At 62.3% G+C, this 112991-nt stretch carries 113 protein-coding genes, 2 tRNA genes and 2 pseudogenes (1 of these 117 running past the window's edge); 55 read left to right on the forward strand and 62 right to left on the reverse strand.

Going from position 1 to position 112991, the window contains the following annotated elements; all coding sequences use genetic code 11:
- Nucleotides 1-176 precede the first annotated feature (176 nt).
- The 4 genes from NKI17_RS23850 (at nt 177) to NKI17_RS23865 (ending at nt 2556) form a co-directional block, all read left to right on the forward strand.
- Nucleotides 177-641, forward strand: coding sequence for a PaaI family thioesterase (locus NKI17_RS23850; protein ID WP_352636873.1), 465 nt, complete (start codon nt 177-179; stop codon nt 639-641).
- A gap of 214 nt (nt 642-855) precedes the next feature.
- Nucleotides 856-1320 (forward strand): 50S ribosomal protein L13, encoded by a 465-nt coding sequence (rplM, locus tag NKI17_RS23855; protein WP_023674645.1) that lies wholly within the window; start codon nt 856-858, stop codon nt 1318-1320.
- A gap of 1 nt (nt 1321) precedes the next feature.
- Nucleotides 1322-1804, forward strand: a complete 483-nt coding sequence (gene rpsI, locus NKI17_RS23860) for a 30S ribosomal protein S9 (RefSeq protein ID WP_023674644.1) — start codon at nt 1322-1324, stop codon at nt 1802-1804.
- Nucleotides 1805-2025: 221 nt separating this feature from the next.
- Nucleotides 2026-2556: a hypothetical protein gene (locus NKI17_RS23865; RefSeq protein ID WP_352906882.1), complete on the forward strand. Its 531-nt coding sequence runs from the start codon at nt 2026-2028 to the stop codon at nt 2554-2556.
- A gap of 86 nt (nt 2557-2642) precedes the next feature.
- Here the strand turns inward: NKI17_RS23865 and NKI17_RS23870 are convergent, their stop codons facing one another.
- Complete coding sequence (locus NKI17_RS23870; RefSeq protein ID WP_352614137.1) at nt 2643-3551, reverse strand: LysR family transcriptional regulator; 909 nt, start codon at nt 3549-3551, stop codon at nt 2643-2645.
- A gap of 94 nt (nt 3552-3645) precedes the next feature.
- Between NKI17_RS23870 and NKI17_RS23875 the strand changes: the two genes are divergently transcribed.
- The gene (locus tag NKI17_RS23875) at nt 3646-4524 is read left to right on the forward strand and encodes an aldo/keto reductase family oxidoreductase (protein WP_352906883.1); all 879 of its coding nucleotides are present in this window, start codon (nt 3646-3648) and stop codon (nt 4522-4524) included.
- Nucleotides 4525-4888: 364 nt separating this feature from the next.
- On the opposite strand, the gene NKI17_RS23880 is transcribed toward NKI17_RS23875, so the two are convergent.
- A complete protein-coding gene (locus NKI17_RS23880; protein WP_352796274.1) occupies nt 4889-5947 on the reverse strand; it encodes a glycerophosphodiester phosphodiesterase family protein in 1059 nt (352 codons plus the stop codon).
- A 305-nt stretch (nt 5948-6252) separates the two neighbouring features.
- On the opposite strand from NKI17_RS23880, the gene speB reads away from it, so the two are divergent.
- The 3 genes from speB (at nt 6253) to NKI17_RS23895 (ending at nt 8590) form a co-directional block, all read left to right on the forward strand.
- A complete protein-coding gene (speB, locus tag NKI17_RS23885) occupies nt 6253-7260 on the forward strand; it encodes an agmatinase (protein WP_352449331.1) in 1008 nt (335 codons plus the stop codon).
- A 29-nt stretch (nt 7261-7289) separates the two neighbouring features.
- Nucleotides 7290-8216, forward strand: coding sequence for an N-acetyl-gamma-glutamyl-phosphate reductase (gene argC, locus NKI17_RS23890; protein ID WP_352796276.1), 927 nt, complete (start codon nt 7290-7292; stop codon nt 8214-8216).
- A 155-nt stretch (nt 8217-8371) separates the two neighbouring features.
- Nucleotides 8372-8590, forward strand: coding sequence for a transposase (locus NKI17_RS23895; RefSeq protein ID WP_023674639.1), 219 nt, complete (start codon nt 8372-8374; stop codon nt 8588-8590).
- Between the two features lie 104 nt (nt 8591-8694).
- On the opposite strand, the gene NKI17_RS23900 is transcribed toward NKI17_RS23895, so the two are convergent.
- Nucleotides 8695-9720: a LacI family DNA-binding transcriptional regulator gene (locus NKI17_RS23900; RefSeq protein ID WP_352906884.1), complete on the reverse strand. Its 1026-nt coding sequence runs from the start codon at nt 9718-9720 to the stop codon at nt 8695-8697.
- Nucleotides 9721-9923: 203 nt separating this feature from the next.
- On the opposite strand from NKI17_RS23900, the gene NKI17_RS23905 reads away from it, so the two are divergent.
- The 7 genes and pseudogenes from NKI17_RS23905 to NKI17_RS23935 form a co-directional block, all read left to right on the forward strand.
- Nucleotides 9924-10955 carry a sugar ABC transporter substrate-binding protein gene (locus NKI17_RS23905; RefSeq protein ID WP_352906885.1) on the forward strand — a complete coding sequence of 344 codons (1032 nt, stop codon included), beginning with the start codon at nt 9924-9926 and terminating at the stop codon, nt 10953-10955.
- A gap of 96 nt (nt 10956-11051) precedes the next feature.
- On the forward strand, nt 11052-12008 hold the full coding sequence (locus tag NKI17_RS23910; RefSeq protein ID WP_352906886.1) for an ABC transporter permease: 957 nt from the start codon (nt 11052-11054) through the stop codon (nt 12006-12008).
- Between the two features lie 17 nt (nt 12009-12025).
- On the forward strand, nt 12026-12802 hold the full coding sequence (locus NKI17_RS23915) for an ATP-binding cassette domain-containing protein (RefSeq protein WP_023674635.1): 777 nt from the start codon (nt 12026-12028) through the stop codon (nt 12800-12802).
- Nucleotides 12802-13776, forward strand: a complete 975-nt coding sequence (locus NKI17_RS23920; protein WP_352646544.1) for an ABC transporter permease — start codon at nt 12802-12804, stop codon at nt 13774-13776. The genes NKI17_RS23915 and NKI17_RS23920 overlap by 1 nt, the downstream gene beginning before the upstream one ends.
- Before the next feature lie 10 nt (nt 13777-13786).
- Complete coding sequence (locus NKI17_RS23925; RefSeq protein WP_023674634.1) at nt 13787-14809, forward strand: Gfo/Idh/MocA family oxidoreductase; 1023 nt, start codon at nt 13787-13789, stop codon at nt 14807-14809.
- Nucleotides 14810-15136: 327 nt separating this feature from the next.
- Entirely contained in the window at nt 15137-16096 is a 960-nt protein-coding gene (locus NKI17_RS23930) for a sugar phosphate isomerase/epimerase family protein (RefSeq protein ID WP_023674632.1), read from the forward strand.
- A 4-nt stretch (nt 16097-16100) separates the two neighbouring features.
- Nucleotides 16101-16820, forward strand: a pseudogene (locus NKI17_RS23935) (aminoglycoside phosphotransferase family protein); the annotation flags it as partial.
- Here the strand turns inward: NKI17_RS23935 and NKI17_RS23940 are convergent.
- Nucleotides 16810-17904: a COX15/CtaA family protein gene (locus NKI17_RS23940; RefSeq protein WP_023674630.1), complete on the reverse strand. Its 1095-nt coding sequence runs from the start codon at nt 17902-17904 to the stop codon at nt 16810-16812. The pseudogene NKI17_RS23935 and the gene NKI17_RS23940 overlap by 11 nt on opposite strands.
- A 151-nt stretch (nt 17905-18055) precedes the next feature.
- Between NKI17_RS23940 and NKI17_RS23945 the strand changes: the two genes are divergently transcribed.
- Nucleotides 18056-18283: a DUF2842 domain-containing protein gene (locus NKI17_RS23945; protein ID WP_023674629.1), complete on the forward strand. Its 228-nt coding sequence runs from the start codon at nt 18056-18058 to the stop codon at nt 18281-18283.
- Here NKI17_RS23945 and NKI17_RS23950 read toward each other — a convergent pair.
- Nucleotides 18280-19338 (reverse strand): polysaccharide deacetylase family protein, encoded by a 1059-nt coding sequence (locus NKI17_RS23950; protein WP_352571455.1) that lies wholly within the window; start codon nt 19336-19338, stop codon nt 18280-18282. The genes NKI17_RS23945 and NKI17_RS23950 overlap by 4 nt on opposite strands.
- An 89-nt stretch (nt 19339-19427) precedes the next feature.
- Here NKI17_RS23950 and NKI17_RS23955 point away from each other — a divergent pair, with 89 nt between their 5' ends.
- Nucleotides 19428-20657: a GNAT family N-acetyltransferase gene (locus NKI17_RS23955; protein WP_352456599.1), complete on the forward strand. Its 1230-nt coding sequence runs from the start codon at nt 19428-19430 to the stop codon at nt 20655-20657.
- Nucleotides 20658-20680: 23 nt separating this feature from the next.
- Here the strand turns inward: NKI17_RS23955 and NKI17_RS23960 are convergent, their stop codons facing one another.
- Entirely contained in the window at nt 20681-22930 is a 2250-nt protein-coding gene (locus NKI17_RS23960) for a GumC family protein (protein WP_023674626.1), read from the reverse strand.
- A gap of 255 nt (nt 22931-23185) precedes the next feature.
- Between NKI17_RS23960 and NKI17_RS23965 the strand changes: the two genes are divergently transcribed.
- The 7 genes from NKI17_RS23965 to NKI17_RS23995 all read left to right on the forward strand — a co-directional run bounded on the left by NKI17_RS23965 (nt 23186) and on the right by NKI17_RS23995 (nt 29325).
- Nucleotides 23186-23749, forward strand: a complete 564-nt coding sequence (locus NKI17_RS23965) for a polysaccharide biosynthesis/export family protein (RefSeq protein ID WP_023674625.1) — start codon at nt 23186-23188, stop codon at nt 23747-23749.
- Between the two features lie 12 nt (nt 23750-23761).
- Nucleotides 23762-24886 (forward strand): glycosyltransferase family 4 protein, encoded by a 1125-nt coding sequence (locus tag NKI17_RS23970; protein ID WP_352571456.1) that lies wholly within the window; start codon nt 23762-23764, stop codon nt 24884-24886.
- Nucleotides 24887-25003: 117 nt separating this feature from the next.
- Nucleotides 25004-26539 (forward strand): undecaprenyl-phosphate glucose phosphotransferase, encoded by a 1536-nt coding sequence (locus tag NKI17_RS23975; protein ID WP_352906887.1) that lies wholly within the window; start codon nt 25004-25006, stop codon nt 26537-26539.
- The gene (locus tag NKI17_RS23980; protein ID WP_352571458.1) at nt 26536-27825 is read left to right on the forward strand and encodes an O-antigen ligase family protein; all 1290 of its coding nucleotides are present in this window, start codon (nt 26536-26538) and stop codon (nt 27823-27825) included. The genes NKI17_RS23975 and NKI17_RS23980 overlap by 4 nt, the downstream gene beginning before the upstream one ends.
- 36 nt (nt 27826-27861) lie before the next feature.
- Nucleotides 27862-27938, forward strand: a tRNA-Pro gene (locus NKI17_RS23985).
- Between the two features lie 791 nt (nt 27939-28729).
- Nucleotides 28730-28963 (forward strand): hypothetical protein, encoded by a 234-nt coding sequence (locus NKI17_RS23990; RefSeq protein WP_352471996.1) that lies wholly within the window; start codon nt 28730-28732, stop codon nt 28961-28963.
- A 167-nt stretch (nt 28964-29130) separates the two neighbouring features.
- A complete protein-coding gene (locus NKI17_RS23995; RefSeq protein ID WP_023674517.1) occupies nt 29131-29325 on the forward strand; it encodes a hypothetical protein in 195 nt (64 codons plus the stop codon).
- 38 nt (nt 29326-29363) lie between these two features.
- On the opposite strand, the gene NKI17_RS24000 is transcribed toward NKI17_RS23995, so the two are convergent.
- A complete protein-coding gene (locus NKI17_RS24000) occupies nt 29364-29822 on the reverse strand; it encodes a YbaK/EbsC family protein (protein ID WP_352456594.1) in 459 nt (152 codons plus the stop codon).
- 119 nt (nt 29823-29941) lie between these two features.
- Nucleotides 29942-30220, reverse strand: coding sequence for a helix-turn-helix domain-containing protein (locus NKI17_RS24005; protein ID WP_023674515.1), 279 nt, complete (start codon nt 30218-30220; stop codon nt 29942-29944).
- A gap of 317 nt (nt 30221-30537) precedes the next feature.
- Between NKI17_RS24005 and NKI17_RS24010 the strand changes: the two genes are divergently transcribed.
- The gene (locus tag NKI17_RS24010; RefSeq protein WP_023674514.1) at nt 30538-30729 is read left to right on the forward strand and encodes a hypothetical protein; all 192 of its coding nucleotides are present in this window, start codon (nt 30538-30540) and stop codon (nt 30727-30729) included.
- A gap of 126 nt (nt 30730-30855) precedes the next feature.
- On the opposite strand, the gene NKI17_RS24015 is transcribed toward NKI17_RS24010, so the two are convergent.
- From NKI17_RS24015 to NKI17_RS24045, 7 genes are all read right to left on the reverse strand, one after another.
- Nucleotides 30856-31197, reverse strand: coding sequence for a hypothetical protein (locus NKI17_RS24015; RefSeq protein ID WP_023674512.1), 342 nt, complete (start codon nt 31195-31197; stop codon nt 30856-30858).
- Between the two features lie 74 nt (nt 31198-31271).
- A complete protein-coding gene (locus tag NKI17_RS24020) occupies nt 31272-31814 on the reverse strand; it encodes a MerR family transcriptional regulator (protein WP_023674511.1) in 543 nt (180 codons plus the stop codon).
- 245 nt (nt 31815-32059) lie between these two features.
- Complete coding sequence (locus NKI17_RS24025) at nt 32060-32383, reverse strand: integration host factor subunit alpha (RefSeq protein ID WP_023674510.1); 324 nt, start codon at nt 32381-32383, stop codon at nt 32060-32062.
- 103 nt (nt 32384-32486) lie between these two features.
- A complete protein-coding gene (locus NKI17_RS24030; RefSeq protein ID WP_023674509.1) occupies nt 32487-33458 on the reverse strand; it encodes a beta-ketoacyl-ACP synthase III in 972 nt (323 codons plus the stop codon).
- Between the two features lie 9 nt (nt 33459-33467).
- On the reverse strand, nt 33468-34538 hold the full coding sequence (gene plsX, locus NKI17_RS24035) for a phosphate acyltransferase PlsX (protein ID WP_352906888.1): 1071 nt from the start codon (nt 34536-34538) through the stop codon (nt 33468-33470).
- A 123-nt stretch (nt 34539-34661) separates the two neighbouring features.
- Complete coding sequence (locus NKI17_RS24040) at nt 34662-35210, reverse strand: YceD family protein (RefSeq protein ID WP_352906889.1); 549 nt, start codon at nt 35208-35210, stop codon at nt 34662-34664.
- A gap of 40 nt (nt 35211-35250) precedes the next feature.
- Entirely contained in the window at nt 35251-35790 is a 540-nt protein-coding gene (locus NKI17_RS24045; protein ID WP_352906890.1) for a ubiquinol-cytochrome C chaperone family protein, read from the reverse strand.
- Nucleotides 35791-35904: 114 nt separating this feature from the next.
- Between NKI17_RS24045 and NKI17_RS24050 the strand changes: the two genes are divergently transcribed.
- Nucleotides 35905-36438, forward strand: coding sequence for an outer membrane protein assembly factor BamE (locus NKI17_RS24050; protein WP_023674505.1), 534 nt, complete (start codon nt 35905-35907; stop codon nt 36436-36438).
- A gap of 126 nt (nt 36439-36564) precedes the next feature.
- Here the strand turns inward: NKI17_RS24050 and NKI17_RS24055 are convergent, their stop codons facing one another.
- A complete protein-coding gene (locus NKI17_RS24055; protein ID WP_023674504.1) occupies nt 36565-38706 on the reverse strand; it encodes a sodium-translocating pyrophosphatase in 2142 nt (713 codons plus the stop codon).
- Nucleotides 38707-38960: 254 nt separating this feature from the next.
- On the reverse strand, nt 38961-39461 hold the full coding sequence (locus tag NKI17_RS24060; RefSeq protein ID WP_352636860.1) for a DUF2165 family protein: 501 nt from the start codon (nt 39459-39461) through the stop codon (nt 38961-38963).
- 79 nt (nt 39462-39540) lie between these two features.
- Between NKI17_RS24060 and NKI17_RS24065 the strand changes: the two genes are divergently transcribed.
- Entirely contained in the window at nt 39541-39774 is a 234-nt protein-coding gene (locus NKI17_RS24065; protein ID WP_023674502.1) for a hypothetical protein, read from the forward strand.
- A 27-nt stretch (nt 39775-39801) separates the two neighbouring features.
- Here NKI17_RS24065 and NKI17_RS24070 read toward each other — a convergent pair whose 3' ends face one another.
- The 17 genes from NKI17_RS24070 to NKI17_RS24150 all read right to left on the reverse strand — a co-directional run bounded on the left by NKI17_RS24070 (nt 39802) and on the right by NKI17_RS24150 (nt 56172).
- Nucleotides 39802-40551, reverse strand: a complete 750-nt coding sequence (locus NKI17_RS24070) for an ABC transporter permease (protein ID WP_352636859.1) — start codon at nt 40549-40551, stop codon at nt 39802-39804.
- The gene (locus tag NKI17_RS24075) at nt 40548-41486 is read right to left on the reverse strand and encodes an ABC transporter ATP-binding protein (protein WP_352906891.1); all 939 of its coding nucleotides are present in this window, start codon (nt 41484-41486) and stop codon (nt 40548-40550) included. Before NKI17_RS24075 ends, NKI17_RS24070 begins: the two co-directional genes overlap by 4 nt.
- Nucleotides 41483-42658: an ABC transporter permease gene (locus NKI17_RS24080; protein WP_352906892.1), complete on the reverse strand. Its 1176-nt coding sequence runs from the start codon at nt 42656-42658 to the stop codon at nt 41483-41485. Before NKI17_RS24080 ends, NKI17_RS24075 begins: the two co-directional genes overlap by 4 nt.
- Before the next feature lie 43 nt (nt 42659-42701).
- Nucleotides 42702-43613, reverse strand: coding sequence for a glycine betaine ABC transporter substrate-binding protein OsmF (gene osmF / locus NKI17_RS24085; RefSeq protein WP_352636858.1), 912 nt, complete (start codon nt 43611-43613; stop codon nt 42702-42704).
- A gap of 159 nt (nt 43614-43772) precedes the next feature.
- On the reverse strand, nt 43773-44990 hold the full coding sequence (locus NKI17_RS24090; protein ID WP_352525292.1) for an MFS transporter: 1218 nt from the start codon (nt 44988-44990) through the stop codon (nt 43773-43775).
- On the reverse strand, nt 44987-45487 hold the full coding sequence (gene nusB, locus NKI17_RS24095) for a transcription antitermination factor NusB (protein ID WP_352906893.1): 501 nt from the start codon (nt 45485-45487) through the stop codon (nt 44987-44989). The genes NKI17_RS24090 and nusB overlap by 4 nt, the downstream gene beginning before the upstream one ends.
- Nucleotides 45484-45978: a 6,7-dimethyl-8-ribityllumazine synthase gene (gene ribH / locus NKI17_RS24100; RefSeq protein WP_352449305.1), complete on the reverse strand. Its 495-nt coding sequence runs from the start codon at nt 45976-45978 to the stop codon at nt 45484-45486. Before ribH ends, nusB begins: the two co-directional genes overlap by 4 nt.
- Nucleotides 45979-46108: 130 nt before the next feature.
- Complete coding sequence (locus tag NKI17_RS24105) at nt 46109-46726, reverse strand: riboflavin synthase (protein ID WP_352906894.1); 618 nt, start codon at nt 46724-46726, stop codon at nt 46109-46111.
- Between the two features lie 30 nt (nt 46727-46756).
- Nucleotides 46757-47887 (reverse strand): bifunctional diaminohydroxyphosphoribosylaminopyrimidine deaminase/5-amino-6-(5-phosphoribosylamino)uracil reductase RibD, encoded by a 1131-nt coding sequence (gene ribD, locus NKI17_RS24110; protein ID WP_352590535.1) that lies wholly within the window; start codon nt 47885-47887, stop codon nt 46757-46759.
- Between the two features lie 2 nt (nt 47888-47889).
- Nucleotides 47890-48399, reverse strand: a complete 510-nt coding sequence (gene nrdR, locus NKI17_RS24115) for a transcriptional regulator NrdR (RefSeq protein WP_023674492.1) — start codon at nt 48397-48399, stop codon at nt 47890-47892.
- A gap of 152 nt (nt 48400-48551) precedes the next feature.
- Nucleotides 48552-49130 carry an invasion associated locus B family protein gene (locus tag NKI17_RS24120; protein ID WP_036238056.1) on the reverse strand — a complete coding sequence of 193 codons (579 nt, stop codon included), beginning with the start codon at nt 49128-49130 and terminating at the stop codon, nt 48552-48554.
- Between the two features lie 63 nt (nt 49131-49193).
- The gene (gene glyA, locus NKI17_RS24125; protein ID WP_352449301.1) at nt 49194-50507 is read right to left on the reverse strand and encodes a serine hydroxymethyltransferase; all 1314 of its coding nucleotides are present in this window, start codon (nt 50505-50507) and stop codon (nt 49194-49196) included.
- 116 nt (nt 50508-50623) lie between these two features.
- Complete coding sequence (locus tag NKI17_RS24130) at nt 50624-52270, reverse strand: Na+/H+ antiporter (protein WP_352906895.1); 1647 nt, start codon at nt 52268-52270, stop codon at nt 50624-50626.
- 129 nt (nt 52271-52399) lie between these two features.
- Complete coding sequence (locus tag NKI17_RS24135; protein ID WP_352636856.1) at nt 52400-53653, reverse strand: L,D-transpeptidase family protein; 1254 nt, start codon at nt 53651-53653, stop codon at nt 52400-52402.
- A 338-nt stretch (nt 53654-53991) separates the two neighbouring features.
- Nucleotides 53992-54507, reverse strand: coding sequence for a transcriptional regulator LdtR (ldtR, locus tag NKI17_RS24140; protein WP_023674486.1), 516 nt, complete (start codon nt 54505-54507; stop codon nt 53992-53994).
- Between the two features lie 202 nt (nt 54508-54709).
- Complete coding sequence (locus NKI17_RS24145; protein ID WP_023674485.1) at nt 54710-55132, reverse strand: DUF6163 family protein; 423 nt, start codon at nt 55130-55132, stop codon at nt 54710-54712.
- Complete coding sequence (locus NKI17_RS24150; RefSeq protein WP_023674484.1) at nt 55129-56172, reverse strand: enoyl-CoA hydratase/isomerase family protein; 1044 nt, start codon at nt 56170-56172, stop codon at nt 55129-55131. The genes NKI17_RS24145 and NKI17_RS24150 overlap by 4 nt, the downstream gene beginning before the upstream one ends.
- 145 nt (nt 56173-56317) lie before the next feature.
- Between NKI17_RS24150 and NKI17_RS24155 the strand changes: the two genes are divergently transcribed.
- From NKI17_RS24155 to NKI17_RS24165, 3 genes are all read left to right on the forward strand, one after another.
- Nucleotides 56318-57142, forward strand: coding sequence for a DUF8605 domain-containing protein (locus NKI17_RS24155; protein ID WP_023674483.1), 825 nt, complete (start codon nt 56318-56320; stop codon nt 57140-57142).
- 87 nt (nt 57143-57229) lie between these two features.
- The gene (gene hemB, locus NKI17_RS24160; protein WP_352906896.1) at nt 57230-58261 is read left to right on the forward strand and encodes a porphobilinogen synthase; all 1032 of its coding nucleotides are present in this window, start codon (nt 57230-57232) and stop codon (nt 58259-58261) included.
- Between the two features lie 400 nt (nt 58262-58661).
- Nucleotides 58662-59309 carry a dihydrofolate reductase family protein gene (locus NKI17_RS24165; RefSeq protein WP_352571472.1) on the forward strand — a complete coding sequence of 216 codons (648 nt, stop codon included), beginning with the start codon at nt 58662-58664 and terminating at the stop codon, nt 59307-59309.
- Between the two features lie 49 nt (nt 59310-59358).
- On the opposite strand, the gene ppk2 is transcribed toward NKI17_RS24165, so the two are convergent.
- Entirely contained in the window at nt 59359-60279 is a 921-nt protein-coding gene (ppk2, locus tag NKI17_RS24170) for a polyphosphate kinase 2 (protein WP_352906897.1), read from the reverse strand.
- 280 nt (nt 60280-60559) lie between these two features.
- Here ppk2 and NKI17_RS24175 point away from each other — a divergent pair, with 280 nt between their 5' ends.
- The gene (locus NKI17_RS24175) at nt 60560-61603 is read left to right on the forward strand and encodes an aldo/keto reductase (protein ID WP_023674479.1); all 1044 of its coding nucleotides are present in this window, start codon (nt 60560-60562) and stop codon (nt 61601-61603) included.
- A 113-nt stretch (nt 61604-61716) separates the two neighbouring features.
- On the forward strand, nt 61717-61875 hold the full coding sequence (locus NKI17_RS24180) for a hypothetical protein (RefSeq protein ID WP_023674478.1): 159 nt from the start codon (nt 61717-61719) through the stop codon (nt 61873-61875).
- Between the two features lie 51 nt (nt 61876-61926).
- On the opposite strand, the gene NKI17_RS24185 is transcribed toward NKI17_RS24180, so the two are convergent.
- Entirely contained in the window at nt 61927-62184 is a 258-nt protein-coding gene (locus tag NKI17_RS24185) for a DUF982 domain-containing protein (protein ID WP_023674477.1), read from the reverse strand.
- A gap of 96 nt (nt 62185-62280) precedes the next feature.
- The gene (locus tag NKI17_RS24190; protein WP_023674476.1) at nt 62281-62943 is read right to left on the reverse strand and encodes a GntR family transcriptional regulator; all 663 of its coding nucleotides are present in this window, start codon (nt 62941-62943) and stop codon (nt 62281-62283) included.
- Between the two features lie 197 nt (nt 62944-63140).
- On the opposite strand from NKI17_RS24190, the gene NKI17_RS24195 reads away from it, so the two are divergent.
- Both NKI17_RS24195 and NKI17_RS24200 read left to right on the forward strand, forming a co-directional pair.
- A complete protein-coding gene (locus NKI17_RS24195) occupies nt 63141-64400 on the forward strand; it encodes a multidrug efflux MFS transporter (protein WP_023674475.1) in 1260 nt (419 codons plus the stop codon).
- Between the two features lie 53 nt (nt 64401-64453).
- On the forward strand, nt 64454-64825 hold the full coding sequence (locus NKI17_RS24200) for a DUF423 domain-containing protein (RefSeq protein WP_023674474.1): 372 nt from the start codon (nt 64454-64456) through the stop codon (nt 64823-64825).
- Nucleotides 64826-64894: 69 nt separating this feature from the next.
- On the opposite strand, the gene NKI17_RS24205 is transcribed toward NKI17_RS24200, so the two are convergent.
- Complete coding sequence (locus NKI17_RS24205; protein ID WP_023674473.1) at nt 64895-65038, reverse strand: hypothetical protein; 144 nt, start codon at nt 65036-65038, stop codon at nt 64895-64897.
- A 342-nt stretch (nt 65039-65380) separates the two neighbouring features.
- Between NKI17_RS24205 and NKI17_RS24210 the strand changes: the two genes are divergently transcribed.
- Nucleotides 65381-66460, forward strand: coding sequence for a LacI family DNA-binding transcriptional regulator (locus tag NKI17_RS24210; RefSeq protein ID WP_352906898.1), 1080 nt, complete (start codon nt 65381-65383; stop codon nt 66458-66460).
- Nucleotides 66461-66482: 22 nt separating this feature from the next.
- Here NKI17_RS24210 and NKI17_RS24215 read toward each other — a convergent pair whose 3' ends face one another.
- Nucleotides 66483-67658 (reverse strand): OpgC family protein, encoded by a 1176-nt coding sequence (locus NKI17_RS24215; protein ID WP_023674470.1) that lies wholly within the window; start codon nt 67656-67658, stop codon nt 66483-66485.
- Nucleotides 67659-67873: 215 nt separating this feature from the next.
- Between NKI17_RS24215 and NKI17_RS24220 the strand changes: the two genes are divergently transcribed.
- On the forward strand, nt 67874-68530 hold the full coding sequence (locus NKI17_RS24220) for an alpha/beta hydrolase (protein ID WP_023674469.1): 657 nt from the start codon (nt 67874-67876) through the stop codon (nt 68528-68530).
- A 46-nt stretch (nt 68531-68576) separates the two neighbouring features.
- Here the strand turns inward: NKI17_RS24220 and NKI17_RS24225 are convergent, their stop codons facing one another.
- The 3 genes from NKI17_RS24225 to sthA form a co-directional block, all read right to left on the reverse strand.
- Nucleotides 68577-68954, reverse strand: coding sequence for a VOC family protein (locus NKI17_RS24225; protein ID WP_352636849.1), 378 nt, complete (start codon nt 68952-68954; stop codon nt 68577-68579).
- Nucleotides 68955-69026: 72 nt separating this feature from the next.
- Nucleotides 69027-70235 (reverse strand): MFS transporter, encoded by a 1209-nt coding sequence (locus tag NKI17_RS24230; protein WP_352575868.1) that lies wholly within the window; start codon nt 70233-70235, stop codon nt 69027-69029.
- 149 nt (nt 70236-70384) lie between these two features.
- A complete protein-coding gene (sthA, locus tag NKI17_RS24235) occupies nt 70385-71773 on the reverse strand; it encodes a Si-specific NAD(P)(+) transhydrogenase (RefSeq protein WP_352622833.1) in 1389 nt (462 codons plus the stop codon).
- A gap of 209 nt (nt 71774-71982) precedes the next feature.
- On the opposite strand from sthA, the gene NKI17_RS24240 reads away from it, so the two are divergent.
- From NKI17_RS24240 to NKI17_RS24250, 3 genes and pseudogenes are all read left to right on the forward strand, one after another.
- The gene (locus NKI17_RS24240; RefSeq protein ID WP_352755185.1) at nt 71983-72453 is read left to right on the forward strand and encodes an RDD family protein; all 471 of its coding nucleotides are present in this window, start codon (nt 71983-71985) and stop codon (nt 72451-72453) included.
- A 138-nt stretch (nt 72454-72591) separates the two neighbouring features.
- On the forward strand, nt 72592-73356 hold the full coding sequence (locus NKI17_RS24245; protein WP_352906899.1) for an arginyltransferase: 765 nt from the start codon (nt 72592-72594) through the stop codon (nt 73354-73356).
- 121 nt (nt 73357-73477) lie between these two features.
- Nucleotides 73478-74375 (forward strand): annotated as a pseudogene (locus NKI17_RS24250) (DMT family transporter).
- Here NKI17_RS24250 and NKI17_RS24255 read toward each other — a convergent pair.
- Nucleotides 74363-75583 carry an AI-2E family transporter gene (locus NKI17_RS24255; RefSeq protein WP_352621043.1) on the reverse strand — a complete coding sequence of 407 codons (1221 nt, stop codon included), beginning with the start codon at nt 75581-75583 and terminating at the stop codon, nt 74363-74365. The pseudogene NKI17_RS24250 and the gene NKI17_RS24255 sit on opposite strands and share 13 nt — an antisense overlap.
- 248 nt (nt 75584-75831) lie before the next feature.
- The gene (gene parC, locus NKI17_RS24260) at nt 75832-78084 is read right to left on the reverse strand and encodes a DNA topoisomerase IV subunit A (protein WP_352755183.1); all 2253 of its coding nucleotides are present in this window, start codon (nt 78082-78084) and stop codon (nt 75832-75834) included.
- A gap of 371 nt (nt 78085-78455) precedes the next feature.
- Here parC and NKI17_RS24265 point away from each other — a divergent pair, with 371 nt between their 5' ends.
- Entirely contained in the window at nt 78456-79649 is a 1194-nt protein-coding gene (locus NKI17_RS24265) for an aq_1923 C-terminal domain (RefSeq protein ID WP_352906900.1), read from the forward strand.
- Between the two features lie 75 nt (nt 79650-79724).
- Here NKI17_RS24265 and aspS read toward each other — a convergent pair whose 3' ends face one another.
- From aspS to NKI17_RS24285, 4 genes are all read right to left on the reverse strand, one after another.
- Nucleotides 79725-81515, reverse strand: a complete 1791-nt coding sequence (aspS, locus tag NKI17_RS24270; RefSeq protein WP_023674459.1) for an aspartate--tRNA ligase — start codon at nt 81513-81515, stop codon at nt 79725-79727.
- A gap of 213 nt (nt 81516-81728) precedes the next feature.
- Nucleotides 81729-82553: a carbohydrate ABC transporter permease gene (locus NKI17_RS24275; RefSeq protein ID WP_352692527.1), complete on the reverse strand. Its 825-nt coding sequence runs from the start codon at nt 82551-82553 to the stop codon at nt 81729-81731.
- A gap of 19 nt (nt 82554-82572) precedes the next feature.
- Nucleotides 82573-83445 carry a carbohydrate ABC transporter permease gene (locus NKI17_RS24280; protein WP_156937283.1) on the reverse strand — a complete coding sequence of 291 codons (873 nt, stop codon included), beginning with the start codon at nt 83443-83445 and terminating at the stop codon, nt 82573-82575.
- A gap of 68 nt (nt 83446-83513) precedes the next feature.
- On the reverse strand, nt 83514-84782 hold the full coding sequence (locus NKI17_RS24285; protein WP_352906901.1) for an ABC transporter substrate-binding protein: 1269 nt from the start codon (nt 84780-84782) through the stop codon (nt 83514-83516).
- 391 nt (nt 84783-85173) lie between these two features.
- Between NKI17_RS24285 and NKI17_RS24290 the strand changes: the two genes are divergently transcribed.
- Entirely contained in the window at nt 85174-86421 is a 1248-nt protein-coding gene (locus NKI17_RS24290) for an MFS transporter (protein WP_352621034.1), read from the forward strand.
- Between the two features lie 73 nt (nt 86422-86494).
- Complete coding sequence (gene rnd, locus NKI17_RS24295; protein ID WP_023674454.1) at nt 86495-87646, forward strand: ribonuclease D; 1152 nt, start codon at nt 86495-86497, stop codon at nt 87644-87646.
- A gap of 12 nt (nt 87647-87658) precedes the next feature.
- Here the strand turns inward: rnd and NKI17_RS24300 are convergent, their stop codons facing one another.
- Genes NKI17_RS24300 through guaB form a run of 3 tightly spaced genes read right to left on the reverse strand, consistent with a single transcriptional unit; the run spans nt 87659 to nt 90180 of the window.
- On the reverse strand, nt 87659-88078 hold the full coding sequence (locus NKI17_RS24300) for an MAPEG family protein (protein WP_352571486.1): 420 nt from the start codon (nt 88076-88078) through the stop codon (nt 87659-87661).
- 28 nt (nt 88079-88106) lie between these two features.
- Nucleotides 88107-88646, reverse strand: a complete 540-nt coding sequence (locus NKI17_RS24305; protein ID WP_352571507.1) for a hypothetical protein — start codon at nt 88644-88646, stop codon at nt 88107-88109.
- Between the two features lie 31 nt (nt 88647-88677).
- On the reverse strand, nt 88678-90180 hold the full coding sequence (guaB, locus tag NKI17_RS24310; protein ID WP_352458563.1) for an IMP dehydrogenase: 1503 nt from the start codon (nt 90178-90180) through the stop codon (nt 88678-88680).
- Nucleotides 90181-90472: 292 nt separating this feature from the next.
- Here guaB and NKI17_RS24315 point away from each other — a divergent pair, with 292 nt between their 5' ends.
- Entirely contained in the window at nt 90473-91894 is a 1422-nt protein-coding gene (locus tag NKI17_RS24315; protein WP_352571508.1) for an MFS transporter, read from the forward strand.
- A gap of 181 nt (nt 91895-92075) precedes the next feature.
- Here the strand turns inward: NKI17_RS24315 and NKI17_RS24320 are convergent, their stop codons facing one another.
- Nucleotides 92076-92771 (reverse strand): RlmE family RNA methyltransferase, encoded by a 696-nt coding sequence (locus tag NKI17_RS24320; RefSeq protein WP_023674449.1) that lies wholly within the window; start codon nt 92769-92771, stop codon nt 92076-92078.
- On the reverse strand, nt 92768-94180 hold the full coding sequence (locus NKI17_RS24325; protein WP_352906902.1) for a Ppx/GppA phosphatase family protein: 1413 nt from the start codon (nt 94178-94180) through the stop codon (nt 92768-92770). Before NKI17_RS24325 ends, NKI17_RS24320 begins: the two co-directional genes overlap by 4 nt.
- A 485-nt stretch (nt 94181-94665) precedes the next feature.
- Here NKI17_RS24325 and NKI17_RS24330 point away from each other — a divergent pair, with 485 nt between their 5' ends.
- Both NKI17_RS24330 and NKI17_RS24335 read left to right on the forward strand, forming a co-directional pair.
- A complete protein-coding gene (locus NKI17_RS24330) occupies nt 94666-95598 on the forward strand; it encodes a putative bifunctional lysylphosphatidylglycerol flippase/synthetase (protein WP_352571488.1) in 933 nt (310 codons plus the stop codon).
- Nucleotides 95599-95693: 95 nt separating this feature from the next.
- Nucleotides 95694-95767: transfer RNA gene (locus tag NKI17_RS24335), tRNA-Gln, on the forward strand.
- 388 nt (nt 95768-96155) lie between these two features.
- Here the strand turns inward: NKI17_RS24335 and NKI17_RS24340 are convergent.
- Nucleotides 96156-97130, reverse strand: a complete 975-nt coding sequence (locus NKI17_RS24340) for a hypothetical protein (RefSeq protein ID WP_352906903.1) — start codon at nt 97128-97130, stop codon at nt 96156-96158.
- 217 nt (nt 97131-97347) lie between these two features.
- On the reverse strand, nt 97348-97647 hold the full coding sequence (locus tag NKI17_RS24345) for a hypothetical protein (RefSeq protein ID WP_352458760.1): 300 nt from the start codon (nt 97645-97647) through the stop codon (nt 97348-97350).
- A 252-nt stretch (nt 97648-97899) separates the two neighbouring features.
- Between NKI17_RS24345 and NKI17_RS24350 the strand changes: the two genes are divergently transcribed.
- Nucleotides 97900-98322 carry a CBS domain-containing protein gene (locus NKI17_RS24350; RefSeq protein ID WP_023674444.1) on the forward strand — a complete coding sequence of 141 codons (423 nt, stop codon included), beginning with the start codon at nt 97900-97902 and terminating at the stop codon, nt 98320-98322.
- 155 nt (nt 98323-98477) lie between these two features.
- Here the strand turns inward: NKI17_RS24350 and NKI17_RS24355 are convergent, their stop codons facing one another.
- The 5 genes from NKI17_RS24355 to NKI17_RS24375 form a co-directional block, all read right to left on the reverse strand.
- The gene (locus NKI17_RS24355) at nt 98478-98903 is read right to left on the reverse strand and encodes a hypothetical protein (protein ID WP_352571492.1); all 426 of its coding nucleotides are present in this window, start codon (nt 98901-98903) and stop codon (nt 98478-98480) included.
- Between the two features lie 733 nt (nt 98904-99636).
- On the reverse strand, nt 99637-100068 hold the full coding sequence (locus NKI17_RS24360) for a YybH family protein (RefSeq protein WP_023674442.1): 432 nt from the start codon (nt 100066-100068) through the stop codon (nt 99637-99639).
- A gap of 423 nt (nt 100069-100491) precedes the next feature.
- Nucleotides 100492-100779, reverse strand: coding sequence for a hypothetical protein (locus NKI17_RS24365; protein WP_210164202.1), 288 nt, complete (start codon nt 100777-100779; stop codon nt 100492-100494).
- 27 nt (nt 100780-100806) lie between these two features.
- The gene (locus NKI17_RS24370) at nt 100807-101469 is read right to left on the reverse strand and encodes an acyl-homoserine-lactone synthase (protein ID WP_352906904.1); all 663 of its coding nucleotides are present in this window, start codon (nt 101467-101469) and stop codon (nt 100807-100809) included.
- 83 nt (nt 101470-101552) lie between these two features.
- Nucleotides 101553-102275, reverse strand: coding sequence for a LuxR family transcriptional regulator (locus tag NKI17_RS24375; RefSeq protein ID WP_352590463.1), 723 nt, complete (start codon nt 102273-102275; stop codon nt 101553-101555).
- A 150-nt stretch (nt 102276-102425) separates the two neighbouring features.
- On the opposite strand from NKI17_RS24375, the gene NKI17_RS24380 reads away from it, so the two are divergent.
- The 3 genes from NKI17_RS24380 to NKI17_RS24390 are packed head-to-tail and all read left to right on the forward strand — an operon-like array spanning nt 102426 to nt 105168.
- The gene (locus NKI17_RS24380) at nt 102426-103073 is read left to right on the forward strand and encodes a cysteine hydrolase family protein (protein WP_352906905.1); all 648 of its coding nucleotides are present in this window, start codon (nt 102426-102428) and stop codon (nt 103071-103073) included.
- Nucleotides 103070-104389, forward strand: coding sequence for a type I glutamate--ammonia ligase (locus NKI17_RS24385; protein ID WP_352906906.1), 1320 nt, complete (start codon nt 103070-103072; stop codon nt 104387-104389). The genes NKI17_RS24380 and NKI17_RS24385 overlap by 4 nt, the downstream gene beginning before the upstream one ends.
- Nucleotides 104389-105168: an N-formylglutamate amidohydrolase gene (locus NKI17_RS24390; protein WP_352906907.1), complete on the forward strand. Its 780-nt coding sequence runs from the start codon at nt 104389-104391 to the stop codon at nt 105166-105168. Before NKI17_RS24385 ends, NKI17_RS24390 begins: the two co-directional genes overlap by 1 nt.
- A gap of 57 nt (nt 105169-105225) precedes the next feature.
- Here the strand turns inward: NKI17_RS24390 and NKI17_RS24395 are convergent, their stop codons facing one another.
- Together NKI17_RS24395 and NKI17_RS24400 are read right to left on the reverse strand one after the other, a co-directional pair.
- Nucleotides 105226-106011: a hypothetical protein gene (locus NKI17_RS24395; protein WP_352906908.1), complete on the reverse strand. Its 786-nt coding sequence runs from the start codon at nt 106009-106011 to the stop codon at nt 105226-105228.
- Nucleotides 106012-106165: 154 nt separating this feature from the next.
- Nucleotides 106166-106948: a hypothetical protein gene (locus tag NKI17_RS24400; RefSeq protein ID WP_352906909.1), complete on the reverse strand. Its 783-nt coding sequence runs from the start codon at nt 106946-106948 to the stop codon at nt 106166-106168.
- Between the two features lie 144 nt (nt 106949-107092).
- Here NKI17_RS24400 and NKI17_RS24405 point away from each other — a divergent pair, with 144 nt between their 5' ends.
- The 6 genes in view from NKI17_RS24405 to NKI17_RS24430 are tightly spaced (each overlapping or abutting the next) and all read left to right on the forward strand, a layout consistent with a single transcriptional unit that may run on beyond the window.
- On the forward strand, nt 107093-107725 hold the full coding sequence (locus tag NKI17_RS24405; protein WP_352571501.1) for a DUF4129 domain-containing protein: 633 nt from the start codon (nt 107093-107095) through the stop codon (nt 107723-107725).
- On the forward strand, nt 107722-108921 hold the full coding sequence (locus NKI17_RS24410; RefSeq protein ID WP_352906910.1) for a DUF4350 domain-containing protein: 1200 nt from the start codon (nt 107722-107724) through the stop codon (nt 108919-108921). The genes NKI17_RS24405 and NKI17_RS24410 overlap by 4 nt, the downstream gene beginning before the upstream one ends.
- On the forward strand, nt 108908-109864 hold the full coding sequence (locus tag NKI17_RS24415; protein WP_292661489.1) for an AAA family ATPase: 957 nt from the start codon (nt 108908-108910) through the stop codon (nt 109862-109864). Before NKI17_RS24410 ends, NKI17_RS24415 begins: the two co-directional genes overlap by 14 nt.
- On the forward strand, nt 109861-111168 hold the full coding sequence (locus NKI17_RS24420) for a DUF58 domain-containing protein (RefSeq protein WP_352621001.1): 1308 nt from the start codon (nt 109861-109863) through the stop codon (nt 111166-111168). The genes NKI17_RS24415 and NKI17_RS24420 overlap by 4 nt, the downstream gene beginning before the upstream one ends.
- A complete protein-coding gene (locus tag NKI17_RS24425) occupies nt 111165-112196 on the forward strand; it encodes a stage II sporulation protein M (protein WP_245274615.1) in 1032 nt (343 codons plus the stop codon). Before NKI17_RS24420 ends, NKI17_RS24425 begins: the two co-directional genes overlap by 4 nt.
- Nucleotides 112183-112991, forward strand: the 5' portion of a protein-coding gene (locus NKI17_RS24430) for an RDD family protein (RefSeq protein ID WP_352906911.1). The gene runs 58 nt beyond the window's last position; the window shows 809 of its 867 coding nt (coding positions 1-809); the start codon lies at nt 112183-112185; its stop codon lies beyond the right edge, outside the window. The genes NKI17_RS24425 and NKI17_RS24430 overlap by 14 nt, the downstream gene beginning before the upstream one ends.

The following is a 112991-nucleotide window of genomic DNA, read 5'->3' on the forward strand; positions in this document are numbered from 1 at the left end:
TGGCAAGGATTTCGGCCATAGGTCGTTCCTCCTCTATTCCGGATCGGAGATCGACTAATCTAGTATGCCGTCTCACTTCGTCCAACTCCCTCGTCCGCTTCTGCCATAATGAATGGGCTGTTGCCAGAAACGCCACGTCGCGTTCATACATGCAGGGCGCAAACCGGGAGACTGAAATGCCCGCCCACAGCAATCTCAAGCCGGTGCTGACGGCTGCTGATGTCAACGCGCTGATGGCGACCGTTTTCCCGCAACTCAACGACCAGTTCACCTTCTACGAGGCGTTGGAGGTGTTTCCAGGCGGCTGTGTCGTGCGACTCAATGCCGACGAGCGCCATTTGCGTCCCGGCGGCACCGTGTCGGGTTCGGCGCTGTTCACGCTGGCCGACATAGGCGGCTATGTCTGCGTGCTCTCGCATGCCGGACCGGATGCGCTTTCGGTCACCACCAGTCTCAACATCAATTTCGTCCGCAAGGCCGAGGCCGGGCCGATCGACGGCCATTGCCGCATCCTCAAGCTCGGCAAGAGCCTGATGGTGTTCGATATCGACATCGTCGCCGGCCCGGAGGGACACACGGTAGCGCACGCAACGGGCACCTATTCGATCCCGCCAAAGCGGATTGGAGATGCGGTAAAATAATACCTTATGCTCAAATCGTTGTTTTTGTTTGATTTTACCCTAGAGATGGTTTTTCCCGCGCCTTGACGCAGTCGCCGTCCTCTCCTATAAGCCCTCACGGAGCAGCGGCCCGCAAAGGCCGCCGTTTTGTTATTGGCGGCGGGCAAGCGCCTTTCGCCAATCCAAGCAACAAGAAACGCCTTCTTTTGAAGGTCCGAACCGAAAGCAACAATCCATGGCAACCTTTTCGCAGAAGCCTGCGGATGTGGTGAAGAAGTGGGTGCTGATCGACGCCGAGGGTCTCGTCGTCGGCCGTCTCGCCACTGTCATCGCCAATCATCTTCGCGGCAAACACAAGCCCACCTTCACCCCGCACGTCGACGACGGCGACAACGTCATCGTCATCAATGCCGACAAGGTGGTGTTCACCGGCAAGAAGTTCACCGACAAGGTCTATTACTGGCACACCGGCCACCCCGGCGGCGTCAAGGAGCGCACCGCGCGCCAGCTGCTCGAGGGTCGTTTCCCCGAACGTGTCGTCGAGAAGGCCGTCGAACGCATGATCCCGCGTGGCCCACTCGGCCGTCGCCAGATGAAGAACCTCCGCGTCTATGCAGGCACGGAACATCCGCATGTCGCCCAGCAGCCCGTCGTCCTCGACGTGGCCAAGCTGAACGCCAAGAACAAGAAGGTTTCGTAAGATGGCTGAGCTTTCCTCGCTCGCAGAACTCGGAGCTGCCACCGGCAATACCAACACCCAGCCGGCCGCACCCGTCCACGTCCAGAAACTCGATAAGTCGGGCCGCGCCTACGCCACCGGCAAGCGCAAGAACGCCATCGCCCGCGTCTGGGTGAAGCCCGGCTCCGGCAAGATCGTCGTCAACGACAAGGTGTTCGCCGAATATTTCGCGCGTCCGGTGCTGCAGATGATCCTCAACCAGCCGATCATCGCCGCCAATCGCGCCGGCCAGTACGACATCGTTGCCACCGTCATCGGCGGCGGCCTTTCCGGCCAGGCCGGTGCCGTGCGCCACGGCATCTCCAAGGCGCTGACCTATTACGAGCCGGCGCTGCGCGCCGTGCTCAAGAAGGGTGGCTTCCTGACCCGCGACAGCCGCGTCGTCGAGCGCAAGAAGTACGGCAAGGCGAAGGCCCGCCGCTCCTTCCAGTTCTCGAAGCGTTAAACAGAGATCTGTTTTCTAGATTTTTTCAGGGGGCTGCGTATTCGCAGCCCCCTTTTCTTTGTCGACATAGCAATCCCGCATCTTCAGGTGACCCGACGTAATATTAGTAGTATCTTAATTACTGGCGCGTTCCAGATCCCAGGGCAGCAGCCAACTCCACAGAGCGGGAGCTGTGCACGTTGCGACGCGCCGGTAACCCGACGCTCGCGAAGGAGGAGGCAATGCGCATCCATTCCAGCAGTGTGTTTCTGGCAGCTGTCGCCGCCACTTGGGCATTCGCCGCGCCTGCGGCCGACAAAAGCGACGAGCAGCTGATCGAGAATGCGATTACAGCGGCACCGGCGGCTGTCGGCAAAAACGCCGCTGTCGTGAATTGGGAGATGAAAACGTTGAGGAAGGGCACCAACGGTTTCACTTGCATCCCGGACGACCCGGGCACTCCCGCCGACGACCCAATGTGCACGGATGAGAACGGGATGGCGTGGATGCACGCGATCATGTCCAAGAAGGAGCCGCCTGCAGGAAAAGTTGCTTTCGCCTACATGCTAAAAGGAGGCGATGCGGCCAGCAATACCGACCCCTTTGCAACCAAGCCGCCGGAGGGGGCCGAATGGCTGCATGATGGTCCGCACGTGATGGTCATGAACGCACCAGACATGATGGCCTTGTATCCCCACGAGCCGAACCCCACACAGCCATACGTCATGTTCCCCGACACGCCCTACGCGCACCTGATGATTCCAGTCAAATAGATCAAGCAAGACCTGCCGCGAAGCATAGTGGCGGGTCACCTGAGAGAAGGGAGCGCGCTTATTTTCGGGCGCGGCTCTCCCGGGTGTCAGGGCTGGCCGGCGGACGCCTTGATGAAGTCAATGAACGCCCGCAACGGTGCCGGCACGAGGCGCCGGCCGGGATAGTAAAGGAACGGCCCGGAGAAGCTCTGCCACCAGGGTTCAAGCAGCGGTTCGAGCGCTCCGCTCTCGAAGTGAGGACGTAGCCAATCCTCGAACAGGCTGATGATGCCCGTGCCGGCGATGGCTGCATCGACTTTGAGGTCAGTCGCCCCGCCCAGGGTCACGAGAAGCGGCCCCGTCGGGTCGACCCGCACCACCTCGCCGTCGCGCTCGAATTCCCACGGCGGCATCGCACGGCTGGCAAAGCGGCCGCGCAGGCAGGCGTGGCCGAGCAGGTCGCGCGGGTGTTGCGGCCGGCCATGACGATCCAGGTAGGCCGGGCTGGCGGCGGTGGCGAAGCGCTGCACGCGCGGTCCGATCGGCACAGCGATCATGTCTTGCTCCAGCCGCTCCTCATAGCGAATGCCGGCGTCGCACCCCGCCGCCAGCACATCGACGAAGCTCTCCTCCGAGATCACCTCCAACCGGATGCCTGGATAGGCGGCGAGAAAAGGCGGAACGATGCTGGGCAGTACCAGCCGCGCCGCGCTGACCGGCACATTGAGGCGCAACGTACCTGCCGGCCTGTCGCGAAAGCCGTTCACTACATCGAGGGCCGACTCCACCTCGGTCAAGGCAGGACCGAGCCGCGCCAGCAGGCCTTCGCCGGCTTCCGTCAGGACAACGCTGCGGGTCGTCCGGTTGAGCAGCCTGACACCGAGCTGCGTCTCCAGGCGCCGCACCGCCTCGCTCAAGCCGGACGCACTGCCGCCGCTGGCGCGTGCCGCATCCCGAAAACCTTTGGCGCGCGCTACGGCCACGAAGGCGTTCAGGTCCCCGAGATCAATCTGCATTGTTCGTCATTCCGCACAGCCCGTGCGAATTGTACCCAATTATCATGAGATCGGACAGCGTCTATCTGTGCACCGTTCCTGAAGGAGAAAGACCATGTCCAGCGTCGACCAGTCCGGCACATTCATCCTCGGCGACCGCAAGGTGAGACGGCTCGGCTACGGCGCCATGCAGCTCGCAGGGCCAGGCGTCTTCGGCCCACCAAAGGACCACGACGCGGCATTGGGCGTACTGCGCGAAGCCGTTGCACAAGGCGTCAACCACATCGACACCAGCGACTTCTATGGCCCGCACGTGACCAACCTGTTGATCCGCGAAGCGCTCGCACCCTATCCCGACGACCTCGTTATCGTCACCAAGATCGGCGCCCGACGCGGCACGGATGGCTCATGGCTGCCGGCCTTCTCGGCAGAAGAGCTGACACAGGCGGTGCACGACAATCTGCACAATCTCGGACTCGACGTGCTGGAGGTGGTCAACCTTCGGGTCATGTTCGACGCGCATGGCCCCGCCGAAGGGTCGATCGAGGCGCCGCTTGCGACGCTCGCCGGGCTCCAGCGACGGGGCCTCGTGCGGCACATCGGGCTGAGCAACGTCACCGCTGCACAGATCGCCGAAGGCCGCAGGATTTGCAGGATCGTCTGCGTGCAGAACCAGTACAATCTGGCGCATCGGGGCGACGATGCCTTGATCGACGATCTGGCCCGCGACGGCATCGCCTATGTGCCGTTCTTCCCGCTTGGCGGCTTCAACCCGTTGCAGTCGTCGACCTTGTCCAAGGTCGCCGCACGCCTCGGCGCCACGCCCATGCAGGTCGCGCTCGCCTGGCTGCTTCGCCGCGCGCCCAACATTCTTCTGATCCCCGGCACGTCTTCCGTCGCGCATCTGCGAGAGAACCTCGCCGCTGCCGACCTCGAACTGTCGGACGATGTCATCAAGGAGCTGCATGGTATGGCAATGGCGGCCTGCGGGTAGATTACCGAAGGCAGTGACGAGCCAATCTCCCCCAAGTGGGTTCCCTTGCGGGGGAGATGGCCGGCAGGACAGAAAGGGCGCGAAGGCGCGCGACCTTACAGGCGGGACAGCCGAAGCGCTGAAGGATAGTCGCATTTTTCTGCCACCACGCCACATTTTGTTCTTGCTTTGTGCCGGCAGCTATGCTACTAATCTGGGTATGGTGCTGATTGGCGCCGACGACCCGCCTACCTGGCGGGTTTTCTGTTTCTGGATTCCTTCGAAAGTTTTGGCGCTGCCGGCCTGGGGCCGGCGGGACAGCGCCCTCCTCTGCCCCCGGGCATCTTCCCCACATGAGGGAGATCGCAATTCTCGCCGCGCCGGTCTAGTTGATGCTGGCCGTGTTGGCCGGCTCGGCCGGGCGCTTCCCACCGGCATAGGGCACGCGAAAACCGTTCGCCGCCAGCCAACCGATGGCGGCCTTCGGTTCGTCGGTCTGGATGATGGTGGCGCCTCGCTCGACCCAGAAGCCATAAGTCTCGCGCGGCAGGCTGGCCGCAACCGCCAACTCGTCGCCGCGACCGCCAGCGAGGAAGCCGCCCGGCTTGTTGACGATGGCATAGGTGTCGGCCCAGATGTGCCAGTCGCCCCTCACCGCCAGCGCGCGCATGCGCGGGCTGAACAGCGGGCCGCCGGTCTCGGTCAGTGTCTCTGATCCCATGCGCCAGTTGATCATCTCGACCGCGCGCATCGGGAAGGCCCGGCTCACTTTCTCGGCAAACATGGCGTCGCGAACCGCGTCATCGGCGATAATCGGCATGAACTGGAAGCCGCTGCCGATCGCGTCCATGGCGGCCTTGACACTAGCAATCCGCTCCGCATTCCACAGGTTCTCCTTGACGATCACCTGTTCGGCCATGCCGAGGTCGCGCGCAACCGCGACCATGCCGACGAGGCTTTCGGTATCGAGCTTGTTGTCGAGATTGATGAGGATCCTGTCCCTGGTCGTCATCAACATCTCGCGCAACGTCGAGACCGTCTCGCCCGTAACGGCGCCGGTGCCTTCGATCACCAACCAGCAAGTCTTGAGTTCGGCCATCGTGCGGTTGACCACCTCACCCTTGCAATTCGTCGTGCGGTCGAGCCAACTGTCATGCATGACGACGAATTGTCCGTCCTTCGAGCGCCTGATATCGACCTCGACGATTTCGGCGCCCATTGCGATCGACGCCTCGACGGCGGCGATCGAATTTTCGGGATAGAGCGTCTTGCCGGATTGCATGCCGCCGGCGCGGTGCGCGGCCACTATCACATGGTCGCGCCATTGGTTGGCGTGCTCGAAGCGGTCGAGGATCTGCCTGGCGCGCGTTTCGCCTGCCGAGGCCTGGCCAAGGGAGAGCGCCAGCGCCGCGGAAAGCAGAAGGCTCAGCCAAATCGTTCGCATGAGACAGGTCATTCGCACGAGAATCGCTCCGTACCGGGATCGCACCCCGGTTAAGCGATGCCCGTGACAGGCAGGTGAACGAAGCCGGCTTGCAAAATGCCGGAAAATCAGGTCAGCGCCGGCCGAAGCAGTCTTCGGCGGCTACTTTCGGCTGCTTGCCAGGCAATCTCCTGGCGAGCCATGCCGGGTTCGCCTGGCGAGCAAGGATTTGTGACCGGATCGAATGGCCATGATCCTCCGCAGGGGTCGCAATTCTGAGAATTATGTCCAATAAGGTTGCGCGTCGACGCACAGGAGATCGCTTCATGCCGCCAAGGACCATCGATCATGCCTTCACCACCCGCTCCAGGACGGGTGCGTCGTTCGAGCCGACCTATGCCGGCGCCCTGTCGTTCATGCGGCGCAAATATTCGAAGGACGTGAAGGACGCCGATGCGGTGGTGTGGGGCATTCCCTTCGACGCTGCGGTCACCAATCGGCCGGGCGCCCGTTTCGGACCGCAGGCAATCCGCCGCGCCTCGGCCATCCTCGACAACGATCCGCAATATCCGTTTTCGCGCGATCTGTTCGAACAGCTTGCCGTGGTCGATTATGGCGACTGCCTGCTCGACAGCGGCAATCACCAGAAGACGCCTGCCACGATCGAACGCGAAGCGGCGAAGATCCTGAAATCCGGCGCCTTTCTGCTGTCACTCGGTGGCGATCACTTCGTCACCTGGCCGCTGCTCAAGGCGCATGCCGCCATCCATGGCCCGCTGGCTCTGGTGCAGTTCGACGCACACCAGGACACCTGGCCCGACGACGGCAAGCGCATCGATCACGGCTCCTTCGTCGGCCGTGCAGTCAAGGAGGGCATCATCGACCCCGACCGGTCGATCCAGATCGGCATCCGCACCCATGCGCCCGACACGTTCGGCATCAAGATCCTGTATGGCCATGAAGTGGAGGAAATGCGTGCGTCCGACATCGCCTATGCCATCGTCGACCGTACGGGCGGCAAGAAGACCTACGTCACTTTCGACATCGATTGCCTGGACCCGGCTTTTGCGCCCGGCACCGGAACGCCGGTCGCGGGAGGCCCGTCTTCGGCAAAGATCCTGTCGGTGCTGCGCCAGATCAACCAGCTCGATATCGTCGGCGCCGACGTCGTCGAGGTTGCGCCAGCCTATGATCACGCCGATATAACGGCGATTGCCGGCTCGATGGTGGCCATGCACTATCTTGGGCTGTTGGCGGAACGAAAGGCCCGACTCGAAGAAATGAACCAGGGCAATCACGGCGTTGCCGGATTGAATCAGGCAAGCGGCATATAGCTTTGAGATAACAGGAATTTTGGCAAGCAATGAAACCGAAAATCTTCATCGACGGCGAGCACGGCACCACCGGTCTGCAGATAAGGGCGCTGCTTGCCGAGCGTGGCGACCTGGAAATCATCTCCATCCCGACCGAGCGCCGCAAGGAAACGGCAGCGCGCGCCGAGTTCCTCAACGCTGCCGATGTCGCGATCCTCTGTCTGCCGGACGCAGCCGCCAAGGAAAGCGTTTCGCTGATCGCCAATGACACCACCAAAGTGATCGACGCCTCGACGGCCCATCGTGTCGCCGATGGGTGGGAATATGGTTTCGCCGAAATGGACAAGGACCAGGCGAAAAAGATCGCTTCGGCGAAGCGCGTCGCCAATCCGGGCTGCTGGCCGCAAGGACCAATCGCGACGCTGCGGCCGCTGATTGCGGCGGGGCTGCTGCCGGCCGATTTTCCGGTCACCGTCAACGGCATTTCCGGCTATTCCGGCGGCGGCCGGCCGATGATCGAGGATTATGTCGCCAAGGGCGAGGATGCGCCGGAATTCCTGCCCTACGGACTGACGCTGCAGCACAAGCACGTGCCGGAGCTCAGGACCTATGCCAGGCTTTCGCACGATCCGATCATGCAGCCGGCAGTCGGCAATTTCGCGCAAGGCATGATCACGGTGGTGCCGCTGCAACTTGGCGGCCTCGACCATGTGCCGACCGGCGCCGAGCTTCACGCGGCGATCGCCGATCATTTCGCTTCCATCGATGGCGGCGTGGTCGAGGTGGCGCCGTATCTGCATCAGGAACGCATGCCCGACATCGATCCGGAGATCTACAACGGCACCAACCGGATGAAGCTCTACGTCTTCGCCAATGACGATCGAGCTCAGGCGCTGCTGCTTGCCGTCTACGACAATCTCGGCAAGGGCGCCTCGGGCGCCGCTGTGCAGAACATGGATCTGATGCTCGGCCTTTGAATGGATGCGCCGAGATTTCCAAAGCGCTGGAAGGTCGGCGCGCCGGAGCTCATTGCCGAAACGTTCGGTAGCCGCATCTGGAAAGGTGCTCGCGAGGACGGCTCACCGGCAATCGTCAAGGATCTAGGCTGTAGTGACAATTTAACGGCTTGGGTTTGGAAGGTGAGGTTCTACGCGACGATCAGTGGGAGCGGATCGAGCCATTTGTGTACCAACATAACTACGACAGGATCGCTTACAAAAACCGCTGGGGCATCGAGGCTTTCTTCGCCAAGCCCAAGCAGTGGCGGCGCATCGCAGCGCGCTACGACAAAATCGCCGCCAACTTCCTCGGCTTCGTCAAGCTCGCTGCCATCATGCTCCGGCTCAAATGATTAAATTTTCACTACAGCCTAGAGTTGCTCTTGGCCAGCCAGCCTTCGCAGCGACAGGCTTCGACCTTCGTGCTGTATTGACGGTGATTCAGAGGATTAGACCCTCAAAGCCCGCAATTATATCGCGTATGGACCAGTATCTGAGAGTGCGCGGGTTCGGCTGTGAGGCCGTTGAGATTGTCCTTGATCCAGCGAGCGGCTGCGCCCAGTTCGCTAACGAAATCGTGCGAAATCACATAATCCATGATGCCTGCCTCGAGCAGGTTACGGGAATGGTTCGTCAGTTCGTGGCCAACGAATACCGTCTCGTGCGCTTTGCCGGCCATCTCCAGAGCCTTTGCCACACCCCGGTTCGCTCCGGCCACATTGTAGATCGCGGCAGGGTGACCATTTGCCTCGAAATAGCGCGTCAGCTGCTCGCACGTGGTTTCGGGTCGGTCATCCGAGATCACGCGCTCTTCAATCTTCAGATAGGGAAAATCCGACCGTAGCACCCTGCGAAAGCCCATCTCACGCTCCTGCTGGCAGCGAAACGGTACGCTCATGACGATCAGGATATTGTTGCGCTCCCTCGGCAGGGCATTGCCGATCAGCAGCGCGGCGACGCTGCCAGCGGCGTACTGATCATTGCCGACATAAACCGAGCGGCGCGAACTCGGCAGATCCGTCGTCAGGCATATTACGGGAATCCCGATGGTTCGCAGCTTGCGGATCGCGCGGTTGATGGCCGGATGCTCGCGGGCGATGATCACCACGCCGTCCATTCCCTCGCCGCGCTGCTCGATCTGCCGCGCGAATGAGGCGGGCTCAACCTCACTGGTGCTCACATAAACGCCGTCGATCTCGATGCCCGCGAGCGTGCGATTGGCCTCAGCTGCGGCCGAAGCCATCGCGGCGTTGAACGTCTCACCGGAATCGCAGATCAGCAGGATGCGGAGCGGAACGTCGCGCTCCTTGCTTTCGCTGCTAAGCTTTTCCACCGCCGCCAGCACGCGCGCTCTTGTCTTGTCCCGGACGCCGCCTCGGCTGTTCAGGACCCTGTCCACAGTCGCTGGGCCCACTCCGGCAAGTGCGGCGATATTTTGGATCGTAGGACCTTTCCAAAGCCTGCCCTGGGTGCCGTCGGTCACTGGAATCTCCTATACTTGATGCAAAACGCATCATTCAGGAAAATTGAGATGCTCGCAACCACAATGTTTTGAATGGCTTACGTAGACTTTGTGCCGCGCAGCAAATTTTGATGCTATTCGCATCACTAATGACCAATCACGCAGCTTGAATGATGTTGTTTCAATCGGGAATACTTGCATCGTTAAACGGAGGGAGGAGCCCCATGAATATCAAGAAATTGGCGATGCTAACGGCCGTGTTGGCCGCCAGTGTGGTTGCAGGCACAGCGGGTGCGCAAGACAACGACAAGCAGTACCGCTTCGTCATGGTCTCGCACATTGGATCGAACGATCCCAACATGAACTGGCTGACATTGTCGCTGAAGGAGTTCGAGAAGAAATATCCAAACGTGAAGACGGAATACATCTCAACCAACAACTATTCAGTCCAGGAGCATGTCCGCCTTCTCGAGCAAGCGATTGCAACGCATCCTGATGGCATCGCGGTACCAATCGTCAGCTCGGACGCGTTCGAAGGCCCCCTGCGCAAGGCGATCGACGAAGGCATTCCAGTCGTTGCCTTCAACATCCCGGATAGTCGGCCAGCTGGTGAGCGCATCCCCTACCTGACCTACGTCGGCGGTGATGAGTATTTGACGGGCAAGAAGCTCGGCGAATACGCGATCGAACAGGCCAAGGAAGCCAAAATTCCGCAACCCAAGCATGTCGTCTGCGCCAGCCACGATTCAGCCCACCAGGGTCTCAAAGCCCGCTGCAAGGGCATGAAAGATGCAATGGCGGCCGTTGGCGCCAAGTTCGACGAGTTGTTCATCGGTGCCGAGCCGGCCGGCGCACGCAACGCGCTGCAGTCGTTCCTGCAGGCCAATCCCGACACGAACTATATCTTCACTGTAGCCGGCTGGTCCGCACCCTGGGCTTGGAGCGTCGCCAACGAGATGAAGCTCGATCCCGATGTCGACGATAAGGGTATGACCATCCTGACGGTCGACGAGGGCCCAGTCTCGATTGAAGGCGTCCGAGCCGGCCACCTTCTGGCGACCAACAGCCAGGGCTTCTGGCTCCAGGGTTACGAGCCGATGGAATGGCTCTACTGGAACAAGAAATTCGGCTACGCGCCGCAGAGCGGCATCCTGACCGGGCCGGTCATCATCAACAAGGACAACGCCGATCAATGGGCCAAGCAGGTCCGGGCCGTGTTCGGTGACAAGGCCTACGACGAACAGAACACCTGGTAAGGGTTCCTCCCGAGAGGGGCGGCTTATTTCCTCGGGGAGTGGCCGCCCCTTCTTTATCCGCTTACAGCAGGTCCCGGAACAGCGGAACAAAACTGAATGAAACACCTTGTTCGCAGCCAGGGTTTTGGCGCGGTCATCGGCGTCGCGGTCATGCTTGCCGTCTTTACGCTTGTCGACTTTTCCGGCTGGTGGACGGTTCAGACCGTGTCGAACGTGACCCAGTTCGCATCAATCCTCGCCTTCGTCACGATGGGCGAGGCACTGGTCATCATGACCAAGGAAATCGACCTGTCGGTGGGTTCGGTCTACGGGCTGGCGGGCGTTTCCTTCATCACCCTGGAGCCACCACTTGGCGTCCCCGGTTCGCTGCTCGTGGCGCTTATCATTGCGGCGCTTGCCGGCTTGGGCCAGGGCATTGCCGTGGTCAAGGGGCAGTTGCCGTCAATGATCGTAACCCTGGGCGGCCTCTTCATCGCGCGCGGCATCATCTATGTCTGGACGGGCGGATCGGTGCACAATTTCTCTCCCGACGCGCGCGCCCATCCGCTGACACGAGTTCTGGGCGGTGAGTTGTTCGGCGTCGAAGCCGCGATCTTCTGGATTGTGGCGATTGCGGCGCTTCTCGGCCTAATGTTGTGGGCAACGCCGTTCGGAAACCGACTGCTTGCGACCGGGGGCGGGCGGGAAAGCGCCGAATCGCGAGGTGTTAGGACCGAAAGGGTCAAGATCGTCACTTTCGTACTCTGCTCGCTGCTGGCTGGCTTTGCCGGCATCCTGACCTTGTGCAACCAACCGCAGACCCACGTGACGCTTGGCGAGAACATGGAGCTTGAGGCAATCTCCGCTGCGGTCATCGGCGGCTGTCTGCTCACCGGTGGGCGCGGTTCGATCCTGGGCGCCATCCTGGGCGCACTCATCGTGGTGAGCTTCCGCTACGAGCTGATTGCGCTCGGAGCGCCATCGTCCTGGTACATCACCTTCGTCGGCGTCGTGCTCATCGCGGCGGTCATCTTCAATCAGAGTCTGGCCCGGCGCCTCGGGCACAGCGTTTGACACGGGAGCGCGCCCGAATGACGAACGATCATCCCCTCATCCAGGTCAAGAACCTCGACCTTTATTTCGGCGCCTTCCATGCGCTCAGGAACGTCTCCGTCGACTTCCACGCAGGTGAGCTGGTGGGCCTCGTCGGGGACAACGGCGCCGGCAAGACGACGCTGATCCGTGTCCTATGCGGCATTCATGCGCCAACTTCCGGGGAGGTCTTCTTCGATGGCAGGAGGGCTGAGAAGTTCCATCCCAAGCTCGCCATAGATCAAGGCATCGAGACCATCCAACAGTCGGTGGGACTTTGCGACAATCTGTCGATCGCCCGCAATTTCTATCTCGGGCGGGAGCCGGTGAAGCGCATCCTCGGCATTCCCTTTCTGGATTTCGCGCTGATGCGCGAGAAGTCGGCCCGCGTCATCCGGCAGTTCGGACTTCGCGACAACGTATCTACTGACGATGAGGTGGAACGCCTGTCGGGCGGTGAGCGCCAGTCGGTCAAGATCGGCCGGGCGGTCGAATTCAAGAACCGCGTCGTCATCATGGACGAACCGACCAATCACCTGTCGGTACGCGAACGCGAACACGTCAACGAGCTTGCCGTGCAGCTCAAGGAACAGGGCCTGCTAGTGATCTACATCACCCACGACATCTTCCAGGTCCACAAGCTCGCGGACCGCATCGTCATCATGGAGAACGGCTCGAAGGTCGCCGACGCGTCCACTGATGCGATGACGGCCGAGGAGCTGGAGGAAGTTATCCGTCAGGGCGGCCGTGTGGTCGAGAAGCGGGAGACGGCCTGATGGCTTTGTCGGCCGCCAAACCCCTGATACGGCGTCACGCCGAGGTCGGCATCTTTCTTATCGGCGCGGTCTTGGTCATCCTGTTCGCGTCGACATCGGATGGTCGATGGGCCAACCTCTACAACATCGGGACGATCGTCCAGGTGACGGCCACACTTGGCCTGATGAGCCTGGGGGTGGCACTGGTCATCGGAACGGGCGAGATCGACATTTCCGTCGGCTCGACGTTTGGCATGGGCGCGCTGGCCTATCTGTGGCTCGCAGCACATGTCGATCCGCTGGCCGCAGCCGCCGCCGCGATCATCGTGGGTGCGGCCATAGGCCTACTGAATGGGCTGCTCGTGACCCGGACCGGCACGCCGTCCCTCATCGTCACGCTTGGGACGCTGATGATCTTTCGAGGCATTGCAATCGCGCTGACCGAGGGGTTCTCATTCTCCATTCCCTATGCCGCGCGCAAGGGATGCAGCTATTTCCTGCTCGGCGGTGACGATTTCCTCGACTTCAACACCGCGCTCTACTGGCTGATCGCCGTAGTCGCCGTCCTACTGGTGATGTTGAAGGCGACGCCTTTCGGCAACCGGCTGCTCGCCGTCGGCGGATCGACAGAAAGCGCTCACTCCCGTGGCGTCCGCGTCGGTCGCATCAAGCTGTCCGCGTTCGTCCTGTGCGGAATGCTGGCGGCGTTCGCCGGCACGCTGGAGGCCGGCAAGCTCGGTTTCGCGGACGGGTCGATGGGTCGTCTCATGGAATTGCAGGCGATCGCCTCCTGCGTGCTTGGCGGGTGCGTGCTGGCCGGCGGCCGCATATCGCTTCTTGGAGCGCTGATGGGAGCATTCGTGCTGTCGTCCATCCAATCGTATCTCGTCGTGATGGGCGTGCAGCCGCAATGGTTCGTGCTGATCCTCGGGGTGATCGTGGTACTCGCGGCCTATGGCGACAAGTCTCTTCGCCAATGGGCCCTCAGAAGATGAAAGCAGCAGCATGACCGTTAGAATTGCGATCGTTGGGGCCGGCATCATGGGGGCCGACCATGCCCGGATCGTGGCGGAGGAGTTGCCCGGCGCAACCCTGCAGGTCGTATGCGACGCCTCACCCGAGCGGGCGAGGACAGTGGCGCAGGAACACGGCGCGGGAGACGTCACCACGGATCCGGTCGCGACCATCAGGCGCGGCGACGTCGATGCCGTGGTCATCGCCAGCCCCGACGACACCCACGCGCCCTTGTCGCTGGCCGCCATCGAGGCCGGCAAGCCTGTGCTTTGCGAAAAGCCACTGTCGCAGGACGCGAACGAATGCCTTCATGTGATCGAGGCCGAGGTCGCGCGCGGCCGACGCTTCGTCCAACTCGGCTTCATGCGCCGCTTCGATCCCTCCTACCGCGATCTGAAGGCGATACTGGACGATGGCTCACTTGGTCGCGCGATCATGATGCACAACTTCCACCGCAACGTGGAGGCGCCGGCGAACTTCACCGGTCAGATGGCCGTCACCAATTCGGCCCCGCACGAGTTCGACGTTGCCCGCTTTGTGCTCAGCACCGACTACAAGGCGATCTCCGTCTTCCAGCCTTCGGTCGTCCACACGACCAAGACCGGCGCGCCGGTCTTCATGGTGCTCGAGACGGACAAGGGCCAGCTCGTCAACATCGAGATCAACAACAATGCCGCCTATGGTTACGACGTTCGTGGCGAGCTCGTCGGCGAGAAGGGATCGGTCCTTCTGAATGCGCCCGTCTACACGCGCCGCAACGACCAATTGATGGCCTACGAGCGCTATGCTCCCGACTGGCGGCCACGCTTCGCGGAAGCCTACAGGCTTCAGGACAAGGCGTTCCTGGAATTCGTCCGTTCGGGCGTGTTTCCGACAGTCGCGGCCGACGCATGGGATGGCTACTGCGCCGCGCGGGTGGCGGAAGCGGGGGTCGAGGCGCTCGCGACCGGCGCGCGCGTGGGCATCGCGATGGACGCCAAACCGGATCTGTATCGACGATCGAAGCTGCCATGAAGGCAGCTGTTGCTCCGGCAGTGTCGCGGTCATGCTCGGCAAGGGTTGCAGACGCTTCAGCTAACCGACAGCCGCCAGAGGACATGGCGGCGATGAAGCAATGGATAGCCCGCAATTCTTCCAGCTTTTCCAGGGTGACGATCCGCATAGCCCGGTTCGCGCTGGAAAATCCGACCGAGGTGGCAATCGATAACGGCGCCGAGCTGGCCACTGTCGTCGGCGTCTCCCGATTAGCCGCTTTGCGTTGGCCTTGGGCTTCGAAAGCCATGCGCAGCTTCGCCGCTTCTTTCAAAGAGAAGCCATATCGCGTCAAAAAAAGGATCTATCATGAAGCTGGGTTTTGTTTCCGACAGTCTTGGAGGCATGTCGTTCGAAGCGGTTCTCGACAACGCGGCGCGCCTCGGCGTCTCGGGTGTCGAGGTGAACACCGGCGGCTGGTCGACCGCGCCGCACTTCGACCTGGCGTCGATGAAGGCGAAGCCGGAAGCGCGACGGGCTTTCCTGAAGGCGTTCGGCGACAGGGGACTTGAGATCATCGCCCTCAACGCCAATGGCAATCCCCTGCATCCCACCCAGCCGGAACAGGCCGGGTGCCTGAAGGACACGATCCGCATTGCCGGAGAAATGGGCATCAAGACCGTCTGCACCATGTCGGGCTTGCCGCCCGGACGCGAAGGCGACCTCATGCCGAACTGGGTGGTCTCCTCCTGGCCGCCCGAAACGCAGGTGATCTTGCGCTATCAGTGGGGCGAGAAGCTGCTGCCGTTCTGGGCTGAGGTCGCGGATCTGGCGAAGAAGAGCGGCGTCGAACGCATCGCACTGGAACTACATGGCAGCCAGTGTGTCTACAACGTTCCTTCGCTCCTCAAGCTTCGTGCGGCCATCGGTCCGGTGATCGGCGCCAACCTCGATCCCTCGCATCTGTTCTGGATGGGGGCGGATCCACTGATTGCAGCCGAAGCGCTGGGCGAGGCGATCTTCCACGTCCACGCCAAGGACACCATGCTTAATGCGTCGGTTCAAGCGACCACTTCGCTGCTTGAAAACGGCTCGCTGATGGACATTCCCGGCCGCAGTTGGTCGTACATCACGCTCGGCTTCGGCCATGGCGAGGAGTGGTGGCACCAGTTCTGCTACCGACTGAAGATGGCCGGCTACGACGGTTGGCTCTCTGTCGAGCACGAGGATGTGCTGCTCAACAGCCTGGAAGGGCTCGAGAAATCGATCGCTCTGCTGAGAGGCGTGATGCCTGTAGCCGCAAGCGATTTCAGCCCGCAGGCGATCTAGCTAGAGTCTAAAGCCTTTCGACGATGTGGAAAACGAGTTGCGCGGCGAGCATTTCCTCGCCTGGCGACGCGGCGAAGGTGCGGTGCGGCTGCTGGGCCGCGATGGCCACCGCATGCTGCTCGAACATGCTGGCGACAGGATGCTGTCACACCATCTTGCCGAACACGGCGACAATGCCGCCACCGCGATCGCGGCGGAGGTGATAGCAAGGTTGTTCTCGCCGTCGAAGCACCCTGCCCCGCCGGACCTCCAGCCGTTGCGGACCCGGTTTTCCAGCCTATTCAAAAAAGCGAGGGCCGATCGCGCCGCCGGCGAAAGGAGCCTGTATGTCGAAGCAGCCGAAATCGCGGAACGGCTGCTGTCCAATCCGCACGACGTGCGGCCGCTGCACGGCGACCTGCATCATGACAACATCATGCACGGTCCGCGCGGCTGGCTGGCGATCGACCCGAAGGGCGTTCTCGGCGACCCCGGCTTCGACGCCGCCAACATGTTCTACAACCCACTTGACCGGGACGATCTTTGCCTCGATCCGCGGCGGATCGCGCATATGGCGCATGTCTTTGCCGCAACGCTCGGCCAGTCGCCGCCCGCGATACTGGACCACGCCATCGCCTATGGCTGCCTGTCGGCTGCATGGCACCATGAAGATCGCAATGCGGTCGACGAAAACCGCGAACTGGCGATTGCCGCGGCAATCCGGCGGGTGCGGCTCAGCCTCTGAGAGCGATCTCGTGGGGCAGCGGGTAAGCGCCCTTGGTACCGCGCCAATGCGCGGCGGCGAAGCCGAGCAGAAACAGCGCGAATGCCTGATGCGTCAGGGCCATGTGCAGAGGCACCTGCATCAATAGCGTGCCGATGCCGATCGACGCCTGCACCACGACAATCAGGAACAGCAGCGTCGCGCGCCGGGCATGCGTCGTGCCCGGCAGGCGCCGGCGTGTCGCAATCATGTGCCAGAGCGCGACCGCGAAGATCGTGTAGGCGCCGACCCGGTGGACGAATTGCACCGTCTTCGGGTTTTCGAAGAAATTGCGCCATGCCGGCTCCAGCAGCAGCAGGTCGCCGGGGACCAGCTTGCCGTCCATCAGCGGCCAGGTGTTGTAGCTCAAGCCGGCGTCTAGCCCTGCGACCAGCCCGCCGAGATAGATCTGGACCAGCGCCAGCAGCACCAGGAAGCCGGCCAGACGTTGCGTCGAGCGGTCGGCGGCAGGTTCCGAGTGCGGCGCCAGCCCACGCGCGACCACCATGGTCGCCGTGAAGATCAGCGCCGCCAGCGTCAGATGCGTCGCCAGCCGATATTGGCTGACCGAAACCCGGTCAACCAACCCGGACGCCACCATCCACCAGCCTATCGCGCCCTGCAGAGCGCCGAGAAGGAGGATGCCCGACAACTTCGTGCCGAGGCCCCGCTCGATGCGGCGCGTCGCCCAGAAGAACAGCAGCGGCAGGGCGAAGACCACGCCGACACTACGCGCCAGGATGCGGTGCACCCATTCCCACCAGAAGATCGATTTGAACGCCTCGATGCTCATGCCGTTGTTGAGTTCGGCATATTGCGGGGTCTGCTGGTAGCGCAGGAACTCCTCCTGCCACTCGGCATCATTGAGCGGCGGGATGACGCCGTGTATCGGCTGCCATTCGGTGATCGACAGGCCGGAATTGGTGAGCCTTGTAGCGCCGCCGACCAGTACCAGCGCAAACAGCACCAGGAGCACGACATAGAGCCAACCGCGTACCAGCGCGCGGTTGCGAAGGTCGCGATCGCGGGCGGCGAAAGGCGCGGCATCGGATATGGCAGCAGCCATGGATTTGTCCCGGCAGTTGAAGTCGCGGATTGGTGAACCATCGCAACCCGGCTTGCAAGACCGGACAGCGCGGCACGCCGTCGCGCCGTTTCTGGCGGGTTGCGCGTATTGGCTGTTCGGCCTAAGCGATAGCGATCAACGAGATCGCGCCATGCCCATTCGCCTGAAAAAGTTGATCGGAAGCTTCCTGCTGGTAGTGCTGGTCATAGTCTATGCGCTGGTCGCCTCGATCGTGGCGGTCGCCCAATTGTCGCAGTCCGGGCCGCTGGCGCACTTCATCTTCTTCCTGCTCAGCGGGCTTTTGTGGGTGCTGCCGGCGATGGGCATCATCAAATGGCTGATCCTGGAGCCGCGGCCGAAGGGGCGAGGCAACAGTTAGATCGTCACCACCGTCTTGCCGGCATTGGCCAGCGGCGTCGTCACACCCGACAACATTGTTCGGACGTGGGCGACGCTCTGATAGCGGCCATTGACCGAAATGCGCGGCAGGGCGTGCAGGAAGCCGGCATGCTCGGCGCGGAGTATGCCGTGGCGGGTCGTCACCGCCGAGGCATAGCCGGCATCGCGGACTAGGCCTACTTCGCGGCGGCCGACGGCACTGGCATAACCGTAGGGATAGGCGAAATGGCGCGGCTCCTCGCCGAGTTTGGCCTGCAATATGCGCTTGACGTCGCCGATCTCATGTCGCGCATCGCTCTCGGAAAGCCGCTTCAGATTGCAGTGATTGACGCTATGTGCGCCGATCGTCACCAGCGGGTGCTCGGCCATGGTGCGGATCTCGTCCCAGTTCATCAGCGTGCTCGGGCGCGGAGCACCCAACTCGATGCCGTTCGAGCGCGCCAGATCCCGCAACACCGCACGCTGGTCCTGCTCGCGCACCTTCAGCGTCAGATGAGCGTGCAGGCGCGCATTGGCCTGGACCTTTTTTCCCGGACTCGAGCAGTCGATTGTCACCGGGCCATCCGGCGTCGTCAGCGTCAGGCGATCGCGCGCATTGACGATGTCCTCGACCACGTCCCACCACAAATCGGCAGCGCCGTCGATCAGTCCCGGCGCGACGTAGATGGTGATCGGCGCGCCGTGTTTCTCCAGCACCGGCAGCGCCTCGGTCATGTTGTCTCGATAGGCGTCGTCGGCGGTGATCGTCGCAAACTGGCCGTCCTTGTCGCCAGCCTTGATGCGCTCGATCGCCTCGTCAAGCGTGACGAAACTGTAGCCGTTCGCCTTCATGTCGGCGATCACGGTGTCGAGAAACCCAGGCGCGATGTTCAAGTGGCGGTTGACGCCGTTCGGCTTTTCCGGTGTCGCGGTTACCCGATGCAGCATCAGGATAGCGCCGAGACCGCCGATAAACGGCTTGGCCAGCGGAGCGAGACCGGAATAGCGGGCGAGATTGAGCGCCAGTTTGCGGATTGCCTCGCCCCCGTCGATCATTCATTCACCTTTTGCGCCTAAGCTCATCAAGCATGGAATGCGCCTGCGCGGACCCCCAATCGCGACGAATACGCCCTAAGGATTGAGGTATGGTTGACGCCACCGCGTCATTTGACGGCAATCAGCTGGCAAGCAGCGAGGCGTCGCCGTGTGCCTTGCCGGCCGGCAAAGCCGGCCTGTCAACCTCGGTCGCCGATAGTGCGGCGTTGGCGGCGTACGCAGAATTCTGCCATTCGGCGCTTTTTGCCCCTGCGCAAAGCGCAGGCTGGATCCTGAACTGGGCCGCACATACCGGCGCCGACGTTGTCGTTGCGACGCTGCGCGCCGAGGACAGGCCGGTTTTCTCACTGGCGCTGGAGGTCACTCGCAGTGGAGCGTTCCGCGTCGCCCGGTTCATGGGCGGCCGCCATGCAAACGGCAATTTTGCCGCCGCCGACCCGCAATGGCTGTCGAATGCCGATAGCGCGGCGATCCGCTCGATGCTGGCTGCGATTGCCAAGACGCGGCGCGACATCGATCTTGTTGCGCTGGAGCGGCTGCTGCCCGATCTCGACGGCGTTGCCAACCCGCTCTCCGCCTTGCCGCATTTTTCGAGCCCCAATCTGTCGCTGGCCGCCGGTCTTGTGGGAGGATTTGACGCACTGCTCACCCGCGTGAGCGGCAAGCGCAGGCGCAAGAAGCATCGCTCGCAGGCGCGCAAGTTCGAGGCCGTTGGCAGCTATCGTCGCATCGAGGCGAGGACTGCGGACGAGGTGCACATGCTGCTCGATGCCTTTTTCGAGATGAAGGAATTCCGCTTCCGCAAGATGGGCATCGCCAATGTTTTCGGTGAGGCGGAGGTGCGCGCTTTTTTCCGCTCGCTGTTTGCCGACGCGCTTCAAGAGGAATATCCGTCCTTCGTCCTGCATGGGCTGGAAGTCGCCGGGAAACTTCGTGCAGTCACCGGATCGAGCCGCACGGGCAAGCGGCTGATCTGCGAATTCGGGGCGATCGCCGAGGACGACCTCGCACACACCAGCCCGGGCGACTTCCTGTTCTTCGAGAACATCCTGGAAGCCTGCGAGGCGGGTTTCGAAATCTATGATTTCTCGGTCGGCGACGAACCCTACAAGCGATTGTGGTGCGATGTCGAAACGCAGCATTTCGAGGTGCTGGTTCCGCTGACGCTGAAAGGTCGTGCGCTGGCGCTTGCGCTCAGGCACGGCGCAAGCCTGAAGGCATTCATCAAGCACAGCCCAATGGTCTGGAAGCTGACCAAGCTGCTGCGCCGCAAAGCCGTGGGGCGGACAGCACCGGCCGCAGGCGAAGACGACAGCTGATTTCGATTTGAGAGAAAACTGCCTCAGGCGGCCGAGCGCCGTCCCGGCATTGGGCCCGGCGCCACATGGCCGATGGGCGTGACCAGCGTCAGGTCGGGATAGCCACTCTCGATGAGCGCGACCGCGGCCTGCGTCACCTCGTCGTCCGGCTCAAGCATGGAGAGCAAGACCTCGGTCCCCTCGCCCACCAGGCGGCTGATGCCTTGCGCGTCGGCCGGTCCGCATTCGACCACGACCAAATCATAGGCGGTGGTCAGCGACTGCATGATGATCGGCAGCCGGTCGGCGGCGCGCATGGCGCGGACCGGATCGGCTGTGCCGACGGGAATAACGTGGCAGTCCGAATAGAGATCGGGGTGGATCACATCGCTGAACTGCGCTTGCGAGGCGAGCAGATCGGTGATGCCCGGAAACAGCCCGCTGTCCAGCATCGGCCGCGAGGCGGCACCCGAAGCGGTGAGATCAAGCAGCAGCACGCGTAGCCCGGCGTCGGAGACTGCGCGCGCCACCAACACCGCCGAGGCGGCCGCCTCGTCGCCTTCTGGCGACACGAATATGGCGCGGGCGGCACCGGTGGCGATCAGTTTTTCCGCGGCCTTGTCGATGTCGACCTCGCCGAGGATAGAACGTGCCGGTTCAATGTCTCCAGCGGCCATTTCAGAGTACTCCGGTTCGATTTTCTCGGCAGCCGCTTCCGCCACCGCGACGGGTTCCGGCTCCACTTTGCTTTCAATGATATTGTCGTCGTCGGCCTCATCGATCTCGACGACTGCCGGTTCGGACCGGCCAACCGACGGGTCGGGCTCGGCCATCACGCGTTCGGCCTGGACAGCCGGCATCGCAACCTGCTCGATGCGCTCGAAATGGGCACCGGCGGCCGGACGCATGGCGCGGCCGGAAAACAGTTCCTGCAGCAGCGTGACGATCGCCATGATGAGCAACGAGCCGACAAAGGCCGCACTGACAATCGGACCAATCTTGGGGAAATAAGGTTCGGCCGGCACCTGGGCCTCCGAAAATACGCGAGCGTCGACGGGCAGATAGTTGCGATCCTTGCGTGCGGCCGCCTGGAGATAGCTGGATGAATAGAGATCGAGCTGCTGACGCTTGGTCGCGGCATCACGCTGCAGCGCATCGAGTTCCACCTGCTCTTCGCCGGCGCGGGCGGACGCCGCCTTCAGCGTGTTGACGTCTGCCACGAGTTGAGCCTCTCGCGCCTTCGCCGTCTCGGCCTGCGCCATCAGACCTTTCATGATCTTTTCCGCTTCGTTGCGGATCTGGCGGTCGAGATCCGCGAGCTGCGACTTCAGCGCGCGGATGCGCGGATGGTTGTCGAGCAAGGTGGTGGAAAGGTCGGCGATGTTGTTCTTGAGTTCGACTTGCCGCTCGCGCAGGCGCTGGATCAGTTCGGAAGACAACACCTCCGGAACGGCATCCAGCGAGCCGCCATTGCGCAACGCCCTGCGCACGCTGTCAGCGGTCGCTTCCGCCGAAGCGCGATTGGCGCGCACGCGTGACAGTTCGCTCGACAATTCGGACAGCTGCTGGGTGGCAAGCACCGAATTGTTGCCGCCCATCAAAAGATCGGACTGCGCACGGAATGCGGCAACCTTGGCTTCCGCCTCCTTCACCCGGTTCTGCAGATCCGCGATTTCCGGCGCCAGAAAGTCGGTGGCGGCGGAATTCGATTCGAGCTTGGCATTGCCCTTGGAGGCGATATAGGCGTTTGCAATGGCGTTCGGGATCGCGGCGGCAAGCTTTGGATCCTCTGACGAGAACTCGATTGCGATCGCGCGGGTTTTTTCAACGCCATAGACGTTGAGCTTCTCATGCATTGCGTCCAGCACGCGCTCTTCCAGCGGAATCTCGAACGGATCGCTTTTCAAGCCAACAAGGACAAGGGCGCGGCTCAGCGCCGACATCTTCAGCGCCTCGTCGAATTCGGGCAATTTCGCCAGGTTGAGCTTCGCCGCCACCTGCTTGAGGATGTCGGGGGACGAGATGATCTGGACCTCGGTGGCCACAGCCTCTTCGTCGGGAATCGACCGCTCGTTGCCGTTGGCCCCGGCTGGCCGCGTGAACTCCGATTCTCGAGGCCCGATCTCCAGCTTGGCTGCCGCCTTGTATTCGGGCGTTGCAAGCCAGGCGAGCGCAAAGGCCAGGCCGGTTACAACCAGTGCGACGACAAGGATGCGCAACCAGTTTCGCGCCAGGCTGGCGAAAAGCTGCCTGAGATCGACGTCGACATCTGCGGCCGCGGATTGAACGGACATGCATCCCTGCTCCGGTACTGAGTCAGCATGCACCGTAAACAACTATGGTAACTCAGCCGTTAATATCGCGGTAAGAACCTGTTAGGCTCTACTAACAAGCCGCAAACAAGAGGCTGAAAACCATCTGCATTTGTCGATCCGGCCCGCATCGGCCGCGCGCCTTTACCGGCCATTAACCCTAACAGGATGATAACCGAGCTCGATCGTTAAGGTTTGCCGCAGAGTCGCCGGCTATTCAAAGGTACGTGTCCGCTCATGAAAAGCACTGCTCCCCTTTTCCGCGCGCTGCTTGCCGTATCGATGCTTTCGGGCTGCTCCAGCTACCGGCCGACGCCGGCCGCATTCCATGAAGTTCTCGACCAGCCCTATCGCCTCGGCGCCGGCGACCGCGTCCGCGTAACCGTGTTCGAGCAGGAAGGACTGACCAATACCTACAGCGTCGACCAGTCCGGCTATCTCTCGCTGCCGCTCGTCGGCAACGTGCCGGCGCGCGGCCACACCGCCCAACAGCTTGAAAGCGAGATCGCCGAGAAACTGCGCCAGGGTTATTTGCGGGATCCCGATGTTTCGGTCGAAATCGATCGCTACCGGCCGATCTTCGTCATGGGTGAAGTGGGTGCGGCGGGGCAGTATTCCTACGTTCCAGGCCTGACCGTGCAGAAAGCCGTCGCCATCGCCGGCGGGTTCACGCCACGCGCCAACCAGGAAAGCGTCGACATTACCCGCGACATCAACGGCAAGGTGATAACCGGACGCGTGGTGACCTCCGACCCGCTATTGCCCGGCGATACAGTCTATGTTCGCGAACGCCTGTTTTGATGTGCTGACAAAGTGGCGGACACACTCAGGATCGTCCACTGCTTTCGCTCACCGGTCGGAGGCATCTTCCGGCATGTGCGCGACCTGACCGAGGCTCAGGTCGCCGCCGGCCATGCCGTCGGCATCGTCTGCGATTCGACGACGGGCGGCGATTTCGAGGAACGGCTGTTCGAACAGATGAAAGGCAGCCTGGCGCTCGGCATTCACCGCACCCCGATGCAGCGGCATGTCGGGCCAGGCGATCTCGCCTCGGCCCGGTGCACCTATAGGATCATAAAAGAATTGCGGCCGGACGTGCTGCACGGGCATGGCGCCAAAGGTGGCGCCTATGCCCGTCTGTTCGGCTCATTGTTGCGGGTATCCAGGTCTCGCGTAGCCCGCCTTTATTCGCCGCATGGCGGCTCGCTTCACTATGACGAGACCACCGCCATGGGGAAGCTGTTCTTCGCGCTCGAGCGCTTCATGGCTCGCTTCACCGATTGCCTGCTGTTTGTTTCCGATTATGAGCGGCGGACTTATCGCAGGAAGGTCGGCGAACCGCCCATTCCGAACGCTCTCGTCCACAACGGCCTGCGGGCCGCCGAGTTCGAGCCGGTGCGGACCGAGCACAATGCGGTTGACCTCCTCTATATCGGCATGATGCGAGACCTCAAAGGCCCGGACATCTTCATCGATGCGCTGGGGCTAGCCGCGACACGGCTCGGCCGCCCATTGAAAGCGCTGATGGTCGGCGACGGCGACGACCTGCCGCGCTATCGCGCCCAGGTAAATCAGCTCGGCCTCGACGTCGGTTTCCTGGCGCCGATGCCGGCCAGGCTCGCCTTCACGCTGGCCGAACTGGTCGTCGTTCCCTCGCGCGCGGAAGCCATGCCCTATATAGTTCTGGAAGCGCTCGCCGCCGGCAAGCCGATCATCGCGACGGCGGTCGGCGGCATACCGGAAATCTTCGACACCGGCTCGCCTGCCCTGATCCGGCCCGACCCGCGCGAACTTGGCGACAAGATAAGCGCCGCATTGGCCGATCTCGACACCTACAAAGGCCTGATGCCCGGCCTCGCCGACCTCAAGGCACGCTTCGGCGCCGATGTAATGGCCGCCGAAATCGAAAAGGCTTATTTCGCCGCGCTCAAAAAATAGAGCAACGGGTTTTCCACCGGGCTGCTCCTGGTGAAAGCGTCTCCAAAGCCATGTGTTGTTTCAAGGGTTTCTTAGCTCTCTTTTGCTATTCACCTGAGGGAAACCTGCGGACGCCCCATGAACGAAATCGACCCCGCGCGCCGTTTTTCGCTAGACGCGGTGCGCAAATTCGACGCCCCTGCCGAGAACAATACGGCCGGCGGCATGAACGATGTTGCCCGCCAGGTCGCCTCGCAATACCGGCGCGATACGATGTCGCCGATCATGGTGAGCGGCGTCCTGCGCATGGTGGAATTCGCGCTGCTGCTGGTGTCAGGTCTTGCCGTCTATTTCTATTATGTCGGCTTTTTCAACTATCTTGCCTGGCAATACTCGCTGACGATCGCCGCCACCTCGTTCCTCGCGGTCGTTCTGTTCGACGTCACCGACTGCTACCAGATTGTCGCGCTGATGCGGCCGATCGCCAATTTCGGCCGCCTCCTGCTGGTCTGGGCTGGAACCTTCGCCTTGATGGCGCTCACCGCCTTCACCATGAAAATGTCGGAAGACTATTCGCGCCTGCTCTTCGGCACGTGGTTCGTCGTCGGTTTCGTGTTGATCCTGGGTCTCCGGCTGGTGATGTCGAAGCTGATCCGGCGCTGGGCGCGCGACGGGCGGATGGAGCGCCGCGCCGTCATCGTCGGTGGCGGCAAGGCGGCGGAGGTACTGATCCGCTCGGTCGAAAGGCAGCCCTACAACGACATCCGCATCTGCGGCATCTTCGACGACCGCGGCGACAAGCGGTCGCCGCCGGTTGTCGCCGGTTATCCCAAGCTCGGTACAATTTCCGAACTCATCGAATTTGCCCGCATCGCGCGCATCGACATGCTGATCGTATCGCTGCCGCTGACCGCCGAATCGCGCGTGCTGCAGTTATTGAAGAAGCTGTGGGTGCTGCCGGTCGACATCCGGCTATCGGCGCATTCGAACGCGCTGCAGTTCAGGCCGCGCGCCTATTCCTACATCGGCTCGGTGCCGATGCTCGATATCTTCGACAAGCCGATCAACGACTGGGATTCGGTCGCCAAGCGCGCCTTCGACATTGTCTTTTCGATCATCGGCATCATCGTGTTCTCGCCGGTGATGCTGGCGACCGCAATCGCGATCAAACTCGACAGCAAGGGGCCGGTGCTGTTCCATCAGAAGCGGCACGGCTTCAACAACGAGATTATCGACGTCTACAAGTTCCGTTCGATGTATACCGACAAGGCGGACCCGACGGCGAAGCAGACCGTGACCAAGAACGATCCGCGCGTCACCCGCGTCGGCCGCTTCATCCGCAAGACCTCGATCGACGAACTGCCGCAGTTCTTCAATTCGCTGTTCGGTTCGCTGTCGCTGGTCGGGCCGCGCCCGCACGCCATTGCCGCGCAGTCGCACAACCTCCTCTACAATGAAGTGGTCGACGGCTATTTCGCCCGCCACAAGGTCAAACCCGGTGTGACCGGCTGGGCGCAGATCAATGGCTGGCGCGGCGAGATGGACACCAACGAGAAGATTCGCATGCGGACGGAATACGACCTCTATTACATCGAGAACTGGTCGCTCTTGTTCGACCTCAGAATCCTGTTCCTGACGCCGATCCGCCTGCTCAATACGGAAAACGCGTATTGATCGCGACGGCCTACGAATTGCCGGCGGCGGCGGTCAACGCCAAGCTGATCGCACTGATTGTGTCGGGGGCGGTTTTCCTCGGCGTCTTCCTGTCCGGTTTCGTCATCGCCGAGCCGGCGCCATACGACCTCTATATGATCGGACTGATCGTGGTGTGGCCCTTGTTCGGCCTGCGCATCCAGCGCGCGGCGGTGCCGCTGCTGGTGCTGCTGGTGATCATGAATATCGGCGGCATGATCTCGATGACGCAGATGTCGGACCTTGCCAGCACGCCGCTCTATCTCGCAGTCTCGCTGTTCCTTGCCTTGACCGCAGTGTTCTTCGCCTCGATGACGGCCGTCCAGCCCAGTCTCTACCGGGTGATCTTCGTCGCCTATGTGGTGTCGGCAGTGCTGACTTCGCTGGTCGGCATAGCCGGCTATTTCCATGCCTTTCCAGGAGCGGAGATCTTCACCAAATACGACCGTGCCGCCGGCGCCTTCCAGGACCCGAACGTGTTCGGTCCGTTCCTGGTGCTGCCCGGCATCTACCTGCTCTACCTGCTGCTTACCGGCTCGGTCGCACGCATGCCGCTATTGGCGGTGCCGTTGCTGATAATCACCGCCGGCATCTTCTTTTCCTTTTCGCGCGGCGCCTGGGGCATGTTCGCCGTTTCGGCGATCCTGCTGACCGGTGCCTTGTTCCTGCAGAGCGCCAGCGGCAAGTTCAAGCTGCGCGTCGTCGTCATGACCATCGCCGCCGTCGGACTGCTGGTCATCGCAATGATCGTCATCCTGCAACTGCCAGGCGTCGCCGAGATGTTCTCGAACCGCGCACAGCTCGAACAAAGCTACGACACCGCCCGGCTCGGCCGCTTCGCCCGCTATACGATCGGCTTTCAGATGGCACTGGAGCATCCGTTCGGCATCGGCCCGCTCGTCTTCGGCAAGATGTTCGGCGAGGACACGCACGACATCTGGCTGAAGATGCTGATGGATTACGGCTGGCTCGGCTTCGTGTCGTTCCTGACGCTGACGTGCTGGACGATCGCCGCCGGCTTCCGCATTCTGCTGCGCGACCGGCCGTGGCAGCCTTATCTTCTATGCGCCTACGTCGCCTTCATCGGCAATATCGGGCTCGGCACCTTCATCGACATCGACCACTGGCGCCATGTCTACCTGCTGCTTGGCTTGATCTGGGGTGCCATCGCGCTCGAATACCGCCACCAGTGGCAGCTGCGGGCGGCGCAGCGACCGGCAATCCCCGTCGCGGTTGCTTCAGGCAGGACAGCAACCGAATTCGGTTGACCGGACCCGGTCTATCACGATACATCGCGACCGGTCCGGAGTGTAGCGCAGCCCGGTAGCGCACTTGACTGGGGGTCAAGGGGTCGTCGGTTCGAATCCGGCCACTCCGACCATTAAAATCCAAAGCCTTAGCCAGTTTTCCCCCAAACTGGCTGTACAGACAATAGCCGCACTGCAGCCAGCGCAACATACGCAGGCGCGTGATCTCATCGAGGGAACCGATCACGCATCACTCGTGCGCGAGGCACGGAGGCTGGCGTCTAGCCAGAAGCCCACCGAGTAACCGCGCGGTAATGGCTAGGTAAGCTTTGCTGCGTACGCCAACCTTTATCGTGAGCCCGTATTCCAGCTTCAATAAGAAAAGGTCCCGCCGCACATGCCAGAACGGCGGGACTCGATCAGGCGCCTTGCATCAGGCAGGGGTGACTCGGGGGTTGGGCATGCCCGGTGCGCGCGGATCGTAGTGAACCCTAGGCGCATCAGCTGCAATGCGTCCACCAACCGTCGGTTGGAAAGAACTAATTCAATCCCGACGGCTGGCCTGGCCTGAACAGGCGCGCGCTCAAGGCTCAGTTTCTTCCCGGGGAGGAGCTTTTTGGTCAGGACAATCAGGATAGGGCAATTCTTCACACGGAGAGGGCCTGTCGCCAACGCTGCGATAATGTTCCGCGAGTTTTGCGAAACCGTAGGCGAAGGCGAAAAGAAGCGCGAGGACAACCGCTATTCGGACGGCCATACCGTATTGTAGCAGGATCCTCCCATTGGAGCGCGCGGCGTTTTGGTACGTTTGAATGTTGAGTTCGAAAAAGGTTGGCTCTAGTTGAATTGCCGTCGTCCGCAGTTGTAAGGGCGAGCGGACGCTTCGAAGATGCCACGCGCTTTCGCCCTTTTCGGGAGAGATGCAATGTCGCTTCAAGGAGTTGCCTGTCCTGCCGAGCTGACCATGTTGACCAAGGCACTTGATGCCCGATGCCGTGAACTAGGCCTCGCTGATGGAGATCCGGGCAGAGAAGTGCTCGGCCGCAGGGTGATGGATTTATTTGAAAGTGGTCAGCTCAGCGCCGAAGATTTGAGACTGGCTCTGAGCGGCGAGATCTTTAACGCCAAAAATCCTCCGGCCGGAGCCAGTGGGCCTTGATACGGCAAGCGGCTATCCGCGCAGCCATTTGAATTACTGGCCCAGCGTCTGAATCACTGGCCCAGCATCGGCTTCCGTTTGCGCAGGAGCGCGTGTGAACAAATGTGATTTTGCGGTCGGTGCCGGACGGGCTAACTTTACCCATCGAACGAAAGAGGAGAATGATCATGAAGACATTCCTCGCAATAGCCGCGGCACTGACCATGTCCATATCAGCTGCCTCTGCGGATTGCCCCGCGCATTCCAAGGTCCAGGCATCGGTCGACACGCAGACGAAGACAGCAAGCGTCGAGAAGGCAGATATGTCGACTGTCACGGACGCTCAGACGATCAAGAAAGAAGAGCCACAGAAGACCGAGTAGCGGTAACGCTCAGCGGATCCCACGACCCGGATAAATGGCTACTGGCACACATCCACCCACTCGGCGTCGACGAGTTCGGCCAGGCGTTGCGGGCTGAGCCGCACGGCGGCATTCGTCGCGCCTGCCGCCGGGACGACCTCGTCAAAGGCGCGCAGCGAGATGTCGCAGTAGACCGGGAGCGGCGCCGGTAGGCCGAACGGGCACACCCCACCGACGGGATGATCGGTCGCGGCGAGCACCTGCTCGGCGTCCAGCATTCGCGCCTTGCCACCAAACCGGTCCTTGAATTTGCGATTGTCCAGCCTGGAGATCCCGCTGGCCACGATCAGCATCGTCTGGTCGCCGGCGCGCAAGCAGATCGTCTTGGCTATCTGCGCCGGCGCTACGCCATGCGCTTCGGCGGCCAGAGGCACCGTCGCCGAGCTTGCCTCCGTGACGATGACATCAATTTCGGGCGCGTGTGCGGCGAAAAAGGCGCGAACGGATTCGAGGCTCATCTCCGGCAATTTCCGTCTGGCGTCGCCGTGGCGGCCGGCAAGTCCACTACGTGGCCGAAAAAACGAAGCCCGCCAGGGCGACCCATGGCGAGCTCGTGGAATAAAAGCATGACACGTCGCTACGACACGGATCGCCTTTTGGCAGGCAACACGGCTTCATCAAACAGAGCGCTTTCCGGAAGTTGAAGCGCGGAGGCAATACGCCGACGTTTCGAGGGATCGGCATCCTTGCCGCTTTCAATGTCGGCAATCTCATAGGCTGCCAGCCCGCACGCCAGGGACAGCTCTTCGATGCTGTATCCACGGGCTTCCCGGGCGGTTCGGACGGCACTGCGTTCAGGCGTAACCGCGCTCGCCGCCAGTTCGGAGTAAGGTTCGCGTTTTGCTATTTGGGGCATTGGCAACTCCGTGGGATGAAAGAGTTAGATCAAATCATGTTGTTGCCTGAGACGATCGGGAGAATGCCCGCTCGCCGGTGATTTGCCAAGCATCAAAGATAGCGTCACGGCATCGTGAACCGACGCCGGAATGAATGGCGGATGCCGGCGCGCCGACATCTGGCCGGTTCGTCAGCAGACACAGTTCGGAAACAAAATTCTACAGGCCGGAAAAACTGCCGAAAAACTCCAAGGCGATAGTCCCAACCGCAGCGCTCGAGTCACCGACCTGAATCAGTGACGCTCAAATTCCGCCTGCGCAAAAAGGAAACGATGTCATGAAGAAGCCTCTTCTCTCCGCCCTTGGACTTGCAATCGCACTTGCCCTCTCGATGCCGATCATCGGCGCAAGCAGCGCGAATGCAACGACGATGCACACCACCGTCAAGAAGCATCACCGCCATCACTACCATCACCGCGTCCACCACTACCGCCACCATCACAAGAAGGTTGTCGCGAAGAAGTACTGAAAACACCCTCGGGCGAACAACCCGCAATCAGGCGTTCTGGTGCTTGATCAAGGGCGGCGCGCTTGCCGGGCTTTCCGTGTCGGCGAAAAATGGCGGCGGTCCGCTGACCACCGCCATTTGCTTATCTCAACGTGCCGATCTTGAACGCGCTCGCGGTGCTTGTTGCTGCCGGCCGCCGAGGAACAGACTGGCGACGAGCCCGACCAGAACCAGCCCGACAGCGGCCGCCGTCGCCGGGTGATCTCGGGCGGTCTTCTCGATCGCCCGGCCTTGCCTTCTGATTGCCGGCAAGGCGTCGCCGAGGCGCTCAGTGATATCCGAATAATAATCCGACGCGGTATCGCGCCCGTCTTCGTAAAAGGCGCCGCCCCGCTTTAACACGGCTTTCTTCAAGGTGGCCAGTTCCCTGGTCAGGGCCGCGACCTGTTTGTCCAGATCGGTGTCGGAGATGCTCGAAAGCGATGCCATGACGTGCTTCCTTCATCTGTAGAAGGAAGCCTAACGCATGACCCTGAAGACCGTTCCGGTCAGCCCGGCGGGCTCTAGCGAACCTGATCGAGCAGGCGCTTGCATTCCAGGAGGTCGAACAGCGCCTCCTGCAGCAATGCGCGATTGTCACGGGAAAGTTTTGACGTGTCCGGCGGAACCGGACCTTCCTCGTCGGTCTTGCCTATACCGAAAAAACGACGGCTGGGTTTCACCCTCGGCTGGCCAACCAGCATTTCGTCGTCCGGGCCGCGCGGCTGCGCCGCTTGCGTCAGCGGTACCGTGTCGGCCTGTCGGCGCTGCGAGATCGCCTCGACCGCCGCCATGTCGCCACTGCCGACGGCGATCAGAAACTGGTTGCCGTTCTCGCGCAACAGCTTCTGCACGCCCTTGATCGTATAGCCCTGGTCGTAGAGCATATGACGAATACCCTTGATCAGTTCTACGTCCTGCGGACGGTAGTAACGGCGGCCGCCGCCGCGCTTCATCGGCTTGATCTGGTTGAAACGCGTCTCCCAGAAGCGCAGCACGTGCTGCGGCAAATCCAGATCCTCCGCGACCTCGCTGATGGTGCGGAAAGCATCAGGGCTCTTGTCCATGGGCGAATCCTCACGCTAGAGCATGATCGCGAAAGGCGGGAACCGGGTTCGGGCGACATCACGCTTAACAAGGAGAGCAGCTTTCCGTCCCGCCGGAACGGATCACACCCAAATACCGATCCGGCGTACCGAATCGCATCTTATTTCAGCGGTTTATGAAACAATATTCAAGCCCGGCGCAAAAGCAGGGTTCGCTTTTCAACCGAAGCCTGGGGCATGATTCTTGGCAAAGGGGGATTGGGCGGCTACTTGCTGCCCTTGACTTTGCTGTTTTGATGGGAGCGCAGGATACGGTTCTTCAGCACGTTCGACGACTTGAAGGTCATCACCCGGCGCGGCAGGATCGGCACTTCCTCGCCGGTCTTGGGATTGCGCCCGATGCGCTCGTTTTTGGAGCGCACGTGGAAGGTCGCGAAGGACGACAGCTTCACCGTCTCGCCGCGAACGATCGCCTCGCAGATCTCATTCAGCACCGCCTCGACAAGCTCAGCCGATTCAGTACGCGACAGCCCAACCTTGCGGTAAACGGCTTCAGCGAGGTCGGCGCGCGTAAGTGTCTTTCCCCCCATACGAACCGTCCCATCAGCTCAAAAACATAAATCATACAAGCAACGGCAGAACCTAAGTAATTGATCCGTCAAGGTCAAGGACCCGAACCCGATAGTTCGGCACTTACCAGCGGAGCAGGACGGCACCCCAGGTGAAGCCGCCGCCCATCGCCTCGAGCAGTACCAGGTCACCCTTTTTGATGCGACCGTCGGCGACGGCTGCGGACAGTGCCAGCGGCACGGAAGCCGCCGAGGTATTACCGTGCAAATCGACGGTCACCACCACCTTCCGCTCCTCTATCCCGAGCTTTTTGGCCGAAGCGTCAATAATTCGTTTATTGGCTTGATGCGGCACGAACCAGTCGAGATCGGCGGCGCCGATGCCGGCCTGTGCGAACGTCGCCTCGATGACGTCGGTGATCATGCCGACCGCATGCTTGAACACTTCGCGGCCTTCCATCCTGAGGTGCCCGACGGTTCCGGTGGTCGACGGCCCACCGTCGACAAAAAGCTTGTCCTTATGGATGCCGTCGGAGCGCAGGCTGGCCGCCAGAACGCCTCGGTCGGCGATGCCGCCTGCCCCCGTGCCTGCTTCCAGCACCATCGCGCCGGCGCCGTCGCCGAACAAAACGCAGGTCGAGCGGTCGTTCCAGTCGAGAATACGCGAAAATGTTTCCGAGCCGATCACCAGTACCCGTCTGGCCAAGCCGCCGCGGATATAGAGGTCGGCGGTCGTCACTGCATAGACGAAGCCGGAGCAGACCGCCTGCAGGTCGAAGGCAAAACCGTGGTGCATGCCGAGCCGGTTCTGGATCTCGACCGCGGTCGCGGGAAAGGTGTTGTTGGGCGTCGAGGTCGCCAGCACGATCAGGTCGATGTCGTCAGCCGTCAGGCCGGCGCTGTCGAGGGCTGCGCGCGCTGCCGCCTCGCCCAGCGAGGCCGTCGTCTCGTCGTCGGCCGCAATGTGGCGCTGCCGAATGCCGGTGCGCTGGACGATCCACTCGTCCGACGTCTCGACCATGCCTTCGAAATCGGCATTCTTCATAATGCGGCGGGGCAGCGCGGCGCCCGTGCCGCGCACGACTGATCTGATCAATGCTCTTTCCTATTCCTTTGCGTCGATGACGACGTCGGATTTCCGGACTGTCTGGGCATTCGGATTGCGGGCATGGAACAGGTCGAGATCGGCTTCGATGCGGTCAAGCAGATTGTTGCGCACCATGTCGTAGCCAAGCTCGATCGCCGCCGCGAAGCCATCCGAATCAGCCCCGCCATGGCTTTTCACCACGATGCCGTTCAATCCGAGGAAGACGCCGCCATTGGAGCGGCCGACATCCATCTTCTCGCGCAGGCGATCGAAGGCGGTCTTGGCGAAGATATAGCCGATCCTGGCCATCAGCGTCCGGTTCATCGCCGCGCGCAGATAGCCGGCGATCTGCCTGACGGTGCCTTCCGCCGTCTTCAGCGCGATGTTGCCGGCAAATCCTTCGGTAACGACGACGTCGACACTGCCCTTGCCGATGTCGTCACCCTCGACAAAGCCATGGTAGTTCATCGAGGCCATGTTGGCCTCGCGCAACATACGACCCGCCTCCTTGACCTCTTCCTGGCCCTTGATCTCCTCGACGCCGACATTGAGCAGGCCGACGCTCGGCCGTTCGATGCCGAAAACCGAGCGCGCCATGCCGGTGCCCAGAATGGCAAAATCAACCAGTTGATGCGCATCCGCGCCAATGGTGGCGCCGACGTCCAGCACCACGCTCTCGCCGCGCAATGTCGGCCAGAGCGCCGCGATTGCCGGGCGATCGATGGTCGCCATGGTGCGAAGGCAGAATCTGGACATTGCCATCAGCGCGCCGGTATTGCCGGCCGAGATGCAGGCGTCGGCAGTGCCTGCCTTGACCGCCTCGACGGCCTTCCACATCGATGACTTCCAGCGGCCATGGCGCAGCGCCTGGCTCGGCTTGTCGTCCATCCGCACTGCGATCTCGCAGTGGATGAACTCGCTCACTTCCGCCAGCTTGGGGAATTTGGCGAGTTCGGGCCGTACCACTTCTTCGCGCCCATAAATGACGAAGCGTATATCCGGACGGCGGGTGGCGACAGTCATGAGCGCCGGGATGACCACGCTTGGCCCGTGATCGCCGCCCATGGCATCGATGGAAATCCTGATCACGCGGTGTTCATCTCACGGTTGCTTGGCCAGCGGGCTTGCCAAGGTGCGGGGCTCGCGAAGGTTCGGCGAAAATAACGGTTTTGGGCTGCCGCACAACCAACTTTTCTCAAATTGGGTCAGCCATCAGGATTTTCCCAACAGTGATCTGAGCTTTTGCTGGAATTCATTCTCCACAGGCTCGGCATCGCCGGCGGCCTCCAGCGATACACCCGGCTTGCGCGGATATGGATCGATCGCCAAGCCAAAGAACTGCTCGGCAAGCGCCCCGACGTCGATCGCATCGCCGGAAAGGGTTTCCGGGCTGTCCGGGCCTTCGGCGTCGAGCAGGATCTCACCGCCGCCGTCGAAACCTTGCCGCCCGAGCTTGGATTGCTCCGGCAGGAACAGCGCTTCGACCGGCTCGTCGATATGCGCCTCGACCGGGTCGAGGGTGACGATGCAGGCCTGCGTTATATCGGCCTCGACATGGCCGCTGACTTTCACCCCATTGCGTTTCCAGAGCTCGACCAGGAGTTCGGCGCGATAGTTCTCGACCGAAAGCAGCTCGTGCTCGACGGCCAGCAGGGCGCGCTGCCCAGCGTCGGCATCGATGACCACCGGCAGCCCCTTTTGCGGCAGCCGGGCGACATTTGCCAGGAATGACACTGGGCTGTGGGTATCAGGGTGTTTCATGTTCGCCTCCACTTCGCCACCTTCATCGGCCTGCCGTCGCTCAAGCGTTGGCCACGGGAAATGCCACCGTTCCGGAAACGATCGATTCGGTCGGCTGTTCCGCGAGTTGCCTTGATGCATCGGCGGCATAGAGTGCCAGTTGCGACGCTTGCGGCCAGGCGCCGGCATCCGGCCTGACATTGCGGGCAAGGGCGGCGGCGAGTGCATCATGGTCACTTCGTTGCAGCGCATCATCATAGGCGGCGGTACGGCCATAGAACATCTTCGCCAGTTTCCGCATTCGCTTCGGCACGCCGACGTCGCCAATGCCCAATTCACGCAACGAATGTTCGACATCCATGAAGAACTCGTCGATCAGCACCTGCGCAACCTCCGCCGCGGCACCGCCCTCGCCCCGCAACCGGTGCTGGAACAGGAACATGTGCAACGACAGCATCTCGAAGCGGCCGAGCGGCGTGTCCGGCACGTTCCAGGCGGAATAAAACACCGTTTGCCGCGCCGCCGCCACGATTTGTGCGTAAAGCGCCTCGGTGATGGCGCGGTTGGCATGTCGTTCGCGGCCAAAGAGGCGCTGGAACATTTGAGGGTGGTCTCCCGGGACCGTTTGTTGAAGTGGCCTTGTTGCATCGGCAAGCAAGCTGGTTTACCGGTTTTGCGGCCCAGCGCAAGTTGCGGCCAGCTTATGGAGTTGTAGTTGCGCGCGCTGAAATTCAAGTCGACTTTCCTGCCCAGGCCCGGCGGTGCGGTTTCGCTGCTGGTGATCGCTGCGGCACTTTCCGCCTGCAATTCGTCCAAGATGATCGGCGATCTCAATCCGAGCGAGACGCTGACGCAAGGCTACGTCATCGACCAGCAGGCGATCGACCTGGTGCCGGTCGGCTCAAGCCGCGAACAGGTGCTGCTGGCGCTCGGCACTCCCTCGACGAAGGCGACCTTCGATAACGAGGCCTTTTATTACATTTCTCAGACGCGCAAGCGCTATGTCGCCTTCGACAAGCCGCGGCTGGTCGACCAACATGTGCTGGCGGTCTATTTTGGCGATGACGGGCGCGTCACCCAGATCGCCAATTACGGCTTGAAGGACGGCAAGGTGTTCGACTTCATCTCGCGCACCACGCCGACCGGCGGCAAGGACCAGAACTTCCTCAGCCAGATCATCAGTGGCGCCAGCAAGCTGGCGCCTGGTGTTCCCGGCGCCAGCGGCGGCAGCACGCTCGGCGGCACCTGATCCACCCGAGGGTGTCGGGGCTTCCTTCCGTTCCTTTCGCTTCCCTGTAAGCGGCATATCTCAGGCAATGAAAAACCCGCGGGAGCGATCCCGCGGGTTTTTGTCTTAAGGCCATAGCGACCGAGCTTAGCCGTGCGCGAGAACGGCCAGCAACAGCAGCGCGACGATGTTGGTGATCTTGATCGCCGGGTTGACCGCTGGGCCGGCAGTATCCTTGTAGGGATCGCCGACCGTGTCGCCGGTCACCGAAGCCTTGTGCGCTTCGGAGCCCTTGAGGTGCTTGAGGCCGTCCTTGTCGACGAAACCGTCTTCGAACGACTTCTTGGCGTTGTCCCAGGCGCCGCCGCCGGAGGTCATCGAGATGGCAACGAACAGGCCGTTGACGATGACGCCGAGCAGCGAGGCGCCGAGCGCGGCAAAGGCGGATGCCTTCGAACCGGAGATCAGGAGGACGCCGAAATAGACCACCAGCGGCGCCAGCACCGGCAGCAATGACGGAACGATCATCTCCCGGATCGCTGCCTTGGTCAGAAGGTCGACGGCGCGCGCATAGTTCGGCTTCGAGGTGCCGGCCATGATGCCCGGATCCTCGCGGAACTGCTTGCGCACCTCCTGGACGATAGCACCCGCGGCGCGGCCCACGGCGGTCATGGCAATGCCGCCGAACAGATACGGGATCAGGCCGCCGAAGATCAGGCCGGCGACGACATAAGGATTGGAGAGGTCGAAGGAGACGTCGCCCATGCCCTGAAAGTAGGGGTATTTGTCGCCATTGGCGGCAAAGAACTTCAGGTCGTTAGAGTAGGCCGCGAACAGCACCAGCGCGCCGAGGCCGGCCGAACCGATGGCGTAGCCCTTGGTTACCGCCTTGGTGGTGTTGCCGACAGCGTCGAGCGCGTCTGTGGACTGGCGCACTTCCTTGGGCAGGCCGGCCATTTCGGCAATGCCGCCGGCATTGTCGGTGACCGGGCCGAAGGCATCGAGCGCGACGATCATGCCGGCGAGGCCAAGCATCGTCGTCACCGCGATCGCCGTGCCATAGAGACCGGCAAGCTGGTATGTCGAGATGATGCCGCCGACGATGACGATCGCCGGCAACGCCGTCGCTTCCAGCGAGACCGCGAGGCCCTGGATGACGTTGGTGCCGTGACCGGTGACCGAGGCCTGGGCGATGGAGTTCACCGGACGCTTGCTGGTGCCGGTATAGTATTCGGTGATCACCACGATGAGGCCGGTGACCACAAGGCCGACCAGGCCGCAGATGAACAGGTTCGTGCCAGTAATGGCCATGCCGGCGACGGTGCCGATCTCACCCCAGCCGATGCATGCCGAAGTGGCGACGGCAAGGCCGACAATTGACAGCAGGCCGGTGACGATCAGGCCCTTGTAGAGCGCGCCCATGATCGAGCCGCTGGAACCGAGCTTGACGAAGAAAGTGCCGACGATCGAGGTGAGAATGCAGGCGCCGCAGATGGCCAGCGGATAGAGCATGGCCGCGCCGAGCACGGCGGTGCCACCGAAAAAGATGGCGGCGAGGACCATGGTGGCGACCACGGTCACAGCATAAGTCTCGAACAGGTCGGCGGCCATGCCGGCGCAATCGCCGACATTGTCGCCGACATTGTCGGCGATGGTGGCCGGATTGCGTGGATCGTCTTCGGGAATGCCGGCTTCAACCTTGCCGACGAGATCGCCGCCGACGTCGGCGCCCTTGGTGAAGATGCCGCCGCCGAGACGGGCGAAGATCGAGATCAGCGAGGCGCCGAAGCCGAGCGAAACAAGCGAGTCGATGACGACGCGATCGTCGGGCTGCAGACCCATGAACTGGGTCAGGATCAGGTAGTAGATCGAGACGCCGAGCAGGGCCAGGCCAGCAACCAGCATGCCAGTGATGGCGCCCGACTTGAAGGCGATCTCGAGGCCGGCAGCGAGGCTGTTGGAAGCCGCCTGCGCGGTGCGCACATTGGCGCGCACCGAGACGTGCATACCGATGAAGCCCGCGGCGCCCGATAGAACGGCGCCGATCAGGAAGCCGATGGCGGCGGTGATCGAAAGCAGCCACCAGGCAAGCAGCAGGACCACGACGCCGACGATGGCGATAGTGGTGTACTGGCGCGCCAGATAGGCCTGCGCGCCTTCGCGGATGGCCGCGGAAATTTCCTGCATGCGTGCATTGCCCTGATCGGCCGCGAGGACCGAACGTGTCGCCCAGATGGCGTAAAGGACTGAAAGCAGACCGCAGGCGATGACAGCTGAAAGTATGGTCATTGCCGAATTTTCCTCGATTGGTGGCCCAAAAGAACCCCTCCCCGGGCCGTTGAGACAGGGACGAATTTTCCGCAACCGGAATCCGTCCCTTCGCAGCGGCTTATGCGAAACAGGGCTCGGAACGTCAAGATATTGTTCCGTTCCTGTCCGGCTTTCGCCCAAAAGATCCCGGGTTTCGTCCAAAAGGCTGGACGGCAGTGTGCGCCTGTCGACACTGCCATCCGGTTAGATCGGTTGAAATCGACGAACGGCGGTCAGGCTTTACGCGGGTCGCCGTCCGGCTGGACGACGAAGACCAGCACCACCAGCATGGTCATGTAGAATTTGAACGCCGCCTCCTGACCATTCCAAATCGAAGACTGCCACATGGCGAACCACTCGCCGCCAACGACCATGAAGCCGAAATACCAAACAAGGAAACCCATGGTGGCGGCTATGATGACGAACTTCTTGGCATCGTTGAATGCCTGTCCGCTGGCTTTGCGCGCCTGCCAGAGTTGCCAGGCGGCGATTAGGTAAAGCAGGCAGGTCAGCGCCTCGCCAATGATGATCAGCCAGTAGCCAGCCGTCCACAGCGACGGGTTGGTGATCGAGCGGTACATCAGTGCATTGCCGGGAAAGGTCGTGTCCATGCTCAGCACATGCTGGACAAAGACGAAGTTTGAGCCGTAATCGGTGATGTTGCCGAAGGCGACGAGGAAGGCGAAAGCCGCCAGACACAAACACATGACGATCTTGGAGAAACGCGCGGTCATGGCAAGAACTCCTGCTGAAAGATCGGGGCATCGCACTCATCAATCGCCGAGTCCCGAAGATCGCGCAACGGGTGGGCCAGTGATCATCGTGCTCACAGCCATTGCGAGACATTATGCCGGCAAGCAAGATATTGCCGAGACTGTCGAAGCCCTCGATCTCGACAGTGATTGCGCGGTGGGCGACTTGGTCTCTGTGGTTAGAGCCGACACACAGCACGATTTCGCCATCATCCGCCGCCGCTGGATCACCGGCGAGACGGGCACAACGCTGGAACTGACGCTCGATCATCCGACGCGGTCGACCGGCCACTGAAAAAAGAGCGAACTTCGCCCCGAGACGCTACTCGGGCTCGCGTCCCATGCGCCGGGCGGTATAGCGCTCGACCGCCGACAGCCCGTCATAGATCAGCACGGCAAGGGCGGCGACGATCAGGCCACCCTGCAGGATGAAGGCGAGGTTGTTCGACAGCAGGCCTGCGATGATCACCTCGCCCAGTGTCCTCGCCGCTACCGTCGAGCCGATGGTCGCGGTGGCAAGGCTGATCACCACCGACAGCCGGATACCACCGAGAATGATCGGCGCGCTGAGCGGCAGCTCGACCTTGACCAGTCTTTGCCAGCCGGTCATGCCGGCGCCACGCGCCGCCTCGACTACGTTGGCCGGCAGCGTCGTCAGGCCGGTCAGCGCATTCTCAAAGATCGGCAGCAGTCCGTAGAGAAACAGCGCAATCAGCGTCGGCTTTTCGCCGAAGCCGACCGCCGGCACGGCAAGCGCCAGCACCGCCACCGGCGGAAAGGTCTGGCCTATATTGACCAGACTGCGCGACAGCGGCAGGAATTCGGCGCCGGCTGGCCTGGTGACCAGAATGGCGAGCGCGACCGCAACGATCGTCGCGGCAACCGTCGCGATCAGCACGGTCCGCAGATGCAGCAGCGTCAACGTCAAAAGGCTGCCCTGATTGTAGATTACCGGCGCGTTGTTCTCTGTCAGCGGCTTCAGCAGCGGTTCGAACCAGCCGGGATTGGCGACGAAGGCAATAAGCACTACTACCAAGGCCAGCCTGAGCAGCGACGGAAGCCAGGCTTTCATGCCGGCCTCGCCGCGCGCTTAACCAGCCCGTCTACAGTGACGCGGCCAAGCGATTTGCCGTCAGAATCTTTCACCGGAAGTGCCGGGCGGCCCGACCACAGGAGTTCGGCCAACGCGTCGCGTTGGCTGGCGTCACCGGGGATCGCCTCGCCTTCGGCCGTGCCTTTTTCCACCGCGTCGCGCACCCGGCCAAGCGACAACAGCCGGAACGGTTTTTCGCTGGCGCCAACCAGGGTCTCGACAAACGCGCTGGCCGGTTTCGCCAGTATCTCGGCCGGCGCGGCATATTGCACTACTTTGCCGCCATCCATCACCGCGATCTTGTCGCCCATGTGAACGGCCTCTTCCATGTCATGGGTGACGAGGATGATGGTGGTGCCGAAGCGTTTCTGGATCGCCAGCAGATCCTCCTGCGCCTTGTTGCGGATGATCGGGTCGAGCGCGCCGAACGGCTCATCCATCAACAGCACGTTGGGTTCCGCGGCAAGCGCCCGGGCGACGCCGACGCGTTGCTGCTGGCCGCCGGAAAGCTCATGCGGATAGCGTGGCCCGTAGGCTTGCGGGTCGAGCTGGTATAGCGTCATCAGCTCGTCGACGCGGGCCTTGATGCGGTTGGCGCCCCAGCCGAGCAATACCGGCACAGTGGCGATGTTCTGCGCCACCGTGCGATGCGGAAACAGGCCGTGGCCCTGGATGGCATAGCCGATGCTGCGACGCAGCTCATAATCCGGGACCGAGCGGTTATCGACGCCGTCGAGCTTGATCACGCCCGATGTCGGCTCGACCAGCCGGTTGATCATGCGAAGCAGCGTCGTCTTGCCGGAGCCGGAGGTGCCGACGATGACGGCGATGCTGCGCGGCTCGATTACCATCGACACGTCGTCGACGACTGTCGTCTCGCCGTAGCGCTTGGTGATCCCTTCGATCTCGATCATGCCGTTTCAACCCTGCGCTTGCTGGCGCTCATTTCGATCACTGCATCGAGGATGATGGCAGCGGCGAAGGCCAGCACCACCGTGGGAACAGCACCGAGCAGCACCAGGTCCATCGCCGTCTGGCCGACCCCCTGGAATACGAACACGCCAAAGCCGCCGCCGCCGATCAACGCGGCAATTGTGGCGAGGCCGATATTCTGCACCAGCACGATGCGGATGCCGGTGAGGATCACCGGGAAAGCCAGCGGAAACTCGACGCCGAACAGCCGCTGGCGGTCGGTCATGCCCATGCCGCGCGCTGCGTCGTTGGCGGCACGCGGCACACCGGCGAGGCCGACCACGGTGTTGGCCACTACCGGCAGCAGTGAATAGAGGAACAAAGCGACGAAAGCCGGCGCCGTGCCGATGCCGCGAATGCCGAGCGCGGCAGCTCCCGGCACATGCGAAGCGACCCAGCCGAGCGGTGCAATCAAGAGGCCGAACAGCGCAATCGAAGGAATGGTCTGGATGATGTTCAGCACGTTGAGCACACCGGCCCGCAATTTCTCGACGCGGTGGCAGAGGATGCCGAGCGGCAGGCCGATAATCACCGCTGCCGCCAGCGAACCCAGCGCCAGCGTCACGTGCTTGGAGCCTTCCGCCCAAAAACTATCGGCGCGATTGAAATATTCCTTGAGGATCGACAGGCTATTCCAGCTTCCCGAGACGAGCAGCAGCCCGATCGCCGCGGCGGCGACAACAAGCACGCCGATCCGTGCCTGCGGCGACAGGTTCAGCCGCGTAAGCACGTCGGCGAGCAGAAGGGTGAAGGCGAAGATAAGCAGCCAAAAGCCCGAAGCCGGCGAGATACGGGCGAAGGTGTTGCCGGCAGGTGTCAGGAAACTGCCGGCGACGCCGATCAGCAGCGCCAGCGCTGCAAGCGCAACCACACTGGCGGCGAGGCGCAGAGCAAGCGGCGTTTTCAGCAGCGCAATGAGCGCCGCTGCGACGACAATCGCCATCAACAGCGGACCGACCATCGCAGGCAAAGATTCGAGGATCGAGCGCGCCTCGCCGGGTACGATGCGATTGGCGCGGAACGTGGCGAATGGTGCCGCAAAAGCCGCATAGGCTGATATCGCCGCGATGACCACGCCGAGCTTGTCGAACCGGATGCGCACGCCCTCCCCCATCGGCCGATCCGGCGCACCTCGAAAGCGGCGCGCCGGAATCGCCTTACTTGAGGAAGCCGTTCTTTTTCAAAAAGTCCTCGGCGACGCCCTTGACCGGTTCGCCGCCGACCTGCACTCGGCCGTTCAACTCCTGCAGCGTGACAAGGTCGAGCTTGGCGAAGACCGGCTTCAGCAGCGTCTCGATTTCGGGATGCTCCTTCAGCACCGCCTCGCGGATGATCGGCGCCGGCTGGTAGACCGGCTGCACACCCTTGTCGTCCTCAAGCACGATGAGGCCGGAGGGCGCGATGCCGCCGTCGGTGCCATAGACCATGGCGGCGTTGGCGCCGTTAGTCTGGTTGGCTGCGGCGGCAATGGTGGCCGCCGTGTCGCCGCCGGACAGCGTGATCAACTGGTCCGGCTTTAGCGTGAAGCCATAGGTCTTCTGGAAAGCGGGCAGCGCGGCCGCCGAATTGACGAACTCGGCGGAGGCCGCCAGCACCACCTTGCCGCCGCCCGAGACATATTTGCCGAAGTCGGAAAGAGTGACGAGCTTATTGGTATCGGCGACCTCCTTGCGCAGGGCGATCGCCCAGGTGTTGTTGGCCGGTGACGGTGACAGCCAGACGATCTTGTTGGAGTCGTAGTCGAGCTTCTTGGCAGTCTCGTAGGCCTTGGCGGCGTCTTTCCACACCGGATCGTCGGCCTTCTCGAAGAAGAAGGCGGCGTTGCCGGTGTATTCCGGATAGATGTCGATCTCGCCGGCTGTAATCGCCTTGCGCACCACAGGTGTGCCGCCGAGCTGGATACGGTCGGTAGTCTGGATATTATTGGCGTTCAGCACCAGCTGGATGATATTGCCGAGCACACCGCCCTCGGTGTCGATCTTCGACGACACCACCACCTGGGCACTCGCCGAGGCCAACGCAATTCCGAGCGCCAGTACAGCGCCGGCCAGAACCTTGATTGAAAACATCTCACAAATCCCTTGCTGTGAACCGGAATACGGCTGCCGCATATGAGCATGGCTTCGATGCCCCGTCGGGGTACACGGTTTCATAAGAGGGGGGATGGGCGCAATAATTTTGTTCGGATGTGAGTGAATCCGCTGCCGCGACGTCCCGACAGGGTGACGTCAGTTGGCCGCGCGCAAGCCCGTCATCTTCAACACGCCCAGTGCCACGAAGCACAGCACGACGACCGGGAAAATCATCCAGTTCAACATCTCCCAGCCCCAGGCATTGTAGACCGCCCCCGACATCAGCGAGGCGAAGGCGACGGAGCCGAACAGGACGAAATCGTGAAAACCCTGGACCTTGCCTTTTTCGGATGACTGGTAGCTGTCGGCCACCATGGCGGTGGCACCGATGAAGCTGAAGTTCCAGCCAAGGCCGAGCAGGATCAGCGCCGTCCAGAACTGCCACAGTGCCAACCCTGACAGCGCCACTATGGCGCAGCCAATCAGCAGCACCAGGCCGATGGCCACGATCCGCTCAGCGCCGAAGCGATAGATCAGCGACCCCGTGAAGAAGCTCGGCGCGAACATCGCCATCACATGCCAGGAAATGCCGAGCGTGGCGTCGTCGGTCGAAAGGCCGCAGCCGACCATGGCCAGCGGCGCGCCCGTCATGACGAAGCTCATCAGCGCGTAGCTGCCGACGGCGCAAAACAGCGCTGCGACGAAGCGCGGCCTGGTGACGATTTCCGAGAGCGGCCGGGCGTCGCTGTCGGCGATTTCCACCTTGTCGGTTGCCTTGGCCGGGATGCGCAACAAAGAGAGAATGGCGGCGCCGACCGCCGCCAGCACCAGGATGGACGCAAACGAGCCGGCAAACTTCACCGGCGAGAACAGGTCGCCGGTGAAGATGACGATCTGCGGCCCGAGTATGGCGGTGACGATGCCGCCGGCCAGCACGAAGGAGATGGCGCGCGCCTTGAATTCAGGCGGCGCATTGTCGGCGGCGGCAAAGCGGAACTGCTGGACGAAGGCGCCTCCGATGCCGATCACGGCCAAGCCGAAAGCGAATAGCCAGAAGCTGGCATGAAACAGCGCCAGCGTGGCGACCAGCCCGCCAAGCGCCGTGACCGCTGTGCCGGTCATGAAGCCGTCGCGCTGGCCGAGCCGGCGGATGATCGCCGCGGCCGGCAGGGAACCGAGCGCCACGCCGACATTGAAGCCGGTGATCGGCGCGGTTGCCAGCGACTTGTCAGCGTCGAGCAGGTACTGCCCGGCCAATCCGCCCATGGAAATGGCGATGGGTGCGGCCGAGCCGATGATCGCCTGCGAGGCTGCGAGGATGAAGGCGGTGCGACGCGCTTCCTTGCCCGCCTCAACGGCGACGACAGCAGTCATGAGGGGTCCTTGCCCCGGCCCTCGCCACGCACCCGGCGCGACACGCGATCAAGCACCGCATTGACCAGTTTCGGCTCGTCTTCTTCGTAAAATGCCTTGGCGATGTCGACATATTCGGAGACGATGACCGCCACCGGCACGTCCTCGCGCTGCATCAGCTCGTAGACGCCGGCGCGCAATATGGCGCGCAACGTCGAATCGAGCCTCGACAGAGGCCAGTCCTCGGTCAGCGCCTGTCGGATGACTGGATCGATGGTCTTCTGGTGCTCGACAACGCCGGCAAGAATGGCGCGAAACCACTGCGCATCGGCTTCGCGATAGAGCGCGCCATCGACTTCCTTGCCGAGCCTGAACGCCTCGTATTCGGCGGTGATCTCAAACACACCGCTGCCGGCGACGTCCATCTGGTAGAGCGCCTGCACGGCGGCCAGACGGGCAGCACCGCGCTTGTTGGCATGGCGAAACGCAGGCTGGCCGGGCGAAGCGGGTTCGCTCACGTTCGCTCTCCCAGCTGTTCCTTTAGAGCGATCATGGTCAGCGCCGCACGCGCCGCAAAGCCGCCCTTGTCGCCTTCCGAACGTCTTGCTCGCGTCCATGCCTGTTCGTCGTTTTCGGTGGTCAGGATGCCGTTGCCGATGCAGACCGCATCCTGCACGGACAGGTCCATCAGGGCACGGCTGGATTCATTGGCGACGATATCGAAATGATAGGTGTCGCCGCGGACCACCGTGCCGAGGGCGACGAAGCCGTCATAGTTCGTCCCGCCTTCGGAGGCACCGTCGAGCGCGAAGGAAATCACCGCCGGGATTTCGAGCGAGCCCGGAACAGTGACGACATCGTATGTCGCGCCCGCTTCCTCGAGGGCCTTTGTCGCGCCTTCGAGCAACGCGTCGGCAAGGTCGTCGTGAAAGCGCGCCTCGATGACAAGAAGGTGGGCCTTCTTCTTCGGACGGATGAACGCTTTGCCGTGTTGGGATGTGCCTGCCATAGATGTCTCCGGGGATCGCCGGTGACTTAGGCCGAAGCCGGTTTGATCGCAAGCGGAAGATTGCCGAAGGAACTTTCAAGGCCAACTCGGCGGCGGTCGCATCAGGGAATGGGCTTTATGGACGAGCGCCTCAAAGTCCCTCCTTCGCCGCCTCCACCAGTCGCGCCGCGTAGCGGGCCATGGTGTCGATCTCGAGGTTGACGCGGTCGCCGACCTGTCGCTCGCCCCAGGTGGTGACGGTCAGCGAATGGTGGATCAACAGCACGTCGAAGCGGGTGCCCTCGACCTTGTTGACGGTGAGCGAAGTGCCGTCGAGCGCGACGGAACCCTTGGGGGCGATGAATTTGGCAAGCTCGCGCGGTGCTTCCAGGGTGAAGCGAACGGCGTCGCCCTCTTCCTTACGCGCCACGATCTCGGCCATGCCGTCGACATGGCCGGACACTATATGGCCGCCAAGCTCGTCGCCGATCTTCAGAGCCCGCTCCAGGTTGATGCGCGTGCCGGATTTCCAGCCCATCGCGGTCGTCAGCCTGAGTGCTTCTTCCCAGGCCTCGACCTCGAACCAGCGTGCGTTGGCGCCGTCTTCCGGCAATCCCGTCACCGTCAGGCAGACGCCGCCGCAGGAAATCGAGGCGCCGATGGCAATGGTCTGCGGATCGTAAGCGGTGTCGATACGCAAACCGACGCCTTCCCTGAGCGGCATCACGGCAGCGACGGTGCCGACATCGGTGACGATTCCAGTGAACATTAGTTTGGCCCCGTGAACATCAGTTCGGTCCTAGATGTCTCTTATCCATTCCGCATATGTATCTTCGCCGAAACGCATGTTGCGCAATTTGCGAAATCCCGGCGGGATATTGTTGGCATCGACCGGCGATGCAATGCCGTCCCCGCCGATCGCATCCGGCCCCTGAAACAGCACGATGCGGTCGACTAGGCCTTCCTCAAGGAACGCCTTGGCCACCTCGGCGCCGCCCTCGACCAGCACGCTGGCCATGCCGAGCGCCGCCAGATCCTCGAGCAGTTCCGGCAACGCAATATCGCCTTCATACGTCTCAGTGCCGATAAAGCGCACGCCGGTGCGTTCGAGCGCGGCGCGCCGGTGCGGATCGGCCTCGGCGCAGGCGGCGACATAGAGCGGCACACGGTTGACGCCGGCGACCAGTTTCGAGGTCTCGGGTAGCCTGATCTGACGGTCGAGTACGATGCGCGCCGGCGAACGGCTCTCCAGTCCCGGAAGCCGAACCGTCAGCGCCGGATCGTCCTCCAGTGCCGTGCCGATGCCGATCAATATGCCATCGGCTTCGGCGCGCATCAGATAGACTTCGCGCCGCGCAATATCGCCGGTGATGGAGACCTGTCCCTCGCCTTTCACGCCGATCTTGTTGTCGCTCGAAAGCGCAAGTTTCAGGATCACTTCCGGGCGTTTTTTCAGAGATCGAATTAAATAGCCGGCCATCTGCTCCGCGGCCTCGGCCGCCAACACTTTTTCCACCACTTCGACGCCGGCGGCACGCAAGATTGCATAGCCCTTGCCGGAAACACGTGGGTCCGGATCGCTGGCAGCGCCGACCACACGCGCCACGCCGGCACTGACCAGCGCATTGGCGCAAGGCGGCGTGCGGCCGTGATGGGCGCAGGGCTCCAGCGTTACATAGGCGGTGGCGCCGCGCGCCAGTTCGCCGGCCTCTGCCAAAGCCTCGGTCTCGGCATGCGGCCGGCCGCCGACGGCGGTGACGCCGCTGCCGACGATCATCGGCCCGTCGCCGTCATCGCGCACGATCAGCGTGCCGACGGAAGGGTTGGTCGAGGTCCGCCCGGCATTCTTGCGCGACAGCCTGAGGGCTGCCGCCATATAGCGGCGATCGAGGACCTCTTGCTCAGCCGTGCTGCGTTCGGACCCTGCCATGCTCAGCTGGCGTCCTCTTCGCTCTTCAGCTCTTCGCCCCTGGGCTCGTCGGTTTTGAGCTCGTCGCCTTTGAGTTCGCCCAACACGTCGTGGAAATCCTTGGCCTCGCGGAAATTGCGGTAGACGGAGGCAAAGCGCACATAGGCGACATCATCGAGCGACTTAAGTGCTTCCATGACCAGCCGGCCGACTTCCCCCGAGGCCACCTCGGTCTCGCCCGAGCTTTCGAGCTGGCGCACGATGCCGGTCACCGCCCGATCGATACGTTCCGGGTCGACATTGCGCTTGCGTACCGCGATCTCGACAGAGCGCAGCAACTTGTCGCGGTCGAACGGCACCTTGCGTCCAGACTTCTTCACCACGACGAGATCGCGCAGTTGTACCCGCTCGAAAGTGGTGAAGCGGCCGCCGCAATCCGGGCAGACGCGCCGCCTGCGGATCGCCGCGCCGTCTTCGGCGGGGCGAGAATCCTTCACCTGCGTATCTTCGGACTGGCAATAAGGGCAGCGCATGGAGAGCCTTCGGTTCGCGATTCTCGTGGAGCGAAAGGCTTAGAGGTTTTTGCCGCCGTGGCAAAGTATGGCCGATGACCGATCGCGTCTCAGAGATAGCGAGGCGCGAGGAAAATTGCGAGAGCGGCAATCAGTTGACAGCGGTCCGCCAATCAGGGCGCGACGTCGCCGGTCGGGAAGCCGCAAGACGTGCCGAGATAGCGATAGGCCTTGGTGAAGCCGTCCATCGATATGGTCGCGACCGGCTTGTCGGCGAAGCTGACATCGAGGGCGCTGGTGCGGCGCATGGCGCGCAGTACCGCGAGCGTGGTCTCGGACTTGTTGTCTATCATCCACTGTCCGTCGGCGATAAGACGAAAACCGGCCTTGATCTTGTCGTTGACGTCCCGGAACACCACCGGGATGTTATCGCCCTTGGGCAAGTCACTGTTTCTCACGGCGATGATGAGGCTCGGATAACCATCGGGTGGCAATACGTCGCCATTCGAGATGGCCAGTGTAAGGGTGCCGCTGGTGCCGTTTGCGTCGAAAAAGACCGTCGACGCGGCGCAGGTCTTGCGCACATCCTCACCGGTGTTGACCTCGTCCATCGTGGTGGACCACCTGCCGAAGGTCTCTGTCTTGGGTGTTGCCGGGGTTGGCTCGGTCTGCGCCAAGGCGCGGCCGGACAGCTGCAGAATAGCCGATGCCAGCAAGGCACCAAAGCCGGCGAAACGGAAAGTTTGCATCATTAAGCTTCTCCGCAGTTGCCTTGCTGTCGCACCGGAGTTGTCACGGGCGACACTCCGCGTCGGTCAACCAAGATACGGGTAAAGCGGAAAACGATCGGTCAATGCCGCCACCTTGGCCTTCACGGTCGCCTCGACGGCCGCATTGCCCTCGTCGGAATTGGCGACCTTCAGCCCATCCAGCACTTCGGCGATCAGCTTGCCGATCTCGCGGAACTCGGCCTGACCGAAGCCGCGCGTGGTGCCGGCCGGCGTGCCGAGCCGAACGCCCGATGTCACGAAAGGCTTTTCCGGATCGAAGGGGATGCCGTTCTTGTTGCAGGTGATGTTGGCGCGGCCAAGGGCAGCCTCGGCGCGCTTGCCGGTGGCGTTCTTGGGACGCAGGTCGACCAACATCAGATGGTTGTCGGTGCCGCCGGAGACGATGTCGAGACCGGTTTCCTGCAGACTGGAGGCCAGCGCCTTGGCATTGGCGACGACGCTCTCCGCATAGATCTTGAAGCTCGGCTTCAGCGCCTCGCCCAGAGCCACCGCCTTTGCGGCGATCACATGCATCAGCGGTCCACCCTGCAGGCCGGGGAAGACGGCCGAATTCATCTTCTTGGCAATATCCTCGTCATTGCAAAGGATCATGCCGCCGCGCGGCCCGCGCAGCGATTTGTGCGTCGTGGTGGTGACCACATGGGCATGCGGCAGCGGCGACGGATGCATGCCGCCGGCGACCAGGCCGGCGATGTGAGCCATGTCGACCATCAGATAGGCACCGATCGAATCGGCGATCTCGCGAAAACGCTTCCAGTCCCAGACACGTGAATAGGCTGTGCCGCCGGCCAGGATCAATTTCGGCCTGGTCTCATGGGCGGTCTTCTCGATCGCATCCATGTCGAGCAGATGATCGTCCCGGCGCACGCCATAGGAGACGACCTTGAACCATTTGCCGCTCATATTGACCGGCGAGCCATGTGTCAGGTGTCCGCCGGAATTGAGGTCGAGGCCCATGAAGGTGTCGCCGGGCTGCAGCAACGCCAGGAACACCGCCTGGTTCATCTGGCTGCCGGAATTCGGCTGGACGTTGGCGAAGTTGCAGCCGAACAGCTTTTTCGCGCGTTCGATGGCCAGTTCCTCGGCGACATCGACGAATTGGCAGCCGCCATAGTAGCGCTTGCCCGGATAGCCCTCGGCATATTTGTTGGTCATGATCGACCCCTGTGCCTCGAGCACGGCACGCGAGACGATATTTTCCGAGGCAATCAGCTCGATCTCGTGGCGCTGGCGGCCGAGTTCGTTGCGGATTGCGCCGAAAATCTCGGGGTCGGCATCGGCAAGCGTGGTTTCGAAAAAGGATTCGAATTTGTTCGACACTGCCGCTGCTGTTGCCATGGGCTGAAATCCTCAAGGTTCGGGGTCTGTCGCGCCATTAACACAGTTGCTTTCGGCCCGCCACGTTTGCAGCGCGAAATTTGCTGGCCGGATTGCGCCAGAGAGACTGGCAGCCTCTATTTCCTTGCCTGCCGGCCCTTCAGCAGGGCCTCGGTGAGCGTGATCTCGGTGAACAGCGCCTGCATCGTATGGTCGTTAATCCGGCCGCTGCGAAACATTGCGCGAACCGCTGCGCGTTCGGCCTCAATGCCCGCCAGCCTCAATTCGAGTTCCAGCCGTCCGGCCTCGCGGGCCTCGGCGCGCGCCTCGTCGGCTTCGTCGGAGGCAGCGATGCGGCGACGGTAGCCGGCGACGATGCTGTCGGCGGTGGCAAGCCGGGCGCCGGGTGTTTCCCCTTCATCGCCGTCGGTCGCGCCGGCCATGCTCTCGATGCGGGCGATGGCGGCCTTGGCCGCGCCCACGCGCGCAAGACGCTCCTCGGCAGCGCCAGGATCCTCGCCCGGCTCGACCAGCCCTCGTGCCACCTTGGGTAAGGCAAGGCTGGCAATGAGCAATGAGCAGATGATGACGCCTGCGGCGAGGAAGATCACCACGTCGCGCGCCGGAAAGGGCGAACCATTCGGCATGGCGAGCGGCAGCGACAGGATGCCGGCCAGCGTGATGGCGCCGCGCACGCCGGCAACAGAGCCGGCGATCCGGACGCGCAGCCCGAACGGCTCGGCCTTCTGCTCGCGTAATCGCGCTGAGACGCGCGTCGCGATGTCGCCGACCCAGATCCACAGAAAGCGCAGCCCGATCAGGCATAGTGTCAGCGCGACCACCGTGGCGATTGGCTGGATGACCGGATAGCGGCTGCCGAGCTCAGGCGGCACGTTGCCGATGATTTCGGGAAGCTGCAACCCGAGCAGGATGAACAGCGCGCCGTTGAAGACGAAGGATAGCGTCGTCCACAGCGATATGGTCTGTATGCGTGCCGAGACGCCGAGAAAGCGGAAAATCCCGGAGCCGCCGGTGAGCACTCCGGCCGTGACCGCCGCCAGAATGCCCGAGGCGCCGACATTCTCGGCGCCGAGATAGGCGATGAACGGCAGCAGGACCATGACCAGCACCTGCACCTCGGCCGGCACGCCGCCGATACGGTTCAGCAATTGCAGCGCCTTGGCGGCGACGAACAAGGCAGCCACGCCGGCCAGGATGCCGGCAGCGACGGCATAGAGGAAAGTCACGGACGCCGCGACGAAGGAGAAGCTGCCGGTCAAGGCAGCTGCCACCGCAAAGCGGAACATCACGAGGCCCGACGCATCGTTGAGCAGCGCCTCGCCCTCCAGGATGTGCATCAGCCGGGCCGGGACCAGGCTCTTGTCGACGATCGAGGAGACGGCCACCGCATCCGTCGGGGACAGCACCGCAGCAAGTGCGAAAGCGACGACGAGCGGGATGCTCGGGACAAGCCAGTGCAAAGCGTAGCCGAAGCCGACAATGGTGAAGAAGACCAGCCCGATGGCGAGGTCGAGGATCGGCCCGCGCAGCGCGATCAGTTCGCGCTTCGGCGCACCATAGGCGTCGCTGAACAGCAGCGGTGGGATGAACACCAGCAGGAACAGCTCGGGATCGATCTCGACATGCATGCCGCGCACCGGCCAGGCGAGCGCTGCACCGATGGCGATCTGCAGTACCGGCAGCGGCACCCGCACCAGCCGGACCAGCGCGCCCGAAACGGCGACGAAGATGAGCACGACCAGAATGAACATTGCGACATGCATGATGCGATTTCCGACTACAGCGCCGCGTCCTTTTTCCGGCAATCGGCCCAGCAAAGCTTTCCGCGAAAGACCCCGGCAACGAAAAAAGGCCGCCCTTCCGGCGGCCTTTTTGCAAATGAACTCAGCTGCTTAGAGCGCGGATGTGATCTGCAGCTCGTTGGCCCCGTCGAGGCCGTAAATGTCGTCACGGAACTGGACCACGCCCGGCCCTGTCGACCAGGCCGAGACGTAGAGAAAATAAACCGGCACCGGATTGGTGACCTGCACCGGCGTGTTCTCCCCGGTCTTGATCGCCGCCTCGAAATGCTGGCGATCCCAGCCCGGTGTGTCGCGCAGAATCCAGGTGACGAGGTCGCGCACGTTCTGAACCCGCACGCAGCCAGAGGAATCGAAGCGCATCAGCTTGCCGAACAGGCTCTGCTGCGGCGTGTCGTGCATGTAGACGCCGTCCGGGCTGGGGAAATTGATCTTGACCGAGGCCATCGCGTTGCCGGCGCCCGGATCCTGGCGGAAGCGGTACTTCTCGGCGTCGTCGGTCGACCAGTCAACGGTCAGCGGATCAACCTCGCTGCCATCCGGTGCGAACAGACGGATGTGGCTATCCTTGAGATAGTTGGGGTCCTTCCGCATCAGCGGAATGATGTCCTTGCGCACGATCGAGACCGGCGCGTTCCAGTAGGGATTGACGATGATCTCGTTGATCTTGGAATTGACGATCGGCGTCTGGCGGTCGATCTTGCCGACGATCGCGGTATGGCGCAGCACGACGCGATCGTTCTCGACCGCCTCGATCTGTGCGCCCGGGATGTCGACCAGCACGTAACGGTTGCCTAGAGTACCGGCACGCTCGCGCAGCCGCTGCAGATTGGTCTGCAACTGGCCGAGCCGAATTGGCGCCGAAACATTCATCGCCGCATAAGAATACTGGCCCAGCGTCCCGTCGGCAGGCAGGCCATGGCGCGCCTGGAAGCGTTTGACCGCCGAGTCGACATAGGAATCGAAGGCTGTCGAAATGCCGGCGCTCTGCGCCAGATCGCCCGCAATCATCAGGCGCTTGCGCAGCGGGACCACGTCGGGATCATCGACGCCGAGCTGCAATTTCTTGGTGTCGGGAACCGGCTCCCAGCCGCCCTGGGCGACGATGTTCTGGTATTGCGCGACCGCCTGCTCGGTAAACGAAACGGTCTGCAGGCTGAAGATCGGCAGCGTCGAAGCCACTTTGCCGCCCTGGCTGGGGCGGGCGTCGAACTGGTCGTCCCAGTTGCCGCGGGCCGAGGATTTCAGGATATCCCCGATCACATCCTGCGCACTGGCGCGGCCGGCGACGATAGCGGCTGCGAGCGCGGAGGCTCCTGAAAGGAAGAAACGGCGGCTGGTTCTCATGGACGTTCCAGACATTCTTGCTACAATTCCACTCACCGGGCGGTCTCGCCCGCACTCTAGAGTTGGCTTCTTAACAATTAGCCAACCATGGCCCGCATCACTTCGGTGTAAAAACACAGGGGAAGTGACTTGGGCACAGGACAAATGCACGGCTTTGGCCCCAGCATCACCCGCATCTTCGGTTCCATTGGAATATGGCGGCAACGTGGCTGTTGCTCGAATTTGGATCGGCCGGCCTGACGAAACGGCAAGACCGGTGCTTTTCGGCACCGGCCTTTGGTCGACTCCGCGGCAGCACTTCCGTAGTCCAGCTTCAGATCTTGATGCGGCGGATGCGATTACATCCGGTAGGCGATGGTATCGTTCCAGAACCGATCCAGGCGCTGCAGGGCGCGGTTCATCTGCTTGAACTCTTCCGTGTTGATGCCGCCAACCTGCTCGATCGAACCGACATGGCGCTCGTAGAGGCCGGCGACGACTTCCGCCACCTCATTGCCCTTCGGCGTCAGCGAAACCCGCACCGAACGGCGGTCGATGCGCGAGCGCTGGTGGTTGATGAAGCCGAGATCGACCAGCTTCTTCAGATTGTAGGAGACATTCGAGCCGAGATAATAGCCGCGCGAGCGCAGTTCGCCGGCGGTCAGCTCCGAATTGCCGATGTTGAACAGGAGCAGCGCCTGGATGGCGTTGATGTCGGAGCGACCGTTGCGGTCGAATTCGTCCTTGATCACGTCAAGCAGACGGCGATGCAGCCGCTCGACCAGCTGCAGCGATTCCATGTACAGCGAACGGATCGCCTCGCGGCGGTCATCGGATACGTTGGCGGTCTTCGCCGCCGGACGCGAATTGATCATTGTCTTTGCCTCTCGTTTGTCGCCCGGTGATTTTTTGTTCTTCACCTTGATCGCGACACTATCGAATACTCATAAAATTCGACTTAAACGCCAAGGCTAACAAGAGCTTACCGGTAAGGGGTTTCGAAAGAGGCTTAACGGACGGTCACCCCAGCAAGGATAATTAACCTAAAGATTTAGCCAACGATCCTGGCCGGAATTGCTATCGCCGGGGTTGCCGCTTCTGGATCCAGATCACCACGCGGAACACTATGTAGAGCAGCGCCACCGCAAGGTGCGAGGCGACGATCAGCGGCCGGTGGCCGAACAGCTCGGGGAAGCCGGCATACATGACGCACTCGGTCACCGCGCAGATGAACCAGATCACCGGCCCCCAGGACGCCAGCATCCAGAGGCCGGCGGCAGCGAACGGAAAAAACACCGCCAGCACCACCGCCGCCACCTGCCAGTGCACCGGCATCAGGTCGAAGCGCCACAACGGGCCGGGGTAAAAGCCGATCAGCCGGATCCAGTACAAGATGCCGAACAGCAGACAGTAGCCGGCGATGACGCGCTGGAACCAGGCGAAGATGACCTCGATCGTCGAGGGCTGCAGCACCACGCGTCTCGAGGCGACCTCGCTCACAGCTTCAGTTCCCGTTCGCCGAGCGGTGCGAAATAGGCGTCGACGTTGGCGGCGCTGACGTCATCGATGCCTGCCGGCCGCCATTGCGGCGTCGAGCCTTTATCGATGATGGCGGCGCGGATACCTTCATAGAAGTCGTGCCCGGCAAGCATGCGGTTGAGGATACGGAACTCCATTTTCATGCACTCGTCCATCGACAACGTCTGCCCGGCGCTGATCTGGCGCCATGCAACATGCAAGCTGGTCGGTGAACGTGTGCGGATGGTGGCCAGCGTCTTTGCCGCGAACTCGTCGGCAGCGGCTGCCCGCTCCAGGCTAGCGACGATATCGGCCAGCGACGGCTGCGCGAAATGCCGGGCGATGGCTTCCAGCGTCGGCCTGTCGGTCTCGCGCCTGGCCGGGACGAAGCAGCCGCGCAGCACCGATTCCGGGTCGCCGCTTTCCGCCAGACGGTCGAGGAAGCCGGCCTGGCCCTCCGCCTTGATCGTATGGGTGGCGAGGCCCGACCACAAAGCATCGCCATAGCGGATGCGGTTGCCGGTCAGCGCCAGATACATGCCGAAGCTGCCGCCGAGATCCGGCAACAGATGGCTGGCGCCGACATCCGGGAAAAAGCCGATGCCGACCTCGGGCATGGCAAACTGGGCGTTCTCGGTCAGCACTCGCTGCGAGCCATGGAAGGAGATACCTACGCCGCCGCCCATGACGATGCCGTCGATCACCGCGACATAGGGTTTCTTGAAGCGGGCGATGCGGGCATTCAGCCGGTATTCATCGGCGAAGAAATCGACCGGAGGCCTTCCTGCGCGGCCGGCTTCGTAGATGTGGAGGATGTCGCCGCCCGCCGAAAATGCCCTGCCCTCGGCCTTGACGACGACAACGTCGACGCCGTCGTCGCGCTCCCAACTGCGCAGCGCCTTGTCCAGCGCCTTGACCATGCGGTGGGTTACGGCATTGAGCGCCTGCGGCCGCGTCAGCGTGACGACGCCGGCCCTGCCCAATCTTTCGAAGCGAATCTCGTCGCCTCCGCCAAAATCCATCGCCAGAGAATCCCTCCCCGCGCCCGCCGGGAGTGAAGTGCTAAAGCGTGGCGCATGGCCGCGTCAATGGCGGCGCCCAATCCGCTGCATGGTCGTCGGCGTCACCCAGTGCTAATGCTGGCGCTTTGAACCGGAAGGTTGAACCATGCCTTGGTTGCCGCGCCTTGCTGTTGTGGTGGTCGGCCTGATCGCTGCGAACGCTCCTCCCGTATCGGCCGGAACCGTCGACGAGCTCTATCAATCGCAGACCATCGTCACCGGCCAGGGCGAGGTCAACAGGCAGATCGGTTTCAAGGCCTGCCTCGATGCGGTGCTGGTTCGTGTGTCCGGCGATCAGCGGCTGCCGAAGAGAACTGAGATGGCGGCGCTGCGCGACAAGGCCGGCAGCTTCGTTGCCGAATTCCGCTATCGCGACCGTCTCGAAGGCATTCCGGTCCATGACGAACAGGGCACCCATGACCGGCCGCACGATCTCACTTGTCTGTACAGGCCTGACGTTATCGATCCGGTGCTTGCCACGCTCGGCAGCAAACCATGGCTTGGCGAGCGGCCACGCCTGGTAATTTTCCTGGCGGCGGAGCAAGGCACAAGGCAGTTCGTGCTGACCGCCGACGATGAGCGCGGGGCGGCGATGCGCGAATCGTTCGTCAACGCCACCGGTCCGCTGGTCATGCGGATTGTGTTTCCCGAAGCGTCGCTGCTATCGGCCTCAAAGCTTAACGACCAGGCCCTGCGCCATGCCGATATCACGACGCTGGACCAGCTTGCCAGGAAGGCCGGAGCCGACCAGGCGCTCGCCGGCAGTATCGTCTGGAGCGACAAGGAACTGGGCTGGATAGCCGACTGGCGGCTTGCCTTGAATGGCAAGAGCTACAATTGGCAAGTGCGCGGCGTCAGCTTCGACGAGGCATTCCGCGTCGCCATGCGGGGTGCTGCGCAGATCCTATCGGGCAATGGGCAACCAGAATAGCGCCCGACAGGACCGCTGGCACAATCGTGTCGCATTGGTCAGCAGCGAAAGCTCGTGGTAAAAGCCGCCCGATCCGGAGTTTTTGCGATGAACAAATTCACCCCTGCAAAGCCTGCCGGCGCGCGCAGCGTCGACGAGATCACCGGCAGCCGGCGGCTGCGGCGCATGCGCAAGGCCGATTGGTCGCGCCGCCTTGTCCAGGAGAACCGGCTGTCGGTCGACGATCTGATCTGGCCGATCTTCGTCGTCGACGGCAGACAAGTGCGCGAACCGATTGCCGCCATGCCCGGCGTGTTCCGCCTGTCGCTCGACCTCGCCGTCAAGGAGGCTGAGCGAGCGGCCAAACTTGGCATTCCGGCGATCGCCACTTTCCCCAATGTCGAGCTCGGCCTGCGCGATCAGACCGGTTCGCATATCCTCGATCCGGAAAACATCATCAACCGTGCCACCCGCGCCATCAAGCACGCGGTGCCGGAGATCGGCATCATCACCGACGCCGCGCTTGACCCTTTCACCTCGCATGGCCATGACGGCATCTTGCGCGAGGGCATTATCGTCAATGATGAAACGGTGGAGCAGGTGACGGCGGCGGCAGTCATCCAGGCGGCGGCGGGGGCCGACATCATTGCCCCCTCGGACATGATGGACGGCCGGATCGGTGCCATCCGCGATGCGCTCGACGCCAATGGATTTCAGGATGTGGCGATCATGTCCTATGCGACCAAGTTCGCATCCGCCTTTTACGGCCCCTATCGTGAGGCGGTCGGCACCGCCGGCCTGCTCAAGGGCAACAAGAAGACCTATTACATCGACCACGCCAATTCCGACGAAGCGGTGCGCGAGGCCGAGCAGGATCTCGCCGAGGGCGCCGACATGCTGATGGTCAAGCCCGGCCTGCCCTATCTCGACATCATCCGGCGGCTCAAGGACGAGTTGCAGATGCCGACCTTCGCCTATCAGGTCTCGGGCGAATATTCGATGATCAAGGCCGCCGCCGCCAATGGCTGGATCGATGGCGAAAAGGCGATGCTGGAATCGCTGCTCGCCTTCAAGCGCGCCGGCTGCGACGGGATTCTCACCTACTTTGCGCCCGAAGTGGCGGCGATGCTCAAGGGGTGATGCGCCTTTGTAGCGTCTACATCGAGTAGTGTTCGTTCGTCCAAAGCGCGACATGGAACGCCGCAGGACATCGCTTCAAGTTTACGCTGCCCCTCGTTGCCCTGCCGGGCATTTCTCGCCGTAAAGTGGCAGGGAGAAAGACGCGTTCGTAAAAGATTTCACCAATCTCCAGCGTTGCAAAAATATCGACGTTGCGGCCAGCCCCTTCTCCCCGTCACTATACAGGGAGAAGCTGCCGGCAGGCGGATGACGGGCGGCGCCGACATTGAGATTAGTTATTCCAACATGATTTGGAAGCGATTGCCCCGCCGGCGATTCAAAATACCGCTTGCAAAATGCAATCAGTTAAGCTACCCCGATAACTGCTTGCATCTCACAATTGGTTATCGAGGAGGCTCTCATGTCCAAACTTCGCGTCAGCGCTTTCACCTTGTCGATCGACGGCTTCGGCGCCGGTCCCGACCAAGACCTGAAGAACCCGCTGGGTGTTGGCGGGGAAGCCCTGCACGAATGGATGTTCGGCACCCGCACCTTCCGCAAGATGGTCCTCGGCAAGGATGGCGGGACCACGGACACTGACGAGGCGTTCGCCGCGCGCAGCTTCAAAAATATCGGCGCGTGGATCCTGGGCCGCAACATGTTTGGGCCGATCCGCGGCGAATGGCCGGATGACAGCTGGAAAGGCTGGTGGGGTGACAACCCGCCCTACCATGTGCCGGTCTTCGTGCTCACGCACCATCCACGTGATCCCATTGTCATGGAGGGCGGCACGACCTTCTATTTCGTGACCGACGGCATCCACTCAGCGCTGGAGAAGGCGAAAGCAGTGGTTGACGGCAAGGATGTACGGCTGGGCGGTGGCGTTTCTACGATCCGGCAATATCTCAAGGAAAAGCTCATCGACGAAATGCATCTGGCGATCTCACCGGTCCTGCTAGGCGCCGGCGAGAGCCTTTTTGCCGGCATCGACATGCCCAAGCTCGGCTATCGCTGCAGCGAGCAGGTCGCGACGCCGAAGGCCACGCATGTCATCATCGAGCGCACCTAGCTTGTTGCAGGGCGCCGCCATGGAGGCGCCGCCTTCCTCGCCGCTTTAGTCAGTACTTCTCCGGCACATACAGTTCGCGCGGCAGTACCTGGCGCTCGTATTCGGGATTGAAGACGCGCTCCGGCAGTGTGATCTCTTCGTGCGGCACCTCCTCATAGGGCATCTGCTTGAGCAGATGGTCGATGCAGTTCAGCCGTGCCCGCTTCTTGTCGTTGCCCTCGACGATGAACCACGGGGCTTCCGGAATATTGGTGCGGGCGAACGTTTCTTCCTTGGCCTTGGTGTACTGCTCCCAGCGCACGCGCGACTGGAGATCCATCGGCGACAGTTTCCATTGCTTCATCGGGTCATGGATGCGCATCAAAAAGCGCATCTGCTGCTCCTCGTCGGTGATCGAAAACCAGTATTTGACAAGCGTAATGCCTGAGCGGACCAGCATGCGTTCGAATTCCGGAACGTCGCGGAAGAACTCCTCGACCTGATCCGGCTGGGCAAAGCCCATTACCCGCTCGACGCCGGAGCGGTTGTACCAGGAGCGGTCGAACAGCACGATCTCGCCGCCGGCCGGCAGATGCGGAACGTAGCGCTGGAAATACCATTGCGACTTCTCGCGCTCGGTCGGCGCCGGAAGTGCTGCGACGCGGCAGATGCGCGGATTAAGCCTCTGGGTGATGCGCTTGATAACACCACCCTTGCCCGCCGAGTCGCGGCCCTCGAAGACCACGACGAGCTTCTTCTTGTGATAGGCGACCCAGGATTGCAGCTTGATCAATTCGGATTGCAGCGTGATGAGATCGCGAAAATACTGCAGGCGGTCGATCGATGGCGGATGTGCATTCTTGTAGATCTTGGCGATCTCCATCGACAGCACCGGCTCCGAGATTTCCAGCTCATAATCTTCGTCGAGCGTGTCGGCGAGTTCCGCTTCCAGCCAGTCCCTGGCCGGGGAATTCTGTTTTATCTCGGTCATTTGCGCTGCTCCGCTTACAGGCCTTGCCGGCCGCTGTCAGGCGCTCTGCCGCCCGGCCCGGCGGCCGGAAATCGAAGCGCTGGACCGATGTTAGTATAGGCCGGCAATGACGGTTTTATTGCAGCCACTACTGCGCTGGCTATGCGTTCAATCCGCAAGATGTGATCGAGCTTGCCCTGCGGGGCGGGCGACAAGCGGAACGAATTATCCTACAAATGCCCGGTTCACTGAGGGGCTGTCGTTTGCAACGCCCTTTCCCGATAAATCGTGAGGATACGACATGGAATACCGCACTCTCGGCCGTTCCGGGCTGAAGGTTTCGACCCTGACAATGGGCACCATGACATTCGGCGGCGGCGGCGCGTTTTCGGCGGTTGGCAAGACCGACCTCGACGAGGCGCGTCGGATGATCGACCTTTGCATCGATGCCGGCGTCAATGTCATCGACACCGCCAACGTCTATTCGAACGGGGTGTCGGAAGAGATCATCGGCGAGGCGCTCGGCGGCAAGCGCAAGGGCGACGTGTTGATCGCCTCCAAGGCGCGCATGCGGATCGGCAAAGGCCCCAATGATGAAGGCCTGTCGCGCTACCATTTGGTCCGCGAATGCGAAAGGAGCCTTAAGCGGCTCAGGACGGATGTCATCGACATCTATTTCCTGCACGAGTGGGATGGCCTGACACCGCTCGAGGAAACCATCGCCGCGCTCGACACGCTGGTCGCGCAGGGCAAGGTCCGCTATGTCGGCTGTTCCAATTATTCCGGCTGGCAGGTGATGAAGGGGCTTGGCATCAGCGATCATCATCACCAGCCGCGCTTCGTCACCCAGCAGATCCACTACACGCTGGAAGCGCGCGAGGCCGAGTATGAATTGTTGCCGATCTCGGTCGACCAGGGGCTCGGCGTGCTGGTCTGGAGCCCGCTTGCCGGCGGGTTGCTGTCCGGCAAATACCACCGTGACCAGCCGACCGCCCGCCAGCTCAGCGGCTGGTCGGAACCGCCGATCCGCGACGAGGACCGGCTGTGGCGGATCGTCGACGTGCTGATCGATATCGGCAAGAACCACGGCGTGTCGGCAGCGCAGGTGGCGCTTGCCTGGCTACTCGGCCGGCCCGCCGTCAGCTCATTGGTGATCGGCGGACGAACCGAAGCGCATTTCAAAGACAATATCGCCGCTGCAAGCCTGGTGCTTGGCGATGAGGAGCGCACACGCCTCGATGCGGTCAGCAGGCCGCCCGTGCTCTATCCCTACTGGCACCAGCAGTTCACCGCAAAGGACCGGTTCGGTCCGGCCGATCTCGTCCTCGACCGCGACGGCGCCTGAAAAGCCGGGCTCTCCGGACTGCGCGGAGATATGGAGCCCGATCGTGCCTTGCGCTGTTGTGTTTGCGGTCCAATGCTCCTAGGCAAAGGCCAAGCACAATGAAAGGAAACGATATGGCACGAGCACCGAACTACGGTCAGGAACGCAAGGAACGCGACCGGCAGAAGGCTGCCAAGAAGGCGGAAAAGCAGGCTGCCAAGGTCGCAGCCAAGGAGCGATCGAAGCCCGAGGGCGAGAGAGAGTCCCAAACCAAAACCGAAACGGCCGAGTGATGACGCCCGGCCTGTCAGGCGGTCCGCGCCTCGGTCAAATCCCGCTATGCCTCAGGCGGGCGCCTTGTCGCTGACGAAGACGTTCACTTCACGAGCGGCGGCAATGAAGGCCCGTCTTGCGTTCATGGCCGGCTTGTCGCCGGCCAGCGCATCATGACAGGCTTGCAACGCTTCGCGGTGCTTGGGGCTGCGCTTGCCGGGCCAATTGTTGAGGAGGTAGTCGGAAGCCTCGCGGGCCGTACGCAAGAGCTGATTGCTTCCCGCCGCGCCCTTGACGGTCACGGGTGTGTCAAATCGGTTGTTTTCCATCGCTGCTCTTACGCCATCGGCATTTGCGAAGCGAGACCGAAAGTAGCATTCTTCGCTCATCTGCTCTTTTCGTGATCAATGGCAGCCGATCCTCACTCAAGCGACGACCGCAAATCCCCGGGCGCGCAGGCCGCGCCGGTCGTTGCGCAGCGAGGTCACCAGCCGGTCGCGGCTGCCGATGATATGGGCCGAAAGCAGGCGGGCGGCGCTATCGGCATCGCCGGCCCGCACCGCCGACAGAATGGCATGGTGTTCGGCCCAGGCACGGCCAAGCGCTGCCTCGTCGCGAACCTCGAGCCAGCGGGCGCGCGACAGGCGCGTCATCGCATCGCGAACCGCTCTGAACAGGAACTCGTTGCCGGATAGACGTGCCAGCTCGATATGAAAATCCCTGCCGACGCGATGCCATTCCTCGCGCGGCGTCTTGTCGTCGCAAGAATCGAGCATCGCCTCGATGATTTCGACGGCACTTCTGTCCTGCAAGGTGCAAGTTAGTCTGAGTGCCGCGACCTCGACCGCCTCGCGATAGACGGCGATCTGCTCGAGTTCAGCAAGATTGATGGGCGAGACCGTCCAGCCGCGGCCGTCGCGGCAGATCAGGCCTTCAGTCTCGAGCCGCAGCAATGCCGCCCTGACCGGCGTGCGCGATGCGCCGAAGCGGCTTTCGACCCAGCGCTCCGTCAGCCGCTCGCCGGGACCGATCTCGAGCCCGAGGATCATCTCGCGAAGCTGCTTTTCGACGTTCTGCATCTGCGACATTGGCGTTCCGTTCAGGTCATTTGTTCCGGCAATCGGATCACTGGCCGGCGTTGGCCGATCACGCCGGCCTTTGTCGATCATGTTTGAGAGGCCCGCATTGACAGCGACGGGGCTTGCGTTCATGACAGATACCAGCTTGGTATCCCAAATTGGTATCCGTAGCAAGTTTCATGCAAGCTGGCCGGACAGGACATGACATGCCGCAAGACGCCGCCCTCGCCATGCAAGGCACGCACAACGTCCACTGGCGCCGCAATCTCGCCGTGTGTTTTGCCGGCTCGTTCAGCACGCTTGTAGCGATGACGCTGCTGTTGCCCTTCCTGCCGCTTTACGTCGAGCAGCTGGGCGCCGAGGGCCATGCGGCGATCGTGCAGTGGTCGGGCATCGCCTACGGCGCCACCTTCCTTGCTGCCGCGCTGGTCGCGCCCCTGTGGGGGCGGCTAGGCGACCGCTACGGCCGCAAACTGATGCTGGTGCGAGCCAGTTTCGGCATGGCGCTGTGTATGTCGCTGACCGGCATGGTGCAGACCGTCTGGCAATTGGTGCTCTTGCGCCTGCTGATCGGCTTTGCCGGCGGCTATTCTTCGGGCTCGACCATCCTGGTTGCCATGCAGACGCCGAAGGATCGCTCCGGCTGGGCGCTGGGCGTGCTGTCGGCCGGAATCACGGCCGGTGCCCTGGTCGGTCCGCTGCTTGGCGGCGCGCTGCCGCCGCTGATTGGCATCCGCGCCACATTCCTGCTCGCCGGCGGCGTCATTTTCCTGGCTTTTCTGGCAACCACCTTGCTGATCAAGGAGGCCCCTCGCCCGGTTGCCGCCAAGGCCGCGTCAGAAGAAAAAGTGAAAGACGGCTGGTCGCAGATTCCCGACAAGCGCCCCGTCGTCGCCATGCTGGCGACCGGCATGCTGTTGAGTTTCGCCACCATGTCGATCGAGCCGATCATCACCGTCTATGTCCAGCAGCTCATCGAAGATCAGAGCCAGGTCACGCTGGTCTCCGGCATCGTCATGTCCGCGGCAGCGCTCGGCGCCATCCTGTCGGCGTCGCGGCTCGGCAAGCTCGCCGACCGTATCGGCCACTGGAACGTCATCGTTGCCGCACTCGCCGTCTCGGCGCTGCTGCTGATCCCGCAGGCCTTCGTTACCCAGGGCTGGCAACTCGTCGGCCTGCGTTTCCTGATGGGCCTGGCGCTTGGCGGTCTTTTGCCCTGCATCACCAGCGTCATCCGCCACAATGTGCCCGACGGGGTCGGCGGCAACGTACTGGGCTTGTCGATCTCGGCGCAATATGTCGGGCAGGTCGCCGGACCGTTGCTCGGCGGCTTCGCCGGCGGCCATTTCGGTATGCGCTCGGTGTTTCTCGGCACATCCATTCTGATGGCGGGCGGAGCGGCCTATAACTGGCTGGTCCAGTCGCGCCGCGAACGCGACATGCTGGCGGAAGCCGGCAAATCCTGACACGGTTCGCGGCACTATCTCAGGCGGTCGCCAGGAATCACGGAGGCGTGGAAATGAGCACGGATGAACACGCGGCAGGCGGCCGCATTCTGGTTCTTGCCGGCGGCCTATGCGGCGCAACCGGCGTGGCGCTTTCGGCGGCGGCGGCACATCTCGGCGGCGCTTTCGTCGGTACGGCCGCATCCTTCCTGCTCTTGCATGCGCCGGTCTTCCTTACCGTCGGGCTGCTCGGTGGCAATAGCATCCTGCGAACCGGAAGCCTCATCCTTCTCGTCGGGCTTCTGCTATTCTCGGGAGATCTTTTGGCCCGCGACTTCCTTGGCTCGCGGCTGTTCCCGATGTCGGCGCCGATCGGCGGCACGTTGCTCATCGGCGGCTGGCTGATGATGGCCGCCTCGGCGCTGGTGCGCCCGCGCCGCCATTGATGCGGCAACCAATGGCGGCCGCTGCTCCTTCGCCAGCCGCCCTCGATCCACGAGCTCTGTCTTGCCAGCTCAGTCTCGCGGACGTTCGGGCCGGACTTGGCCATCGCTGTTGGTCGTCTTGACTACACGCCGCCGCTCCGGCCGTTCGGTGGCCGGCGAGATGCCCCAATAATTGCGATAGATGTCTTCGAACAGATGCTTGATCGGGTGCATGGCTTAATCTCCTCTAGTTTTTTGAAACGATCCAATCAGCGGGCACAAAAATAGGCCACCGATCAGCTCCGCTTGCGTCCTACGAGGAAACCCAGGTCGCGAATCCACGGACCGGTCCTGTCTCGCCGCTTCCGGGCCTCCGCGCTCGAACGGATGCTCCAGTCGTTCCGGTAAATGTCCTCGAACAGATAATTGACGGGGTGCATGGGGACGAAAAACGCTCTTGGATCGATTCAAAGAATACGCATCGCACCACAAATGTCAAGCAAAAATTTGAATCGATCCAACGAAGGTGTTAGGTAGTCGGCGATACTGTTGGACCGGAGTCCCGGAGACAAACAAATGGCATCACTCACCGAAGGCAGGAGGCCCATCCGGCTGGCGGACATCGCCAAAGCCGCGGGCGTATCACACGGCACCGCCTCCAATGTCTTCAGCCGTCCCGAAATCGTGCGTGAGGAAGTCCGCGAGCGCGTCAAGGCGGCGGCCGAGGCGCTGGGCTACGCCGGCCCCGATCCAAAGGGCCGCCTGCTGCGCGCCGGCAAGGTCAATGCGATCGGCGTCGCCACAACCGAGCCGCTGTCCTATTTCTTCGACGACCCCTTTGCGCGCGTGATGATGGCCGGCATCTCGGAGGCATGCGACGCCACCGGCGCGGGAATAGCCCTCGTGTCGGCCGGCAACGAGGAAAAACTTGCCTGGAATATCCAGAGCGCCCTGGTCGACGGCTTCATCCTGTTCTGCATCGAGGGCGGTCCGCGCCTCGTCGAGCTGACGCGCGAACGCAAGCTCCCCTTCGTCGCGCTCGAGCTCGGCTCGCAGGACGCCACGGTCTCCGCGATCGGCGTCGACAATGTTGCCGGCGGCCGGCTCGCGGCGCGCCATCTGGCGGAACTTGGACATCGCCGCTTCGCCGTGCTGTCGCTGGCCTTCGCCGACGACAGCACCGGACTTGTCTCGCCCGAGCAGGTCCGGACCGCAGTCTATACAGGAACCCGTGACCGCCTCCTCGGCTATCTCGAAGAGCTTTCCCGGTTCGGCGTCGATGCCGCCAAGGTGCCGGTCTACGAGACTGAAAACGATGAGGCCAGCACAAAGGCCGGCCTCGAAACCCTCTTCGCCTCGGCAGAACCGCCGACCGCCATCCTGGCGATGTCGGACCGGGTCGCGATGGAAGCATTGGAATGGCTCAGCGCGCGGGGCATCGCGGTTCCTCGCGATGTTTCCGTCGTCGGCTTCGACGGCGTGCCTGAAGCCGCAATTTGCGAGCCTCCGCTCACCACCATCGCCCAGCCGATCGCCGAGATCGGCCGCCGGGCAGCGCGAAGAATCCTCGACTTCGACGGCACGGTGCGGCGAGAAACGCTCGGCGTCGAACTTGTCGTCAGGGCGTCGTCCGGGCCGCCGCCAGGCACAGGTTGACTGGGCAGATCGGCTCCAAATCTTATCGATTGGCCGCCATCGGACCGATGCCAAAGGATGGACGGACCGGCGGCGCCTCGTTGCGGACCGGCTTGCCCTTGCCGGACCAGCCGATAGCGGACAGCCATTCCAGATAGAAGGCGAGCGCGAACTGCATGGCGATGCCGGCGGCGAGCAGCAGACTGTCATAGGCAAAGCCGCCCGGGTTGACCAGCTTCATCACCTGCGCCGCCATGGCAATCACCGTGCCGGCAATGAAAACCGGCAGCGAGCGTTTGCCCAATATGGCGAGCGGATTGTCGCGGCCGGTGCGGAACAGGTTCGAGACGAAAGGCAAGGCGACGACTAGGTAGCTCATCGCCAGGATGTGCAGCAGCCGCGGCAACGACAGGAACGTCTTGTCGAAACCGGTCAGCACCACCGGCAGGTCGAGCCACGACACATGCCCCCACAGCGGGCTGTGCACCCAGACGAGCGCCGTCAGCACATAGGCGGCGGCCGCGCCGACCAGCCAGCGATTGACAGGGATGGTGCCGCCGCGCCGCACATGCAACACGCTGGCCATGCCGATATTGAACAGCAATTGCCATGACAGCGGATTGAGGAACCAGAAGCCGGGCTCCGGGTAGTTCGGCGGCGCGATCTGGTAGATTCCGGCAATCAGCCAAAGGGCTGCGGATACTGCGAGCGCCGCCAGTGGCCGGTAGCTGATGAACAGCAGGAAGACCGGAGCCATCAACAGCAGCGCCGCATAGACCGGCAGTATGTTGTTGTAACCGAGCTGATGGCCGAGCGTGACGATGCCGACCAGGACTTGTGGCGGGTTCCTGACGAGCGGCTCGATGTTGATCAGCGTCAGAAGATCCGGCCGTTTCGCAAACACCGCCGCCGCGCAGAAGATAGCCATGACCACCATCGTCGTGACGATGTGGGTGACATAGAGCACACCGGCGCGGCGCCACATTTTCAGTGTTGCAATCAGCCGGTTTCCCGGCTGGAACTTAGTGCCGTAGGCGAGAGCGACGGACATGCCGGAGATCAGCACGAAGGCCTCGGCCGCATCCGAAAACCCGAAATTCTTGTAGGTCAGGGTTTCGAAAACGGTGCCAGGCACGTGGTCGACGAATATGGTCAGGAGGGCGAGAGCCCGGAACACATCAATACGCGTATCGCGTTCCGGCGAAACTGGCATGGTCATCGATAAAAGGCCTTAAAGCTGGTTGTTCATGCCCGGCATGCGATCCCTCGGGCGACCACCCGGCGCACACTGCTTCGATCCCCCCGCGGGGATTATATCGGCAAAGAAACGGACTGAAATGCGCCCGGTTCAATCAACTTTCGCGGAGCTTGAAAATATTCCGTTTTGAAGCCGGCAAATTAACGAAAGTAACGCGGAATCAAAAGGATGTGACTATGGCCGAGCAAAGCCTCGAAGACGGTATTTTGCAGGAGAATTCGGGCTTTTTCTACCGGCTCCATCGATCCGCCAATTTACCCGGTGACTGGCTGTTCCTGTTGCATGGATCGGGTGTCGACGAGACGACCTTGCTGCCGCTTGGTCGGCAAATCGCGCCGCATGCGGCGCTGGTTACGGTCCGTGGCCGCATCCCTCAGGAGGACGGTTTCCGCTGGTTCACGCGAATCACCCCGACGCGATTCGAGCAGGCAAGTATCCGCGCGGAGGCAGATGCGTTTGCAAGCTTCGTCGCCGGCGTCGCGAAGCGCCACAGCCTCGATCTCCGCCGCGCGACCTTTCTCGGCTATTCGAACGGCGCCAATCTGGTTTCAAGCGTCATGCCGCTGCATCCGGGCCTCATCGAGCGCGCTGCATTGCTGCGCCCCATGCCGGTGCTCGACGAGGTGCCGCCGGCCGACCTGTCGAAGGCGCGGGCTCTGATCGTCGCCGGCGCCGCCGACCTGACCTACGCGCCTTTCGCCCCCGTGTTGGCCGCTCTACTGAGCTCGCATGGCGCCAAGGTCGAGACCCACACCATTGCCTCCGGCCATGAAATCGGCGACGCGGATGCTGAAATCGTCAGGCAGTGGCTGGCGGGGTCAGGCAACCGCTGAACGAGCGGATTGAGCGCACGCACAACGCGGGCCCGACCATCGAATGTCAGTGTGCGGCGGGCTGGAATAGCTCGATCGCATTGCCGGACGGGTCTTCGAGCAGGGTCTGCGAGCCGCCGACGCCGTTGATGATATCGTTGCGGAAGGCGAGCCCGGCGCCCTTCAGGCGCGCAACCTCTTGCTTCAGATCCGGCACCACCAGCAGGATGCGGTTCCACCCTCCCGGCACCGGCCGGCGGCCATCCGGCATCGCCCGTGCGCCCGAGCTCTCCGGCCCGCTCAGCAGAAGCCGCAGATCGCCGCGCGTGACCGAGCAGAAAGCCGGCCGCGCATCCCGTTCAATGGCAAAGCCCAGATGCTTCACGTAGAAATCGATGGAAGCGGCGACATCGTCGACAATATAGCGAACACTGACGGGCGTCATGACCGGGGACCTTTCAGTTTGAGTAGAACGTTTTATTAAAGGCTGCTCATCATCGGCAACGCCCCGGCAGCACTACGACGCCGCCGACACACTATGACCGTCGGTTCGCCAGGGGATCAGGGCAAGCAGACCAGCACTGCCGACCACGGCGAAGACAGCGCCGTAGATGAACACCGCCTCATGGCTTACACGATCCCAGAGCTGTCCGGCGACAACGCTTGCCGCGAGTTCCAGCAGGCCGACCGTGGTGCTGTACCAGCCGATGCCGCTGGCACGCAGCTCTTGCGGCACGAAGTCCGAGGCGAATGCCTTGCCGACTGAGCGGAAGATGCCTTGATAGAACCCGTAGAAGGCAAAAAGCAGCCCGATCAGATAGATGTTCCGGGTCAAGACGAAGCCGAGATAGGCGATCAGGAAGATGACGAAGGACGACAGTAACACGCCCTTGCGGCCGAAGCGGTCCGATAGAAAGCCGGCCGGGTAGGAAATCAGCGCCGCAACGAGATTGAAGCCTGCATAGATAAGAATGGTTGCCTCCAAAGAGGCACCGATATCCTGTGTTTGCAGAATCAGAAACGCATTGCTCGAATTGCCGATGCCGAAGAGAGCTGTCACCAAGAGATAGGTCCAATAGGCTTTGGGAAACTGCCGCAGATTGATGTCGATCTTGGCCTTTGCGGCTACGGCCAGTGGCTGCTCGTGCACCAACACCACCATGAGGAAGGCGAGGAGACCGGGAATGAGCGCGAGATAGAAGATCCAGCGGATATCGACTTTGAGCGCGATGAGAAGCAGCACCGCGAGCAGTGGCCCCAGAAACGCTCCCAGATTGTCGCCAATGCCTTCTAGGCCGAATGCTTTGCCTCGGTGCTCGTCGGCCACGGACGAAGCAAGGAGCGCGTCGCGCGGAGCGGAGCGGAAACCTGCACCGAGCCGATCCACAAACCGCGCGCCCAGGACCATCGGCCACACTGTGGCCACGCCGATCAGCGGTTTGGCGATAGAGGCCAGAAAATAGCCAATGAGGGCTATCGGTTTCCGCTTCTGAAGCCTGTCCGAGAGCCAGCCCGAAAAACCTTGCACGATGTTCTGCGTCGCCTGGGCGATTCCGTCGACCAGACCGACGACGCTCCCGCTTGCGTGCAGGGTCTGGGTTAGGAAGATCGGCAGGATCGGATAAAGCATCTCGGTCGAAATGTCGGCAAACAGGCTCGCCAGCGCCAGAAGCACCGTATTTCGGGAAATCCAGGCGAAGGTTTTCCTTGGCGCTGGCCCAGTCATTGCTTTGCCCTGTTCGGCAATCCGTTTGGCTGAAACGCAACGGCTACCATGTCGGTTGCAATGCGCCACTGCTGAGTGTCCTGCCCCCATCCCGAAGGTCCGCGCAGCAAAACCGATGCCCAAGCGGTCCTTCGATTCGGGATCATGGTCTACGCCCGCCCCATGCGGTTCCAGGCGTCCAGCCCGGCGATCTTGTAGGCTTCGGCCAGCGTCGGATAGTTGAAGGTGTTGTTGACGAAGAAGTCGACGGTGCCGCCGAGATTGATGACCGCCTGGCCAATGTGGATGAGTTCGGTCGCGCCCTCGCCGACAATATGGGCGCCGAGCAGACGGCGTGTTTCGATCGAGAACAGAAGCTTCAGGAAGCCGGTGTTGACGCCCATGATGTGGCCGCGCGATGTCTCGCGAAACCGCGCCACGCCGACCTCGTAGGCAGCACCGCTCTCGCGCACCTGCTCCTCGGATTGCCCGACGGTGGAGATTTCCGGCACGGCGTAGATGCCGTAGGGAAAGGTTTCGGGCGGCGGCGGCAAGGGCACGCCGAAGGCATGGCAGGCGGCCACCCTGCCCTGCTCCATCGAGGTCGAGGCCAGGCTCGGAAAACCGATGACGTCGCCGGCGGCATAGATGTTGGACGCGCTGGTCTGGAAGGTCTGCGGATCGACCTTGATGCGGCCCCTGGGATCGGCATCAATGCCGACCGTTTCCAAGCCCAGGCTGCCGACATTGCCGGTACGCCCTGCAGCATAAAGCACGATCTCGGAACGTATGGTGCGGCCGTCGGCCAGCATCACCTCGGCATAGTCGGGTTTGGAGGCGATCTCCTTGACGGCGCTGCCCAAGCGGATGGTCATGCCGCGGTCGCGCATCTGATGGATGAAGTCGTCGACGATCTCGCGATCGACGAAATCCAACATCGTATTGCGCGGCTCGACCAGCGTCACCGGCACGTCGAGCGCCGAAAAGATCGTCGCATACTCGACACCGATAACACCGGCGCCGATCACCGTCAGCGTGCGCGGCAGGCGGTCGAGCTCCAGCATCTCATCGCTGTCGAAAATCCGTGTTTTGTCGAACGGCACGTCGTGCGGCCGGTGCGGCCGGGTGCCGACCGCGATCAGCGCATGGGCGAAGCCAACCTCGCTGTAGTCGCCGGTGTCGGTGGTCAGGCTGACCTTGTTGGGGCCGAGGAATTTTACCGCGGCGCGCGCACTCTTGACCGTGTTGCGCATGAACTGGTGCTGCAGCACCTCGACCTCATGGTCGAGCGTCTTGTGCAGGCGCTCGACCAGATCGCCGACCGAAATGTCCTGCTTGACGCGGTAGCCGCGTCCATAAAAGCCGCGCTCACGCCAGCCGGAGAGGTTGAGCACCGTCTCGCGCAACGTCTTCGACGGTATGGTCCCGGTATGCACCGAAACGCCGCCGAGACGCCGGCCTCTGTCGACCACCAGCACCGACTTGCCGAGCTTGGCCGACTGCACTGCGGCGCGGCGCCCGGATGGGCCGCTGCCGATGACCAGCATGTCGTAGTCCATGTCGCCCCGTCCCCTCGGCTCGGCACCTTTTGTTGCGCCGCAGCAAGCTAACGCCATCCGCGCCATGAATTCAACAAGTCAGACGACGCCGGGCACTCCGTCACCATATACGGCGGCGAATGGCTCGATCTTGATTCCGCCGCGAACCTTCACCATTTCATCAACAGGCGGCCCGTGCATTAACCCGGGTTCGATTACGAGGAAATGACATGAACGCTCGCGTTCTCGACGGCGATATCATCACCAGCAGGCTCGAAGACGTCCGCGTCTATGAAGGCGTGCGCACGCGGCGCATTCTCGCCTTCGTCATCGATTATTTCATCGTCGCGCTGCTCACCATTCCATTCGCGATCCTGGTGTTCCTGTTCGGGCTGTTGACGCTCGGCCTCGGCTGGATGCTGTTTTCCATACTCGTGCCGGCCGTCGCCATCCTCTACATCTGGAACACGCTCGGCAGTAGAGACCAGGCCACCACCGGCATGAAGATGATGGGCATCCGGCTCGACCGGCTCGACGGCAGCCGCATCGACGGGCTGACCGCCGTCGTGCATTCGGTGCTGTTTTGGGCCGGCAATGTCATCCTTTCGCCGCTCGTCCTGCTGGTGAGCCTGTTTTCCGACCGCAAGCGCACGCTGCACGACCTGCTGCTCGGCACCGTCGTCAGCCGCAGCGGCCGCTGAGCAGACTTTTGAAGCGCGGCCGCAGCCTTTGCGCACAAATGTGAAGACGTCCAATCAACCAGGCTTTCACAATCCTGTTGAATTTTTCGGCGTCCGCGCCAAAGGTAGAGCGATTCGCAGGAGTGTTTTCAAGGCTCGATGACGCAGCACCCGACCCAGTCGCCGCAGTTCTTTCTGACCGCGCCCTCGCCATGTCCCTATCTCAAGGGCCAGTTCGAGCGCAAGGTGTTCACACACCTGGTCGGCGACAAGGCCCCCGAGATGAACGATCTGTTGACGCAGGGCGGTTTCAGGCGGTCGCAGAACATCGCCTACAGGCCGGCCTGCGAGACCTGCCGCGCCTGTGTGTCGGTGCGCATCCTGGCGCAGGAATTCACCGCCAGCCGCAACTTGAAACGGGTCATACAGCATAATTCGGATCTGGTCGGCGCCATGCACGACGCCGAACCCTCCACCGAACAGTATTCGCTGTTCCGCAGCTATCTCGACGCCCGCCACCGCCGTGGCGGCATGTCAGACATGACCGTGCTCGACTACGCCATGATGGTCGAGGATACCCATGTCGACACCAAGGTCATCGAATACCGTCGCCGCGGACCTGACAGCTTCATCACCGGCGAGGGCCAGGGCGAGCTGATCGCCGTGGCGCTCACAGACAAGATGGCCGATGGCCTGTCGATGGTCTATTCCTACTTCAACCCGGACTTCGAGGACCGTTCGCTCGGCACCTTCATGATCCTCGACCACATCGCCCGCGCCAGGGCGATGGGCCTGCCCCATGTCTACCTGGGTTACTGGGTCAACGGCTCGCGCAAGATGAATTATAAGATGCGCTTCCAGCCGCAGGAGCATCTCGGCCCGAAAGGCTGGGAACGCTACAATCACGAAGCGGTTTCGCGCTGATCTTCGCTTTCGGTATTCACTCTTAAGTTGTTTCGAGGAGGATGCCGCTGGGCTTCCGGCCGATCGGCTGGAAAACCGGGCGGTCAATTTTGCGCCTCCAAGCCTACGCGAGAATTGCCGCATGTCTTCCCACAACGACCACCAGAGAGGCCTTCTGATCACCGCCATCGGCGGGCTGACGCTGACCGTCGACATTCCGCTGATCCCGGCTCGCCGACGGCGAGGCGTGGACGATCCTGCTGTTGCGCACCGGCACGACCTTCGTCGCCACGCTTATCATCTGGGCCGCCTGGCGCTCGCTGAGCGCAAAGGCACCGCAGCTTGTGCCGGGCTGGTCAGGGCTCATCGTTGCCGGCCTCTACGGGCTCGGCTCGATCGCCTTCATCACCGGTGTCTACAATACCTCGACAGCCAACCTCGTTTTCATCCTGGCGTTCACAACCATGTTCGCGGCCCTTTTGTCATGGCTGTTCCTGAAGGAGAGGCCACGGCCCCTGACGCTTGCAGCGCTGGCACTGATGATCGTCGGGGTGACGATCATTGTCGGCGATTCCGTTGGAACCGGACATCTCTTCGGCGACCTGATGGCGCTTTGCTCGGCTTTCATGATCGCCGCGGCCATCACCATCTCGCGCGCCAGCGGCAAGGATATGGGCTTCACGGCGCTGATCGGAGTGGTCCTGCCGCTGGCCGTCGCCACCCTGATGGTTTCCAAGGTGGGTTTTCACGTCAACGCGCCATGGTGGATCGTCTTCAACGGTGCCGTCATCATGCCGATCTCGTTCTTCTGCCTCGCCAACGGCCCGAAATACATCTCCGGGCCGTAGGTGGCGATGTTCTACCTGCTTGAAACCGTGCTGGCGCCGGTCTGGGTGTGGATGATCTTCGCCGAAACACCGTCGCGCAACAGCCTGATCGGCGGCGCGATCCTCATCATGACCTTGATCGGCCATTCGCTCTGGCAGTTGCACGAGGGGCGCAAGCGCCGCGCCACGTTCGCCGTCAGTCACCCGGCCTGATTCTTTTTCGCGGCGGCGCGTCCGGCGACAATTTCGATCTGCGGCGGTGCGTCATCGTGCTCCGCCGGTTCGGCGGCAGCGAGCTCATCGGTCAGTTCCACTTCGCGCAGCCATTCGCGCCAGATTGCGACCAGCAGGGCCATCAGCACCGGGCCGATGAACAGGCCGAGAAAGCCCATTGTCTTGACGCCGCCAATCAGGCCGAAAAAGGTTGGCAGGAAGGGCAGCTTTATCGGCCCGCCGACCAGCTTCGGGCGCAATGTCTTGTCGACGATGAAGAGTTCGACCGCGCCCCAGATGAACAGCGCCAGCCCCGCCATCGGCGAGCCGCTGGCGGCGAGATAGATCGACACCAGCGTGAAGGACAGCGGTGCGCCGCCGGGAATCAGCGCCATGATGCCGGTCAGCGCGCCGAGCGTCACCGGCGACGGCACGCCGGCCAACCAGTAAGCGATACCCAGCACCAGCCCTTCGCCGATGGCGATAACGGTCATGCCGGTCACCGTCGAGGAGATTGTCGCAGGCACCACGCGTGAGATCCGTTCCCATCTGGCCGGCAGGATGCGTTCGCCGAGGCGATCGACCTGTCCGGCGAAATGCTCGCCGTCGCGATAGGCGAAGAACAGCGCGATCATCATGAATAGCAGCGTCAGCAAAAGGCCGAAGGCGCTGCCGCCGGCGGCAAGCACGCCGCGATAGATGCTGCCGATATTGGCGCCACTGATCAGCTGGATCAGTTCGCCGATACCGCCGGGGTGGCCAACGTTGACCGTCCATTGTTCATTGAGCCATTCGCCCACCACGGGCATGGTGGCGATCCAGTGCGGCGTCGGCGCACCGTAGCGGTTGGTCTCTATCGCCCAGTTGACCCACTCGCGCACCTCATTGATGGCGTAGGTGCCGGCAAGCGCGATCGGCACCACCAGGAAGGTCAGGATGAACAAGATCGCAAGCGTCGCAGCGATGGTGCGGTTGCCGCCGACGCCGGCGAGCAGCCGCCGATAGAGCGGCCAGCTGGCGAAGGCGATAACCAGGGCGGCAAGAACCGGGAACAGGAAGCCGTGGAAGAAATAAACGCCGGCGGCAACGATCAGCACCAGGAGCCAGCGCGCCGCCGACAGCGGCGGAATGACAGCGGCCCTGAGCGGCGTCGACAGGCCAAACAGACGCTGCTGCCGCTCCGGCTTCTGGATCCTGACTTCCTTCAAGCGGCTATCTCTCCCTGGCCGATCGTATCGCTTATGCCCTGATATAGTGCAGCAATCGTGACGACATTCCAAATGTTTGGGTGGAGCTGCTAATCTCCCCCCTTGAGGGGGAATGTCGCCGAAGGCGACAGAGGGGGTCGGGACGTCCTGACGCGACCTTACCACGAACAAAGGAGGCTGGCGCTTCATGCGCGGGGGCCCCCTCTGGCCTGCCGGTAATCTCCCCCTCAAGGGGGGAGATTACCGCTTCACCCGAACTTGCCAGTCCTCGGGAAACCCTTCGGCACCATGCGGCCGGCCGAGGCGCGGGCGCCGATCCATTCGGCAAGCTCGTCACGCGATTTGGTGAAGGTGCGGTCTGCCGAATCCTGCCAGGACAGGCCGCTTGCGAGCGTGAAGGTCTTGAGGTCGAGGACGCCGCCATCCTTGTATTTCTGCAGGCGCACGCCCTTGCCGCGCCCCATCTCCGGGATCTCGGCCAGCGGGAATACCAGCATCTTGCGGTTCTCGCCGACAATGGCGAGATGGTCGCCGGCGACGCTCACGCAGCGCTGGGCTTCGTCGGGCGCCTTGACGTTCATCACCTGCTTGCCCTTGCGGGTGTTGGCGACGACCTCCTCTTCCGGCACGACGAACCCGTTGCCGTCATGCGAAACCAGCAGCAGCTTGCGCTTGGGATCGTGGATGAAGGCGGTGACGATGTCCTGGTCGTTGTCCATGTCGACGATGATGCGGATCGGCTCGCCATGGCCGCGCCCACCCGGCAGCCGGTCGGCGCCGATCGTGTAGAACTTGCCGCCGGTGGTGAAGACCAACACCTTGTCGGTCGTCTGGGCATGGAAGGCGAGCTTGAGGCTGTCGCCTTCCTTGAAAGTCAGGGTCGAATAATCGGTCAGATGACCTTTCATGGCCCTCAGCCAGCCCTTTTCCGAAACGACGACAGTGACCGGCTCGCGCTCGATCATGGCATGGGCGATATCGGTCAGGTCATGTTCGGGCGCATCGGCGAACTCGGTCCGGCGCTTGCCGATCTCGGTCTCCGGTCCGAATTTCTCACGGATGCTGGCGACTTCCCACTTGATCGTCGCCCACTGTTTGGCGTCGGATGCGAGCAATGCCTCGATCTGCTTCTTCTCGCCGCTCAGGCCGTTGAATTCCTCACGGATCTCGAATTCCTCGAGCTTGCGCAGCGCCCTCAGCCGCATGTTGAGGATGGCTTCGGCCTGGGTGTCGGTGAGTGACCAGCGCGCCATCATCACCTGCTTGGGCTCGTCCTCCTCGCGGATGATCCTGATCACCTCGTCGATGTTGAGGTAGGCGATCAGATAGCCGGCGAGGATCTCCAGCCGCCTCTCGATCTCGCCGAGACGGTGCTTGGAGCGGCGGATCAAGACGTCGCGGCGGTGCTCAAGCCACTCCTTGAGCACGCCTTTCAGCGACAGCACGTTCGGCACCTTGCCGCGCGACAACACGTTCATGTTGAGCGGAAAGCGGCTTTCGAGCTCGGTCAGCTTGAACAGCGATTCCATCATGATGCCGGGATCGACCGAGCGGCTCTTCGGCACCAGCACGACGCGGATGTCCTCGGCGCTCTCGTCGCGGATATCCTCGAGCAGCGGCAGCTTGCGCGCCATCAAGAGCTCGGCGATCTTTTCGATCAGCCTGGCCTTCTGGACGCCGTAAGGGATTTCGGTGACGACTATGTTCCAGGTGCCCCTGCCCTGGTCCTCCTGGCTCCATTTCGCCCTGACGCGAAAGCCGCCGCGACCCGTTTCGTAGGCTTCGAGGATCGAGGCTCGGCTGTCGACGATGATGCCGCCGGTCGGGAAATCCGGACCTTGCACGAAATCCATCAGCTTGGTGACGGGCGCATCCGGATGATCGATCAGGTGAAGCGCGGCGTCGCAGAGCTCGGCCGCATTGTGCGGCGGAATCGAGGTCGCCATGCCGACGGCGATGCCGGACGAGCCGTTGGCGAGCAGGTTCGGGAAGGCGCCGGGCAGCACGGCCGGCTCCTCGTCTTCCTCGTTGTAGGTCGGGCGGAAATCGACGGCGTCCTCGGTGATGCCTTCCAGCAGCAGCGTCGACACTTCGGTCATGCGCGCTTCGGTGTAGCGCATGGCGGCGGCGTTATCGCCGTCGATATTGCCGAAATTGCCCTGCCCGTCGACCAGCGGGTAGCGCATCGAAAAATCCTGCGCCAACCGCACCAACGCGTCGTAGATCGACTGGTCGCCATGCGGATGGAATTTGCCCATCACCTCGCCGACGATGCGGGCGCATTTGGCAAAGCCCTGGTCGGGGTTGAGCCGCAACAGACGCATGGCATGCATGATGCGACGATGCACCGGCTTCAGCCCGTCGCGCACGTCTGGCAGTGCCCGGTGCATGATGGTCGACAGCGCGTAGGCGAGATAGCGCTCTTCCAGCGCCTTCTTCAGATCGACCGGCTCGATATTGTCGCCGCCGCCACTCTCGGGCGGCAAAAGCCTTTTTCCCATGGGCTGGCACTAGCCGAGCGGGTGATTCGCGGCAAGAGGCACCGGTATGCATCCTCCTAAAGCGAGTCGCATTCGACCGGCACCATGCGACGCTTTAGGTCCTTGTTTTGATACATGCCGTTATCGCAAAACCCGCTGCACACTTTTGCGCGACATCCATTATGCAACAGGAATTGGAAGCGTCACGACGCCGGCCAACATCAACCCGTTACATCCTGCTTCTATCGCAAGGCTGATGGATCGGGTTTGCCTTTGGCCGCGATTTTCGACCATTGTGCCGAGGCCCGCCTTTTTCCGGTCCAGTTCGTCACCGAATGGTGACGACGCGACGATTTGAAAAGAATTTCAGGACACTCTCAGGGGAGCTCTCGATGACGATCAGACACTCGACACTTATTAAAAGACTGGCTTTTTCGACCTTTTTGCTGACGTTGCCGCTGAATGCGGCATTCGCGCAGGATACCGCGGTTGCCGACCGGCTGAAGGCTGCCCTCGCCGCCCAGGGCGTCGACCTCTCCTGGACCGGAGTGACCGGCGACACCTCCAGCATGGTTCTGCAAGGCGTAGCCGTCAAACCGGCGGCCGAAAAGGAGGCGCTCAAGATCGGCGACGTCAAGCTCGAAGGCGTGACCGAAGCCAATGGCGGGTATCAAATCGCGACCGTATCGACTTCGCCGTTCGAACACAGCGAAGATGGCGTCACGCTCAATCTCAGCCCCTTCGTCATCCACGACATGACGGTTCCGGCCGACGGCGCAAGCGGCCCGCTGGGCTCGCTGATGATGTACAAATCGGCCGAGCTCGAAAACATGACCGTCAAGGTCGCCGACAAGACTGCCTTCTCGATGGACGGGCTTGCCATCGCGATCACGCCGCCGGCCGACGGCAAGGCAATGGAGTTCTCCGGCACTACGGAAAAATTCGCTGCCGACCTGACCCTGGTCGAAGATCCGAAGTCCAAGGAAGTCATCAACGCGCTCGGCTACCAAAACATAACAGGCAATCTTGAGATGGAAGGCACCTGGCAGCCTACCGACGGCAGGATGGACTTGTCGAAATACGAAATATCGGTCGACAATGCCGGCACGCTCGGCATGACCTTCGAACTCGGCGGCTACACGCTGGACGTCATCAAATCACTGCAGGAGATGCAGAAGAAGATGGCGGCGCAGGCCGAAGGCGCCGACAATTCGGCGCAAGGCATGGCCATGCTCGGGCTGCTGCAGCAGCTTTCGGTCAACAGCGCCTCGATCCGCTTCGATGACGATTCCCTGACCAAAAAGGTGCTCGATTATGCCGGCAAGCAGCAAGGCATGTCCGGCAAGGACATCGCCAACCAGGCCAAGGCGATCGTGCCCTTCGGCATGGCGCAGCTCAACAATCCGGAACTGACCGCGCAGGTTTCGGCCGCGGTCAACAAATTCCTCGACGACCCGCAAAGCATCGAGGTCTCGGCCGAGCCGCCGGCAGCGGTGCCGTTCGCGCTGATCATGGCGGGCGCCATGTCCAACCCGCTCGACCTGCCGAAAACGCTCGGCGTGACGGTTACGGCGAACGAAAACTGACCGAGCTTTCAAGCAAAAGCCCGGCAGCGATGCCGGGCTTTTTTATGAATCCACAGGACCGGTTCGGAGCGTTTCCTAAACCTCTTTCTTCGTCGCAACGACGCGCAGCGACAATTCGCGAAGCTGCTGCGGGCTGGCTTCCGACGGCGCGCTCATCAATAGGTCGTAGGCCTGCTGGTTCATCGGGAACATGGTCACTTCGCGCAGGTTCCTGGCGCCGACCAGAAGCATGACGACACGGTCGATGCCGGCCGCCATGCCGCCATGCGGCGGCGCGCCATACTGGAAAGCACGGTAAAGGCCGCCGAATCGTTCCTCGACGGTTGCGCGGTCCAGTCCGACCGTCTCGAACGCCTTGACCATGGTTTCGGGCAGATGGTTGCGGATGCCGCCTGAGGCGATCTCGAAACCATTGCAGACCATGTCGTACTGGAACGCCTTGATGCCGAGCAGATCCTCGCCGTTAAGCGCATCGATGCCGCCTTGCGGCATCGAGAACGGATTGTGCGCGAAGTCGATCTTCTTCTCCTCCTCGTTCCATTCGAAGAACGGGAAGTCGACGATCCAGCACAATTCGAAGCGATCACGGTCGACAAGGTTGAGCTCCTCGCCGGCGCGGGTGCGCGCCGCTCCCGCGAAGGAGACGAACTTCTTCGGATCGCCGGCGACGAAGAAGGCGGCATCGCCATCGGCAAGGCCGAGTTGTTGTCGGATCGCGTCGGTGCGCTCCTCGCCGATGTTCTTGGCCAGCGGCCCGGCGCCTTCAAGCTTCTCGCCCTCCTTGCGCCAGAAGATGTAGCCGAGGCCGGGCTGGCCCTCGCCTTGCGCCCATGAGTTCATGCGGTCGCAGAAGGCGCGAGACCCGCCGGTCTTGGCCGGAATGGCCCAGACCTCGGCCTTCGGATCGTTGGCAAGGATGTTGGCAAATACCTTGAAGCCAGAGTCGCGAAAATGATCCGAGACGGCCTGCATCTCGATCGGGTTGCGCAGGTCCGGCTTGTCGGTGCCGTATTTGCGCATGGCGACATCATAGGCGATGCGCGGAAACTTCTCCGTCACCGGCTTGCCGGCGGCAAAGGTCTCGAACACCCCCCGCATCACCGGCTCCATGGTGGTGAACACATCCTCCTGCTCGACGAAGCTCATCTCCACGTCGAGCTGGTAGAATTCACCCGGCAGACGGTCGGCGCGCGGGTCCTCGTCGCGGAAGCAGGGCGCAATCTGGAAGTAGCGGTCGAAGCCGGACACCATGATCAGCTGCTTATATATCTGCGGTGCCTGCGGCAGCGCGTAGAAAGTGCCGGGGTGGATGCGCGACGGCACCAGGAAGTCGCGCGCCCCTTCCGGCGACGAGGCGGTCAGGATCGGCGTCGAGAATTCGGTGAAGCCCACGTCGCCCATCAGCTTGCGCATCTCGGCGATGATTTTCGTCCGCGCGACGATGTTCTTGTGCAGCGTGTCGCGGCGCAGGTCGAGAAAGCGGTATTTGAGGCGGATGTCCTCTGGGTAATCCGGCTCGCCGAAGACCGGCAGCGGCAATTCCTTGGCCGCCGACAGCACCTCGATCTCGCGCGCGAAGATTTCGATCTCGCCGGTCGGCAAATTGGGATTCACGGTGTCGGCGAGGCGCGCCTTGACCTCGCCGTCGACGCGGACGACCCATTCGCCGCGCAGGGTCTCGGCAATCTTGAAGGCCGGCGAATCCGGATCGGCAACGATCTGGGTCAGGCCGTAATGGTCGCGCAAATCGATGAACAGCAGGCCGCCATGGTCGCGCACGCGATGCACCCAGCCCGACAGGCGTACGGTCGAGCCGACGTCGAGCTTCCTCAACTGGGCACAGGTATGGCTGCGGTAACGATGCATTGTCATTCTTAAAGTCCGGATGTTGGGTTGCGGCCGAGGCATGATGGCCCAGCCTGAAAATTTGCGCGAAAAGCACATGAGAGGGTGCATTTGTCAAGGCAAGCGGCAGCCGGGTCGAGTTCGCGTTCTTCCCGCCCTATCCCACCGGCATCAATTTATGCTCGAGGCGTCAATCTGAGTTCGCTGCTCTGTGCCGGCAGTTCAACTATGCACTCACCCCTTCACCCCGCCCGCCGTGAGGCCGGAGACGATCTTGCGCTGGAAGATGAGAACGAGGACGACGAGCGGCACGGTGACGATCACCGATGCGGCCATGATGTTGCCCCACGGGATCTCGAATTGAGAGCTGCCGGAGAGCAGGGCTATGGCGACCGGCACGGTTCGCTGCTCGTTGCTGGAGGTAAACGTCAGGGCAAACAGGAACTCGTTCCAAGCACCGATGAAGGCGAGTAGCCCGGTGGTCGCCAGCGCCGGCCACATCAGCGGCAGGAAGACGCGGCTGATGATGATCCAGGGCGTGGCGCCATCGAGGATCGCCGCTTCCTCCAGTTCGATCGGCAGGTCGCGAACGAAGGCGGTGAGCACCCAGACGGTGAACGGCAAGGTGAAGATCATGTAGGACAAGATCAGCGCGAACGGCGAATTGTAGAGGCCGAAGGTGCGGATCAGCTCGAAAAGACCGGCAAGCACCGCCAATTGCGGGAACATCGAGACGGACAGGATAATGAGGAGGAGAGCCGAGCGGCCTCTGAAGCGGATGCGCGCCAGCGCATAGGCAGCGGTGACGCCCAGGAACAGCGAAATGACGACAACAGCGCTCGAGATGAACAGCGAGTTCACGAGGTTGCGCAGGAAGGTCCCCTCGGTGAAAACGGTCTTGTAATTGCTGAAGGTAATCGTCTTCGGCCAATAATCGATCTGGAAGAGCGCCGTCCCGGATTTCAGGCTGGTGATGATGGCGTAGTAAAATGGGAATACCGCGACGACGACGATAACGGCGACGAGGAGGTAGAAAGCCGTGCGCTTGACGATCCACATGGTCAGCAGCCCCACATGATCAATAGTCCTTGTCCAGTCTTATCCGGCCGAGCCACAGAACGAGCATGGTCAGCAGAGCGAGGATGAGGAAGAGCAGCGTCGAGGCGGCGGAACCGGAAGCGAACTTGTCGAACTCAAACAGGCTCTCGCGGGCAAACACCGACATCGACTTGGTGTGTATGTTGTTTGGCGTTAGCACGTAGATCAGATCGAAGATGCGCAGGGCATCGAGACCGCGAAAGATCATGGCCACCATCAACGCCGGTCGGATGAGCGGCAAGGTGATCTTCCAGAAAATTCTCCACGCGCCGACGCCGTCGAGCTTGGCGACCTCGTAGATTTCTTGTGGAAGCATCTGGAGGCCGGCGAGAATGAGAAGCGCCATGAAGGGGGTCGCCTTCCAGATGTCGACAACAAGGACGGCGACCATCGCCGTGTCGGCGCTGGCCGTCCAGGCGATCTTGGTGCTGACCAGGCCGAGCTTGAGCAGGACGTCGTTGATGATGCCGAACTGGTCGTTGAGCATCCACTGCCACATTTTCGCCGAGACGATCGTCGGGATCGCCCAAGGGATGAGGATCGCGGCGCGCACGATGCCGCGGCCGCGAAACTTGGCGTTGAGCACCAGCGCGACGATCATGCCGAGCACCGTCTCGCAGGTCACCGAAATCACCGCGAAGCGCACCGTGTTCCAGACGGCGCGCCACCAGACCGGATCGGCGAGCAGCCCGTCATAGACGACGCGGCCGCTCGGCATTTGCACGACGGAGAAATAGTTGGCGAAGCCAACCCAGCGGCGGGCTTCGAGGTCGGCGAGCGAGGCATCGGTGAAGCCGAAATAGATCGTGCGCATCAATGGCCAAGCGGCAACGGCGGCGAGCACGATGAGCATCGGAGCAAGCAGCAGCCATGCCGAGCGCACACGCTGACGCGCCAGCAGCGAGCCTGAGCGCGGCGAGGTCACCAGGCGGTGCCTTTGAGCCTGGTCAAGGAGAACTCCAGATCGGCAAGGTTGTCGGCGGCTGTGCCCTCGCCGGAAATGGTATTGTGGACGGCGGTCCAGAACTCGCTCGATGCCTCATTGTACCGGCTCTTGGCTTGGGCCGAGGGACGCGGCACCGCGTTGAGGACGACTTCCTTCCAGCGCGGAATCACCGGCTGGGCGCTGGCGATGTCGGCATCGTCATAGAGTGCCTGGATGGTCGGCAGATATGCCCCCTTCAAGGCGCGGTACTTCTGCATCTGAGGCGAGGCGATCCATTTGACCAGCTCGATCGCTGCATCCGGGTTCTTCGAATATTTGGAAACCGCGAGATTCCAGCCGCCAAGCGTTGCTGCCGGGCGCGCGCCCTCGCCCGACCCCGGCGGCAGCGTGGTCACCTCGAACTTGCCTTTGATGGGGGAGCTTTCGCTGTTGCCAAGCGCGTAGGCGTAGGGCCAGTTGCGCATGAAGACGGCGTTGCCGGTCTGCCAGACGCCGCGCGACTCTTCTTCCTGGTAGGCCAGAACGCCGGGCGGCGAGATGGTTCCCACCCAGCTCCTCGCCATTTCCAGCGCCGCAGCTGCTTGCGGATTGTTGATGGAGATCGTGCCGTCCGGCTCGATAATCTGGCCGCCGCCGTTCGACTTCACCCATTCGAGTGCATCGCAGGTCAGCCCCTCATAGGCGTTGCCCTGGAAAACGAAACCCCACATGTCCTTGTTGCCGGCCGCGCGCTCCTTGTCCATGACAAGCTTGGCGGTATCGGCAAGTTCAGCCCAGCTGGCCGGGACCCTGGCGCCGTATTTGTCGAGGAGATCCTTGCGGTAGTAGAGCGCCGGAGCGTCGGTGAATATCGGCAAGGCGACGAGCTTGCCGTCGACGGTCTGCGATTTGATGATCGATGGGAAATGGGCGCCAACGACATCCTTGGTCGCTTCGGTCAGGTCGATGAACTGCCTTGCAAGCTGGGGGGCCCAGATGATGTCCGTTTGATAGATGTCGACGTCGCTGCTTCCGGCGGCAAGCCAGAGCCGGTATTGGCCAAACTGGTCCGTCGCCGAGGGAGGCAGCGGAACGACGCTAACGTTGTTGCCGGTCTTCTTCTCGTATTGATCGAGGATCTCGCGAAGGATTCTCTGGCCGTTGCCGGTATCTCCGGACACCATGGCGAGGTCGACAGCCCGCGCCGGCCCGGCCGCCAGAACTGCGGCCACGGCAAATGCCGCAAATGCGGAATGAAATTTCATGATGGCGGACCTCCCTTTGGAGCTTCAGGCCGGGCAGCAGAAACGACGTCGATGCCTGACACCGTCTCCGCACACCGGCAGCTCACAAGACGCGTATTCGCCCACCAGCACTGAACTACAAAGATACGCCTTGGTTCCCAACACGGAGGGTCCGGCGCCACGCGGTAGCGCAAGTTCCCCCTCGGTAATGCACCTAAAGCGTGTCGCGTTCGATCGGCCTCATGCGACGCGCTTTAGGTTCTTGTTTTTATGCATGTCGTTATCGCAAAACCGCTGCACACTTTTGCGCGACATGCATTAAGGCCCCCGGCTGGCCCCAACGCCGCCGGGAATTGCCGCTGGCATTGGCGAAGGTGATGGTTCAAGAAGGATCAACGACAGGCTTTCCTTCATGTCCTCCATCCGCCCGCTGATCCCCCTCCTGATCGCCGCCGGCATCCTGCTCGGCGGCAACGGCCTGCAGAGCACGTTGATTGCGCTGCGTGGTGCGCAGGAAGGTTTTCCCGCTTCCTCGATCGGCCTGATGGGCACGTTCTATTTCGCCGGCTTCCTGCTCGGCTGCCTTGCCGTGACCCGCATCATGAAGTCCGTCGGCCATGTGCGCGCCTTTTCGGCACTCGCGGCGATCGCCTCGGCGGGAACGCTGCTTCTGGTGCTGGTCATCGATCCGGTGATGTGGTGCGCCGTGCGCTTTGCCGGCGGGTTCTGCTTTGCCGGCCTGTTCACCATCATGGAAGCCTGGCTGAATTCCGGCGTCACCAACACCGACCGGGCGCGGGTGCTTGCCATCTACCGGATGGTCGACATCGGCTCGGTGACGGGCGCCCAGTTCCTGATCCCGATCTTTGGCGCCGGCGGCTTTGCCATCTTCGCCATCATGTCGATGATGATCACCGTTTCACTGGTGCCGGTTTCGCTCGGCGACCGCTCCAATCCGACGCCGCCGGAAGACGTCAAGCTCGATTTGGCGCGCGTCTGGCGGATCTCGCCGCTCGGCTGCTTCGGCTGTATCGCCGTCGGCGTCACAAACAGCGCCTTCCGCACCCTGTCGCCGGTCTATGCCGAGCAGATCGGCATGTCGGTCGCCGACGTCGTCACCTTCGTCAGCGTCGGCATTTTCGGCGGCGCCATCATCCAATACCCGCTTGGCTATCTCTCCGACCGCTGGGACCGGCGCTCGGTGCTGCTGATGACGACGTGCTGTGCGATGGTGGCGGCACTGGCGCTGGCATTCGTGGCAGGCGGCAGCCCGTTTCTCAACTTCCTGCTCGTCTTCATCTTCGGCTGCTTCGCCATGCCGCTCTATTCGTTGTCAGCGGCGCATTCCAACGACCGCGCCGACAAGGGCGAGTTCGTGCTGATCAACGCTGCCTTGATGCTGTTTTATTCCTTCGGCGCCATCGGCGGGCCGTTCGCAGCCTCGACGGTGATGCAATTTTTCGGGCCGAGCGCGCTGTTCGTGTTCAGCGCCACCGTCTATGCGATCTTCGTGGCCGTCATCCTTTACCGGATGCGGGCGCGCTCCGCCGTGCCGGCCACCCATCGCAGCCGTTTTACGGCGCTGTTGCGCACTTCGACGGTTTTTGCCCGGTTGGCGAAGCGGAATGCCGATCCCGATGAACCCGCAAAGCCTGGATAGAGGTGCTTGCGCTTGACGAAAGCGCGCGCGGCTGAAATTGAAAGAGACCCTATCCCTTGCCAAAAGCGATTTGATGCACGTCATCACCACCCAGAAAGAACTCGAGACCGCTATTGCCGCTTTCGAAAAGGCGGAATTCGTCACCGTCGATACCGAATTCATTCGCGAAACGACCTTCTGGCCGATCCTGTGCCTGATCCAGATGGCAGCGCCCGGGGTGACCGCGCTGATCGATCCGCTGTCGCCCGACATCGACCTGAAACCGTTCTTCAGGCTGATGGCCAACGAGGCGATCGTCAAAGTCTTCCATGCGGCGCGCCAGGACATCGAAATCATCGTGCATCTCGGCGATCTGGTGCCGCATCCGGTGTTCGACACCCAGGTCGCGGCAATGGTCTGCGGCTTCGGCGACAGCGTCTCCTACGACCAGCTGGTGCAGCGCATCACCGGAGCGCGGCTCGACAAGTCCTCGCGCTTCACCGACTGGCGCCACCGTCCGCTGTCCGAAAAGCAGCTCGACTACGCGCTCGCCGACGTCACCCACCTGATCGAGGTCTACAAGCATCTCAGCGCCGAGCTGGTGCGGGAAAACCGCGCCCACTGGCTGAACGAGGAGATGGACGTGCTGACCTCGCGCGAGACCTACGATCCGCATCCCGAGGATGCCTGGAAGCGGCTCAAGATGCGGCTGCGCAAGCCGCAGGAACTGGCGATCGTGCAGGCGGTGGCCGCCTGGCGCGAACGCGAAGCGCGCGAGCGCGACGTGCCGCGCGGCCGGGTGCTCAAGGACGATGCGATCTACGAAGTGGCGCAGCAGGCGCCGCGCGACGCTGCGGCGCTGAGCAAGCTGCGTACCACGCCGAAGGGCTGGGAGCGCTCGTCGACGGCGACGGCACTGCTTGGCGCGGTAAACGCTGCCCTTGCCCTGCCCAGGGAAGAGATGCCGAAGCTGCCGAAGAGCTTCCAGCCGCCGGAGGGGTCAAGCGCCGCGGCGGAGTTGCTGAAGGTGCTGCTGCGGATCGTTGCCGAAAAGGAGGGCGTCGCATCCAAGGTACTCGCCTCCAGTGACGACATCGACCGCATCGCTGCCGAGGGCGAGGAAGCCGACGTGCCGGCATTGCAAGGCTGGCGGCGCGCCGTCTTCGGCGAGGCCGCGCTCAAGCTGGTGCGCGGTGAACTCGCCATCAGGTTCGACAAGCGCAAGATCGCTGTATTCGATTTGTAGCCTTGAGCTTGCTCAGATCAAGCCGAGCAGATGCAGCGCTAGCCATATCCAGCCAAGTGCAAGAACTACCGCGCCCAGGTAGAATGCCCTGCTGCGCAGGATTAGCCGATTCCTGGTCAAGTGGACCGACGCGTGAAGATAGCGGGAGACGACAAAGATCCACATCAGAGCCAAGGTCAGATAATTGACGCCATTGGTCACGTGCAGCGTCAAGCATAAGACGTAGAAAAGCACCTGCAGTTCGAACTGGTTGCTCAGATTGTCGGCGACGGTGATACTGGACCCAGGCTCCGTCGAGCGCGTCTTGAACTGGCCGGTCTTGGCTTCGCCCGACCTGACCGCACCATAGCGGCGCCGGCCCATTACGATATAGACGATATAGACCAACAGCACCTGCGCCAGGATCGGCCAGAAGATCGCGGTCTGGTTCAAGACGCCCCCTATCGTTGTCACCCAACCTTCAAGGCCGTTTCTGAGCCATCAGAGTGAAAGCCGCAATGACAGTCACTGGTATCGCCAGTAGGGCGAATTTGGTGACGATCAGCGCCGAGGCGAAAGATAGTGAATCCGGATTGGCCGACAGAAAATCGGACAAAAGACGAGCCACGGCGATATTCTGGGCATAGTCGGTAAGCAGGTAGGGCAGCACCAGCACAACCGCGAATATCGACTGGGTTTGCGCAGGCAGTGCACGGAAATTCTTCAGCCGCCGGCCCGTGGCCAGGATCAGGCTGACCATCGTCAGCGATAGCAGCGCCGGAAAAAGCAGGTCGAAGGTCAGGTAATGCCAGACGAGAATAATTTCGCTGCCGCGCCGGCCGAGGGCTGTTAGCCAGGCCATGCCCTCATCCGGGGTGAAACCGGTATAGCGCATGTCGAGCGACGGCAGACCGCCGCTCAATCGGCGAAAATAGAGGAACTCCATCGCCGTCATGATGATGAAAACCGCCACGGTGGCGGTACAGAGTGCGGCCGCGTGGCGCGACAGCCGCAGGATCATTGCCGCCAGATTGCGCCAAAGCGCATGGCGATCAGGCTCCGCCAGGATAATTCGGGCTTTCGCGGGTAATCGTGACGTCATGGGCGTGGCTTTCACGAAGTCCGGCATTGGATATCCGCACAAAAGTGGCGCGCTCGCGGAAATCGGCAAGGTCGCGGCCACCGACATAACCCATAGCGGCTTTCAGGCCGCCTGCAAGCTGGTGCAGCACGCCAGACACAGGTCCTTTGTACGGCACCTGCCCTTCGATGCCTTCCGGGACCAGTTTCAGCGTGTCGCGCACCTCGGCCTGGAAATAACGATCGGCGGAGCCGCGCGCCATCGCGCCGACCGAGCCCATGCCGCGATAGGCTTTGAAGGAGCGGCCCTGGTGCAGATAGACCTCGCCCGGGCTCTCGTCCGTGCCGGCCAGCAGCGAGCCGATCATCGCCGCGCTGGCGCCGGCGGCCAGTGCCTTGGCGAGATCGCCCGAATATTTGATGCCGCCATCGGCAATGACCGAAACGCCGGATTTCTGCGCCGTCTCGACCGCCGACATGATCGCCGAGAGCTGCGGCACGCCGACGCCGGCGACGATGCGGGTGGTGCAGATGGAGCCTGGTCCGATGCCGACCTTGACCGCGTCGGCGCCGGCATCGATCAGCGCCAAGGTGCCTTCCGCGGTGGCGACGTTGCCGGCCAAGATGCGAACCGAGTTGGACAGCTTCTTGGCCCGCGTCACCGCATCCAGAACGCGCTGCGAATGACCGTGCGCGGTGTCGATCACGAGAAGGTCGACGCCGGCGTCGATGAGGCGCTCGGCCCGTTCGAAACCGTCATCGCCGACGCTGGTGGCGGCGGCGGCGCGCAAGCGCCCCTGCGCATCCTTGGTGGCGTGCGGGTTGAGCTGCGACTTCTCGATGTCCTTGACCGTGATCAGCCCGACGCAATTGCCGTCCCGATCGACCACAACAAGCTTCTCGATGCGGTGCTGATGGAGCAGCCGCTTGGCCTCGTCCTGATCGACGTTCTCCTTGACCGTGATCAGGTTCTCGCGGGTCATCAGCTCATAGACCTTTTGCGCCGGATCGGACGCGAAGCGGACGTCGCGGTTGGTCAGGATGCCGACGAGCCGGCCGACCGTGTGGCCGCCGGTGCCGCCGTTCTCGACCACCGGAATGCCCGAAATGCTGTAGGTGCGCATCAGACCCAGCGCATCGGCAAGCGTCGCCTCGGGACCGATGGTGACAGGGTTGACCACCATGCCGGACTCGAACTTCTTCACCTGCCGCACCTGCTCGGCCTGTTCGGCCGGCGAGAAATTGCGGTGGATGACGCCAATGCCGCCGGCCTGGGCCATGGCGATGGCGAGCCGCGCCTCTGTGACCGTGTCCATGGCGGCCGACAGGATCGGCACGTTGAGGTCGATGTCACCTGCGATGCGGGTGCGGATGTCGGTCTCGCCGGGCATGACCTCGGAATGACCCGGCTGCAGCAGCACGTCGTCAAAGGTCAGCGCCAATGCGCCGGTGGACGTCTCGATGATTTTTGCCATGGCCAGCCCTCGGAATGCAGGAAAGGCGCTCGCCCTGATGGACAGCGCCGACTCGTCTTCTTCCCTTTCAGGATTGGCGCTGGCTCGTAACACGTCCCGTGGCCGTTGAAAAGCCGATGGTTGTGTAGTGGCAAAGCTGCATTTGCCGCAGGTGATGCAAGACTTGCGGTCGCACAAACGTGACAGCAAATTAATGCGACATTCGGGCCCAGCCATGATAACCGCCCTACCTGTCGGTTTGGCCCCCAAGGCCGGCAAGAATCGCGACGCGCATTTCAAGACCGGATCCATCGTGAACCGCACCATTCCGCTTATCCTGGCGGTCGCTCTTTTCATGGAAAACATGGATTCGACCGTCATCGCGACATCGTTGCCGGCGATCGCCATCGACATCCACACCAGCCCGATCGCGCTCAAGCTGGCGCTGACCGCCTATCTGGTATCGCTGGCGATCTTCATTCCGATAAGCGGCTGGATGGCCGACCGCTTCGGCGCCAAGAATGTCTTCCGCGCCGCGATCGCCGTGTTCATCGTCGGTTCGGTCGCGTGCGCCATTTCCAATTCGTTGCCGGCTTTCGTGGTGTCACGCTTCCTGCAAGGCATTGGCGGCGCCATGATGACGCCGGTCGGGCGTCTGGTGCTGGTACGCGCGACGCCGAAAAGCGAGCTCGTTGCCGCCATGTCGTGGCTGACTGTCCCGGCTCTGGTCGGCCCCCTGGTCGGCCCGCCGGTCGGCGGCTTCATCACGACCTATTTTTCCTGGCACTGGATTTTTCTGATCAATGTGCCGATCGGGCTGATCGGCATCTGGCTGGCCACGCGTTTCCTGCCGAAGACCGACGCCGCGCAGACGCCGCCGCTCGATCTCATCGGTTTCGTGCTGAGCGGGCTGGCGGCATCGGGCATTGTGTTCGGCCTGTCGGTGGTCAGCCTGCCGGCTCTGCCGCCAGTTGCCGGCTTTATCACCGTTGCCGTCGGGCTGGCATCGGCGGTGCTTTACCTGCTGCACGCGCGCCGCGCCAAGAATCCGCTGCTGGCGCTCGAGCTGTTTCGCAATCGGGTGTTCCGCTCGTCGGTGCTCGGCGGCGGACTGTTCCGCATCGGCATTGGTGCCGTACCTTTCCTGTTGCCGCTGATGTTCCAGATCGGTTTCGGGCTGACGCCGTTCCAGTCCGGCATGATCACCTTCGTCTCGGCGATCGGCGCCATAGGCATGAAATTCGTCACTGCCCTGATCTTCAGGGTCGCCGGCTTCCGCCGGGTGCTGATTTCAGGCTCGCTCATCGCTGCCGCGTCCATCGCCATCAACGGCCTGTTCACACCCGACACGCCCTATGGGCTGATCCTCGCCATGCTGCTCGCCGGGGGCTTCATCCGGTCGATGTTCTTCACCGGCATCAATGCGCTTGCCTACGCCGAGATTTCGGCCGCCGACACCAACAAGGCCACGCCGATCACGGCGGTGTTCCAGCAGTTGGCGATCGCACTCGGCGTGGCGCTGGCCGGCGGCATCCTGGAAGTGTCGACCAATATCCATGGCGGCCCGCTGACGCTGAGCGACTTCCACACCGCCTTCTTCATCGTAGCGGCGGTGTCGGCGGCAGCCTCGCTGTCGTTCATGCGGCTGGCGCCGGACGCCGGCAATGCCGTGTCGGGACATGGCAGGTTGACGCCGCCGAAGACGCTGGAGCCGGTGAGCCCGCCGGGGAGTTGAGGACCCCTTCCCTTCTCCCCTTGTGGGAGAAGGTGGATCGGCGCGCAGCGCCGAGACGGTTGAGGGGTGTTGGAAGAAATGAGGCGATGATAACTGCAAGCGTGTTGCCAAGCTGGAACACCCCTCATCCGACCTCGCTTCGCGAGGCCACCTTCTCCCACAAGGGGAGAAGGAAAGGGCGCTACCCCTTAAAATCCTTCGCCAATAAATAAAGCTCCACCGACTCGTCGCGCGAGGCCGGCGGCTTGACGTGGTGGACCGAGCGGAAATTCCGCTTCAGCCTGGCCAGCAATTCGTTTTCGGCGCCGCCCTGAAACGTCTTGGCGAGGAAATGTCCGCCAGGCTTCAATACCGACAGCGCGAAATCGGCCGCCACCTCGCAAAGATGCATGGTGCGGATGTGGTCGGTCCGCTTGTGGCCGGTGGTGGGTGCAGCCATGTCGGAGAGCACGATGTCGGGCTGGCCGCCCAGCGTCTCGGCCAGCTTTTCGGGTGCCTGCGGATCGAGGAAATCCATCAGCAGCACCGGCGCGCCCGGCACGGCGTCCATCTCGAGATAGTCGATGCCGACGACGTTCGGGTGTTCCGCGGTCGACTTGGTACGCGCGGCGGCGACCTGGCACCAGCCGCCGGGTGCCGCACCAAGGTCTATCACCTTCATGCCGGGCTTGAGCAAATGGTGCTTGTCGTCGATCTCGATCAGCTTGTAGGCGGCGCGCGAGCGATAGCCGTCGGCCTTCGAGCGCTGGACATAGGGATCGTTGATGTGGCGCTGCAACCAGCGGCGCGACGATTCCTTCAAGCCGCTTTTCTTCTTGATCTTCGTCTTCAGCACGCGAATGCCGGCGGAGCTCGGTCTTTCCGGTTTTTTGGTCATTGCCGGCCCCGCCCGCTGTTGCGCCAGACGCCGTCATCGGCCATCAATTCGCTCAGTATGCCCTCGCGCAGGCCACGGTCGGCGACACGCAGCCGCTCCGACGGCCAGACGGCACGGATCGCCTCCAGTATGGCGCAGCCGGCCAGAACCAGGTCGGCGCGGTCGGCGCCGATGCAAGGGTTGGCGACGCGCTGCTGGAAATCCCAGCCGACCAGTTTTTCGACCATGCGGTCGACGCTGTCGCGATCCATCCACAGCCCGTCGACGCGGCGGCGGTCATAGCGTTCGAGGTCGAGATGAACGCCGGCCAGCGTCGTCACAGTGCCCGATGTGCCGAGCAAATGGAATTTCGGGCTGGACAGGAGGTGGCTCAGCCGATCGCGCCCGTCGAAGGCGCGCAGCCGCATTGCGACATCCTCGACCATGGCGCCAAAGATCGCGCGCGTCACCGTGCGGCCGCCAAAACGCTCGGCCAGCGAGACGACGCCGACCGGCAGCGACGTCCACGAGACGATGTGGTTGGCAAGCCTTGGCGAGCGCTGACCGGTGAGGTCGATCAGCGCAATTTCGGACGAGCCGCCGCCGATGTCGAACAGCACGACGCCTTGCGTGTCGCGCTCGACCAGCGAGCCGCAGCCCGACACCGCCAGCCGCGCCTCGGTCTGGCGGTCGATGATCTCGAGCTTCAGGCCGGCCTCGCGCTCGACGCGCTCGAGGAACTCGACGCCGTTGGCGGCGGTGCGGCAGGCCTCGGTGGCGATCAGCCTGGCCTTCCTGACCTTGCGGTTGCGCAACTTGTCACCGCAGATCTTCAGCGCCTCGACCGCGCGGTCCATTGCGGCGGCGCCAAGCCGACCATTGGCGGTAAGGCCCTCGCCCAGCCTGACAATGCGCGAGAAGGCATCGATGACGCGGAACTGGCCATGGCGCGTCGGCACCGCGACCAGCAGGCGGCAATTGTTGGTGCCGAGATCGAGCGCCGCAAATACCGGCAATTCCTGCAGCGGTGGCGGCGTGCGGGCACCTTGCTCCGGCCTTGGCGAGGCTGGAGGCAATTGCGCGATCGAGGACTGGGGCGCGATCGAAGCCGCTGGCTGGGGCGGGCGAGCGGCCGGGGCCTCGCCGGCGGCGGACACCGAAGTGCCTGATATCACCGGACGAGCCTCGTCGCGTGCGAAAACCTTGCGCCCGCGCCGCCGCTTGCGCCGTTTCTTGGGTTTGCCGTTCTGATGCGGGCCGTTCTGGCCCTTGTGGTCGTGGGACGTGTCGCCAGCCTGTCCATTGCCGGACCGGGGCTGCACCTGACGGCCGTAGCGTCCGGTGGATGGGCTTGCCTGGCCGGACGGCGTCGGCGAATCCCTGGACACGCCCACTTCCGGCGCGCCAGCGCCGGCTTCGTGGTCTTCCACTGTCGTTCCTTCCGGCGCCGCGCGAACCGAGATCGGACGCAGCAGGCGCTTTTACATGTTCAAGTTGTCGCCAGACTATCAGCGCCGGGCCGGATCACCAAGAGCGCTCGCGGCGAATTTTGCCGGCGGCGTGAAGGCGGCGACGTCGGTGATCCCTTGTCCCCTGGGGAGAAGGTGGCCGAGCGAAGCTCGGTCGGATGAGGAGTGCCGGAAGGATCGCGGCATTGAAGATGTAACCCCTTCAAATCATTTTATTTTTTCGAGCCGAGTTCCTTCCGGCACCCCTCATCCGGCTCGGCGCTGCGCGCCGATCCACCTTCTCCCACAAGGGGAGAAGGGAAGGCGCGAGCGCCACAACGCGCCTTCCCGGTTGAATAGCCGGCTTCAATGAGGCATTTCTGAAATGAACCATTCGGGACTGCGGGCGGTTTGCCTGCTGCGAACCGGAAAACGGGGTACGGGCTGCAACGCATGATCGTCAGGCCATGAACTGGAGGCGTTATTTCTGGCCCGTGATCGGCATCGCCGCGGTGGTGTTCTCGCTGTGGCTGCTGCTGCACGAATTGCGCGGCATCTCGCTCGACGATGTCTGGGCCGGCATAATCGCCATCCCGGCGCGCGGCTGGGTGCTGGCGGCGCTGAGTTCGGTCATCGCCTATGCCTCGCTCGCCGGTTACGACCACATCGCGCTGCTGCACATCGGCAAAAAAGTCTCGTGGCTGTTCGTCACCTTCTGCTCGTTCACCACTTACGCGCTGTCGCACAATATCGGCGGCTCGGTATTTTCTGGTGCGGTGATCCGCTACCGCGCCTACGGCACCAAGGGCCTGACCGGGCAGGATGTCGGCGTTCTGGTGGCGATTTGCTGGATCACCTTCGTGCTGTCGACACTGTTCGTCTCAAGCATCGTCCTGCTGCTCGAGCCCGAGGTGATCGACCGGTTTTCCGGCACGCCGCATCACAAGCTGTCGCAAGCCGCAGGGCTCGCCATGCTGCTCGTGGTGGCGGCCTATGTCTTCGGCAGCTGGCTGCATCTGAGGCCGCTGAGGATCGGCAGCTTTCAGTTGCACTATCCGGCGCTGCCGATCGTGGCGCGGCAATTGCTGGTCGGCCCGATCGAGCTGCTGGCGGCGGCGGCGATCATCTTCTTCGCCCTGCCCGTCGCCGGCAATCCCGGCTATTTCGTCGTGCTCGGCGTCTTCCTGGTGTCGTTCTCGATCGCGCAGATCTCGCATGCGCCGGGCGGGCTCGGCGTGTTCGAGGTGGTGTTCCTCGCGGGCTTGTCACATATGGATCAGGTCGGCGTGCTGGCAGCGCTGCTGGTGTTCCGGCTGTTCTACCTGATCGTCCCGCTGCTGATCGCGCTCGGCGTGGTGCTGTTCTTCGAGCACTCGCAATACAGTCGCAGCGAGAGTTGAAGTGCCGGAAGACGATGATTGAGCCCCAACACAGGGTTGACTATTTTCCGGCGGCGGCTACAAGGGCCGCGCGGCTGCCTGGCGGCCCACCCTGCTGGGGAATAGGTTAACGGTAGACCCACGGACTCTGACTCCGTTAGTCCTGGTTCGAATCCAGGTTCCCCAGCCAACAAGCCAAATCAGAGACTTATGGCGATCGGGATTTTTCGTTTCCTGCAATTTCGTGCCGCGACACGCCACACTGTTAGCCGCTATCCAATTTGAACGACGGCAGGCGGCTGGTCCGCATCCGCTGCGGCTACTGCAAGAGCTCTACAATTATTTCCCCGATGATCTGATCCAGATTTTTGGCGATGTGGACATCGACTCGCTGGCTTACCGAATGAAAATGCGAAGACGGCAAGGATCACAGCAGGCTGGAAGTGGAGCCATTTTCCGCGACCAAGCGCGAGGCTGTCGGCCTTCGTATCCGCCGGCTGGAAATCAATCGTATTCCGGTATGGAGTGACGGATCGTAGGCAGGCTCTTGTGGCAAGACGGGGCCGCCCCGCTCGTATTCAAGCTCCTTCTGGCATCTTGTAAGGCTTGATGTATCCTCGACGTTCTAAATCGGCCCGGTCCTCGATTTTGGCCCCGTAAAGCTGTTGTCGAAGGTCCGATGCCTGATCCGGCCATAGTTGTTCTGCAATTTGCATCTTGTGGAGCACCGAATAATCTCGGTGTGGAGAAGGAAACCTGGTTAGCAATAGAAACATTGCGCCAAAAATACCGCAAATAAAGACATAGACAACGATTATCTTACTGTAAACTCCAAGAGATGACGCGATCCATATTTCCTTCATCAGAAGCATATTTATTGCGTACACGCATGCTATTACTACAATCAACAACATCAAATAAAAATATACGAAATATTTGGAAGCAGCCGAATGAAAACCTGTAAAAACCAGATGTGGTATATTCGATGGAAAGTATTTCCCGATGGCAGTCTCTGGAATCAAAGCTGACTGCATAACATTGAGTATACCCCGAGGAAAAATCCGCTTGAGAAGGTGGGCTATAGCCCCGTCGACGATTGCTACGTTGGCCTGGAGGGTGGCCGCGTATATTCCGAGCGTGCTTGATATAGCGAGAAGAGATTCCGCAACACCTGGAGAGCTTTTAATAGAAATTCCATAGACGCTAACATCGGTTCCTAGGTGAAAGTAGTTCGCAACCAAAAAGGTAAAAAGTGATATATTTAAAATGGTGAATTTCCCACTTGACGACTTAAGATGATCCCTTCTGGCAACAAGCAAATCCAGCAACGATCGATCCAGCTTGCCGACATCATCATCGTCTACAAGTTCGAGGTCGTGGTCAATGATCTGGGCAGGACTCAGCCAGCGTCGCGGGAACATCGCATTGTAGCGCTTGCGTTCCCGAAGCCAAAAACCGAGGCGAGCAAAAGGAAAGCTGCACCAGAACCGAATTCGGTTCCAGGTTCGCGTCAGGACGGCTCGCCCTTTCGCTGCGCTGCTCGATAGGTTCACGGTGTCCCCCCGGGCCTTCTGGTCAGGATGCAGCGCCGGCGTCACCCCCGCAAGGGCGGCCTCGCGATTCCCACGGTTTATATCAATTCCTGCTTCGGCAGTGAATTACGGTGACAGTGCACTTTTTGCCATGCCGCCGCCGCAGCAGCATGGTGCACCTTGCCCGCGTTCCCGGTCTGCCGCACCCCCAGCGCCGTACGGGCGAGCCAAAGTGTTTTCACGTCCGAAGAATATATGTTCCGCAAGAACTGCTCATCGAGTATTGCCGCGTCGCCGATGTCGCGGTTTTTCGATGCACCCGGGGGCCGAGAGTATCGCCGGGCAAATCGGCAAAGCCGAGAAACCCGGAAACGAGCCAGGCGGCGAAAAGAAAATAGTGCACCGGAATTACGGTGACGGTGCACTTTTTACCATGTTCGCCCCGCCGCATCGTGTAACCTTGCCCGCGTTCCCGGTCTGCCGCAGCACCGTACAGGCGAGCCAAAGTGTTTTCACGTCCGAAGACTATGCGTTCCACAAGGACCGCTCATCGAATATTGCCGCGTCGCCGATGTTGCGGTTATCGATGCTGGGGGATGCGGCAGACCGGGAACGCGGGCAAGGTGCACCATGCGGCGGGAGCGACATGGTAAAAAGTGCACTGTCACCGTAATTCCGCATGACAACCACCGCAAAATGCGGGTCTGGATGATGACCTCTGGCAGCCAAACCCCGTCCGCGTTAGAATGGGACAGGGGGACATTCACCAACCCAGCAAGGGAGGTCCGCCATGAAAGTCAAAGACGCAATGCATAAGGGTGTCGACTGGGTCAGCCCCGAAACCGCTGTCACCGAACTGGCGAAAATGATGCGAGCCCAGGATATCGGGTCGATTCCCATTGGAGAGAACGACCGACTGATCGGAATGGTGACCGACCGCGATATTGTCTGCAACGGACTGGCAGAAGATGGTTTCGACGGCCGCATCGCAACGGCGCGCGATGTTATGACGGCCGGCATTCACTGCTGCCGCGAAGACGACGATCTGGCCAAGGCCGTACGGCACATGGAAGAACTGAAAATCCGCAGGTTGCCGGTGATCAACAAGAATATGCGGATGGTCGGCATCCTTAGCGTCGGCGACGTCAGTCAGTCGGCACCGAGGGAACTGGTGTCCGAATACGTCAAGAGCGTTTCCGCCCACCACCACTGAAGGGCGGCTCGCCCGTGCGCTAAGGCCTCAGTCTGCCGCCGCGCTGGCCACAGCGCGCCGGCAGAAATGTCCGGTCATCGAGGCCGTGGCGCACCGGAAAAGCCCGCCGGCCGAAGCCGGCTGGAGCGTCTGCAGTCGCCAGAGTGTGGGTAACTTTATGCAGCCTTCAGGTTAATCACCCGCATCACTGCGACCGCTGTTCCGTTGTTCGTAGCAGCCTCCTTCGTGCTACCCTTGCCGCAGCTCCATACGTCACCCTCCTTGGCCGTGAACTGCATGTCTCCGGCCGTGACCTGCAGCTCGCCTTCAGTGACCGTGCAGACCATATCGTCGGCCATGACATCCCCGAGCGGGCTAGTTGCCTTTGGCTGGTAGACGACGTCTTCCATGGCAATTTTCTTGTACCCCTTGATATGGGAGTCTCGTGTTCCCAGTTCGACGAGCCGAACGCCGGGAAAAATCTCTTTGCCATCAGTCGGACCGTAGGTCTTGGCCGCTACCGGAATGGGCTTTGCGACCAATAGCGGGGCCGCCAACGAGGTGGCACCAAGGGCGAGAGCATTACGTCGAGTCATCTTCATAACATCCTCCCTGAGTTAGTTCGCCCGACCGGGCGAACCTGATATTTTACGCGCCCGTTCAGCCAAATAGTCAAAACACAATTGGGCAAGCCAACGCCTGGCCTGCGCGCGTTCTGGCGTGCCGCTGTCCTACACCGCCGAAGTGCTTCGCGCGTCTTGGCGGCTCGCTGCGGCTGGCTGCGCATGGCCTGCCTGCCACACCTCTTGACTGTCCGAGCGGGTTAGATACTTTTTGCTGCGTGCCTTGAGAAAAGCGGTGCCGGGCACCTTGGCCAGCCGCGTGATAACCGACGAATGGGTGAGCCCTCACGTCGAAGAGAAAGAAGAAACAGCACCAGCTCTTGCTGGCCGCGCTGCCTAAAGCGAAACCGAAAATGACCTAGATTGTTGATGCGACGCGGGAAATTGGCCGCTAAGGATGAATTACGGTGACAGTGCACTTTTACCATGTCGCCTCCGCCGCATTGTGCACCTTGCCCGCGTTCCCGGTCTGCGGCATCCCCCAGCACCGTACCGGCGAGCCAAAGTGTTTTCACGTCCGAAGACTATGTGTTCCACAAGAACTGCTCATCGAATATTGCCGCGTCGCCGATGTCGCGGTTTTCGATGCACCCGTGGGCCGAGAGCATCGCCGGGCAAATCGGCAAAGCCGTGAGAACCCGGAACGAGGCGCGCGGCGAAAAGAAAATAGCGGACTGTCACCGTAATTCCTAAAACCTCTCCGGCAACCCTTCTACTCCCCGACAATGGACGTCGGCGGGCGTGCCGAGGTTATCGGATCGGCATGACGAAGGACGATCCTCCACGCGCCTTCCTCGCGCCGGAATATGGTGGTGACTCGAAGCGCAATCGGCACCAGTTTGTTGCCACCACCGACCTTGGATTGGAACCGCTCGACCTCGATGATGTATCCTAAGTCGGCTGTCGCATACTCCGAGATGCGCTCAAATCCGATGGCCTTGCCGTGCCGGTAATTGGTGGCGGCCCGTTCCATGGTCTCAGCGGCCTTTCTCCATCCCTTCGCCGGCGGGCCAAAGGGATTGGCAATAATGACGTCGTCCTGTCGCGAGTAGAGGTTTTTCAAGGGCTCAGGATCGCCCTTTACGAAGGCATCCAGAGCCAGATGATCCTGCTCGATAAATTTCGTTAGGTCGGAGGCTAACATCTTAACATCGCCACATGACTAAAAAGAGAACTCTATCAAGCGCTTCATCCGCCCTTCGCCTTGCCGTAGGCATTCGAGCTGGTGTCCCGAGTATAGATCAGAATTACGGTGACAGTGCACTTTTTACCATGTCGCCCTCGCCGCACGTGCACCTTGCCGGTGTTCCCGGTCTGCCGCATCCCCAGCACCGTACGGGTGAGCCAAAGTGTTTTCACGTCCGAAGACTATGTGTTCCACAAGAACTGCTCATCGAGTATCGCCGCGTCGCCGATGTCGCGGTTTTCGATGCGCCCGTGGGCCGAGAGCATCGCCGAGGAAATCGGCAAGGCCGTGAGCCCGGGAAAACGAGGCAGGCGGCGAAAAGAAAATAGTGCACCGTCACCGTAATCCGCTCACAGGCCTCTAGCTGTGGCGGCGCCTTCACTAGACGGTGGAAACTATGACTGCCGTGAAATCGGTAGGCGGAAATACCCTTCCACTTGTGTCCTGAGCTGACTGCATCACGACGATGTATTCCGATCCAACCTGCTTGATCCAATAGCTACTCGTTACATGAGGAACGTTATGACAGTGAGATACTATTGGCACAAAATGCCCTTTGTACTTTTCTGCAATTTCAAATGATAACACATTGTTTTCCCATTTCACATTTGCCGAATGTTCCGCGAGCTGACCTTCCTTTATTCTGGCTGACGCAAGAATGACAGACATAATTACCCTCCCAGTTAACCATTAGACTTAGACCCGATTACAGACCAATGACACGCTGGTTTCTAGGAGGAACGGTATTTGCGTTCCACACCGAACCAACAACGAATGCTCAACCCCAAGTATCTTCCGCACACTCGCCAGCGCCGCCTCATTCACCTCGATATACGCGACGATATACCATTCGCCGTTTTCTTCCCTGGCCATGCCCATCGGCTCGGCCCGCCATTTGAGCGCGCCGTGGTGCGGCATGAAGTAGGTTTCCTGGATGCCGCCGACGGCGCTGAGGCCTTCGTCGAGAGCGTATTCCATCACCGCGCAGCACAGCTGCGTCAGCGTGCCCCTCAGTCCAGCAGTTCGTTTGTCGGGAACGACGAATGTGCGCGTCCATTCGGCCCAATCGGGACGTCTTGGAACGCCCGATCTTTCGCACATGTGAGAAAAAACCTCCGAGACCATGTGCGGCTCGCTCGTTGGGATCAATCGAGCCGAAGTCACCACGCGACCGTCTTCAATACCAAGCAGGTAAGTCGCCGCGTCGGTATCGAATTGGTCCAGCTCGCGACCGTCCGGGCTCGGAGGGCGCCAATGTTTCTGGTGCACGAAGAAGTCGTGCCGCCGGCGCAGAAACTCGTCGAATTCGTTTTCATAGAGATGCTTGTTATGCGCATTGACTACGTGGGCCGTTATCATGGCGCGATTCCCCGATCGTTCTCAAAGGGATACTCGCAGTCGCGCTAATATACGTCACCTGTCCGATGGGACAGTTGACGCGTTTAGGGATGGATCAGGCGCCGGCGCACCGCCTCGACGACCGCTTGCGTGGTCGTTGCGACGCCAAAAGCCTCGCGAGCCCGCGTTGAGTGCCATTTGACCGTACGCTCGGTCAGGCCGAGAATCTGTGAGGTTTCCGATGAGGTCTTGCCGGCCGCGGCCCACAAGAGCACTTCTTTTTCGCGGTCGGTCAGCACGCCCTCATGGTCATCATCGTCATTCGCCAAGGCCTGGATCGACATGCCCGCATAGACCGCCATCGTCACCAGTTGCACCTGATGGCGCGGCGACAGGGTGCAGGACTTCGCGGACGACGCAAACGAAAGCACGGATTGCCAGTGATGAACGCTGAGCATCGGCACAGCGAAGCCGCTACAGATGCCGAACTCCGTCGCCTCGCCGGCGACGCGTCGTGAGCCCTCCGTATCTGACCACTTTGCCGGGACTTCCGACCAAAGGAACGGCTTCAGGGTCTTTGCCGAGTAAATGCAAACGCCGTCGACGGCGGCATGCTCGGCCTCGACATAGCGTTCGAACCAGCCGGCCGGCCAGCCATTCAGCTCAACCATGGGTGCAAGCTTCTGGCCACCGAGCGGCACCCCGCTCAGGATAAGGTGCTCGAAGCCGAGATTTCGCACGGTCTCGAGAAGGTCGCCCAGCAGCGGCCCGGTAGCTGTATGTTTCCTGCAGCGTTCGACAAAGTCGAACACATCTGAATCGATCATGACAGAGACCCCCCGTCTCCACGCCGAAAACAAAGCTTACCTTAAATTAGCGACTTCGAATATCCCAATAAGCGCGCCGGCCACGCAGGACGCGTGGACCAAAATCAGCTAAATCAGCCAGACTTTAATCCGCGAAGCAGGACCCCAAGCATGACGCCAGCATTGCCGAAACGAAACGAGCCGTTCCGGGCCGGCGAAACCGCGCTGCTGCTGGTCGACATGCAACGGGTCTGGCTGGAGCCGGGTGCTGATCCGGCGCATCCGGAGCGTGGGCCCGATCACTATTTCTACCGGCAGACGGCGTCGCAGACGATCCCCAACCAGGAGCGCCTGCTGGCGGCGGCGCGGGCCAGCGGCGTCGAGGTGATCCATACAATCATCCAAAGCCTGACCGAAGACGGCCGCGACTGCTCGCTCGACCACAAGCTGACGCCGATCCATATCGCGCCGAGCCGGCCGGAAGGCCTGCCGGTGCCGTCGCTGGCGCCGGTCGGCGACGAGATCATGCTGCCGAAGACGTCGTCGGGCGTCTTCAACTCCACCAACATCGACTATGTCTTGAAGAACCTCGGCGTGCGCTACCTGATCGTCGCCGGCATCATGACCGACCAGTGCGTCGACATGGCGGTACGCGATGCCGCCGATCGCGGCTACCTCGTCACCTGTGTATCCGACGCCTGCGCCGCCGCCTCGCAGGAGCGCCATGATGGCGCGCTCGAGGCCTTCGGCGGCTATTGCTGGGTCACCGATACCGCCACCGTTACTTCCCGCTTCGAAGTTTTGGGAAAAGCTGCATGACATCGACCGTCGAACCGCTGGTTGCCGTCGTCACCACCGATCTGTCGGCGATCACGCGCGGCCGCTCGGTCGTCGAAAGCAAGCTGCAGAAGATCGCCGCGACCGGCGTCGGCTGGCTGCAGGCCAATCTGTCGCTGACGCCGTTCAACTCGATCGTCGACCCCAATCCGTGGGGCTCGTCCGGCGATGTGCGGCTCGTTCCCGATCTCAACGCGCGGTTTCGCACGGCGCTGACCGGAGCGGCGACGCCTTTCGACATGGTCGCCGCCAACATCGTCGAACTCAACGGCAGCCCGTGGGTCGGCTGTACGCGGACCATGCTCAAGGATGCGCTGGCGGAGTTGAAGGCAGCGGCCGGGCTTTCCGTCATCGCCGCCTTCGAGCATGAATTCCATATCGAGGGCGACTTCGAGCCGGCTCATTCGATGTCGTTGGCAGCACTGCGCCGCGCCGACCCGTTTGCCGCCAATCTGATGGCGGCGCTGGCGGAGGCCGGCGTCGCGCCCGAAGTGGTGATCGCCGAGTTCGGCACCGACCAGTTCGAGGTGACGTGCGAGCCGGCCGATGCGCTTGCCGCGGCCGATCGCGCCGTCGCCATCCGCGAGATCACGCGCGAAATCGCGCGATGCGCCGGCTGGCGGGCGAGCTTCGCGCCGAAGATCGCGCCGGATGCCGTCGGCAACGGCGTCCATATCCATTTCAGTTTCGTCGACGACGCCGGCCAGCCGGCGACCTACGATCCGGCCCAGCCTGGCGGCCTTTCCAGCCAGGCTGCTTCCTTCTGCGCAGGCGTGCTGCGCCACCTGCCCGCGATTACCGCCATGACGGCGGCGAGTGTGTCGTCCTACTACCGGCTGAAGCCGCATAGCTGGAGTTCGTCCTACACCTGGCTTGCCGATCGCGACCGCGAGGCGAGCCTGCGCATCTGCCCGACGGTGACGATCGGCGGGCGCGATCCGGCGCGGCAGTACAATATCGAATATCGGGCAGCCGACGCCACCGGCAATCCTTATTTGTCGCTGGCGGCCATTGTGCGTGCCGGGCTGGAAGGGTTGAAGGCCGAGCTGCCGGCGCCGCCGCTGGTCTCTGGCGACCCGACGCAGATGAGCGTTGCCGAGCGCAAGAAGCTTGGCCTCGTGCGGCTGCCGGAAACGCTGCCGACGGCACTCGACGCGCTCGTTGCCGACAAGACCGTCACCGGATGGTTCGCGCCGGTGTTCGTCGAGACCTTTGTCGGCCTCAAGCGGCATGAGACCGAGCGCCTCGCCGGTCTCGACCCAGTGGCGGTCTGCGATCTCTACCGGACGCTGTATTAATGGCTGAGCCGCTTGCTAACGCCATCCTACCGGAAGGTTGGCTTCCAGCGGTCGAAGCAATCAACGAAACGGGGCGTTCCGATATCGTTCTGATATGCGAGCACGCGTCCAATCACATCCCGGCCGAGTATGCGCGGCTCGGTCTCGACAGCAGCCATTTGCAGCGCCATATCGCCTGGGACATCGGCGCCGCCGAAGTGACCCGCACCCTGTCGAATCTGCTCGATGCTCCGGCTTTCCTCAGCTCCTATTCGCGGCTTTTGATCGATCTCAACCGGCCGCTTGGTTCCAGCGGCAGCATTCCGGTGCAATCGGAGGACACCGGCATCCCCGGCAATGTCGGCCTCGATCCGGAGGAGCAAAGCCGGCGCGGCAAGATCATGTTCACACCGTTTCATGACCGCGTGGCCGCCCATCTCGACGACCGGGCGAAGCAGGGCAGACCGACGCGGATCGCGACGATCCACTCCTTCACGCCGGTCTTCCTCGGCATTGCGCGGCCCTGGCACGCCGGCGTGCTTTACGATCGGGCAGTCGATTTCGGCCAGGCAGTGCTTGCCGGCCTGCGCGCCGACAGTGCGCTCAACGCCGCGGCAAACGAGCCCTACGTGATCAGCCGTGACGGCGACTATGCCATACCCGTCCATGGCGACGATCGCGGCATTCCCGCGGTCCTCATCGAGATCAGGCAGGACCTGCTGGCGGGCCGCTCCGGCATCGAGGAATGGGCGAAGCGGCTGGCGGCCGTCTTGCCGGCGCAGCTGACTAAGGAGTCGTGAAAGAGCTCGGCCGAGTGAGCGCAAAGCGAGAGCCTACGGTCGGCCTGGCCACCGTCCTCAGGAGAAGATTTGCGACAGTTCTTCGACGCTGGTGCCTTCCTTGACCTGACGCAGCTCGACATAGCTGACCGCGGTGGCAATCGACGTCACCATTGACGATATCGTCGACACCAAAGTCGCCACTACAGCTCGCACTATGCCGCCCAACGGTTCGACAGCACGTTCAAGTGCCAACTGAATGGCCACCGAGGCCACGATCAGAACGAAGAACAGGCCGAACAGTGCCCATCGGCTGCCTTTGGTAAGTTCACCGCTGCGCGCCATGGAGCCAGACACGCCGACCCGTTCCTGTACCAGAACCGGCACCGCTACCAGCCACCGGAGCCACAATATGATTCCGGGAATGACGAGCAGGATCAAGCCCAATCCTGCGCCCAGGACGACCAGCAGCCCGACGCCGAGCGTTGGCAGAAAACAGCCGATCGCTATCTTGATGCAGTCGGCAATGGATGGCTGCTTGCCGTTCAGATCCTCGATAGTCGCCCGGACCAGCGCAGACTGAAGCAACAGATCCAGGACAAAGGACATCAACACGACGCCGAACGTAATCAGAGAATCACGAGACATCATGCGGAGGCCGCCGAGGGCGGCATCAGGATCCCCTCGGGCGACGAAGGCCTGCGGCACCTGCATCCAAAGCTCATAAACAAGGGTCGGGAAACCCGAAAACAGCAATGCAAGTCCGAGGCAAAGCATGGGGTTGCGACCGATGACCGCAAAACTGGCGCCGAAAACCCTGCCGATGCGAAATTTGTTGGGCTGGTCCAGCGTTATTGACGCCACGATATACCTCTACCTGTTTTGACCGGTCCGTCATTGCGACCCGGTGTTGGCCGACATTGACCCGCCGGCGGCAGCATGGCGAACGGCTGTCGCGGCTCGCCGGGCCCGCCTGATGTTCAGGCCGGTCCCGACGTGGTGCAGCCGCGCGACTTTGCTACGAGAAGATTTGCGACAGTTCTTCGACGCTGGTGCCTTCCTTGACCTGACGCAGCTCGGCATAGCTGACCGCCGTGGCGACCGACAGCACCATCGACAGTACGGTCGACACCAAGGCTGCCGCCACATCGGCAATGATCCCGCCAAACATGACGATGACTGCCAGCATCACCCACTGGATGACCATCGCGATGACCATCAGGATCAAGAAGAGGCCAAATAGCGGCCAGCGGTTGCCCTTGGTCAGGACACGGCTACGCGACATCGAACCGAACACGCCAAGCCGCTCCTGGATCAGAACCGGCACCGCCACGCACCATCCGAGCCATAAGATGATGCCGGGAACCAGCAAAGCTATCGACGCCAGGCCCGCACCCAGGCCGACGAGCAGGCCAATACCGAGGGTCGGCAGCAAATTGCGGATGGCTATCTGAATGCAGTCGCCAAAGGTCGGCCGCTTGCCGTTCAAGTCCTCGATCGTCGCCCGCACCAGCGCCGACTGGAGCAGCAGCGCGAAAACGAAGGATAGCAATCCCGCAATAATCGTAAACCATGAATTCCGAAACATCATCGAGGGATCGGCCGCGGCGCCGGGGTCGCCCTGCAGAACCGCATCTATTTGCGGTTGGCTCCACAGCCGAAGAATAATCGCCGGCAAGCCTGAAAACAGCAGCGCGAGCCCAAGGCACAAGCCGATGTTGCGGCCGATCACGGCGAAGCTGTTGTTGAACACCCTGCCGATCTCGAATTTCTCAGGCCGTTCCAGTGTCGTTGAAGCCATGATTTCCCCCCGTGTTTCGCCGTAACAGTATCACGGCGCCCTAATAGTAATTCTGCCAAGATTAACGGTGGGCGTCCAGCCCACTTGCAATTCTTGTTCTGCATTGTCAGTGTCGGCAGGGAACCACAGGTTGCAGGGGAGCGGGTGGCGTTGGCACAGCCAGGCACAGCGGAAGCCGAACGGCTGACCAATCTGCACAAGCAGCTGATCGCCGATGAGTCGATCCAGTTCGACCTGCCGGCCTATGTGCCGCCGAAGCCGCCCGAGTGGCTGAAACCGCTGCAGGATTTTTTGTCGTGGCTCGGTCCCTACATGATCTATCTGTTCTGGGGGGCGGTGATATCGGGCGTCGCAATCATCCTGCTTTTGGTCTTCCTCGAGGTGAAAGGCATCGCCTGGCGGCTGCCATGGCAGCGCGCGCGGCCCGAAGTCGAAGACGAAGAAACCTGGCGCCCAGACGCCGGCGCCGCGCAGATCCTGCTGTCGCAAGCGGATGCGCTGGCCGCACGCGGCGACTATGACGAGGCGGTTCACCTTTTGCTTCGGCGCAGCGTCGCCGATATTGCCAGCCGGCTGCCGGACTTCCTGCGCCCGTCGCTCACCGCGCGCGACATCGCCAATGCCCCTTCCCTGCCGGGAAGGGCGCGCCATGCGTTTACCGAGATCGCCCGCATTGTCGAGGCGGCGCTGTTCGCGCGCCGGCCGGTCGGCGCGGCAGGCTGGCGGCAGGCGCGCGGCGCCTATGAACGTTTCGCCTTCCGGGATGCCTGGACGTGAGCGCACCGGCGGTCGAGGCACAGGAGCCGTTCAATCGAAAGACACTGTTTTGGGGGATTTTCGCCAGCCTGCTTGCGGCAGCCGGTTTCTTCCTGCTGTCCACCTATGCTCCCGATTTCCGGCAACCCGGCAATGGCGGCGCCACGCCGCTGTCGAAAAGCGGTGTGGGCTACGCCGGCCTGGCGGAATGGCTGCGGCTCACCGGCGAAGCGCCCTTGATGGCGCGGACCGAAGACGATCTTGCCAGAGATATACTGCTGATCGTCACCATCTCGCCCGACAGCGATCCGGAGGCGCTCGACCACATCCTCAATCTTCGCCAGGACCAGAACACGCTCTTCGTGCTGCCGAAATGGCAGATCCTGCCGCTGCAGGGGCATGAAGGCTGGAACATGAAATTCGGGCGATTGCCCGGTTCGGTGGTGAACGAATGGCTTGGCCGCATCGCCGATGCGACGATCGGTGCCGGCCAGAGCACGGCAAAGCAACTCGACATCGAAGGCAACATGGTTGCCGCACCCGAAGAATTGCAGTGGGTGGCCGACAAGTACCCTCTCATCGCAGCCGGCAATGACAAGGCTGTGCTTACCGAACTGGACGACAAGCCGTTCTATATCCTGACTGACCCCGACCTGATCAACAACGCCGCCCTCAAGGATCCCGAAAAGGCAGCAGCCGCGCTCGGGCTGATTGCCTTGCTCCAGCCCGACGACGGCCCGGTGATGTTCGATCTGACGCTGCACGGCGCGGGGCGGAAGTATGATCTGGCCAAGCTTCTGGTCGAGCCGCCGTTCCTGGCGCTGACACTGACGATCCTGATCGCTGCGGCGCTGGCGTTCCTGCATGGCCTTGGCCGGTTCGGCCCGCCGCGTATCGACCAGCGCGCGATCGCCTTCGGCAAGCGTGCGCTGGTCGATACGACGGCGATGCTCATGCGGCGTGCCGGCCGGCTGGACGAGCTGGGAGGCCGCTATGCGGCCTTGATGCGGGTGCGCGCCGGCGCGCTGCTCGGGGCACCGCAAGGGTTGCAAGGCAAAGCGCTCGACCACTGGCTCGACTCTCGCGATAAGGAGCAAGCTGGCGGCTTCACGACGCGCTCGCAAGCGGCCGGCGAGGCGAAGAATCTGACGCAGATGCAACAGGCAGCAGAACGGCTGCATGACTGGACGGCAAGGAGGCTCGGTGAACGTCGATGATGTGAAGGCCCTGGCGACACGGATCAGGGAAGAAGTGGCCAAGGCGATCACCGGGCAGCACGATACGGTCGACCTGATGCTGACCGCCTTGTTTGCGGGCGGGCATATCCTGCTGGAAGGTCCTCCGGGCACGGCCAAGACAATGACGGCGCGCTGCTTCGCCCAGGCGCTTGGGATCGCCTACGGGCGGATCCAGTTCACGCCGGACCTGATGCCCGGCGATATCGTCGGGTCGAACATCTACAACTTCCAGACCGGGCAGTTCACGCTGACGCGCGGCCCGATCTTCTGCGATCTCCTGCTTGCCGACGAAATCAACCGCACGCCGCCCAAGACGCAGGCCGCACTGCTCGAGGCGATGCAGGAACATGCGGTCACCTTCGACGGCACCACGCATTCGCTCGGCCGCAATTTCATGGTCGTCGCGACCCAGAATCCGATCGAGCACCAGGGCGTCTATCCGCTGCCGGAGGCGCAGCTCGACCGCTTCCTGTTCAAGCACCGCGTCAGCTATCCCGGCCCGGAGGAAGAACGAGCCATCATCGTCCATCACGGCGGCGGCTCCGCCTCGCACGACATCGCGCAATATGGCATCGAGGCGCAGACGGACCGCGAGACGCTGCAGGAGGCACTCGCTACGGTCGGCTCCGTCACCCTTGTCGACGATGTCGTCGGCTATATAGCGGCGCTGGTACGGGCTACGCGTGAAAATGCCGATCTGGAAGTCGGCGCCAGTCCGCGCGCCGGCGCCATGCTGGCGCGGGCGGCGCGTGCCCGGGCGGCGCTGGACGGACGCGCCTATGTGATCCCCGACGACGTCAAGGCGCTGGCGGTGCCGGCGCTGCGTCATCGCGTCATCCTTTCGCCTGCGGCACAGATCGATGGCCGGCTGGTCGAGCAGATCGTCTCCGACCTGGTCGACCAGACGGAAGCACCACGTTGATCTATCCCAGCGGCCGAGCGGTATGGGCAGCTGCGGCCGGCGCGGTCCCGGCCTTCCTGGTCGCGCTGGCATTGCCGTCGTTCTGGTATCTGGGATTGCTGTGGAGTTGCCTGCTGCTTGCCTTCCTGGCGGTGGATGCCGCGGCCGGACGCGGACGGGCATCGCTGAGTGCCAGCATCGATGCGCCGCAGCAGGTCGGTGTTGGTGGGGAATTCGGCGTGCAAATCACCGCCCGTCACTCGGGGCCGCGCGCCGCGGAGGCTCGCGTCGGCCACGATGGGCGTCTGGCGCCGGTGGACAGCAGCGGCGGCGCCTTGCTGCCAACCGCCGGAGGCGGGTCGCTCTTCCTCCGCTTCCAGGCGCTGCGGCGCGGCGTCGCCAGCTTCGACCGTCTCTGGGTGCGCTGGCGCGGGCCATTCGGGCTGGTCTGGAACCAGGTCGTCCTGCCGGTGGAAAGCAAGGTTGCGGTGCTGCCCGACGTCAGCAGCGCTCGCGGCGAGGCGATCACGCTGCTGCAACATGCGGCGCTTGCCGAAGGCCATGCGCAGCGCCGCGCCGGTCAAGGCCGCGAGTTCGACGCGCTCAAGGATTACCAGCCGGGCATGGGCCGGCGGATGATCGACTGGAAGCGCAGCGCCCGCCACGGCAAGCTGTTGGCGCGCGAGTTCCGCATCGAGGAGAACAACAACATCGTGCTGGCCATCGATAGCGGACGCCTGATGTGCGAGCCGGTCGACGGTGTGCCGAAGGTGGACCGGGCGGTGACGGCCGCCCTGCTGTCGGCATTCATCGCGCTGAAGGGCGGTGACATGGTCAGCCTGTTCGGCTTCGATGCAAGGCCGCGCGTTTCGAGCGGCGCGGTGCGCGGCCCCGCCAGCTTTGCGATGATCCAGAAACGGGCCGCCGAGATCGACTACTCCAGCGAGGAGACCAATTTCACGCTGGCATTGACGACGCTGGCGGCGCGGCTCGACCGCCGCTCGCTGGTCATCATCTTCACCGATTTCGTCGATCCGATCAGTGCGGAATTGATGCTGCGCACCGTGGGCCGGCTCACCGAACGGCATCTCGTGCTGTTCATGATGATGAAGGACACCGAACTGGAGGGCCTGGCCGACCTGCCGCCACGCTCCGGCGAGGATGTTGCCCGCGCGGTCGTTGCCGGAGGGCTCTTGCGCGAAAGGCAGGTCGTCATCGGCCGGCTGCGCCTGCTCGGGGCGCATGTGATCGAAGCCGACCACAACCGGCTCGGTCCGGCGCTGGTCGAGCGCTATCTGCAGTTCAAGCAGGAGGATTTGCTGTGACGGCGCCGGTACGCGGCAATGCGATGCGCGGCGACGCGGTACGCCAGTCGCTAGCCAGCTTCCGCCGCGAGCGCGAGGCCGACTGGAAAGCATTCGAGGCGCTGCTGGCGCGTGTCGAGAAGCGTGCGCCGCGGACGCTTTCCGAAGAGGAGCTGCTGTCGCTGCCGCTGCTCTATCGATCGGCGCTGTCTTCCCTGTCGGTGGCGCGCGCGACCTCGCTCGATAATGCGCTGGTCGGCTATCTCGAAGCGCTGTCCCTGCGCGGTTATTTCTATCTCTACGGCGCGCGCCGCGGGCTGCGGCAGCGCCTCGCCGATTTCTTCCTGCATGACTGGCCCGAAGCCATTCGCGACCTGTGGCGCGAGACATTGGCGTCGGTCGCGCTGATGGTGATCGGCATTGGTGCAGGCGCCTGGCTGGTGGCATCCGACAAGAGCTGGTTCGGCGCGATCATCCCGCCCGGCCTGGCAGGAGGCCGCGGCCCCGACACCTCGGCCGAACTGCTGCGAGGCATGCTTTATGATGGCGACAATGGCTTTCTCTCAGGCTTTGCCGCCTATCTGTTCACGCACAACGTCCAGGTCGCAATCCTGGCCTTCGCCCTTGGCTTCGCCTTCGCGGTGCCGACGGTGCTGCTGATGCTGTTCAACGGCTGCATGATCGGGGCGTTGTTCCAAGTCTATTGGTCCAAGGGGCTTGGCATGGAGCTCGGCGGTTGGCTGGCCATCCACGGCACCAGCGAATTGTTCGCGATCGCTTTGGCCGGCGCGGCCGGCATGCGCATCGGCACCAGCATCGCCTTTCCCGGCGAATTGACACGCATGGCGGCAGCGGCTCGCGCCGGACGCATCGCCGCGAACGCCATGGTCGGGGTCTCAGTCATGCTGCTGTTTGCCGGGCTGCTCGAGGGCATTGGCAGGCAGACCATCACCAGCGACGTCACGCGCTACGGCATTGGCGGTGGCATGCTGGTGCTGTGGATCGGTTATTTCTACCTGTTCCGGGCGGTGCGGCATGGCGATCGTTAAACGCGCCGCCTTCGCGGCTATACGGCCGCTGATCACGCCCGAAGGCGTCGATCTCCGGATTAGGCTTGCTGACGCCGGCACGCGGGCCTCCGCCTTCCTGCTCGACATCGTGTTCATCGCCGTGGCTGCAATCGTGATCACGATCGTCGCGCTGTTCGGGGTGGGAGGCCTTGGCAGCGAGGGATTTCAGCCGCTCTTCGTAGTCTGGATCATCCTGATCTTCTTTCTGCGCAACGCCTACTTCATCGTTTTCGAAGCGGGCCGGCGCGCGGCTACGCCCGGCAAGCGGATCGTCGGCATCCGGGTCGCGTCGCGCAGCGGAGACGGCCTGTCGATCGACCAGGTCATCGCCCGCAACCTGATGCGCGAGATCGAGGTGTTCCTGCCGCTGTCGATCATCGTTGGACGCAGCGGGACCGACCTCGCCGACACGCTGACGACGGTGTTCGGACTGGTGTGGGCGCTGCTGTTTGCCTTGTTCCCGCTGTTCAATCGAGACCGCATGCGGATCGGCGACCTGTTGGCGGGGACCTGGGTGGTCGAGGCGCCGAAGCGCGCCTTGCTTGAAGACCTGTCGGCACGGCAGGATCCGGCGGCCGGCGCCTTCCGGTTCAGCCACGCCCAGCTCGATGCCTACGGGATTGCCGAACTCCACAAGCTGGAGGAGGTGCTGCGCCGCGACGACTATTTCGCCCTGCGGACGGTTGCCGAAACGATCGCACGCAAGATCGGCGCAGCACCCCAAGCCCATGACCCGCGCCCGTTCCTGACGGCTTACTACGGCGAGCTACGGGC

This window comes from Mesorhizobium sp. M0816, assembly GCF_040320005.1.
Lineage (GTDB): Bacteria > Pseudomonadota > Alphaproteobacteria > Rhizobiales > Rhizobiaceae > Mesorhizobium.

Bases quoted from the DNA above. Each gene is read 5' to 3' on its own strand.
- NKI17_RS23850 (WP_352636873.1), top strand. From the start codon at position 177: ATGCCCGCCCACAGCAATCTCAAGCCGGTGCTGACGGCTGCTGATGTC.
- rplM (WP_023674645.1), top strand. From the start codon at position 856: ATGGCAACCTTTTCGCAGAAGCCTGCGGATGTGGTGAAGAAGTGGGTG.
- rpsI (WP_023674644.1), top strand. From the start codon at position 1,322: ATGGCTGAGCTTTCCTCGCTCGCAGAACTCGGAGCTGCCACCGGCAAT.
- NKI17_RS23865 (WP_352906882.1), top strand. From the start codon at position 2,026: ATGCGCATCCATTCCAGCAGTGTGTTTCTGGCAGCTGTCGCCGCCACT.
- NKI17_RS23870 (WP_352614137.1), bottom strand. From the start codon at position 3,551: ATGCAGATTGATCTCGGGGACCTGAACGCCTTCGTGGCCGTAGCGCGC.
- NKI17_RS23875 (WP_352906883.1), top strand. From the start codon at position 3,646: ATGTCCAGCGTCGACCAGTCCGGCACATTCATCCTCGGCGACCGCAAG.
- NKI17_RS23880 (WP_352796274.1), bottom strand. From the start codon at position 5,947: ATGCGAACGATTTGGCTGAGCCTTCTGCTTTCCGCGGCGCTGGCGCTC.
- speB (WP_352449331.1), top strand. From the start codon at position 6,253: ATGCCGCCAAGGACCATCGATCATGCCTTCACCACCCGCTCCAGGACG.
- argC (WP_352796276.1), top strand. From the start codon at position 7,290: ATGAAACCGAAAATCTTCATCGACGGCGAGCACGGCACCACCGGTCTG.
- NKI17_RS23905 (WP_352906885.1), top strand. From the start codon at position 9,924: ATGAATATCAAGAAATTGGCGATGCTAACGGCCGTGTTGGCCGCCAGT.
- NKI17_RS23910 (WP_352906886.1), top strand. From the start codon at position 11,052: ATGAAACACCTTGTTCGCAGCCAGGGTTTTGGCGCGGTCATCGGCGTC.
- NKI17_RS23915 (WP_023674635.1), top strand. From the start codon at position 12,026: ATGACGAACGATCATCCCCTCATCCAGGTCAAGAACCTCGACCTTTAT.
- NKI17_RS23920 (WP_352646544.1), top strand. From the start codon at position 12,802: ATGGCTTTGTCGGCCGCCAAACCCCTGATACGGCGTCACGCCGAGGTC.
- NKI17_RS23925 (WP_023674634.1), top strand. From the start codon at position 13,787: ATGACCGTTAGAATTGCGATCGTTGGGGCCGGCATCATGGGGGCCGAC.
- NKI17_RS23930 (WP_023674632.1), top strand. From the start codon at position 15,137: ATGAAGCTGGGTTTTGTTTCCGACAGTCTTGGAGGCATGTCGTTCGAA.
- NKI17_RS23940 (WP_023674630.1), bottom strand. From the start codon at position 17,904: ATGGCTGCTGCCATATCCGATGCCGCGCCTTTCGCCGCCCGCGATCGC.
- NKI17_RS23945 (WP_023674629.1), top strand. From the start codon at position 18,056: ATGCCCATTCGCCTGAAAAAGTTGATCGGAAGCTTCCTGCTGGTAGTG.
- NKI17_RS23950 (WP_352571455.1), bottom strand. From the start codon at position 19,338: ATGATCGACGGGGGCGAGGCAATCCGCAAACTGGCGCTCAATCTCGCC.
- NKI17_RS23955 (WP_352456599.1), top strand. From the start codon at position 19,428: ATGGTTGACGCCACCGCGTCATTTGACGGCAATCAGCTGGCAAGCAGC.
- NKI17_RS23960 (WP_023674626.1), bottom strand. From the start codon at position 22,930: ATGTCCGTTCAATCCGCGGCCGCAGATGTCGACGTCGATCTCAGGCAG.
- NKI17_RS23965 (WP_023674625.1), top strand. From the start codon at position 23,186: ATGAAAAGCACTGCTCCCCTTTTCCGCGCGCTGCTTGCCGTATCGATG.
- NKI17_RS23975 (WP_352906887.1), top strand. From the start codon at position 25,004: ATGAACGAAATCGACCCCGCGCGCCGTTTTTCGCTAGACGCGGTGCGC.
- NKI17_RS23990 (WP_352471996.1), top strand. From the start codon at position 28,730: ATGTCGCTTCAAGGAGTTGCCTGTCCTGCCGAGCTGACCATGTTGACC.
- NKI17_RS23995 (WP_023674517.1), top strand. From the start codon at position 29,131: ATGAAGACATTCCTCGCAATAGCCGCGGCACTGACCATGTCCATATCA.
- NKI17_RS24000 (WP_352456594.1), bottom strand. From the start codon at position 29,822: ATGAGCCTCGAATCCGTTCGCGCCTTTTTCGCCGCACACGCGCCCGAA.
- NKI17_RS24005 (WP_023674515.1), bottom strand. From the start codon at position 30,220: ATGCCCCAAATAGCAAAACGCGAACCTTACTCCGAACTGGCGGCGAGC.
- NKI17_RS24010 (WP_023674514.1), top strand. From the start codon at position 30,538: ATGAAGAAGCCTCTTCTCTCCGCCCTTGGACTTGCAATCGCACTTGCC.
- NKI17_RS24015 (WP_023674512.1), bottom strand. From the start codon at position 31,197: ATGGCATCGCTTTCGAGCATCTCCGACACCGATCTGGACAAACAGGTC.
- NKI17_RS24020 (WP_023674511.1), bottom strand. From the start codon at position 31,814: ATGGACAAGAGCCCTGATGCTTTCCGCACCATCAGCGAGGTCGCGGAG.
- NKI17_RS24025 (WP_023674510.1), bottom strand. From the start codon at position 32,383: ATGGGGGGAAAGACACTTACGCGCGCCGACCTCGCTGAAGCCGTTTAC.
- NKI17_RS24040 (WP_352906889.1), bottom strand. From the start codon at position 35,210: ATGAAACACCCTGATACCCACAGCCCAGTGTCATTCCTGGCAAATGTC.
- NKI17_RS24045 (WP_352906890.1), bottom strand. From the start codon at position 35,790: ATGTTCCAGCGCCTCTTTGGCCGCGAACGACATGCCAACCGCGCCATC.
- NKI17_RS24055 (WP_023674504.1), bottom strand. From the start codon at position 38,706: ATGACCATACTTTCAGCTGTCATCGCCTGCGGTCTGCTTTCAGTCCTT.
- NKI17_RS24060 (WP_352636860.1), bottom strand. From the start codon at position 39,461: ATGACCGCGCGTTTCTCCAAGATCGTCATGTGTTTGTGTCTGGCGGCT.
- NKI17_RS24070 (WP_352636859.1), bottom strand. From the start codon at position 40,551: ATGAAAGCCTGGCTTCCGTCGCTGCTCAGGCTGGCCTTGGTAGTAGTG.
- NKI17_RS24075 (WP_352906891.1), bottom strand. From the start codon at position 41,486: ATGATCGAGATCGAAGGGATCACCAAGCGCTACGGCGAGACGACAGTC.
- NKI17_RS24080 (WP_352906892.1), bottom strand. From the start codon at position 42,658: ATGGGGGAGGGCGTGCGCATCCGGTTCGACAAGCTCGGCGTGGTCATC.
- osmF (WP_352636858.1), bottom strand. From the start codon at position 43,613: ATGTTTTCAATCAAGGTTCTGGCCGGCGCTGTACTGGCGCTCGGAATT.
- NKI17_RS24090 (WP_352525292.1), bottom strand. From the start codon at position 44,990: ATGACTGCTGTCGTCGCCGTTGAGGCGGGCAAGGAAGCGCGTCGCACC.
- ribH (WP_352449305.1), bottom strand. From the start codon at position 45,978: ATGGCAGGCACATCCCAACACGGCAAAGCGTTCATCCGTCCGAAGAAG.
- NKI17_RS24105 (WP_352906894.1), bottom strand. From the start codon at position 46,726: ATGTTCACTGGAATCGTCACCGATGTCGGCACCGTCGCTGCCGTGATG.
- ribD (WP_352590535.1), bottom strand. From the start codon at position 47,887: ATGGCAGGGTCCGAACGCAGCACGGCTGAGCAAGAGGTCCTCGATCGC.
- nrdR (WP_023674492.1), bottom strand. From the start codon at position 48,399: ATGCGCTGCCCTTATTGCCAGTCCGAAGATACGCAGGTGAAGGATTCT.
- NKI17_RS24120 (WP_036238056.1), bottom strand. From the start codon at position 49,130: ATGATGCAAACTTTCCGTTTCGCCGGCTTTGGTGCCTTGCTGGCATCG.
- glyA (WP_352449301.1), bottom strand. From the start codon at position 50,507: ATGGCAACAGCAGCGGCAGTGTCGAACAAATTCGAATCCTTTTTCGAA.
- NKI17_RS24130 (WP_352906895.1), bottom strand. From the start codon at position 52,270: ATGCATGTCGCAATGTTCATTCTGGTCGTGCTCATCTTCGTCGCCGTT.
- NKI17_RS24135 (WP_352636856.1), bottom strand. From the start codon at position 53,653: ATGAGAACCAGCCGCCGTTTCTTCCTTTCAGGAGCCTCCGCGCTCGCA.
- ldtR (WP_023674486.1), bottom strand. From the start codon at position 54,507: ATGATCAATTCGCGTCCGGCGGCGAAGACCGCCAACGTATCCGATGAC.
- NKI17_RS24150 (WP_023674484.1), bottom strand. From the start codon at position 56,172: ATGGATTTTGGCGGAGGCGACGAGATTCGCTTCGAAAGATTGGGCAGG.
- NKI17_RS24155 (WP_023674483.1), top strand. From the start codon at position 56,318: ATGCCTTGGTTGCCGCGCCTTGCTGTTGTGGTGGTCGGCCTGATCGCT.
- hemB (WP_352906896.1), top strand. From the start codon at position 57,230: ATGAACAAATTCACCCCTGCAAAGCCTGCCGGCGCGCGCAGCGTCGAC.
- NKI17_RS24165 (WP_352571472.1), top strand. From the start codon at position 58,662: ATGTCCAAACTTCGCGTCAGCGCTTTCACCTTGTCGATCGACGGCTTC.
- ppk2 (WP_352906897.1), bottom strand. From the start codon at position 60,279: ATGACCGAGATAAAACAGAATTCCCCGGCCAGGGACTGGCTGGAAGCG.
- NKI17_RS24175 (WP_023674479.1), top strand. From the start codon at position 60,560: ATGGAATACCGCACTCTCGGCCGTTCCGGGCTGAAGGTTTCGACCCTG.
- NKI17_RS24180 (WP_023674478.1), top strand. From the start codon at position 61,717: ATGGCACGAGCACCGAACTACGGTCAGGAACGCAAGGAACGCGACCGG.
- NKI17_RS24185 (WP_023674477.1), bottom strand. From the start codon at position 62,184: ATGGAAAACAACCGATTTGACACACCCGTGACCGTCAAGGGCGCGGCG.
- NKI17_RS24190 (WP_023674476.1), bottom strand. From the start codon at position 62,943: ATGTCGCAGATGCAGAACGTCGAAAAGCAGCTTCGCGAGATGATCCTC.
- NKI17_RS24195 (WP_023674475.1), top strand. From the start codon at position 63,141: ATGCCGCAAGACGCCGCCCTCGCCATGCAAGGCACGCACAACGTCCAC.
- NKI17_RS24200 (WP_023674474.1), top strand. From the start codon at position 64,454: ATGAGCACGGATGAACACGCGGCAGGCGGCCGCATTCTGGTTCTTGCC.
- NKI17_RS24205 (WP_023674473.1), bottom strand. From the start codon at position 65,038: ATGCACCCGATCAAGCATCTGTTCGAAGACATCTATCGCAATTATTGG.
- NKI17_RS24210 (WP_352906898.1), top strand. From the start codon at position 65,381: ATGGCATCACTCACCGAAGGCAGGAGGCCCATCCGGCTGGCGGACATC.
- NKI17_RS24215 (WP_023674470.1), bottom strand. From the start codon at position 67,658: ATGACCATGCCAGTTTCGCCGGAACGCGATACGCGTATTGATGTGTTC.
- NKI17_RS24220 (WP_023674469.1), top strand. From the start codon at position 67,874: ATGGCCGAGCAAAGCCTCGAAGACGGTATTTTGCAGGAGAATTCGGGC.
- NKI17_RS24225 (WP_352636849.1), bottom strand. From the start codon at position 68,954: ATGACGCCCGTCAGTGTTCGCTATATTGTCGACGATGTCGCCGCTTCC.
- NKI17_RS24230 (WP_352575868.1), bottom strand. From the start codon at position 70,235: ATGACTGGGCCAGCGCCAAGGAAAACCTTCGCCTGGATTTCCCGAAAT.
- sthA (WP_352622833.1), bottom strand. From the start codon at position 71,773: ATGGACTACGACATGCTGGTCATCGGCAGCGGCCCATCCGGGCGCCGC.
- NKI17_RS24240 (WP_352755185.1), top strand. From the start codon at position 71,983: ATGAACGCTCGCGTTCTCGACGGCGATATCATCACCAGCAGGCTCGAA.
- NKI17_RS24245 (WP_352906899.1), top strand. From the start codon at position 72,592: ATGACGCAGCACCCGACCCAGTCGCCGCAGTTCTTTCTGACCGCGCCC.
- parC (WP_352755183.1), bottom strand. From the start codon at position 78,084: ATGGGAAAAAGGCTTTTGCCGCCCGAGAGTGGCGGCGGCGACAATATC.
- NKI17_RS24265 (WP_352906900.1), top strand. From the start codon at position 78,456: ATGACGATCAGACACTCGACACTTATTAAAAGACTGGCTTTTTCGACC.
- aspS (WP_023674459.1), bottom strand. From the start codon at position 81,515: ATGCATCGTTACCGCAGCCATACCTGTGCCCAGTTGAGGAAGCTCGAC.
- NKI17_RS24275 (WP_352692527.1), bottom strand. From the start codon at position 82,553: ATGTGGATCGTCAAGCGCACGGCTTTCTACCTCCTCGTCGCCGTTATC.
- NKI17_RS24280 (WP_156937283.1), bottom strand. From the start codon at position 83,445: ATGCTCATCGTGCTCGCCGCCGTTGCCGCTTGGCCATTGATGCGCACG.
- NKI17_RS24285 (WP_352906901.1), bottom strand. From the start codon at position 84,782: ATGAAATTTCATTCCGCATTTGCGGCATTTGCCGTGGCCGCAGTTCTG.
- NKI17_RS24290 (WP_352621034.1), top strand. From the start codon at position 85,174: ATGTCCTCCATCCGCCCGCTGATCCCCCTCCTGATCGCCGCCGGCATC.
- rnd (WP_023674454.1), top strand. From the start codon at position 86,495: ATGCACGTCATCACCACCCAGAAAGAACTCGAGACCGCTATTGCCGCT.
- NKI17_RS24305 (WP_352571507.1), bottom strand. From the start codon at position 88,646: ATGATCCTGCGGCTGTCGCGCCACGCGGCCGCACTCTGTACCGCCACC.
- guaB (WP_352458563.1), bottom strand. From the start codon at position 90,180: ATGGCAAAAATCATCGAGACGTCCACCGGCGCATTGGCGCTGACCTTT.
- NKI17_RS24320 (WP_023674449.1), bottom strand. From the start codon at position 92,771: ATGACCAAAAAACCGGAAAGACCGAGCTCCGCCGGCATTCGCGTGCTG.
- NKI17_RS24330 (WP_352571488.1), top strand. From the start codon at position 94,666: ATGAACTGGAGGCGTTATTTCTGGCCCGTGATCGGCATCGCCGCGGTG.
- NKI17_RS24350 (WP_023674444.1), top strand. From the start codon at position 97,900: ATGAAAGTCAAAGACGCAATGCATAAGGGTGTCGACTGGGTCAGCCCC.
- NKI17_RS24355 (WP_352571492.1), bottom strand. From the start codon at position 98,903: ATGAAGATGACTCGACGTAATGCTCTCGCCCTTGGTGCCACCTCGTTG.
- NKI17_RS24360 (WP_023674442.1), bottom strand. From the start codon at position 100,068: ATGTTAGCCTCCGACCTAACGAAATTTATCGAGCAGGATCATCTGGCT.
- NKI17_RS24365 (WP_210164202.1), bottom strand. From the start codon at position 100,779: ATGTCTGTCATTCTTGCGTCAGCCAGAATAAAGGAAGGTCAGCTCGCG.
- NKI17_RS24370 (WP_352906904.1), bottom strand. From the start codon at position 101,469: ATGATAACGGCCCACGTAGTCAATGCGCATAACAAGCATCTCTATGAA.
- NKI17_RS24375 (WP_352590463.1), bottom strand. From the start codon at position 102,275: ATGATCGATTCAGATGTGTTCGACTTTGTCGAACGCTGCAGGAAACAT.
- NKI17_RS24380 (WP_352906905.1), top strand. From the start codon at position 102,426: ATGACGCCAGCATTGCCGAAACGAAACGAGCCGTTCCGGGCCGGCGAA.
- NKI17_RS24385 (WP_352906906.1), top strand. From the start codon at position 103,070: ATGACATCGACCGTCGAACCGCTGGTTGCCGTCGTCACCACCGATCTG.
- NKI17_RS24390 (WP_352906907.1), top strand. From the start codon at position 104,389: ATGGCTGAGCCGCTTGCTAACGCCATCCTACCGGAAGGTTGGCTTCCA.
- NKI17_RS24400 (WP_352906909.1), bottom strand. From the start codon at position 106,948: ATGGCTTCAACGACACTGGAACGGCCTGAGAAATTCGAGATCGGCAGG.